The sequence below is a fragment of the Ectobacillus funiculus genome (assembly GCF_004138295.1).
In the GTDB taxonomy this organism is placed as follows: domain Bacteria; phylum Bacillota; class Bacilli; order Bacillales; family Bacillaceae_G; genus Ectobacillus; species Ectobacillus funiculus.
In genome coordinates, this window is record NZ_SCFM01000007.1 from 1 (window position 1) to 115,343 (window position 115,343).

The 115,343-nt window shown below is 43.4% G+C and carries 124 protein-coding genes, 4 pseudogenes and 1 riboswitch; of the genes and pseudogenes, 27 read left to right on the plus strand and 101 right to left on the minus strand.

What is annotated here, in order from left to right; genetic code table 11:
- Positions 1-946: 946 nt before the first annotated feature.
- The 5 genes from sigF to EP737_RS06280 all read right to left on the minus strand — a co-directional run bounded on the left by sigF (position 947) and on the right by EP737_RS06280 (position 4,866).
- Positions 947-1,705, minus strand: a complete 759-nt coding sequence (gene sigF / locus EP737_RS06260; protein ID WP_129727081.1) for an RNA polymerase sporulation sigma factor SigF — start codon at positions 1,703-1,705, stop codon at positions 947-949.
- Between the two features lie 12 nt (positions 1,706-1,717).
- Positions 1,718-2,158 (minus strand): anti-sigma F factor, encoded by a 441-nt coding sequence (gene spoIIAB / locus EP737_RS06265; RefSeq protein WP_129727082.1) that lies wholly within the window; start codon positions 2,156-2,158, stop codon positions 1,718-1,720.
- Positions 2,159-2,497 carry an anti-sigma F factor antagonist gene (gene spoIIAA / locus EP737_RS06270; protein ID WP_425455864.1) on the minus strand — a complete coding sequence of 113 codons (339 nt, stop codon included), beginning with the start codon at positions 2,495-2,497 and terminating at the stop codon, positions 2,159-2,161.
- Positions 2,498-2,890: 393 nt separating this feature from the next.
- A complete protein-coding gene (locus tag EP737_RS06275) occupies positions 2,891-4,093 on the minus strand; it encodes a D-alanyl-D-alanine carboxypeptidase family protein (protein ID WP_129727084.1) in 1,203 nt (400 codons plus the stop codon).
- Between the two features lie 353 nt (positions 4,094-4,446).
- Positions 4,447-4,866 carry a MarR family winged helix-turn-helix transcriptional regulator gene (locus EP737_RS06280; protein WP_129727085.1) on the minus strand — a complete coding sequence of 140 codons (420 nt, stop codon included), beginning with the start codon at positions 4,864-4,866 and terminating at the stop codon, positions 4,447-4,449.
- 260 nt (positions 4,867-5,126) lie between these two features.
- Between EP737_RS06280 and EP737_RS06285 the strand changes: the two genes are divergently transcribed.
- A complete protein-coding gene (locus EP737_RS06285; protein WP_129727086.1) occupies positions 5,127-5,789 on the plus strand; it encodes an SIMPL domain-containing protein in 663 nt (220 codons plus the stop codon).
- 75 nt (positions 5,790-5,864) lie between these two features.
- Here the strand turns inward: EP737_RS06285 and corA are convergent, their stop codons facing one another.
- The 11 genes from corA to EP737_RS06340 all read right to left on the minus strand — a co-directional run bounded on the left by corA (position 5,865) and on the right by EP737_RS06340 (position 14,821).
- Positions 5,865-6,815 carry a magnesium/cobalt transporter CorA gene (gene corA, locus EP737_RS06290; RefSeq protein WP_129727087.1) on the minus strand — a complete coding sequence of 317 codons (951 nt, stop codon included), beginning with the start codon at positions 6,813-6,815 and terminating at the stop codon, positions 5,865-5,867.
- Between the two features lie 166 nt (positions 6,816-6,981).
- Positions 6,982-8,286 carry a pyrimidine-nucleoside phosphorylase gene (locus tag EP737_RS06295; RefSeq protein ID WP_129727088.1) on the minus strand — a complete coding sequence of 435 codons (1,305 nt, stop codon included), beginning with the start codon at positions 8,284-8,286 and terminating at the stop codon, positions 6,982-6,984.
- Positions 8,287-8,377: 91 nt separating this feature from the next.
- Entirely contained in the window at positions 8,378-9,196 is an 819-nt protein-coding gene (locus EP737_RS06300) for a purine-nucleoside phosphorylase (protein WP_129727089.1), read from the minus strand.
- A gap of 13 nt (positions 9,197-9,209) precedes the next feature.
- A complete protein-coding gene (gene deoB / locus EP737_RS06305; protein WP_129727090.1) occupies positions 9,210-10,391 on the minus strand; it encodes a phosphopentomutase in 1,182 nt (393 codons plus the stop codon).
- A gap of 88 nt (positions 10,392-10,479) precedes the next feature.
- Positions 10,480-11,136 carry an N-acetylmuramoyl-L-alanine amidase family protein gene (locus EP737_RS06310; protein WP_165350710.1) on the minus strand — a complete coding sequence of 219 codons (657 nt, stop codon included), beginning with the start codon at positions 11,134-11,136 and terminating at the stop codon, positions 10,480-10,482.
- A 79-nt stretch (positions 11,137-11,215) separates the two neighbouring features.
- On the minus strand, positions 11,216-11,941 hold the full coding sequence (locus EP737_RS06315; protein ID WP_129727092.1) for a FixH family protein: 726 nt from the start codon (positions 11,939-11,941) through the stop codon (positions 11,216-11,218).
- Positions 11,942-12,083: 142 nt separating this feature from the next.
- On the minus strand, positions 12,084-12,974 hold the full coding sequence (gene xerD, locus EP737_RS06320; protein ID WP_129727093.1) for a site-specific tyrosine recombinase XerD: 891 nt from the start codon (positions 12,972-12,974) through the stop codon (positions 12,084-12,086).
- A gap of 6 nt (positions 12,975-12,980) precedes the next feature.
- Positions 12,981-13,211: a YqzK family protein gene (locus tag EP737_RS06325; protein ID WP_129727094.1), complete on the minus strand. Its 231-nt coding sequence runs from the start codon at positions 13,209-13,211 to the stop codon at positions 12,981-12,983.
- Between the two features lie 131 nt (positions 13,212-13,342).
- A complete protein-coding gene (fur, locus tag EP737_RS06330; RefSeq protein WP_129727095.1) occupies positions 13,343-13,801 on the minus strand; it encodes a ferric iron uptake transcriptional regulator in 459 nt (152 codons plus the stop codon).
- A 106-nt stretch (positions 13,802-13,907) separates the two neighbouring features.
- Positions 13,908-14,558 (minus strand): stage II sporulation protein M, encoded by a 651-nt coding sequence (gene spoIIM, locus EP737_RS06335; RefSeq protein ID WP_129727096.1) that lies wholly within the window; start codon positions 14,556-14,558, stop codon positions 13,908-13,910.
- 107 nt (positions 14,559-14,665) lie between these two features.
- Complete coding sequence (locus EP737_RS06340; protein WP_281278878.1) at positions 14,666-14,821, minus strand: SH3 domain-containing protein; 156 nt, start codon at positions 14,819-14,821, stop codon at positions 14,666-14,668.
- A 258-nt stretch (positions 14,822-15,079) separates the two neighbouring features.
- On the opposite strand from EP737_RS06340, the gene EP737_RS06345 reads away from it, so the two are divergent.
- Positions 15,080-15,319: a DUF3951 domain-containing protein gene (locus tag EP737_RS06345; protein ID WP_129727098.1), complete on the plus strand. Its 240-nt coding sequence runs from the start codon at positions 15,080-15,082 to the stop codon at positions 15,317-15,319.
- Positions 15,320-15,341: 22 nt separating this feature from the next.
- Here EP737_RS06345 and EP737_RS06350 read toward each other — a convergent pair whose 3' ends face one another.
- On the minus strand, positions 15,342-15,881 hold the full coding sequence (locus tag EP737_RS06350) for an NUDIX domain-containing protein (protein WP_205650888.1): 540 nt from the start codon (positions 15,879-15,881) through the stop codon (positions 15,342-15,344).
- A 71-nt stretch (positions 15,882-15,952) separates the two neighbouring features.
- On the opposite strand from EP737_RS06350, the gene mciZ reads away from it, so the two are divergent.
- Together mciZ and EP737_RS06360 are read left to right on the plus strand one after the other, a co-directional pair.
- Positions 15,953-16,081, plus strand: a complete 129-nt coding sequence (mciZ, locus tag EP737_RS06355; RefSeq protein WP_129727100.1) for a Z-ring formation inhibitor MciZ — start codon at positions 15,953-15,955, stop codon at positions 16,079-16,081.
- 55 nt (positions 16,082-16,136) lie between these two features.
- Positions 16,137-17,051, plus strand: a complete 915-nt coding sequence (locus tag EP737_RS06360; protein ID WP_129727101.1) for an aldo/keto reductase — start codon at positions 16,137-16,139, stop codon at positions 17,049-17,051.
- Between the two features lie 226 nt (positions 17,052-17,277).
- Here the strand turns inward: EP737_RS06360 and EP737_RS06365 are convergent, their stop codons facing one another.
- The 9 genes from EP737_RS06365 to EP737_RS06405 form a co-directional block, all read right to left on the minus strand.
- Positions 17,278-17,838, minus strand: coding sequence for a CBO0543 family protein (locus EP737_RS06365; RefSeq protein WP_129727102.1), 561 nt, complete (start codon positions 17,836-17,838; stop codon positions 17,278-17,280).
- 98 nt (positions 17,839-17,936) lie between these two features.
- Positions 17,937-18,383 (minus strand): hypothetical protein, encoded by a 447-nt coding sequence (locus EP737_RS06370; protein WP_129727103.1) that lies wholly within the window; start codon positions 18,381-18,383, stop codon positions 17,937-17,939.
- Positions 18,384-18,400: 17 nt separating this feature from the next.
- Positions 18,401-19,165, minus strand: a complete 765-nt coding sequence (locus EP737_RS06375) for a hypothetical protein (protein WP_129727104.1) — start codon at positions 19,163-19,165, stop codon at positions 18,401-18,403.
- Positions 19,166-19,501: 336 nt separating this feature from the next.
- Entirely contained in the window at positions 19,502-21,118 is a 1,617-nt protein-coding gene (locus EP737_RS06380) for an MDR family MFS transporter (protein ID WP_129727105.1), read from the minus strand.
- 1 nt (position 21,119) lies between these two features.
- Positions 21,120-21,584 carry a MarR family winged helix-turn-helix transcriptional regulator gene (locus EP737_RS06385; RefSeq protein WP_129727106.1) on the minus strand — a complete coding sequence of 155 codons (465 nt, stop codon included), beginning with the start codon at positions 21,582-21,584 and terminating at the stop codon, positions 21,120-21,122.
- 297 nt (positions 21,585-21,881) lie between these two features.
- The gene (locus EP737_RS06390; RefSeq protein ID WP_129727107.1) at positions 21,882-22,703 is read right to left on the minus strand and encodes an aldo/keto reductase; all 822 of its coding nucleotides are present in this window, start codon (positions 22,701-22,703) and stop codon (positions 21,882-21,884) included.
- A gap of 281 nt (positions 22,704-22,984) precedes the next feature.
- Complete coding sequence (locus EP737_RS06395) at positions 22,985-23,257, minus strand: YqkE family protein (protein ID WP_129727108.1); 273 nt, start codon at positions 23,255-23,257, stop codon at positions 22,985-22,987.
- Between the two features lie 98 nt (positions 23,258-23,355).
- Positions 23,356-23,811 (minus strand): ribbon-helix-helix domain-containing protein, encoded by a 456-nt coding sequence (locus EP737_RS06400; RefSeq protein ID WP_129727109.1) that lies wholly within the window; start codon positions 23,809-23,811, stop codon positions 23,356-23,358.
- 408 nt (positions 23,812-24,219) lie between these two features.
- Complete coding sequence (locus EP737_RS06405) at positions 24,220-25,266, minus strand: LacI family DNA-binding transcriptional regulator (RefSeq protein ID WP_246040193.1); 1,047 nt, start codon at positions 25,264-25,266, stop codon at positions 24,220-24,222.
- Positions 25,267-25,390: 124 nt separating this feature from the next.
- Here EP737_RS06405 and EP737_RS06410 point away from each other — a divergent pair, with 124 nt between their 5' ends.
- The gene (locus EP737_RS06410) at positions 25,391-26,293 is read left to right on the plus strand and encodes an alpha/beta hydrolase (protein WP_129727110.1); all 903 of its coding nucleotides are present in this window, start codon (positions 25,391-25,393) and stop codon (positions 26,291-26,293) included.
- 192 nt (positions 26,294-26,485) lie between these two features.
- On the opposite strand, the gene EP737_RS06415 is transcribed toward EP737_RS06410, so the two are convergent.
- Entirely contained in the window at positions 26,486-26,728 is a 243-nt protein-coding gene (locus tag EP737_RS06415) for a DUF2552 family protein (protein WP_129727111.1), read from the minus strand.
- 260 nt (positions 26,729-26,988) lie between these two features.
- Between EP737_RS06415 and EP737_RS06420 the strand changes: the two genes are divergently transcribed.
- The 5 genes from EP737_RS06420 to ribH all read left to right on the plus strand — a co-directional run bounded on the left by EP737_RS06420 (position 26,989) and on the right by ribH (position 31,323).
- Complete coding sequence (locus EP737_RS06420) at positions 26,989-27,207, plus strand: CDGSH iron-sulfur domain-containing protein (protein ID WP_129727112.1); 219 nt, start codon at positions 26,989-26,991, stop codon at positions 27,205-27,207.
- Between the two features lie 328 nt (positions 27,208-27,535).
- A riboswitch (FMN riboswitch) is annotated at positions 27,536-27,681 on the plus strand.
- A gap of 210 nt (positions 27,682-27,891) precedes the next feature.
- The gene (gene ribD, locus EP737_RS06425; RefSeq protein WP_129727113.1) at positions 27,892-28,974 is read left to right on the plus strand and encodes a bifunctional diaminohydroxyphosphoribosylaminopyrimidine deaminase/5-amino-6-(5-phosphoribosylamino)uracil reductase RibD; all 1,083 of its coding nucleotides are present in this window, start codon (positions 27,892-27,894) and stop codon (positions 28,972-28,974) included.
- Positions 28,975-28,985: 11 nt separating this feature from the next.
- Positions 28,986-29,633 carry a riboflavin synthase gene (gene ribE / locus EP737_RS06430; protein WP_129727114.1) on the plus strand — a complete coding sequence of 216 codons (648 nt, stop codon included), beginning with the start codon at positions 28,986-28,988 and terminating at the stop codon, positions 29,631-29,633.
- A 16-nt stretch (positions 29,634-29,649) separates the two neighbouring features.
- Positions 29,650-30,843 (plus strand): bifunctional 3,4-dihydroxy-2-butanone-4-phosphate synthase/GTP cyclohydrolase II, encoded by a 1,194-nt coding sequence (locus EP737_RS06435; protein WP_129727115.1) that lies wholly within the window; start codon positions 29,650-29,652, stop codon positions 30,841-30,843.
- A 15-nt stretch (positions 30,844-30,858) separates the two neighbouring features.
- Entirely contained in the window at positions 30,859-31,323 is a 465-nt protein-coding gene (ribH, locus tag EP737_RS06440; RefSeq protein ID WP_129727116.1) for a 6,7-dimethyl-8-ribityllumazine synthase, read from the plus strand.
- A 428-nt stretch (positions 31,324-31,751) separates the two neighbouring features.
- Here the strand turns inward: ribH and EP737_RS06445 are convergent, their stop codons facing one another.
- From EP737_RS06445 to EP737_RS06460, 4 genes and pseudogenes are all read right to left on the minus strand, one after another.
- Complete coding sequence (locus EP737_RS06445) at positions 31,752-32,171, minus strand: hypothetical protein (protein WP_410776037.1); 420 nt, start codon at positions 32,169-32,171, stop codon at positions 31,752-31,754.
- 194 nt (positions 32,172-32,365) lie between these two features.
- Positions 32,366-32,983, minus strand: coding sequence for a hypothetical protein (locus tag EP737_RS06450; RefSeq protein ID WP_129727117.1), 618 nt, complete (start codon positions 32,981-32,983; stop codon positions 32,366-32,368).
- 297 nt (positions 32,984-33,280) lie between these two features.
- A pseudogene (locus tag EP737_RS06455) lies at positions 33,281-33,538 on the minus strand (DUF554 family protein); the annotation flags it as partial.
- A 3-nt stretch (positions 33,539-33,541) separates the two neighbouring features.
- Positions 33,542-34,120, minus strand: coding sequence for a class D sortase (locus tag EP737_RS06460; protein WP_129727119.1), 579 nt, complete (start codon positions 34,118-34,120; stop codon positions 33,542-33,544).
- A 208-nt stretch (positions 34,121-34,328) separates the two neighbouring features.
- Here EP737_RS06460 and EP737_RS06465 point away from each other — a divergent pair, with 208 nt between their 5' ends.
- A complete protein-coding gene (locus EP737_RS06465) occupies positions 34,329-35,459 on the plus strand; it encodes a CapA family protein (RefSeq protein ID WP_165350711.1) in 1,131 nt (376 codons plus the stop codon).
- A 59-nt stretch (positions 35,460-35,518) separates the two neighbouring features.
- Here the strand turns inward: EP737_RS06465 and EP737_RS25450 are convergent, their stop codons facing one another.
- The 7 genes from EP737_RS25450 to argC form a co-directional block, all read right to left on the minus strand.
- Entirely contained in the window at positions 35,519-35,695 is a 177-nt protein-coding gene (locus tag EP737_RS25450) for a hypothetical protein (protein ID WP_165350709.1), read from the minus strand.
- A gap of 243 nt (positions 35,696-35,938) precedes the next feature.
- On the minus strand, positions 35,939-36,493 hold the full coding sequence (locus EP737_RS06470) for a DUF2062 domain-containing protein (protein ID WP_129727391.1): 555 nt from the start codon (positions 36,491-36,493) through the stop codon (positions 35,939-35,941).
- Between the two features lie 371 nt (positions 36,494-36,864).
- Positions 36,865-37,824, minus strand: coding sequence for an ornithine carbamoyltransferase (argF, locus tag EP737_RS06475; protein ID WP_129727121.1), 960 nt, complete (start codon positions 37,822-37,824; stop codon positions 36,865-36,867).
- Between the two features lie 253 nt (positions 37,825-38,077).
- The gene (locus tag EP737_RS06480; protein WP_129727122.1) at positions 38,078-39,235 is read right to left on the minus strand and encodes an acetylornithine transaminase; all 1,158 of its coding nucleotides are present in this window, start codon (positions 39,233-39,235) and stop codon (positions 38,078-38,080) included.
- Positions 39,232-40,002, minus strand: a complete 771-nt coding sequence (gene argB, locus EP737_RS06485; RefSeq protein ID WP_129727123.1) for an acetylglutamate kinase — start codon at positions 40,000-40,002, stop codon at positions 39,232-39,234. Before argB ends, EP737_RS06480 begins: the two co-directional genes overlap by 4 nt.
- A 12-nt stretch (positions 40,003-40,014) precedes the next feature.
- A complete protein-coding gene (argJ, locus tag EP737_RS06490; RefSeq protein ID WP_129727124.1) occupies positions 40,015-41,238 on the minus strand; it encodes a bifunctional ornithine acetyltransferase/N-acetylglutamate synthase in 1,224 nt (407 codons plus the stop codon).
- Positions 41,239-41,254: 16 nt separating this feature from the next.
- On the minus strand, positions 41,255-42,289 hold the full coding sequence (gene argC, locus EP737_RS06495) for an N-acetyl-gamma-glutamyl-phosphate reductase (RefSeq protein ID WP_129727125.1): 1,035 nt from the start codon (positions 42,287-42,289) through the stop codon (positions 41,255-41,257).
- A gap of 396 nt (positions 42,290-42,685) precedes the next feature.
- Here argC and EP737_RS06500 point away from each other — a divergent pair, with 396 nt between their 5' ends.
- Positions 42,686-42,889 (plus strand): YqzH family protein, encoded by a 204-nt coding sequence (locus EP737_RS06500; RefSeq protein ID WP_129727126.1) that lies wholly within the window; start codon positions 42,686-42,688, stop codon positions 42,887-42,889.
- 231 nt (positions 42,890-43,120) lie between these two features.
- Here EP737_RS06500 and EP737_RS06505 read toward each other — a convergent pair whose 3' ends face one another.
- A complete protein-coding gene (locus tag EP737_RS06505) occupies positions 43,121-43,909 on the minus strand; it encodes an SDR family NAD(P)-dependent oxidoreductase (RefSeq protein ID WP_129727127.1) in 789 nt (262 codons plus the stop codon).
- Between the two features lie 8 nt (positions 43,910-43,917).
- Positions 43,918-44,868: an MBL fold metallo-hydrolase gene (locus EP737_RS06510; RefSeq protein ID WP_129727128.1), complete on the minus strand. Its 951-nt coding sequence runs from the start codon at positions 44,866-44,868 to the stop codon at positions 43,918-43,920.
- Positions 44,869-45,376: 508 nt separating this feature from the next.
- Between EP737_RS06510 and proI the strand changes: the two genes are divergently transcribed.
- Positions 45,377-46,213: a pyrroline-5-carboxylate reductase ProI gene (gene proI / locus EP737_RS06515; RefSeq protein WP_129727129.1), complete on the plus strand. Its 837-nt coding sequence runs from the start codon at positions 45,377-45,379 to the stop codon at positions 46,211-46,213.
- A 178-nt stretch (positions 46,214-46,391) separates the two neighbouring features.
- On the opposite strand, the gene rnz is transcribed toward proI, so the two are convergent.
- From rnz to mce, 4 genes are all read right to left on the minus strand, one after another.
- A complete protein-coding gene (rnz, locus tag EP737_RS06520; RefSeq protein ID WP_129727130.1) occupies positions 46,392-47,342 on the minus strand; it encodes a ribonuclease Z in 951 nt (316 codons plus the stop codon).
- A gap of 314 nt (positions 47,343-47,656) precedes the next feature.
- Positions 47,657-48,775: a M20/M25/M40 family metallo-hydrolase gene (locus EP737_RS06525; RefSeq protein WP_129727131.1), complete on the minus strand. Its 1,119-nt coding sequence runs from the start codon at positions 48,773-48,775 to the stop codon at positions 47,657-47,659.
- A 425-nt stretch (positions 48,776-49,200) separates the two neighbouring features.
- Positions 49,201-50,751, minus strand: coding sequence for an acyl-CoA carboxylase subunit beta (locus tag EP737_RS06530; RefSeq protein ID WP_129727132.1), 1,551 nt, complete (start codon positions 50,749-50,751; stop codon positions 49,201-49,203).
- A gap of 3 nt (positions 50,752-50,754) precedes the next feature.
- The gene (gene mce, locus EP737_RS06535) at positions 50,755-51,171 is read right to left on the minus strand and encodes a methylmalonyl-CoA epimerase (protein ID WP_129727133.1); all 417 of its coding nucleotides are present in this window, start codon (positions 51,169-51,171) and stop codon (positions 50,755-50,757) included.
- A 196-nt stretch (positions 51,172-51,367) separates the two neighbouring features.
- On the opposite strand from mce, the gene prli42 reads away from it, so the two are divergent.
- Positions 51,368-51,460, plus strand: coding sequence for a stressosome-associated protein Prli42 (prli42, locus tag EP737_RS25455; protein ID WP_165350712.1), 93 nt, complete (start codon positions 51,368-51,370; stop codon positions 51,458-51,460).
- Between the two features lie 57 nt (positions 51,461-51,517).
- Here the strand turns inward: prli42 and EP737_RS06540 are convergent, their stop codons facing one another.
- The 12 genes from EP737_RS06540 to EP737_RS06595 all read right to left on the minus strand — a co-directional run bounded on the left by EP737_RS06540 (position 51,518) and on the right by EP737_RS06595 (position 65,168).
- Positions 51,518-52,048, minus strand: coding sequence for a L,D-transpeptidase (locus EP737_RS06540; protein ID WP_129727134.1), 531 nt, complete (start codon positions 52,046-52,048; stop codon positions 51,518-51,520).
- Between the two features lie 18 nt (positions 52,049-52,066).
- Entirely contained in the window at positions 52,067-53,035 is a 969-nt protein-coding gene (locus EP737_RS06545) for an aromatic acid exporter family protein (RefSeq protein ID WP_129727135.1), read from the minus strand.
- Positions 53,036-53,308: 273 nt separating this feature from the next.
- Entirely contained in the window at positions 53,309-54,031 is a 723-nt protein-coding gene (locus EP737_RS06550) for an amino acid ABC transporter ATP-binding protein (protein WP_129727136.1), read from the minus strand.
- Entirely contained in the window at positions 54,024-54,683 is a 660-nt protein-coding gene (locus EP737_RS06555) for an amino acid ABC transporter permease (protein ID WP_129727137.1), read from the minus strand. The genes EP737_RS06550 and EP737_RS06555 overlap by 8 nt, the downstream gene beginning before the upstream one ends.
- 176 nt (positions 54,684-54,859) lie before the next feature.
- Complete coding sequence (locus EP737_RS06560; RefSeq protein WP_129727138.1) at positions 54,860-55,642, minus strand: transporter substrate-binding domain-containing protein; 783 nt, start codon at positions 55,640-55,642, stop codon at positions 54,860-54,862.
- A gap of 633 nt (positions 55,643-56,275) precedes the next feature.
- A complete protein-coding gene (locus tag EP737_RS06565; RefSeq protein WP_129727139.1) occupies positions 56,276-57,319 on the minus strand; it encodes an anti-sigma factor domain-containing protein in 1,044 nt (347 codons plus the stop codon).
- The gene (gene sigI, locus EP737_RS06570) at positions 57,316-58,038 is read right to left on the minus strand and encodes an RNA polymerase sigma-I factor (protein ID WP_129727140.1); all 723 of its coding nucleotides are present in this window, start codon (positions 58,036-58,038) and stop codon (positions 57,316-57,318) included. The genes EP737_RS06565 and sigI overlap by 4 nt, the downstream gene beginning before the upstream one ends.
- Before the next feature lie 675 nt (positions 58,039-58,713).
- Positions 58,714-59,148, minus strand: coding sequence for a BrxA/BrxB family bacilliredoxin (locus EP737_RS06575; RefSeq protein WP_129727141.1), 435 nt, complete (start codon positions 59,146-59,148; stop codon positions 58,714-58,716).
- 89 nt (positions 59,149-59,237) lie between these two features.
- Positions 59,238-60,359, minus strand: a complete 1,122-nt coding sequence (meaB, locus tag EP737_RS06580; RefSeq protein WP_129727142.1) for a methylmalonyl Co-A mutase-associated GTPase MeaB — start codon at positions 60,357-60,359, stop codon at positions 59,238-59,240.
- Between the two features lie 2 nt (positions 60,360-60,361).
- On the minus strand, positions 60,362-62,518 hold the full coding sequence (gene scpA, locus EP737_RS06585) for a methylmalonyl-CoA mutase (RefSeq protein WP_129727143.1): 2,157 nt from the start codon (positions 62,516-62,518) through the stop codon (positions 60,362-60,364).
- Positions 62,515-64,545 (minus strand): methylmalonyl-CoA mutase subunit beta, encoded by a 2,031-nt coding sequence (locus tag EP737_RS06590; RefSeq protein WP_129727144.1) that lies wholly within the window; start codon positions 64,543-64,545, stop codon positions 62,515-62,517. The genes scpA and EP737_RS06590 overlap by 4 nt, the downstream gene beginning before the upstream one ends.
- Positions 64,546-64,703: 158 nt before the next feature.
- Complete coding sequence (locus EP737_RS06595; protein WP_129727145.1) at positions 64,704-65,168, minus strand: NUDIX hydrolase; 465 nt, start codon at positions 65,166-65,168, stop codon at positions 64,704-64,706.
- Between the two features lie 151 nt (positions 65,169-65,319).
- On the opposite strand from EP737_RS06595, the gene EP737_RS06600 reads away from it, so the two are divergent.
- On the plus strand, positions 65,320-65,472 hold the full coding sequence (locus tag EP737_RS06600; protein WP_129727146.1) for a DUF2639 domain-containing protein: 153 nt from the start codon (positions 65,320-65,322) through the stop codon (positions 65,470-65,472).
- Between the two features lie 30 nt (positions 65,473-65,502).
- Here EP737_RS06600 and EP737_RS06605 read toward each other — a convergent pair whose 3' ends face one another.
- Entirely contained in the window at positions 65,503-65,781 is a 279-nt protein-coding gene (locus EP737_RS06605) for a hypothetical protein (RefSeq protein WP_129727147.1), read from the minus strand.
- A gap of 578 nt (positions 65,782-66,359) precedes the next feature.
- Here EP737_RS06605 and EP737_RS06610 point away from each other — a divergent pair.
- Positions 66,360-66,986 (plus strand): annotated as a pseudogene (locus EP737_RS06610) (lysozyme family protein); the annotation flags it as partial.
- Between the two features lie 219 nt (positions 66,987-67,205).
- Here the strand turns inward: EP737_RS06610 and EP737_RS06615 are convergent.
- From EP737_RS06615 to EP737_RS06645, 9 genes and pseudogenes are all read right to left on the minus strand, one after another.
- Positions 67,206-68,183 (minus strand): annotated as a pseudogene (locus tag EP737_RS06615) (dihydrolipoamide acetyltransferase family protein); the annotation flags it as partial.
- Positions 68,184-68,348: 165 nt separating this feature from the next.
- A pseudogene (locus EP737_RS26840) lies at positions 68,349-68,516 on the minus strand (biotin/lipoyl-containing protein); the annotation flags it as partial.
- Positions 68,517-68,533: 17 nt separating this feature from the next.
- Positions 68,534-69,517, minus strand: coding sequence for an alpha-ketoacid dehydrogenase subunit beta (locus EP737_RS06620; RefSeq protein ID WP_129727150.1), 984 nt, complete (start codon positions 69,515-69,517; stop codon positions 68,534-68,536).
- 14 nt (positions 69,518-69,531) lie between these two features.
- On the minus strand, positions 69,532-70,530 hold the full coding sequence (locus tag EP737_RS06625) for a thiamine pyrophosphate-dependent dehydrogenase E1 component subunit alpha (protein ID WP_129727151.1): 999 nt from the start codon (positions 70,528-70,530) through the stop codon (positions 69,532-69,534).
- Between the two features lie 17 nt (positions 70,531-70,547).
- A complete protein-coding gene (lpdA, locus tag EP737_RS06630) occupies positions 70,548-71,969 on the minus strand; it encodes a dihydrolipoyl dehydrogenase (protein ID WP_129727152.1) in 1,422 nt (473 codons plus the stop codon).
- Between the two features lie 102 nt (positions 71,970-72,071).
- A complete protein-coding gene (locus tag EP737_RS06635) occupies positions 72,072-72,278 on the minus strand; it encodes a hypothetical protein (RefSeq protein WP_129727153.1) in 207 nt (68 codons plus the stop codon).
- Positions 72,279-72,325: 47 nt separating this feature from the next.
- A complete protein-coding gene (gene bcd / locus EP737_RS06640) occupies positions 72,326-73,420 on the minus strand; it encodes a branched-chain amino acid dehydrogenase (protein ID WP_129727154.1) in 1,095 nt (364 codons plus the stop codon).
- A 334-nt stretch (positions 73,421-73,754) separates the two neighbouring features.
- Positions 73,755-73,880: a hypothetical protein gene (locus EP737_RS26505; RefSeq protein WP_281278876.1), complete on the minus strand. Its 126-nt coding sequence runs from the start codon at positions 73,878-73,880 to the stop codon at positions 73,755-73,757.
- 84 nt (positions 73,881-73,964) lie between these two features.
- Positions 73,965-76,004, minus strand: coding sequence for a sigma-54 interaction domain-containing protein (locus EP737_RS06645; RefSeq protein WP_129727155.1), 2,040 nt, complete (start codon positions 76,002-76,004; stop codon positions 73,965-73,967).
- A 136-nt stretch (positions 76,005-76,140) separates the two neighbouring features.
- On the opposite strand from EP737_RS06645, the gene EP737_RS06650 reads away from it, so the two are divergent.
- Positions 76,141-76,374, plus strand: a complete 234-nt coding sequence (locus tag EP737_RS06650; protein ID WP_129727156.1) for a DUF2627 domain-containing protein — start codon at positions 76,141-76,143, stop codon at positions 76,372-76,374.
- A gap of 194 nt (positions 76,375-76,568) precedes the next feature.
- Here the strand turns inward: EP737_RS06650 and EP737_RS06655 are convergent, their stop codons facing one another.
- A complete protein-coding gene (locus EP737_RS06655) occupies positions 76,569-77,297 on the minus strand; it encodes a glycerophosphodiester phosphodiesterase (protein ID WP_129727157.1) in 729 nt (242 codons plus the stop codon).
- A 50-nt stretch (positions 77,298-77,347) separates the two neighbouring features.
- On the opposite strand from EP737_RS06655, the gene EP737_RS06660 reads away from it, so the two are divergent.
- Positions 77,348-77,494, plus strand: a complete 147-nt coding sequence (locus EP737_RS06660) for a YycC family protein (protein ID WP_129727158.1) — start codon at positions 77,348-77,350, stop codon at positions 77,492-77,494.
- A 46-nt stretch (positions 77,495-77,540) separates the two neighbouring features.
- Here the strand turns inward: EP737_RS06660 and EP737_RS06665 are convergent, their stop codons facing one another.
- From EP737_RS06665 to EP737_RS06785, 25 genes are all read right to left on the minus strand, one after another.
- Positions 77,541-79,397, minus strand: coding sequence for an electron transport protein (locus EP737_RS06665; RefSeq protein WP_129727159.1), 1,857 nt, complete (start codon positions 79,395-79,397; stop codon positions 77,541-77,543).
- A gap of 457 nt (positions 79,398-79,854) precedes the next feature.
- Positions 79,855-80,010: a hypothetical protein gene (locus EP737_RS25965; protein WP_205650889.1), complete on the minus strand. Its 156-nt coding sequence runs from the start codon at positions 80,008-80,010 to the stop codon at positions 79,855-79,857.
- 99 nt (positions 80,011-80,109) lie between these two features.
- Positions 80,110-80,901, minus strand: coding sequence for a sporulation transcription factor Spo0A (gene spo0A / locus EP737_RS06670; protein ID WP_129727160.1), 792 nt, complete (start codon positions 80,899-80,901; stop codon positions 80,110-80,112).
- A gap of 342 nt (positions 80,902-81,243) precedes the next feature.
- Positions 81,244-82,554, minus strand: a complete 1,311-nt coding sequence (gene spoIVB, locus EP737_RS06675; protein ID WP_129727161.1) for a SpoIVB peptidase — start codon at positions 82,552-82,554, stop codon at positions 81,244-81,246.
- A 101-nt stretch (positions 82,555-82,655) separates the two neighbouring features.
- On the minus strand, positions 82,656-84,392 hold the full coding sequence (gene recN, locus EP737_RS06680; protein WP_129727162.1) for a DNA repair protein RecN: 1,737 nt from the start codon (positions 84,390-84,392) through the stop codon (positions 82,656-82,658).
- Between the two features lie 193 nt (positions 84,393-84,585).
- Positions 84,586-85,035, minus strand: a complete 450-nt coding sequence (gene ahrC / locus EP737_RS06685) for a transcriptional regulator AhrC/ArgR (protein ID WP_129727163.1) — start codon at positions 85,033-85,035, stop codon at positions 84,586-84,588.
- 244 nt (positions 85,036-85,279) lie between these two features.
- Positions 85,280-86,119: a TlyA family RNA methyltransferase gene (locus EP737_RS06690; protein ID WP_129727164.1), complete on the minus strand. Its 840-nt coding sequence runs from the start codon at positions 86,117-86,119 to the stop codon at positions 85,280-85,282.
- A gap of 3 nt (positions 86,120-86,122) precedes the next feature.
- Positions 86,123-88,021, minus strand: a complete 1,899-nt coding sequence (dxs, locus tag EP737_RS06695; protein ID WP_129727165.1) for a 1-deoxy-D-xylulose-5-phosphate synthase — start codon at positions 88,019-88,021, stop codon at positions 86,123-86,125.
- Positions 88,022-88,588: 567 nt separating this feature from the next.
- A complete protein-coding gene (locus EP737_RS06705; RefSeq protein ID WP_129727167.1) occupies positions 88,589-89,479 on the minus strand; it encodes a polyprenyl synthetase family protein in 891 nt (296 codons plus the stop codon).
- Positions 89,476-89,706, minus strand: a complete 231-nt coding sequence (locus EP737_RS06710) for an exodeoxyribonuclease VII small subunit (RefSeq protein WP_129727168.1) — start codon at positions 89,704-89,706, stop codon at positions 89,476-89,478. The genes EP737_RS06705 and EP737_RS06710 overlap by 4 nt, the downstream gene beginning before the upstream one ends.
- Complete coding sequence (gene xseA, locus EP737_RS06715) at positions 89,684-91,054, minus strand: exodeoxyribonuclease VII large subunit (protein WP_129727169.1); 1,371 nt, start codon at positions 91,052-91,054, stop codon at positions 89,684-89,686. Before xseA ends, EP737_RS06710 begins: the two co-directional genes overlap by 23 nt.
- A gap of 12 nt (positions 91,055-91,066) precedes the next feature.
- Positions 91,067-91,933: a bifunctional methylenetetrahydrofolate dehydrogenase/methenyltetrahydrofolate cyclohydrolase FolD gene (folD, locus tag EP737_RS06720; protein ID WP_129727170.1), complete on the minus strand. Its 867-nt coding sequence runs from the start codon at positions 91,931-91,933 to the stop codon at positions 91,067-91,069.
- A 21-nt stretch (positions 91,934-91,954) separates the two neighbouring features.
- Positions 91,955-92,350, minus strand: a complete 396-nt coding sequence (gene nusB, locus EP737_RS06725) for a transcription antitermination factor NusB (RefSeq protein ID WP_129727171.1) — start codon at positions 92,348-92,350, stop codon at positions 91,955-91,957.
- 537 nt (positions 92,351-92,887) lie between these two features.
- A complete protein-coding gene (locus EP737_RS06730; protein WP_129727172.1) occupies positions 92,888-93,280 on the minus strand; it encodes an Asp23/Gls24 family envelope stress response protein in 393 nt (130 codons plus the stop codon).
- A gap of 53 nt (positions 93,281-93,333) precedes the next feature.
- Positions 93,334-94,686, minus strand: a complete 1,353-nt coding sequence (gene accC, locus EP737_RS06735; RefSeq protein ID WP_129727173.1) for an acetyl-CoA carboxylase biotin carboxylase subunit — start codon at positions 94,684-94,686, stop codon at positions 93,334-93,336.
- A 14-nt stretch (positions 94,687-94,700) separates the two neighbouring features.
- Positions 94,701-95,192 carry an acetyl-CoA carboxylase biotin carboxyl carrier protein gene (gene accB / locus EP737_RS06740; RefSeq protein ID WP_129727174.1) on the minus strand — a complete coding sequence of 164 codons (492 nt, stop codon included), beginning with the start codon at positions 95,190-95,192 and terminating at the stop codon, positions 94,701-94,703.
- A 232-nt stretch (positions 95,193-95,424) separates the two neighbouring features.
- Positions 95,425-95,961: a SpoIIIAH-like family protein gene (locus EP737_RS06745; RefSeq protein ID WP_129727175.1), complete on the minus strand. Its 537-nt coding sequence runs from the start codon at positions 95,959-95,961 to the stop codon at positions 95,425-95,427.
- Positions 95,962-95,973: 12 nt separating this feature from the next.
- A complete protein-coding gene (spoIIIAG, locus tag EP737_RS06750) occupies positions 95,974-96,621 on the minus strand; it encodes a stage III sporulation protein AG (RefSeq protein ID WP_129727176.1) in 648 nt (215 codons plus the stop codon).
- Positions 96,614-97,249, minus strand: coding sequence for a stage III sporulation protein AF (gene spoIIIAF / locus EP737_RS06755; RefSeq protein WP_129727177.1), 636 nt, complete (start codon positions 97,247-97,249; stop codon positions 96,614-96,616). The genes spoIIIAG and spoIIIAF overlap by 8 nt, the downstream gene beginning before the upstream one ends.
- A gap of 11 nt (positions 97,250-97,260) precedes the next feature.
- The gene (gene spoIIIAE / locus EP737_RS06760) at positions 97,261-98,448 is read right to left on the minus strand and encodes a stage III sporulation protein AE (RefSeq protein ID WP_129727392.1); all 1,188 of its coding nucleotides are present in this window, start codon (positions 98,446-98,448) and stop codon (positions 97,261-97,263) included.
- Positions 98,449-98,460: 12 nt separating this feature from the next.
- A complete protein-coding gene (gene spoIIIAD / locus EP737_RS06765) occupies positions 98,461-98,841 on the minus strand; it encodes a stage III sporulation protein AD (RefSeq protein ID WP_129727178.1) in 381 nt (126 codons plus the stop codon).
- Positions 98,842-98,865: 24 nt separating this feature from the next.
- Entirely contained in the window at positions 98,866-99,069 is a 204-nt protein-coding gene (spoIIIAC, locus tag EP737_RS06770) for a stage III sporulation protein AC (protein ID WP_034638936.1), read from the minus strand.
- Between the two features lie 12 nt (positions 99,070-99,081).
- A complete protein-coding gene (gene spoIIIAB / locus EP737_RS06775) occupies positions 99,082-99,597 on the minus strand; it encodes a stage III sporulation protein SpoIIIAB (protein ID WP_129727179.1) in 516 nt (171 codons plus the stop codon).
- Positions 99,594-100,514, minus strand: coding sequence for a stage III sporulation protein AA (spoIIIAA, locus tag EP737_RS06780; RefSeq protein ID WP_129727180.1), 921 nt, complete (start codon positions 100,512-100,514; stop codon positions 99,594-99,596). The genes spoIIIAB and spoIIIAA overlap by 4 nt, the downstream gene beginning before the upstream one ends.
- A gap of 21 nt (positions 100,515-100,535) precedes the next feature.
- On the minus strand, positions 100,536-100,817 hold the full coding sequence (locus EP737_RS06785) for a YqhV family protein (protein ID WP_129727181.1): 282 nt from the start codon (positions 100,815-100,817) through the stop codon (positions 100,536-100,538).
- A 283-nt stretch (positions 100,818-101,100) separates the two neighbouring features.
- Between EP737_RS06785 and EP737_RS26510 the strand changes: the two genes are divergently transcribed.
- Positions 101,101-101,226: a hypothetical protein gene (locus EP737_RS26510; RefSeq protein ID WP_281278877.1), complete on the plus strand. Its 126-nt coding sequence runs from the start codon at positions 101,101-101,103 to the stop codon at positions 101,224-101,226.
- A 96-nt stretch (positions 101,227-101,322) separates the two neighbouring features.
- Here the strand turns inward: EP737_RS26510 and efp are convergent, their stop codons facing one another.
- From efp to EP737_RS06800, 3 genes are all read right to left on the minus strand, one after another.
- Positions 101,323-101,880: an elongation factor P gene (gene efp, locus EP737_RS06790; RefSeq protein ID WP_129727182.1), complete on the minus strand. Its 558-nt coding sequence runs from the start codon at positions 101,878-101,880 to the stop codon at positions 101,323-101,325.
- 24 nt (positions 101,881-101,904) lie between these two features.
- On the minus strand, positions 101,905-102,966 hold the full coding sequence (gene pepQ / locus EP737_RS06795) for a Xaa-Pro dipeptidase (RefSeq protein ID WP_129727183.1): 1,062 nt from the start codon (positions 102,964-102,966) through the stop codon (positions 101,905-101,907).
- 283 nt (positions 102,967-103,249) lie between these two features.
- On the minus strand, positions 103,250-103,750 hold the full coding sequence (locus EP737_RS06800) for a YqhR family membrane protein (protein ID WP_129727184.1): 501 nt from the start codon (positions 103,748-103,750) through the stop codon (positions 103,250-103,252).
- Between the two features lie 185 nt (positions 103,751-103,935).
- On the opposite strand from EP737_RS06800, the gene EP737_RS06805 reads away from it, so the two are divergent.
- Positions 103,936-104,859 carry a DUF1385 domain-containing protein gene (locus tag EP737_RS06805; RefSeq protein ID WP_129727185.1) on the plus strand — a complete coding sequence of 308 codons (924 nt, stop codon included), beginning with the start codon at positions 103,936-103,938 and terminating at the stop codon, positions 104,857-104,859.
- Between the two features lie 48 nt (positions 104,860-104,907).
- Entirely contained in the window at positions 104,908-105,291 is a 384-nt protein-coding gene (locus tag EP737_RS06810; protein WP_129727186.1) for an SA1362 family protein, read from the plus strand.
- A gap of 139 nt (positions 105,292-105,430) precedes the next feature.
- On the opposite strand, the gene mntR is transcribed toward EP737_RS06810, so the two are convergent.
- Both mntR and splB read right to left on the minus strand, forming a co-directional pair.
- The gene (gene mntR / locus EP737_RS06815) at positions 105,431-105,850 is read right to left on the minus strand and encodes a transcriptional regulator MntR (protein ID WP_129727187.1); all 420 of its coding nucleotides are present in this window, start codon (positions 105,848-105,850) and stop codon (positions 105,431-105,433) included.
- Positions 105,851-106,078: 228 nt separating this feature from the next.
- Entirely contained in the window at positions 106,079-107,104 is a 1,026-nt protein-coding gene (gene splB / locus EP737_RS06820; protein WP_129727393.1) for a spore photoproduct lyase, read from the minus strand.
- A 583-nt stretch (positions 107,105-107,687) separates the two neighbouring features.
- On the opposite strand from splB, the gene EP737_RS06825 reads away from it, so the two are divergent.
- Positions 107,688-108,530, plus strand: a complete 843-nt coding sequence (locus EP737_RS06825) for a mechanosensitive ion channel family protein (RefSeq protein WP_129727188.1) — start codon at positions 107,688-107,690, stop codon at positions 108,528-108,530.
- A gap of 359 nt (positions 108,531-108,889) precedes the next feature.
- Positions 108,890-109,867, plus strand: coding sequence for a hypothetical protein (locus tag EP737_RS06830; protein WP_129727189.1), 978 nt, complete (start codon positions 108,890-108,892; stop codon positions 109,865-109,867).
- 374 nt (positions 109,868-110,241) lie between these two features.
- Here EP737_RS06830 and EP737_RS06835 read toward each other — a convergent pair whose 3' ends face one another.
- Positions 110,242-111,078 carry a lipoate--protein ligase family protein gene (locus tag EP737_RS06835; RefSeq protein ID WP_129727190.1) on the minus strand — a complete coding sequence of 279 codons (837 nt, stop codon included), beginning with the start codon at positions 111,076-111,078 and terminating at the stop codon, positions 110,242-110,244.
- A 168-nt stretch (positions 111,079-111,246) separates the two neighbouring features.
- Here EP737_RS06835 and EP737_RS06840 point away from each other — a divergent pair, with 168 nt between their 5' ends.
- On the plus strand, positions 111,247-111,633 hold the full coding sequence (locus EP737_RS06840) for a rhodanese-like domain-containing protein (protein WP_129727191.1): 387 nt from the start codon (positions 111,247-111,249) through the stop codon (positions 111,631-111,633).
- 104 nt (positions 111,634-111,737) lie between these two features.
- On the opposite strand, the gene EP737_RS06845 is transcribed toward EP737_RS06840, so the two are convergent.
- Entirely contained in the window at positions 111,738-112,544 is an 807-nt protein-coding gene (locus tag EP737_RS06845) for a BsuPI-related putative proteinase inhibitor (protein WP_165350713.1), read from the minus strand.
- 20 nt (positions 112,545-112,564) lie between these two features.
- Complete coding sequence (locus EP737_RS06850) at positions 112,565-113,137, minus strand: GNAT family N-acetyltransferase (protein ID WP_129727193.1); 573 nt, start codon at positions 113,135-113,137, stop codon at positions 112,565-112,567.
- 115 nt (positions 113,138-113,252) lie between these two features.
- Between EP737_RS06850 and EP737_RS06855 the strand changes: the two genes are divergently transcribed.
- The 3 genes from EP737_RS06855 to EP737_RS06865 are packed head-to-tail and all read left to right on the plus strand — an operon-like array spanning position 113,253 to position 114,491.
- Positions 113,253-113,828: a TetR/AcrR family transcriptional regulator gene (locus EP737_RS06855; RefSeq protein ID WP_425455859.1), complete on the plus strand. Its 576-nt coding sequence runs from the start codon at positions 113,253-113,255 to the stop codon at positions 113,826-113,828.
- Positions 113,829-113,844: 16 nt separating this feature from the next.
- On the plus strand, positions 113,845-114,171 hold the full coding sequence (locus tag EP737_RS06860) for a DMT family transporter (protein WP_129727395.1): 327 nt from the start codon (positions 113,845-113,847) through the stop codon (positions 114,169-114,171).
- Between the two features lie 5 nt (positions 114,172-114,176).
- Positions 114,177-114,491: a DMT family transporter gene (locus EP737_RS06865; protein ID WP_129727194.1), complete on the plus strand. Its 315-nt coding sequence runs from the start codon at positions 114,177-114,179 to the stop codon at positions 114,489-114,491.
- Positions 114,492-114,818: 327 nt separating this feature from the next.
- On the opposite strand, the gene EP737_RS06870 is transcribed toward EP737_RS06865, so the two are convergent.
- Positions 114,819-115,010: a hypothetical protein gene (locus EP737_RS06870; RefSeq protein WP_129727195.1), complete on the minus strand. Its 192-nt coding sequence runs from the start codon at positions 115,008-115,010 to the stop codon at positions 114,819-114,821.
- Between the last annotated feature and the right edge of the window lie 333 nt (positions 115,011-115,343).

Genomic DNA, 115,343 nt, shown 5'->3' on the forward strand with positions numbered 1-115,343 from the left:
CATAAGATCATGGAAAACCGTCAACGGCGTATGAATCAATCTCTTGCCCGTAAGAAGAACCATACGAAAACAGATGAAAACGGTAATATCCTATATAGTAAGAATTATCAAAAATAAGTACGTAAATACCAAAGGGTCATGGCAAAGGTAAAAAATAAAAGAAGAGATACTCTCCACAAGATGACGAATCAGATAACCAATGATTATCAGGCTGTTGTTTGTCTTTCGAAGCCCCCACTTCAAGACGCGCAGCGGATAAGTGGTGGGTAGTTCACTAAAAAGGCAAGAGAACACGGTTCGAATTGTTTGAAAAGAGAACTGTTTACTGACTTGTAAAGCGCTTTTTAGGAGGCCTTGCTCCACAGAAAGCAGGTCATAAGCGGACAAGGCCCGTCTTTTATGGCAGCGTAGGCGAGTTGTACTTATGATGTATCCCTAAAATTTCCTAACGGCACCGAATTTGCTTCTAACTGGAAATGTATACTTAAAATGCCACAAAGCAAACAAGATGAAAAATAAGCTATATTAGAATACAACATCTTCGTGGAATATGTTTAATGGAGAAAAAAATGGTTATGCTAAAAATACGTTGCGAAACACTTATTTCCTCAAGTGTTATAGTGGAATTGCGGAGGGGTGATGCTTGTTCCTTTGAAGATTTATCTCATATGCAGCATAAATCCCCTGAATTTAAATTATCTCAGAAAATTAATTCGAATCTGAAACTAGACTGCATTTGAAAGCTGCACTACTTTCGTAAGGTAAGAAAAGGCGGGCCTTGGGAGCTAGACATCACCCTGAAAAGTTATCCTTTCTTATCTGGTAAAGAAAACTTGCCCATTGGCGAGCCCTACTCATCCTGTATTCCTAAAATTTCCGACTACGTCGAACTCGCCTTCCTTCCGGAAATTTATACCTTCTTACAGTGCAAAAAAAACCGAACAGGCTATTCACCTATTCGGTCCTTCATTTGCTGCAGGATTTTCTTTTCTAAGCGTGAAACCTGCACCTGAGAAATACTAAGCCGTTCTGCTACTTCAGATTGGGTTTGGTCTTTATAATATCGTAAATAAACGATGAGACGTTCACGTTCATCAAGCTCGCGAATTGCCTCTTTCAAAGCGATTTGATCAAACCATTTTGTTTGGGTTTGGTCAGCAATTTGATCCAAAATGGTAATCGGATCTCCGTCATTTTCGTATACCGTTTCATGAATGGAAGATGGTGTACGGCTTGCCTCCTGCGCCAGTACAACCTCCTCTGGCGTAAGCTCAAGTGCTTCCGCTACTTCATTAATCGTTGGAGCTCGTCCTAATCGTTTTGAGAGTTCGTCCTTCATCTTACGAATTTTATTTCCCGTTTCTTTTAAGGAACGACTCACCTTTACCGTACCATCGTCACGCAAAAAGCGTTGGATTTCTCCAATGATCATCGGGACGGCATACGTTGAAAACTTAACATCGAATGACAAATCAAATTTATCAACTGACTTTAGCAGCCCAATACAGCCGATTTGAAATAAATCCTCCGGCTCATAGCCACGGTTTAAAAAACGCTGTACAACGGACCAAACGAGACGCATATTTGTTTCCACAATTGTATCTCGTGCGGCTTGGTCACCGGCTTGACTTCTTTGGATCAATTCCTTCAGCTCATGGTCCTTTAACTGCACTTTTCCATTTTCGTTTTTTACCTCTATGTCCATAGGCCCGTCTCCTTAATTGCATAGAGCGTTGCTTTTTGACAAATACTTCGTAAGATGAATTGTTGTTCCGAAATTGTGGCTGGAAATAACTTCGACCTCGTCCATAAAATTTTCCATGATTGTAAAGCCCATGCCGGAACGCTCTAGTTCAGGTTTTGTCGTAAATAATGGCTGTCTTGCCTCATCTAAATCTGTAATACCGATCCCTTCATCACGGATTGTCATTTTGACAGCTCCGTCCTCCAATGTAACCGTAATATATACAATGCCGTCCGGTCTTTGTTCATATCCGTGGATAATCGCATTTGTTACCGCCTCTGAGACAACGGTCTTAATTTCTGTCAGCTCGTCTAGCGTCGGGTCAAGCTGCGCGATAAAAGAAGCAACTGTTACGCGCGCGAACGATTCGTTTTGGCTGAGAGCAGAAAACTGCAAGTGCATTTCATTTCTCATTTATGCCACCCCCAATGTCGCAAGTGCGTTTTGTTCACTTTCTTCCAAACGGATAATTTTGAACAAGCCGGACATTTCAAATAACCGTTTCACAGCGGGAGAAATTGCACAAACAACCATTTCTCCGCCCAAGCTTTTAATATGCTTATATCTTCCTAAAATAACTCCAAGGCCAGAGCTATCCATAAAGCTCAAAGACCCGAGATTTAAAATAATATGGTGAATCTGCTTCTTTTCCAGCATCTCTGTCACTTCTGTACGCAACGCCTCAGCTGTATGATGATCGAGCTCTCCCTCCAACCGAATGCATAGAACATCTTGCTTTACTTCGAGACTCATCGAAAGACTCACGTTTCCTTCCCCCTTGTTTGTAGGATTCGTGCGCATTCGCGCGGAACGTATATAACATCTTTCGCTTTCTCGATTGGCTATTCCTTCCACCCGACAAAAGAAGTGCATTTTCGCAGTCAAGAAGCAAGCCTCCCAGCAAAAGGGGAAGCGGCTCACAGCCGCTCCCATGGTTGGCTTTAAGGCTGAGAAAGCATAGCTTTTTAGATGCCGCCCTGCTCACCCTGTTTCACAACATGCTATTCCCTAGTGTATAGGAAAAAGCTCCTTTCATGGGGAAGAGCAAACAGGATCTTTCCATAAGCCGCATAGGTTGTTTACTGCGGGACCGCATTCGCTATAGCCGGAATTTTAGAGATAAATTGTAAGTGCAACTACTTTTCTTTACTTCGATTTTGAAAACATTCCAAAGCTCTGTTTAAACAGTTCCCACCAGCTTGCTGCATCAATATCCTCGTTTGCTACGATCGACTGCTTCGAGATGACTTCACTTCCATTTTTCACAATAAGTGTGCCCAGTGGTGCGCCTTTTTTCACAGGTGCCTTTACCTTTTTATCCATGATAATCTCCTGTGTTACCTTATCAGCGCTTTCTCCTTTTTTCAACAGCACCGATACATTATCAGCAGCCACAAGCTGTACTTCTTTTCTCTGACCGCGGCTTACTTTAATAGTTTTGATCGGTTGGTCCTTTTTATAAAGCAGCTTTGTCGTATACTGACTAAATGCGTAATCAAGCAGTTTGGTAACTTGTGCATTACGCTCTTTTGATGTTGGCGCTCCCATCACGACAGCAATCACACGCATGCCATTTTTTTGTGCAGAAGCTGTCAAGCAATATCGTGCCTCTGTCGTAAAGCCAGTTTTCACGCCGTCAACACCTGGGTAAAAACGAACGAGCTTATTCGTATTCACAAGCCAAAATCGCTTGTCCGTGTTTTCACGTAAATAGCCCTCATATTTCCCTGTATAATTGCGGATGAGTGGATATTTCATTAATTCTCTCGCCATCACTGCCATATCATATGCGGTGGAGTAATGATTCTCCGCGGGCAGGCCTGTCGGATTTTGGAAATGCGTATTTTTCAGCCCTAGCTCCTTCGCCCTGTTATTCATCATCGTAACAAAGCCTTCCTCCGAACCGGCAATATGCTCAGCAACGGCAACGGAAGCGTCATTTCCGGAGGCGATCGCAATGCCTTTTAGCATCTCATCCACCGTCATTTCTTCTCCTGGCTCCAAGAAAATTTGCGATCCTCCCATGGAAGCTGCATACTCGCTCGTACGCACCTTATCAGTAAGCTTAAGCTTTCCTTTGTCGATTTGCTCCATAATGAGCAGCATTGTCATAATTTTCGTCATGCTCGCTGGGGGCAGCTTTTCGTTGCTATTTTTATTAAATAGCACCTTCCCTGTATCCTGTTCGAGCAAAACGGCAGATGAAGCATTTTCCACCAGCTTCGGCTGTGAAGCTTCCGCTTGCCTTTGCACCGGTTGCTTGGGCGTTGCTTCAGACTGCGCAAAGCCAACCGGAGCAGCGGAACATAATAATGTGAAACAAGCCAATATTCCGATGAATCGTCTCATGTCCACACCCTCCATATCAGTATCATATCTATTGTTTCCAGTAAAAAAGCGTTTATACCATTTTTTTCTAAGGAGAATAGAAAAAATCGACATGTTTCTCCATGCTCTCAGAGGATGCCTTGAGGCTGAACTAGAATGAGATTTCTCGGAAAAGTCGTTAAACGCCGATTGGCGAGCGTTGCTCCCCAGGTGAAGACAGAGACGCAGCCCTATTTATCCGGTATTCCTAAAATTTCTCACTACGTCGAATGGTCTCCTAGCTAGAAATTTATACGTTCTTACAATGTAAAAACGCCTACAAAAAAGCTGACCCCAGTAGACATTTTGTATGCCTATTGAGGTCAGCTTCTTCTTTACAATACTCGCTCAATTAATTCAACCATAACCTTCATTTCTTCATTGCTCAAATCTGCAAATTTTTCCCGATAATATGCTTTTCTGACATTTTCCAGCTTTTCAGCGACTTCCTGTCCTGTTTTAGTAATTTCTAAATATACAATCCGTCGGTCAGAATCAGAGCGTTTACGCATCACAAGATTCTTGCGTACGAGACGATCTGTAACAGCAGTAATGTGACTTGATGTGACATTGACTTCTTGGGCAATTTGGGAAGCCATTTGTGGGCTTTTTGCGTGTAACGCACGTAAAACAGAAAATTCATTCCATGGCATATACTCAGAAAACAATTCGTTAATATCATTCTGGAGCATGCGGATCATTTTTCGAAATGACATAGATAGTTCTAAAATGAGCGTTTCTCGTTCTTCTTTCACTAGTCTCGACCCTTTATCTTCTTGATTTTCATTTATTATAATGTATGTTGCTTCATGTTGTACACTTTTTCTGCAAAATTTACGTGATTATGTTAGGTTTTTTGTGTGTAACCCTCTTTTAATTTACTTTAATTGTAAAATACGTATGGTTTTAACGATAAATCTGCCATGATGACGGTATATTTGACAGTATGCTCCTGCAAATTTTTCTGCTGCACTCTTCATATATTTTAGAGAAAAAGCGAAGAGAGGTGCTAACAATGTACCATATGAACTCATACCCATATTCAGACTATCGTCCCACAAGAGAGGGCACTGTAACGGTACAAGGAGAAGGAATTGCGACGGCAAAGCCCGATGTAGTCGTTTTGACGATTGGCGTGATGACTGAGGATAACAATGTGAAGGCAGCACAAGAGGAAAATGCCCTTCGCTCTAATGCCTTATTGCAAGCATTGCAAACGCTCGGCATTCAAGAAAAGGATATCCAAACTCTTTCGTATACCATTACGCCAGAGTATGATTACAAAGACGGTGTCTCCTCTTTACGCGGCTACCGGGTGGAGCATTTATACGAGGTAACCGTTTTGAATGTGCAAAAAGCAGGAGAGGTGTATGATGCAGCGATTGGGGCAGGAGCTAATATTGCTCGCGATCTAACTTTCCGCGTGTCCGATCCTGGCTTATATTACGAGCAAGCTTTAACACGCGCCGTTTTGAATGCCCAAGAAAAAGCAAAAACAGTTGCCGAAGCATTGCATGTGAATATAAATCCTATCCCTGTTTCCATCGTAGAAGAAGGAGGATGCGCGCCACAGCCGCTGGTTGGCTACGCAGCTGCGCAGCCAAAAGCTGTGACGCCAATCGCGCCTGGAGAGCTGACAGTTAAAGTACGCGTGCAGGGCGTTTTTATGTATATGTAACGTAACACGTGATCTTTGCTTTTGTCTTTAGCACGCTTCGGCACAGAAGGCAAAAAACTTCTGTGCCGAAGAACATTATTTAAACCAGCCCTTTTTTCGAAACCAAAGCATCATCACCACAAAAATCGCCCCCATTAGCAGGAGACATCCATAATAACCGTACCTCCAGCCAAGCTCGGGCATAAATCTAAAATTCATCCCGTACACACCAGCGATAAAGGTGAGCGGCATGAAGATAGTCGAGAAAACGGTGAGTGTTTTCATAATCGCGTTCATATAGTTCGAGTTTAATGAAAAGCAGCTATCACGAATATCGGCTGTTAGTTCTCGACTCATTTCAATCATTTCCGCTAGCTTTAGCAGATGATCATGGATGTCCTTAAAATATATTTCATGATCGCTCACATTATAAAATCGCTCCGAGTTGAGAATACGGTACAATAAATCGCGCATTGGTACAATTGTCCTGCGAAGCTTAGACAAATCTGCCCGTATATCAAATATCTCTTCAAGCACGTCACCTGCTGATTCGCGGGTTAAACTATCATCGATATCATTTAGTCGATCTTCCAAAAAGTACACTGGTGAAAAATAGTTATCAACCATCTGATCGATAATCGTATGTGTTAAATGAAGCGGGCTTTGCTGCACACGTGTTCGATCTGATAGTTTTTCCCATGCGCGCTGCAGCGCCTTATCTTCATGAAAATGAAAGGATACAACATAGTTCTCACTAATAAACAAGTCAATTTCACGAGGATCCAAGTCGTCTCTGGATAAGGAATGCAGTACAAGAAAATGGTAACCCTCATAGAAATCAACCTTTGGCCGCTGCACATACTCTAAGCAATCCTCAATCGCCAATGGATGAAAGCGAAATGTATCCCGCAGCACATATGTATATTCTTCCTCTGTCGGCTCCGACAAATCAACCCAATACCAAGCAACATGTTTTTGCCGCGCTTCTTCCAGTGTCACATCATATACAACTTCTCCTGTATGATAAATTGCACAAATTCGAATCATAAAGACCACCCCATCCCTATTATAACGCAGCTAAAAACAAATCATGTAATCTGTGAACTTGTGTCTGTCCGGTTTCCTGTCCAACACTCAATGCTGTATCAACCATTTAAAGTATAAAAAGCTAAGGAAGCATCTCCTTAGCCTTTACACTCTCTAAATACTTCCTTTATTCTCCTACAATATCATAAACAAGCACTGGAGAAACAACCGCTTCCTTGGAAATACGAATACTCTCGTATAGTTTCCGCTTCACTTCTTCCACATGTTCACTGTTTGCATATACCGTAACAAGCGGCTCCCCTTTTTTGACACTATCTCCTACCTTTTTGCGCAGCATTAACCCAACGGCCAAGTCAATGACCGACTCTTTCGTTGCACGTCCTGCCCCCAGCAGCATCGCAGCTGTACCGATCTCATCTGCAACAATTTCCACAACATGTCCGTCCTGCTGCGCTTCCAAGTCGAACACATATTTTGCCTGCGGCAGCTTAGACGGATCATCGACAACTGAAGCATCGCCGCCCTGCGCAGCAAGAAATACTTTCAACGTTTCGAGTGCCGATCCGTTTTGGATGGCTTCCTGCAAATTCGCGCGTGCCTCTTCTATAGACGGTGCTTTTCCCGCTAAATAGACCATTTGACTGCCAAGCGTTAGACAAAGTTCCTCCAAGTCCTTCGGTCCTTGTCCGCGCAATGTATCGATTGCCTCCTGCACCTCAAGCGCATTACCAATCGCAAAGCCGAGCGGCTGACTCATGTCAGAAATCACCGCCATTGTTTTTCGTCCGACCGTATTCCCGATACGTACCATCGCCTCCGCTAATGCGCGTGCTTCCTCTGCCGTTTTCATAAACGCGCCTGCCCCGGTTTTCACATCGAGCACAATCGCATCGGCACCTGCAGCAATTTTTTTGCTCATAATCGAACTGGCGATGAGGGGAATAGAGTTGACAGTTGCAGTAACATCACGAAGCGCGTAGAGCTGTTTATCAGCTGGCGTTAAATTGCCGCTCTGTCCGATTATCGCAATCTTATTTGCATTTACGAGACGGGTGAATTCTTCATTTTCAATCTCAACGTGGAAGCCGGGCACCGCTTCTAGCTTATCAATCGTACCGCCCGTGTGACCTAAGCCGCGCCCTGACATTTTTGCAACCGGTACGCCAAGGGATGCGACAAGCGGACCGAGCACAAGTGTTGTTGTGTCTCCCACTCCCCCGGTAGAGTGCTTATCGACCTTAATGCCCGCAATAGCTGATAAATCAATTGTATCTCCGCTATGTACCATTGCCATCGTTAAGTCCGCGCGCTCCTGGTCGTTCATATCCCGGAAAAATACTGCCATTGCAAAAGCGCTCATTTGATAATCAGGAATCGTTCCATTTGTGTATTCGTTGATAATGAACTGAATTTCTGCTGCAGATAGTATATGTCCATCTCGTTTTTTTGCAATCAAATCAACCATTCTCATCCCGTATCACCCTTTTATCATTTTTAACTTAAGAAGACTCCTTCTCAATTTGTGCAAGGATAAAGAAGCACTCACAAATAGGCAGGAGAGTTCAACCCAGTTCACTTACAATTTCTTTTACAAGAGATAAGAAGTTTGCTTTCACGCGTTCTGTTGTTTCAATGACTTCCTCATGATTTAACGGTTGGTCAAGAATACCAGCCGCCATATTCGAAATGCAAGAAATGCCGAGCACCTGTAAGCCAGCATGGCGGGCCACAATCACCTCTGGAACCGTGGACATGCCGACCGCATCCCCTCCAAGAGTACGCAGCATCCGGATTTCAGCCGGTGTTTCATATGTCGGACCTGACATAGCAACATAGACGCCCTCTTGCACCCTAATATTCAGGCGTTCGGCGACATCCTTTGCTACGCGGCGCAGCTTTTTACAGTACGCTTCAGACATATCCGGAAAACGAACGCCAAGCTTGGCATCATTCGGGCCGATGAGCGGATGATTCCCGATGAAATTAATATGGTCGGAAATGAGCATTAAATCACCGGGCTCAAAGTCCATATTTACACCTCCAGCTGCATTGGTTACGATTACCGTTTCAACACCGAGCGCCTTCATTACACGCACAGGAAACGTTACCTTATGCATATCATAGCCCTCGTAATAATGAAAACGCCCCTGCATCGCTGCAACTGAAACACCATGAAGCGTCCCGAACACAAGCTGTCCTGCATGTCCCTCCACCGTCGATACCGGAAATTCTGGAATTTCGCTGTATGGAATCTTAACGGCATGTTCAATTTCATCAGCTAATACACCAAGACCTGAGCCCAGAATGAGTCCGATTTTTGGAGTGCTAGCAAACTTGCTTTGTAAATAGGCTGCTGCTTTTTCAATAGATTCAAGGTTCATGAAAGGTCTCTCCTTATTGTAGTTCTTTTAAAAAACTAGTACCATGCGGCGGTAATTCTACACCGAAGTTTTCAGCAACTGTCGCCCCGATGTCCGCAAACGTTTGGCGAACCGGGAGCTCCTGCCCGCCGTTTTTCATGCTTGGACTGTAGACTAACAGTGGAACATATTCACGCGTATGATCTGTCCCATGATGCACGGGATCATTTCCATGGTCTGCTGTAATAATAAGCAAATCATCCTCCCTTAGCGCAGGGAACAGCCCCGCCAAACGGGCATCATATTCCTCAAGCGCCTGGCCATATCCTTTTGGATCACGTCTATGACCATATAGCGCATCAAAATCGACAAGATTTGCAAAGCTTAGCCCCGTAAAAGACATCTGAGCCGTGTCTACTAGCTTATCCATCCCATCCATGTTTGAGGCGGTGCGCAGCGACTGCGTAACTCCTTCCCCATCATAAATATCTGCAATTTTCCCAATGGAAATCACGTCTAATCCACTATCCTTTAATTCATTCATCACAGTGCGTCCAAACGGCTTTAGCGCATAATCATGACGGTTTGGCGTCCGTTTGAAGCTTCCCGGCTGCCCAACAAACGGGCGGGCAATAATCCGGCCAATCATATATGGCTCGTCTAATGTCAGCTCACGCGCAATCTTACAAATATTATACAGTTCATCGAGTGGTACAACCTCTTCATGCGCGGCAATTTGCAGCACGCTATCAGCGGATGTATAGACAATTAAAGCACCCGTTTCCATATGCTCCTTGCCGAGCTCATCCAAAATGGCTGTTCCGGATGCTGGCTTGTTTCCAATAAAGCTTCGGCCTGTGCGCTGCTGCAATTCATCTAACAGCTCTTTTGGAAATCCATTTGGAAATACACGAAATGGCTTATCGATGTAGAGTCCCATAATCTCCCAATGACCTGTCATCGTATCCTTGCCAGCGGACTGCTCCTGCATTTTTGTATAATAGGCAAGCGGCTTGTCCGCTTTTTTGATTCCTGGCAGCTCCCGGATGTTCCCAAGTCCCAACTTCTCCAGATTCGGCATATGCAAACCGTTCATATGCTCTGCAATATGTCCAAGCGTATCAGCTCCAAGATCATCGTATTTTTCCGCATCAGGTGCTTCTCCAATACCAACTGAGTCCATGACGACAAGAAAGATGCGTGTATATTTCACAATCTATCCCTCCTAGGTCTATATCCTTGCTGTTCTTAGTATGTACGAAAGTGTGAAAAAACGCTGCACACTCTCTCACTAGTATCATATGTTAGCTGTTTGCCGCGAAATAATTCATAATTCCACTTACGATGCCAGCCGCCAGCTTTTTCTGAAATTCAGAGGATGCAAGCAGCTTTGCATCCTCCTTATTCGTTAAATAGCCAATTTCAACAAGTGTGCTGGGCACACGTGAATCACGCAGCACCTGAAAATTCCCAAATTTTGCAGACCGAAGCGGCAAGCCCGTTTCATCCGTAATTGCTGAGCCGAGTGCTTTGGCTGCCTCTTTATCTCGAAACGGTGTAAAATAATATGCCTCTACACCGCGTACATTTGCATTTGCAGGAAATGCGTTCGCATGAACACTTACGAATAAGTCAGCGTCAACATTATGGGCAACAGCGGGACGACAGCTCAAATCTTTTATATAGCTTTCCTTGCTGCACTCCTCATCCTTTTGCCTCGTCAAATATACTTTGTATCCTTTTTCTTCAAGCAACGCTTTCGTATACAGAGAAACCTGCAGCACGATATCCTTTTCCACAAGCCCGTTCAACTCAAAGCCGGGATATTTGCCGCCATGTCCCGGGTCGAGAACAACAATCTTCTCCGCCTGCCTTTTTTTCAGTTCAAACACATTCCGATACAACAAGAATGCGAGCAAGCAGGCAATTGCGATGCTGAACGTTATAAAAAGTTTTTTCATCACCATCTGTCCCTACTTCTGATTGTATATACATAACTATTCGGGAAGAAATAGAAAAAACCTCCACCAAGATGGAGGCCTACTTTACTTCGACTGTTTGTTCCTTATGCTCGTGAAGTTCTCCCTTTCTCACGTGCACTGTTATATTGTACATGCCTGCTTCAAAAACAAACGAAGTCCCATATTGCCCGTTCGCATCTTCCTTTGCGGATATGTACTCATGCTTAGCTGCGCCGTCCTTCCAAATTTCAAACTCTACTTGCGCGCCTGTTAGCGCACTGCCGCTATGCTGTACCTGAGCCTGTAAAGGAGACGTGCCGGCATGAATTTGGTCCGCTGTTAACTGGATCACAGTATCGCTATCATGATGGTCCTGCTCCGCTTGTTCATGCGCTGCTGCCTGCCCCGTGCCAACTGTAACTTGCACCGTTGGCATTACATGCATGTCCCTTGCATTTGTATGCGCTGTAATATGATACACGCCATCCTCAGGGAATGTTTTGTCAACCGCATACATACCATTTCCCTTTGCTTTTGCCGTAAGCATTTCGTGCTGTTCGGCGCCATCTTTCCAAATTTCAAACTTTACATCATCCGCATCGTTTACCGCTTTTCCGTCCTGGGTTACGATCGCTTGTATTTCTGTATGCTCATGCGCTTGTACTGCTTCTGGCGCTGTTTTCACTTCAACCTTCACTTCTTTTGGCAATTCATTTGTTGCTTCGCTATTCTGGTCTTCCTGTCCGCTGCTGCAGCCTGCTAGCACAAGCAGGAAAAGAGCGATCATTATCCAATATTTTCTCATCTTTGTCACCTCTGCGTTTCAGTATAAACTACCGCTGCTGCAGAGTCTACTGAACGGGTGGAAAAGAATATGAGAAATGTTTGTGAAATATTTGTGAAAGGAATTTTATCCTTTTCTATAGCATAACAAGCAGGGCATATCACTATGCCCTCGGATGAAACTGCTTATACACATCCTTCATTCTCGCTTTTGACACATGCGTATAAATTTGCGTGGTAGAAATATCAGCATGCCCGAGCATCTCCTGCACTGCACGCAAATCTGCTCCATTTTCCAGCAAATGTGTTGCAAACGAATGCCGCAGTGTATGTGGAGTTAGCTCCTTTTCAATACGGGCTTCCTTAGCCATCCCCTTTAAAATTTTCCAAAACCCTTGGCGTGACAAGCGTTCTCCGCGGAGATTCAAAAACAGGGCATCTGTTGCGTTCTTTCCAAGAAGCTCTCTTCGCCCCCGTTCAATATAGCGCCCAACTGCTTCAATTGCTAGATTGCCAAGCGGGATGATGCGCTCCTTCCTTCCTTTTCCCAAGCAGCGTACAAAGCCCATCGTTAAATGAACATCAGATATATCCAGTTGGATAAGCTCTGAGACACGCAAGCCAGTTGCATATAACAACTCTAGCATCGCCTTATCACGCAGGCCAAACGCCCCGCCCTGCTTCGGTGCGTCAAGAAGCGCTTCTACTTCGGCAACGGACAATACTTTTGGCAGCTTCCTCTCTCCCTGCGGCGTTTCAATATGTACCGATGGATCCCGCTCTAACACGCGCTCGCGCAGCAAAAACTGGTGAAACGAGCGGACGGATGCAATATGGCGAGCCATTGTTTTAGATGATTTATTCGCATCCTTTAAGCCTTGTAAAAAGCCGATGATATGCAGACGCGTAACCTCAGCAAGCGATGAAAGCTGCTCTACCTTTTGTAAATACTTAATATAGCTTTTTAAGTCTCGTTCATACGAAACAATCGTATTTTGCGAAAGTCCCTTTTCTACCAGCATATAATGCATATAATCTTTCAACTGATCTTCCACGTTTTCCTACTCCCCGTTTTCATAGAAGAAGATCACCCGATCCATCCAATTATTCGCAACGGAACCATGCATGCCCGATACTTCCTCTACTGATTCTCCTGTCGGCTTATCATAGCGATGATAGTTTTGATATTCTTCATTTACCCATAGTATAGCGAAATAAAACAAAAGCGTACAACCTACAAACAATATAAAAACCTTTACAACATCAAACATAACCTTCATTGCTTGGCGCATCTTGTTCCTCCATTGATAAGTTTTAGCGCGAGCCCATTAGCTAGCGCACCCTTACTACAACATATGCCAAGCCTATAAAAATTTATACTTTTTAAAGTATAAAAAATCCCCTTCCCCAGAATGGGAAGAGGTTATGTTTCTTGTTGTACGAGCTTTTCTTGACACGCGTGGCACATGCCATAAAAGCTTAAACGGTGATCCTTCACCTTAAAGTTCCACGCTTTTTCCACTTGTTTCTCTACTTCGCCGAGTAAATCCTCTTGAATTTCTTCCACAGCACCGCATTCCGTACAAATCAGATGGTGATGGAAACGAGTCGCACCCTCTTGGCGCAAGTCGTAGCGTGATACGCCATCACCGAAGTTGATTTTATCAACAATTTTTAACTCTGTTAATAATTCCAAAGTCCGATACACAGTCGCAAGTCCAATTTCCGGCGATTTTTCTTTTACGAGGAGGTACACATCTTCCGCACTCAAATGGTCTTCTTCGTTTTCAAGCAGAACGCGTACAGTTGCTTCCCGCTGTGGTGTCAATTTATAGCTTGCTGCATGCAATTGCTTCTTAATTCGTTCGATTCTGTCTTCCATTTTGGGCTACTCCCTCCCTCGCCATTCTTACACCATTATATCAGAAGAAGGGATACTGTCAAAAGGAAATACTCAAAATTAACTAAGGATTGTTATCAGATAAGAATTATTTTTCATTAAGGGTTTTAATGACAACCTTCATAAAGGAAGGCGCTACATACGATTCCACCATAGAAGCGCCTGCAAGCACAATGCCGATAACAAGAAAGAATACGGTATACCTTGTAAATAACGGCAGGAATGGTTCATGCAGCTTTCGTACGAATTGATGACGGATCAGCCGCAATGAAAAGCTTACCGCTATCACTGTCGTTATAATAAAAGTAGGAATGATAATAAAATTTTGCGGCATAATCGCGACAGCCGATAATAAAAAACCGCTCCAGCCAAGCTGGCTTACAAGAAAACCAACGGTAAAGCCGACAACAACCCCCTTTAAAAACAACAGCACAAAAATAAGCGGCAAACCAATCATAGAAATGCCAAGCAGCCAAATAAAGCCAATATACTTCAAATGGGAAAAATAGCTTTCCTGAAACATCTCAATCGGCTGCGCAAACTTCCCCTGTGAGACTTGTCCAAAAAAACGGTTTAAATAAAAGTATAAATCCTGCTTTTGACTCGCATGCAGGCTATTTACGAGAATCGCTCCAAAAATGACGCCCATCAGCAGCAGGACAGAGACAAATAAATAAAGCGAGGAATGAGCTTGTATATGGGACATTGCTCTCTCCCGCCATGATTGCTTTCTGACCATCTCTTTCCCTCCATTTCTTTTCTAGTAAATTGTATGAGAGAAAAGAGAGAGTATGACTAGGAATGAAAAAAGAGACGTGCATAATAGGGTTATTCACTATGATTATTTTAGTACGATTTGAATGCTGCATATGCTGGATTAGCAAAGCACCACTGATTGCCGCCAAGATTATACCAGCCGTTTGTTTCCCCGTATACCTTATAAATTTCGTTTTTGTGCATAACACGGATAATACTATGCTGCATACTAGGACCACTGCGCACATTCAAATCAACATTAACTTATGTACAAACTTTGCATCTGATTGGACAACTATGACATATGCTTAAGGCTTTTGATTTAATAAAATTATATGAGCGGCTAACTGAATGAGGGTATTCCTAACATTTCCGACTACTTCGAATTCGCTTCCAGCTGGAAACTTATATTTTCTTGCAGTGTAAGAAAGAGGGGCTGTCCTTTTTAAGGAGAAAAGGAATTAGGGTATAATTGAAGAACGTATTGGATTGGAGGAACATCTATTGAATCTATTAGATATGGCTGCGATAGGTCTGCCAATGGCCATTGTTATCTTAACGTTGATTGGATTTTATAAACTATTCATAAAAAAGAAAAACATCACAGCTTTTTATACACCGTTCGATGAAATCATGGGGCAAACGCCCATTGCATTTCATGAGGAGCAGCATGTGGTAGAAGAGGATGAGGGCGAGGCAGACGGTAAAGATAAGTATAACAAGGGAAGAAAGAGACATCCGTAATGGTTGTCTCTTTCTCATTGTCTTACTTTTTCAGCTGTAAATACTGCATCGCAAGAATTGTTTTCGCATCATGGATACGCTGCTCCTGAATCAATTCCCATGCTTCTTCTAATGTTACCTCCAGCAAATCAACAAATTCATCCTCATCCAAATCCGCTTTATCTTCCTTCTTTGTTAGGCCTGTCGCCTCGTATAAATAGATGATCTCATCCGCAAAACCTGGTGATGTGTAAAACGAATATAAAAGCTTCATATCCTCACATATGTATCCTGTTTCCTCTTCCAGCTCCCGCATCGCCGTTGCAAGCGGGGCTTCCCCTTGTTCCAGCTTGCCCGCTGGAATTTCTACAAGCGCCTTTTCCATCGCCTTTCGATATTGCTCAACAAGGACAATTTTCCCCTCGTCTGTTACGGCAATAACAGCAACCGCTCCCGGATGCTTGACAAGCTCACGTTTGCTGGAAGCCCCATTTGGCAATACTACATCATCAACACGTACTTGAATAATGCGGCCATCATAAATCGGCTGGGTTGCTGTTGTTTTTTCTTCAAATTTATGCACAATATCATCTCCTTGTTCTATTCGTTAGGTTCTCTTCATACATTCTATCACAACTCTTAAGGAGGAAAAAAATGAAAGTATATCTACTAGAAAATAGAATTATGCTCGTTGGCAAAGCGTGGGAGATTCGCAACAAGCTCAAGGAATATAGCAAACACTACACAACCGTTTCCGAGTGGCTACAGGAAATGAAAAAGTAAACTGTTTGTATCCGCATTCCTCTCTCGCTTACAATAGAAATAAGGAGGGGTGTGCATGAAAAAACGCCAATTAGGAAATTCAGATTTATTTGTAAGCGAGGTAGGATTGGGCTGCATGTCGCTTGGCACAAATGAAGCAGAAGCGCTTCGGATTCTTGACGCTGCCTTTGCGGAAGGAATTAATTTTCTCGATACTGCCGACTTGTATCACTACGGCTTAAACGAAGAAATTGTCGGAAAGGCGATTCGTGATAGACGAGCTGATATTGTACTTGCGACAAAGGTGGGCAACCGCTGGACGGAGGAGAAAAACGGTTGGTTTTGGGATCCATCCAAAGCGTACATAAAGGAAGAAGTAAAAGAGAGCCTGCGCCGTCTAGGAACGGACTATATCGACTTATATCAGCTGCACGGCGGGACCATTGAGGATAACATCGAGGAAACAATTGCGGCATTTGATGAGCTGCAAAAGGAGGGTGTTATTCGCTATTACGGAATTTCCTCGATCCGCCTGAACGTGATTCGCGAGTATGTAAAGCGATCTAATATCGTAAGCATCTTAATGGAATACAGCATTCTAAACCGCCGCCCAGAGGAACTATTTCCTCTTCTCAAAGAGCATCATGTAAGCGTCATTGCGCGTGGTCCGGTTGCGAAAGGATTGCTTACGAACCATAACGTAGGCAAGCTTGAAAATGCGCGGGAAAAAGGCTATTTGTCGTATCGCTATGAAGAGCTTGAACGTACACTGCAAATTGTGCAAACTGCTGCACCTAATCGTCCGCTTGAAGAAATTGCTGTGCAATACTGCCTGCACGATTCTGTTGTTGCTTCCATTATCCCAGGGGCAAGCTCTATAGAACAGCTCCGCGCAAATGCAAATGCTGGACAAGCTGCGCCCCTTACAGCACAGGAATACGAACACATTCAAAATACAACAAAGCAAGATTTGTATGAGCTGCATCGCTAGGAAAAATGTTATTCTGCTTTTTATTTGAGTACTCCAAAAGACACCTCATGTGTCATTTGGAGTATTTCTTTTGCATTTTAAGAAAGGATAACTTTTCGGGGTGATGTCTAGCTCCCAAGGCCCAAAATGGCAGACTCCGGGCTGAACCTCCGCAAAAGGCAAAAAGCGCCTTATACTCCGACCCACCCCTACTCTGCCATAAAAGGCGGGTCTTGTCCGCTTTTCTTTACACAGTTCCAAAACTTTCTCTTTTACTCACCCAATTAGCGGATAGATAAATCAACATATAAATGGGAAAGGAATATGCATACTGCCAATGAACTTTTGTATATAAGCCCGTCCATTCAAATATGGGTTCTCCGATGAATGCGACCATTAATCCGTAAAAGATGGCTTTCTTTAAAGGAGATATATGCGGTCTAGATTGTATCAATAATGTCATGGTCACTGGAAAAAGCGCGAAATCCCATGGTGCATACGAGGGAATAGTAGGGATAACTTTCCCTGCATAATACCATAATCCTAAAGCAACACCGCAAAAGTCAAACCAAGAGCATACAATAATGATGAAAAAGGCAGTAAACATGAAACGAGCACGGTTTGCTTTATCAATCCATCTCCACCAGATGGCCCATGGAAGAATAGTAAGTCCGACAGATAGCCACCAGTCCCAGTGCAGAAATGTATGTTCCTTCCAGTAAGTGAAGTATGCTTCATTTGCCTTATGGACTATGTGATAAAACTCTTCAATTTTATGCGTGTTTTCTTCTAGACGGAAGTTCTTCATCCTCTAATTCACCATTTTCGTATAGTTTACATATGTGTAAAACAGAAAAATCTTTCATTTGATAAATGTATGTATTCTCTGTGCCTTCGTGTCTCCTCTTAGACCCGGGCTACGCCTAATGCTGTATGCTCCCACAAAATCCTTTCAACAGCTTCCCATTGATAGTCTTCGCATCGTATCATCAGCACGACTTCCGAGGTTATTTGTTTGTTTCCTTCCGGCCTCTTTTTAACCATCCATAATTTAATCAAAAACCCGACAAGTAAGCCGGTAACTGCCCCAATAATCCCCCAAATGATTGGTCCCCATTTTAGTACATATCCATAAATTGCCCCTAAGAGCATGGTACATGTCCCTAATATTGCTGCTGCATCAAACATACTAAGCCCATCTGCTCGGTGAATTGTATCAAATAGTTGTTTCGGTTCGGTTCTCTTTTTAAGAGGAACTGCAAATATCTGTTCTTTTGGAATCCCCTTCTGTTCCAGTGAGCTAATAGCAAGTTCAATAAAAAGGGAATTTTCAAATGTCGTAATCACTAACATACAGATCTCCTCTCCTGTTAGATAGGTGGCTTGAAATTAGGGTTTTGGTAATTGCGACGTAAATAGTTCGATAGCTCTTTTTCAAACAACTTATTGTATTCAACCGCTGAAACATAGGAATCGTACACGATAAATATATATATGGACGGGAGATACATCGCCCATTGCATATTTATAATTTGTTTCGCTTGTGCAAATTCCCCGACCATCGTAAACTGAATTGCCTGTGGGATATGTCCAAAATACAACACCGTGATTGTGTATCCAAAAACAAAGAAACCTGTGAGAATTTTATGAATATACAAGTGTCCGAGCCCAGGCATGAGAAACGACCATGTTAAAGCAATCCATGGTTTACACCTCCCTAAAGAATTAATATCCCAAGATCCGATATTCAAAGAAGGGATGGGTGCATCTTCCCGATCTGCTAATAAGTAGAGTTTATTATGATCGACAGTTACCCGGTAGCTGTCCCATATGCTAAACATATAAATTCCCACATACAGCATAAGCCATTTTTCATCGAGGGCTTTTTTAGCCGTTTCAAAATCTCCTAGTAAAGAATAGAGGATACCAAGGTTGACATTCGCCATATTGTTAATAAATGCTTCCCACGTAATGAGGATAAAAGCCGCTGCATAACGGTGCAGCAACAGATGTCCAAAACCTGGATATGAAAAAGCAAAAAAACTGATAATCCAAGGGTTTCGCAAATGAAGTTGTGAAATAGTAAATTGAGATATATGAGCTCTTGTTCTTCGAAAAGGAGGCATTTGATTCATAGCATTTACTCCTAATTACTACGTTTCTCCGTTCGTATATATTGCTTGTTTCATCGGAGAACGTATCATTTTCAAAATCATGCAGTCCCTTATATTCCAGTCCAAAAACACTGAAATAAACTGAAGATTTAGTACTTTCTCTTTGAAGCGATTTTAGCTGTTAGTATAGATCTTACGTCTACGATTACTTTTCTTTAGTATCGTTCTCATTCTTTTAGATTTTCAAACAAAAATTTCCGGCTACGTCGAATTCGCTTCTATCTGGAAATTTTTTCTTTCTCAAAGCATAAAAAAAGAAGCTGACCTCTTAGTCAACCTCTTTTTTCTATCCATTTCTTAATTTGATTGAGCCAAAACTTTTGCTTCTTCTTCATTCCCAGCCTTTTTTCCTGTCTTTCTGTCAGACAGTTTAATGTGCGGCAGAAGGAGCGTGAATACTGCCCCGATAACAATAATAACTAATCCCACTAGGAATACGCTGTGGAGAGAGTCCATTAATGATGTTTTTAAGATAGGAGTCATCTTTTCAGCTAATGCCGCTGGCAGCTGTTTCAAAGCCTCTGGGCTGAACAATGACTGCAATAGCCCCTCTGGATTTGTTGCAATCATTTCTTTAAACTTAGTTACCATTTCGCTTGCCTGTGCTGGCAATGTATTTAAGAATGGTACAAGCTTGTCATTAAGCGCCGTTCCTGCTTGCTTATTCATTACAGCCCCTAAAATGGTAATACCAAACGTACCGCCGATGGAGCGGAAAAACTGACTGGAGGATGTAACAACTCCAAGCTCCTCTCTCGAAAAGCTCTCCTGTAACGCAAGAGTAAGCAAGGGCATGACTAAGCCCATCCCGAAACCGATTACTGCCATATAAGATGTTGCCACAAGCTTTGCTGTATTCATATCTAACGTTGTCAGCAGCCCAAAGCCGCCCGCCATAACAAGCATTCCAATAATAATTTGAATTTTAATGCCAATTTTATAGACAAGTTGCCCGCCAATAATACTTGTAATGATCATCGAAACCATCATTGGCGTCATAATCATTCCCGATTCCGTGGCACTTACACCAACAATGCCTTGCATAAAGAATGGTACAAATGTAATTGCCCCAAACATCCCGATACTCATGAAAAAGCCGATTAAATTCAAAGATGTAAAGGTTCTATTCTTAAAGAGATACATTGGTAAAATCGGTTCTTTTGCCTTTGTTTCTGCGATAACGAAGCCCGCTAATCCAATGAGAGCGAGTGCGAATAAGCCGAGAATTTGCCAGGAGTCCCAAGCGTAGTCCTTGCCGCCGAGACTTAATGCAAGCAACAGGCTCACAACCCCAACAACCATTGTGAGCATACCGGCAATATCAAACTGAATCGGTCCTGTATGCTTGCGCCCCTGTAAGCCTAACGCAATTAGAATAGTCGCAATAATTCCAACAGGGAGGTTAATATAAAATACCCACTTCCAGTTCCAAGCGTCTACAATCCAACCGCCAATTTGCGGTCCAATAACCGAAGCAAGACCGAAAATCGCTCCAAACACACCTTGAAATTTAACACGCTGCGCTCCTGTAAACAGGTCACCGACAACAATCATCGCCATTGGCATTAGCACGCCGCCCCCGATGCCCTGCAAACCACGATAAATGATCAGCTGTGTCATATTTTCAGCCATTCCGCACAAAGCAGAAGCAATCATAAAAATAATAAGTCCTGTTACGTATACAACCCTGCGTCCTAGCAAATCAGCTAATTTCCCTGCAATTGGCACAACGGTTGTAGATGTCAGCAAATATGCTGTTGTCAGCCATGTCATCATGCTTAATCCGCCTAAATCACCAACAATCCGCGGCATCGCCGTTCCGACAATTGTACCGTCAAGTGCAGAGAAGAACATCGCAATGATGAGCCCAATCAGCAATAAGGTACGCTTGCTATCTTTTTCTTGTTTCACCATCCTAGCATTTCTCCTCTTCTTCCTCGTTCTTATCAAAAACTGTTATCTGCGCGAGCTTCTCTGTTATGGAGGCCATTGCTTCTAGCTCTTCCGTAGTCAAACTCGACAAATAGCGCTGCGCAACAGCTTTTCTCGCCCCAATTAGTTGCTTTAGCCTTTCTTCTCCACGTTCGCTCAGACGAATGTTAACAACACGTCGATCCTTCTTATCATGCTCACGTTCTACAAGCTTATGCTGTTCTAAACGGTCTATCATCAGCGTTACCGCACTTGGCTTTACATCCATATGCTCAGCTAGCTGTGAAACCTTGCAGCTCCCCTTTTTGTTTACGTATATCAATACGAAAAACTGTGTTGGGGTCAATTCATAGCTGTGTACAACCTCTAGCAGTTCAGGCTGCATTTGTTGGAACACAGTGTGAACGGCTGCCTGAATTCGTTCAATGTAATGATCTACCTCGCCCAAAGTATAACCCCCAATATTTAATTTAATTAAATATATGCATAACAGCAATATTTAATATACATTAAATATTTATATGAATCAACATTTATTTTTGTTATCTTTTTTAGGTATACGCAATTCGGATAGTTTCTGTAATATCCTTTGCATTTCACGCCCAATCGATGACAGGAGCAGACAAAAGGTGCTCTCAAAGGTTAGCCAGACTATCCTTTAGGAACACCTTTCATGAAAATATGACATAAAGAAAAAACGAAAGTGTGGATGCCGCACTTTCGTTTTTTCTTCACTTACCTAGTATTAAAAATCGAAATTATCTGGATCTGGACCGAGTCGTCGATTTTCATTTAGTGCGTCGATTTTTGCTAGGTCTTCAGCAGATAATTCAAAATCAAATACATTCACATTTTGTTCAATGCGGGATGGCGTGATCGACTTTGGAATTGTTATAATATCGCTTTGAATGTCCCAGCGCAGTACAATTTGTGCTGGTGTTTTACCATACTTTTCAGCGAGCTCCGCAATCGTTTCGTTTTCAAAAATCTCACCGCCCTGCATAAGCGGGCTCCATGCCTCAACAGCAATCTCATGCTTTTGGCAAAACTCACGAATTTCCACCTGTGATAGGCGTGGATGAAGCTCGATCTGGTTCACCATTGGCTTAATCTTGCAGTTTGCAAGCACATCCTCTAGGTGATGGATATGAAAGTTAGATACGCCGATTGCACGCACCTTTCCTTGCTCATACAATGTTTCTAATGCTCGATATGTATCGACATATTTGCCGCTTACAGGCCAGTGGATTAAATATAAATCCATATACTCTAAGCCAAGCTTATCAAGGCTTGTCTCAAATGCCTTCAATGTAGATTCGTAGCCTTGGTCGCTATTCCACACCTTTGTTGTAATAAACAAATCTTCACGCGCTACGCCAGATTCACGGATCGCTTCTCCAACGCCTGCTTCGTTGCCATACACAGCAGCTGTATCAATGCTGCGGTAGCCGGCTGCTAAAGCTGCCTTCACTGCTGTTCGTACTTCTTCGCCTTCTTTTGTTTGCCACACGCCCAGACCAAGAACAGGCATGTCCACACCGTTATGAAGCTTTTTTGTTGGAATCATAGGTTTCCCCTCCGTTTTAGAAATCTCTTCCTGTTTATTTAATCAGTAAGAAAGCGGGAATGTCAATGAAAGTGATTTCGAACTAAGAAAAGCGGACATGGCTTCGTTTTCTCTCCCTAGTAAAGAAAACTCACCGATTGGCGAGCCCCGCTCTTGGGCGAAGACAGAGGCGTAGCCCTACTTATACTGTATTCCTAAAATTTCCGACTATGTCGAACAGTCTCCTAGCCAGCTTAAAGTGTAAAACAGGCTGGATTCTTCATCCAGCCCGACTCACATTGCTATTTAAAATCCTTCCAAGATAGATTACTTTCTTTTAGCAAATCTTCAAATGTTTTATTTTTTTCGCGTTCCCGCTGCTCACGCTTTTTTCGTTCCAATTCCTCAGCTCGCTGCTTTTCCTGCTGTTTGTCCTGCTCCTCCTGCAGCGCTTTTTGCTTTTGCTTCAGTTGCTGCAATACGTCCGTATTTAAAAAGTCTCCCAAGCGCACGCTCTCTTTTTCAGTTTCAGCTTTGCGAACGGGTTGTCTTTGCTGCTTTTGTTTTTTTGCCATATGATCTCTCCCCTTGTTGTTTCCCTCATTACGGCTTATTTTTTAGATTATTGTAGCAAATGTCCTATCCTCTTTCCAGTATACAGGTCGCCAGGAGTTCACCATTTATTCTCCCTCAAAAACAATCGCAGCGCCGCCTCCACTATTCTTGATTTTTGGATGCCTCGTTTAGCTGATGCTGCGTCCAAATGCTGTAACAGCGATACGGGAAGCGTAAAGGTTCTTCGCGCCCGTTGTTCTTCCGCCTCGGACAGTGCGTTGTATATAGGACGATTTTCAAGCAAAGATCGAATATAACGCAATTCTTCGTACATAAGCTTTTGATAATCAGGCACTTCCGCTGCTTTAGATAAGGGTACCTCGCCAAAAATACTCTGTTCCCTAGGCTCCTCTCCCTCGCCGACAAAGACTCTTTTTTTCTTTTTGCTATCATACTCGTATCCAAATAACCGCAACTTCTTCGATAGTGTATGCGGCATCAAGCCAAGCCGCTTGGCCAACACGACGAGCGATTCCCTCCCATTGAGACGATCAATAATATCTCCTACCTTCATTGACCTGCCCTCCTAATAGAATCGAGCTGAAAAGAAAGGAATAGACAATTCTGGCTGGCTATTGTTTTCATCATTATTTGCACTACGGGCCCTTTCCAAAATTGCTCCTTTTATTAACTAAAAATGACATCCTGGCAGGTATACTGCGAAACATAATCAACTGCGAGTTATAGTAATGAACCGCTAATTCGATGTATTAGTAAATTGGGAGATAAAGTATGATTGCAGCTACGCCTTTATCTTCGCCAATCGTTGAGCTGTCCGTTAAATGCTCATAGCTCTACTTTATACATACTCCAGCTTCCGCTATTTTATCATTCCGACCTTTTCATACTTATATAGTAAAAGGTCTGCTTTGCGGCAGACCTTTTGCTAATTAATTTCATAAAATCAGAATATAAAAATGAATTATCTTGTTGTTTCGCGCTCAATTAGAACAGGACGTAAGCGACGAACCGCCTCTGTCTGTTCTTTCATTTGTCGAAGCAGCATGTGGACGGCAATCGTACCTTTGTCCCCATAAGGCTGTCCGACTGTTGTAAGGGCCGGATATAAAAATTCTCCTGCTGCTATTCCATCAATTCCGATAAGCTGAAGCTGATCAGGAACAGATAGGTGAAGACGATGCGCCGCGCGCAAAGCCCCAATTCCTACAATATCATTGCAAGCAACAATTCCATCTATGTAAGGTGCATGTTGCAGCATTGCGATAGTTGCTTGCTCACCCTCCCTAACGGATAAACCGCTCGTTACGACTCGGTATGGGATATTGTAGTACTCAGCAGTATCGATGAAGCCCTCTAGCCGCTCATGCATTGCTTCATTATGCTCTGGACCGCGAAGGTGAGCCAAAAAGCGGCAGCCTTTTTTAATAAGCTGCTCTGTTGCTAGTTTTGCTCCTTCATAGTCACAGCATCTTACAGCAGCGTACGTGTTATGTAATTCACCGTCCAAAACGACAAACGGAGTAGAGGAGATTTTCTTCTTGACCTGCTCATAGACCTCATTCATAACAAGAAAGCCCGCCACATTATTTTGCAGCAGCGTGTCTACATAGGATGCCTTCCCATTGACCCTTCCTATTACAATTTGATATCCAGCCTCATATGCTGCTTGCTCAATGGAAGAAAACAGCTCAAAAAAGGAAGGAGCAGAATCATCAGATACAAGAAGAGCTATCATCGTAGAGGATTTCTTAAAAAGCGACTTGGCTACTGCATTTGGTTTATATTGCAGCCTTTCTATTGCTTCTTCTACTTGCTTCACCGTCTCTTCATGAACGTATCCCTTTTTATTTAACACTCGGGACACGGTTGCTACCGAAACACCAGCTAACTTTGCGACATCACGAATTGTTGCCACCTTCTCCACCTCTTTGCGGTAATGCGTTACAGATTTACCGTAAAACAAACAAAGCAAGCCGTCAAGATGAATATGAAAAAAAAGGAATAACATGAAGTTATTTCCCTGTCCTATCCGTAATATGTAACATGTAACGATTGTTACATGTTCTGCGCTGCTCCCGCTTTTTTTAGCAGTATGATACAATAACTTCTAGTTGAACTATTGGAGGATTAGTATGAGAGCGTTTTTCGGCTTAATAGGCATCTTCATTGCTATGTTATTTGGCATTGGGATGTTTTTCACAAACAAGATCATGTATCTGAAAAAGAAAACAGATGAGGAAATCTTGCAGAGGGAAACAAATACAAATTTTAATTTGCAGAGGTTTCAATCGATGCAAAAGGAAGAGCTTTGGATCGACTCACCGTTTGGCTATCAAATTCATGGATATTATACTCCATCACGACATTCCAGCCGATTCATGATTTTTTGCCATGGCGTTTCCGTGAACAAACTGAATTCGGTGAAATACAGTAACCTCTTTTTAGAACGCGGCTTTAATGTTCTTATCTATGATCACCGTCGTCACGGCAAAACAGGCGGGAAAACAACGAGCTACGGCTATTATGAAAAGGATGATTTACATGCGGTTGTACAGTATATAAAGAGCCGATTCGGTCCTGATATTACTCTTGGCATTCACGGAGAATCGATGGGAGCTGCCACACTTTTGCAGTATGCAGGAATGGTTGAGGATGGAGCAGATTTTTATATTGCCGATTGTCCCTTTTCCGACTTTTACGAACAGCTATCCTATCGACTTAAAGTTGAATTCAAGCTGCCTCACTGGCCGGTGCTTCCTCTTGCGAACATGATTTTAAAACTGCGCGATGGATATACGATACGTGATGTGTCCCCCATTCAATGTGTGAAACATATTAAAAGCCCTGTTTTGTTTATACACAGTAAGGATGACGATTATATTTTATGTAAAATGACAGAGGAATTGTATAATCACAAAGCAGGACCGAAGCAGCTGTTTATTGCAGAGCGAGGTGCCCATGCGATGTCATATGTGGAGAATAAAGAAGCATATAAGAGGGCGATCGACAGCTTCTTAAAGCGATATAAGCTATAAGCATATTTGCATAAAAGTAGCTGTGAGTACTAATACAAAGAAAACACAGCCATAACAGCAAAAAAGGAGAGAAGAATCTGTCATATGATTCTCCCCTCCTTTTTTTTGCGCTTTAAAAAGGATAGATGCAACTACGTCTCTATCTTTGCCCGGCCCGGGGGCAGGGCTCTTTCTTTACTGTTATTCTGGACCTCATGCCAGGACGTCTGTAACGTCCTTCATATGTTCAGCAAGCCAAGTCATCGCTTCCTCAAGCGTCGCAAATTCTTGCATTTCAAATGTCATTTCATCCTGCAGCAGCCATGCATCCTTTTCCTCTTCTTCTATCCCAGCTTTTGACCAATGCAGCAAGCTGTAAGGCTGATGATCATATAAAAAGGAAACCCATTTTTTATCTCTCGCAATTGCTTGGATCGTATGTAATTTTTTGCTCATCTTTTTCCACCTATGTCTTTTTTCTTGCACTGTAGAAACAGCTAAATTTCCAGCTCGAAGTCATTCAACGCAGTCAGAAATTTTAAGGATACAGTGTAAGTGTAACTACGCCCTAACGGCGAGTTTTCTTTACGAAGCTTATTATACATTCTAATTTTTTGGAAAGAAAGCATCTTTCTAAACATACACATACGAGTAGATTGAAAATATGTAAAAATGTGCATATTATAGAAAAAACTTAAAATTAGGAGGATATCTAAATGACAAAGGTACAAATTAAAGTCAATGATAATGGTTCGTTCCGTATCACAGGTGATGTGGAATTGGTGGATTCACAAGGACACGCGTTTCCGGCAAAGCCGGCCTTCTCTCTTTGCCGCTGCGGCTTATCAACAAATATGCCATATTGCAGCGGTGCGCATAAAGGAAAGTTCCAATCTGTTGTAAGAGCACCGCAGTCGGAAGAAACAGATATTTAGTAAGAAGCAGGATCCTCTGTGAGAGCAGGATCTTTGTACACTGTAGGAAAGTATAAATTTCCAGCCAGAAGTGGATTCGACGTAGTCGGAAATTTTAGGAATACAGTATAAGTAGGGCTACGCCTCTGTCCTCGCCCAAGAGCGGGGCTCGCCAATCGGCGAGTTTTCTTTATTGTCCTTTAAAATTTCTGGCTAGAGTTGTTTTTTTCCAAATCTGCTAATAAGGAATCCCAAAATTTATAAAAGTAACAAAGAACAAGCCATTTTCTTTCATCACAAACAAATTATTGTACCTTTTTTTCTATTTTGTGCTATAATTTCAGAAAACAATATCCTTCGGGGTCGGGTGAAAATCCCAACCGGCGGTGATGAAGTCTCGTCTTCTAAGCCCGTGACCCGCCTTTGCACTCGCAAAGCGGTGGATCTAGTGAAAATCTAGGGCCGACAGTATAGTCTGGATGGGAGAAGGATTGCGTTTTCAGGCTGTACATAAGGATATGTCTATCCAAGGGCGAGTGTCTTCCTTTTTGAGAACACTTGTTCTAGCTGCTCGTTTTTTTAATCGCTGCAGCTAGGCTTATTTTCCCGTGCTTTTGTATCCTTGTTGTCGCTGAAAACAAACGTCTCTCCCAACCCCAAGGAATGTCCTTGGGGTTTTGATTTTTTAGGAGAGGTGGTCTTGCTATGACTGATCAGGAATATATGCGCCTCGCACTTGATCTTGCGAAGGCGGCGCAAGGACAAACAAGTCCAAATCCGACTGTTGGTGCGGTTGTAGTAAAGGATGGTGTGATTATCGGTCTCGGTGCCCATTTAAAGGCTGGAGAAGGTCACGCCGAGGTGCATGCGCTCAAAATGGCAGGAGATAAAGCAGAAGGGGCAACTGCCTATGTGACGCTTGAGCCTTGCAGCCATTTTGGTAAAACACCGCCTTGCAGCAATCTGCTCATTGAGAAAAAGGTAAAACGTGTTGTTGTGGCTTCACTAGACAACAATCCACTCGTATCCGGCAAAGGGGTGCAGCGTCTAAAGGATGCAGGCATCGAAGTAGAAGTCGGTGTGCTGGAGAAGGAAGCGCGTGAGCTCAATACTGTCTTTTTTCATTACATGGCAGAGCATAAGCCGTATGTCACCATTAAAACAGCAATGAGCCTTGATGGAAAAATTGCGACTGTAACAGGGGAAAGCAAATGGATTACAGGAGAACAGGCAAGGCTCGATGTGCATCGCTACAGACATGAGCATGACGCTATTTTGGTTGGCGTAAATACGGTTCTTGCTGATAATCCTAGCTTAACGACACGCCTGCCAAATGGGGGGAAGCATCCTATCCGCATCATTTTGGATACAAATTTGCGGACACCTTTGGATTCGCTTGTTGTTACGGACGGTATGGCTCCAACATGGATTATCGTTGGTTCACATGTACCGCAGGAAAAATGGGAACAATATACATCTGATATGGTAACGGTTATCAGGGCAAGCAAAAGCCGTATTGAGATAAATGAAGTACTTGCCATTTTAGGAGAAAAAGGAATTCTTTCTCTCTTTGTAGAGGGCGGACAACAGGTGAATGCAAGCTTTTTAGAAGCGAAATGCTTTCAGCAGTTCATTGTGTATATTAGCCCGAAGCTGATTGGCGGCCAAGCGGCGCCAACAATTTTTGGCGGCAGTGGATTTTCCTCGCTCGCTGATGCTGCCTCTCTTTCCATTCAATCCATTGAGACTATTGGAGACGATATAAAAATCGTCGCCATTCCGAAATAGGAGGTGCAGCAATGTTTACAGGTATTATTGAAGAAATTGGGAAAGTCGAACGGATGCAGCAAACTGGGCAGGCTATTACGATGACCATTTCTGCCTCTCATATTCTATCCGATGTGCATCTTGGCGACAGCATCGCTGTGAACGGCGTCTGCTTAACCGTTACATCCTTCACCTCTTCCGCCTTTACGGTTGATGTGATGCCAGAGACGGTGAAAGCTACATCGCTTCAGGCGCTAGGACGCGGCTCTTCCGTTAACTTAGAACGTGCGATGAGTGCAGGCGGACGATTTGGCGGACATTTTGTGAGCGGTCATGCGGATGGCATCGGAACGATTGTGGAGAAGAAAAAAAGTCATAATGCCATTTACTATCGAATTGAACTTCCAAGCAATTTGCTGCGCTACTGCATTTTTAAAGGATCTATTACAATTGATGGCACAAGTCTGACAATTTTCGGTCTAGATGATACATCTGTGACAATTTCCTTAATTCCGCATACGGTTGATTACTCTGTTATTGGACAGAAGGGCGTCGGGGACATTGTAAATATTGAATGTGATATGATTGGCAAATATATTGAACGGTTTACACGCCGGGAGGAAGCACCACCAAAATCCTCACTCACTGCAAGCTTTTTACAAGAACACGGATATATGTAAGAAAGGAGAGATCGCTATGTTTCATACAGTGGAAGAAGCGTTACATGATTTAAAGGCAGGAAAGCCAATTATCGTATGCGATGATGAAAATCGTGAAAATGAAGGTGACTTTGTGTCACTTGCCGATCGTACAACGCCGGAAGTGATTAATTTTATGATCACGCACGGCCGCGGTCTTGTATGTGTACCGATTACGGAGGAGCACGCAAAGCGTTTATCCCTTCAACCGATGGTAGCAAACAATACAGATGCACACGGAACTGCCTTTACCGTAAGCATTGACCATAAGGAAACAACTACGGGCATCAGCGCCCATGAGCGTTCCTTCACGATTCAAAAAATGCTGGACCCTAACGCAAAGGGCAGCGATTTTAAACGACCAGGCCATATTTTTCCGCTTATTGCGAAAAAAGGCGGTGTGCTGCGTCGGGCCGGCCACACAGAGGCTGCTGTAGATCTGGCAATGTTATGCGGCTCCGAGCCAGCCGGTGTTATTTGTGAAATTATCAATGAAGACGGTACAATGGCACGTGTCGGAGATTTAGAAAAGGTCGCAGAGCAATTTGATTTAAAAATGATTACGATTGAAGCGTTAATTGAATATCGACGCCGTAACGAAAAGCTTGTGAAGCGCGAGGTGGAAATTACACTTCCAACAGAATTCGGAACCTTCCGTGCTGTCGGTTATACAAACTCCCTTGACGACAAAGAGCATATTGCAATCGTAAAAGGTGAAATTAATCCAAATGAGCCTGTATTAGTACGTGTACACTCTGAATGCTTAACAGGAGATGTACTAGGGTCATACCGTTGTGACTGCGGACCTCAGCTGCATGCAGCGCTTGCTCAAATTGAAGAGGCAGGCAGCGGGATATTGCTATATATGCGTCAGGAAGGCCGCGGCATTGGCTTAATGAATAAACTGCGCGCCTATAAGCTCCAAGAGGAGGGCTATGATACAGTCGAAGCGAACCATAAGCTTGGCTTTGATGCAGACCTTCGCGACTATGGCATTGGTGCGCAAATTTTAAAGGATTTGGGCGTACGCGATATTAAACTGCTTACCAACAATCCGCGTAAAATCGCAGGTCTTCAGGGACATGATTTACAGGTGGTAGAACGCGTGCCGCTGCAATTGCCAGCAAAACGCGAAAATCAAGAATATCTTAAAACAAAATACGAAAAATTAGGGCATCTGCTGCACCTATAAAAGGAGAAGAGAACGATGATTTTTGAAGGACATTTAGTTGGTACAGATTTAAAGGTAGGAATTGTAGTAGCACGTTTTAACGAATTCATTACAAGCAAGCTTCTTGGCGGTGCTCAAGACGGCTTAAAACGCCACGGTGTGGATGATGCAAACGTAGACATAGCTTGGGTACCAGGTGCATTTGAGCTTCCATTGGTTGCAAAGAAAATGGCGACAAGCGGTAAATATGATGCGGTTATTACACTTGGCACAGTAATCCGCGGCGCAACAACACACTATGATTATGTATGCAATGAAGTAGCGAAAGGCGTTGCAGCTATTACATTACAAACGGAAATACCAGTTATTTTCGGTGTATTAACAACAGAAACAATTGAGCAAGCAATCGAGCGTGCCGGCACAAAAGCGGGCAATAAAGGCTACGAGGCAGCTGCTACCGCAATTGAAATGGCGAACCTAGGCCGACAATTGCAAGGCTAATAATAAAAATAAAAAACATCTATATAAAAAACGGGTCATCCTTCTATCAAAAATTTATGGAAGAATGGCCCGTTTTTTATTTGTACCTGTTTTTTGAAAAAGTAACAAGCTGAAGATGAAGAGATAAGTTTCTGAGTACGGGGAGACGAGAAATTATATTTCACTTTAAGAAAGTATAAATTTCTAACTGGCTTCCAATTCGACGTAGCGAGAAATTTTAGGCATAAAGTATAAGGGCAACTACGCCTCTGTCTTCGCCCAAAGGCAGGGCTCACCAATCGGCGAGTTTTCTTTACTATTGTTTACGCAGCTACAATACAATGATTATCATTCGAATATCGCCTGCAGCCATCATACATGACAAATGTCCAATGATTTTGCAGACTATGCCGGTTGTGCTCCATGGCATGAAACCCCTTTCGTGACGCTTACTTCGTGGCCTCTTGTTTTTCCTCTACCTCTACTGTAAGCTGCTGCATCGTTTTTCCTTCTGTTTGAATGCCAAACTTCTTGGCAAGATCATGTACTTCTTTTTCTCTCGCTGTTCGAATCCCCTCAACAATCGTATGCATGCTCTTCCCTTCCGTTTCAATGCCGTAACGAGCTGCTGCACGCTGAATCATCTCCAAACGCTTTGCCTCTTGGGCATCATGAAGCTCCTTACGCACCTGCTTAAGCTCTTTTCCCTCTGTTTCAATCCCGAAATGCTCCGCCTTTTGACGAAAATGCTGTTCAATACGCATATGCATTTCCTGTTGTGTTGGCTCTGTCGCAGCCTTCACAGGGTCTGCACTGAGGGCCTTAAATAAAATCAAAAAAGTCATTACTGCTAATGTATACCTGTACATACTAACCCTCCTGATCTTACTCTCATTGTTACTATGCGCAAGGGAAGAAAGGAAAATTCGTCCATGAAGAGAAAACTTCTTGAGAATATACAATTGAGAATGGATCCATTTTGTGGAGAAAACTCGCTTATTTATACGTTCTTTAAGCAGTAAGAAAAAACAGCCGGGTTCAATAGAGAACCGGCTGTTTTTTCTTACTGCTTCTTCGCTTTTTCTACTGCTTCTTTTAGATCCTCATACGATTTCCCTTCCGTTTGAATGCCTAGTTTTTTTGCCTCCGCTATGATTTGCGTTTCTTCTTTTTTCATAATTTCTTTACGCAGCTGATAGTTCGTTTTTCCTTCTGTTGCAATTCCAAATTCTTTCGCCGATTGTACGAGCTGCTCATGCTCCTGAGCATACCGGGCTTTTTGGACTTCTTCTCTTAGCTGAAAATGAGATTTTCCTGTTGTTGCAATTCCAAAGCGCTTTGCCTCCTCCAATAGATCAGACTCATGCAGCTTCCGAATTTCATTATGAATTTGCTCCGCTGTCTTGCCTTCTGTTGCAATCCCAAATTCCTTTGCCTTCTGCAGCAAATGCTCTCGATGCTTTTTCTCGAGCACTTGATGGATTTCCGCCTTTAGCTGCTCATCGCTTTTTCCTTCCGTTGCAATCCCAAAATGATTTGCCATTCTAAGTAAATGCTCATGCCGCGGGCCATCCTGCAAAAACTTTCCATGCATCGCTTCCGCTTTTGCTGTTGGCAGCATCCCTGCTCCTCCTACTGCCAATAAACCAGCTATTGTCCAGCCTATCACTTGCTTTTTCATCGTCTATTCACTCCTTTTATCATAAAAGATTACCGTTATTTTGCCCAATTGGTTGTTTTTTCCTCATGTTTTTATAAAAAAATTATTATAAGCAAAGAGAGTATGTCCGCGGATGAATCCTAAATTATCTTGTAAAGAAAACTCGCTGATTGGCGGGCCCTGCTCTTGAGCGAAGATAAAAGATGTAGTTGCTCATACACTTTATTGCTAAAATTTTCTGTCACATCGAATATACTCTTAGCTGGAGTTTTATGCTTTCTTAAGGCATAAAAAAACAGGAGGGTTTTCCTCCTGTTCTTACATATATTCCATGATAAGCACGAATACTATCGTACATAACAAGCTTGGCAGCCTATTAGCCACGCGAATAGACGTGATTTTTAAAATATTCAGCCCGATTGCGATGATAAGCGCATCACCTGTAGCTGTTAGCTCAACAATAAGCTGATCCATTATTTCCTTCGGCACAAATGTATGAATTTGTGTTGCTAATAGTGCGATTGCTCCCTGATATAGAAAAACCGGGCCAGCAGAGAATGCGACTTCGATGCCGAGCGCTTACGACTGTTTTTCCTCAGGATAGGCATAGATAACATAACGGTCCGGCGCTGATCCGACAAATCGAAACGGATAGCAGGTTGATACATTTAACACCTCATTTGGTGCGGTTGAACCAATGACTGTTGTATCATCTGCCGGGACAATTTTTGCATGATCCATCACATAACGGAATGTGCCATACGGCAGCTCTACAATCAATTCATCGCCTTTTTCTATTTCACCAAATTTCCGAAACACTGTATCGCGATGACCGGAAAGCAAAATTTGATTATGATCTCCTGGAAATGCTGTACTTGTATAATGTCCGACCCCTTTTTTTAAGTCATCTGGATCGGTTCCTTCTATAATAGGAAGCACAGCATTAATTTTCGGGATCCGAAGCATGCCGATTGTTTCGTCCTTTTGCGGCTGAAATGCAGCACGGCTCGGCTTCGTATCCTTGGCTTTCCCTAACATCTCTTGTGCTTCTGCCGTTGATTGCTTCTGCTGCCTCTTCGCATCAATAAACTGCCATCCTGTTATGCTGATGAGTACTACCCCTGCTATAAATAACAAAGCTGCTATATAATTTCTCATTCTCTTTTGCAACACCTTCTATAGTCTTTTTTTCTATATTTTGCAACTACGCCCCTGTATACATATAAACCGTATGTCAAATTATTATAACACGTATCATGTGCTGCTTAATGATCATCATTCAAACAGTCTCCGCTGTTGTTTCACAGAACCCATTGTTGGAAATACTAACTTCTATACTCTATCTAATAAAGGAAGTTATGCAACAATGAAATATGTACGATCTCTCATCACACTTATTTTGCTTTCTGCAGCGTGCACTAGCATCGTGTTTCTCCTTCAAAATAAAAATCAACCGCAGGCGAAGGACATGCCAAAGCAAACAAATCCATCTCCGGAGGCTACAGTGCGGCTCGCGGCAGTCGGTGATATTCTTCTCCACGACGTTGTATACAATGATGCTCGCAGAAGCGGGAATCACTTTGATTTTTTGCCTATGTTTGCCGCTGTAAAGCCTTATATTGAGAAAGCTGATGTTGCTTTTGCAAATCAAGAATCGATCATAGGCGGTGTAGAAATTGGTTTATCAACATATCCTTCCTTTAACAGTCCCATTGAAATTGCTGATGCCCTTGCCTTTACCGGATTTGATGTGATGAGCCTAGCAAACAATCATGCGCTAGATCGCGGTGAACAAGCCTTGCAGCGTAGCCTCTCTTATTGGGATAAACTTAATATCGTCCGCACAGGGGCGTACACGTCACAAGAAGACAGAAATACAATTCGCACATTTTCCAAAAACGGCATAACCTGTGCTGTCTTATCGTATACATACGGTTTAAATGGGATTGATACGTTGCAAAAGCCTTATCTAGTGAACCTAATGCAACCTGAACAAATGAAACAAGATGTGGAACAAGCAAAGCAGATTGCGGACGCAGTTATTGTCATCCTTCACTTTGGAACAGAATATGAAACGCTGCCCAACAGCAGCCAAAAGGAAGTTACCCAATTTTTAGCGGACCTTGGTGTTTCTGTTATTCTTGGCCACCATCCACATGTCCTGCAGCCGCCCGAGTTTCTGACCGGAAAACAAGGAAACCAAACCTTTGTTGCCTACTCCCTTGGCAACTTTCTTGCTGGACAGGAAAATGAAGAAACGCACTTTGGTGGAATTATAGAGGTCTCTATAAGGAAGGAGAAAGATGGTCGAATCGTATTAAACAATCCCTCCTTTTTACCGACCTTCACATACTCTCGCAATCAAACGGATTATCAGGTCATACCGCTTGCACAAGTTACAGAAGAGCAATATCCGCTTGCACGAGAACGCTATGACAAAATCATACAGCATATGAAAACTTACCTTCCGACGCTGCGTATTGTTACACCCAAGTAATACCGTGCTTTTCCAGCACTGTATATATTCTTATTAAGAGAAGCTGCCCGGGGGCAGCCTCATGATTCATAGTAATTGCCATAATAGTTGTTTGAATACGGCCACGTTTGTAAATAAGGCGGCTGAATTTGCTGGACTTGCTCGCTTTGACGAAACGGCATAGCACGTTCATCTAACGCAGGTATATATATTGGAGTGTAATAATAAAATGAAGCAGGTGGATACAACCAAATCATACATCATCCCTCCTATGCATATATTGAACAATATGCAGCACACAAGCTGTTTGGGTGGGCGATTTTACCGTATATGAAAAGAAAACTCGCCGATTGGCGAGCCGTTGGGCGAAGACAAAGGCGTAGTCGCCCTTATACTATATTCCTAAAACTTCTCACTACGTCGAGTCAGCTTTCGGCTAGAAATTTATCTTTTCTCTACAGCATAAAATAAACGGAATCTACGCAGATCCCGTTTATTCGTTACGTACGCATCAATGCGATTGCTGTTGTTTTCTTTTTCTCTAGGCGGCGTTGCCGTTCTTTTTCGTATAGATGGTAGATGATGAAATACGAAGCAAGACCCAGTAATGTCCCGAAGATGATCATGCCAATCAGTGTATATAAACCGCTATGCAGCAGTTCCTTTGCGATATCCATAAAGTTTCCTGAGAATACCTCTAACAGTGAGTGCTCTTTCATTGGCCGATCATGGATGTCAACCGGATAAACAAACTTGCCAAGCGCATGAGCAAACGGGAGCAAAACAACAGGTAAAAACGTTAGCTTGCCGACAACGTTTCCAATAATCGCTGCTGGAAGGGACCCACGGAACAAACGGACAATTGGGTAAAACAGTAAGTAAATTAAAGAAGCAGTAGAAAGAACAATCATTTCCATACCAAAGCCAAGTGCGAATCCAAGCGCAACCTTTTTGGCACCGCCAGGAGATCGAAATAACTTATAAAAATTAAGCTTAAATGCACGTTGTATCTTTCTCCAAAAGCCGTATTTCCTTTTTCCTCTTTTCACATACATCTCTCCCGTTTTATCCTTCACAAGTTTCCTCACAGATATATTTCTCCTTGTATATACTATTATAATGTATAAAGAAGAGTTAAAAAAGATAATAAATATTCAAATAACAATACATATTTTGGAAAGGATTTAGAAGCTCTTCCATCTCCTCATGTAAACAGTATATATATTTAAAACATAATATTAAGATTGTAATAAAGAAAACTCACCGATTGGCGAGCCCTGCTCTTGGGCGAAGACAGAGGCGTAGTTGCCCTTATATTGTACCCCTAAAATTCCTCGTCATATCAAACTATCTTCCACCTGGAAATTTATACCTTATTAAAGTACAAAACAAGCAGTCCTCATTTAGAAGACTGCTTGTTTTATAACTATTGTAATAGCGCAGCAAGTACTGCCTTTTGCGCGTGAAGACGGTTGCCAGCTTGCTCAAATACAGCGGACTGTGGTCCGTCAATAACTTCTGCGGTTACTTCTTCACCGCGGTGCGCCGGTAAGCAATGCAAAAACTTGTAATCCGGCTTTGCCCATTGCACCAATTGCTCATTTACCTGGTATGCTGCAAAGTCTTGCAGACGTTTTGCAGCTTCCTCTTCTTGCCCCATACTAGTCCAAACATCTGTGTATAAGAAATCTGCTCCTTGCACAGCTGCTTGTGGATTTTCCATAACTTCAATGACAGCGCCGGTTTTCTTTGCAATTTCCTTCGCTGTATTTACAATTTCCTCATTCGGCTCATAACCAGCCGGGCAAGCAGCTGCCACATGCAGACCAACCTTTGCTCCCCCAATTAATAAGGAATGCAGTACATTGTTGCCATCTCCAACATAAGTAAGCTTTACGCCCTCGAATGTTCCTTTTTCCTCATAAATAGTCTGCAAATCTGCCAAAGACTGACAAGGATGATGGCCATCTGTTAGACCATTAATAACAGGTATTGTCGCATACTTCGCAAGCTCTGCCACCTTCTCGTGCTCAAACGTACGAATCATAATCGCATCTACGTACTGCGATAATACCTTTGCCGTGTCTTCAATTGTTTCTCCACGTCCAAGCTGAAGCTCTTTTCCGCTTAAAAACATACCATGTCCGCCAAGATGCAGCATGCCTGTCTCGAAGGAAACACGTGTACGCGTGGAGCTCTTATCGAAAATCATCGCTAACACTTTTCCTTGTAATACGTTTGGATTGCTTCCTGTTTCAGCTCGCTGCTTTTTTAGCTGTACCGCCAGTTGAATCAAGGATACAATCTCCTCTGAGCTAAGCTCCTCTAATGTTAAGACATCCTTTGCCTTTAATTTCACATCTATCGTTTGCTGTAATACACTCATGTAGCACGCCTCCCTTTGATTGTCCCTAATCCCTTACGAAAAATAACACTCACCATAAAAGGCAGAAACGCACCTTCTATGGTGAGGAGGTATTTTACAGCGTGAGCCATTCTGACTAGCTCCGCTTTTTATTACACTATAAAAAATTATAAATTTCTAGCTAGAAGTCACGCTACTTATATGGGAATTTCAGGAATGTAAGTGCAACTCTGTCTTCGCCCAAGGGCACGGCTCGCCAATCGGCGAGTTTTCTTTATAGTGAGACTGCACTGACTTTGCCTAGTACTTCTTTTATTGCGCTAGCAGCTGTTTCCAGCTCTTCCTTTGTTACCGTTAAAGGAGGCAACAGACGTACAACATTCGGTCCAGCCACCAATACGAGCAAGCCCTTCTTTTGTAGCTCTGTTACAAAAGGAGCCGCTTCTGTGTTACATTCGATTCCGATCATTAACCCTTTGCCGCGCACTTCTTTAACAACTGGAAGAGATGTTACATCTTGCAGAAGTTCCATAAAGTACGCCTCTTTTTCAGTCACACTTTCTAAGAATTCTGGCTGCATTACGTTCTCTAGCACCGCTTTCGCAGCAGACATTGCAATCATATTCCCGCCAAACGTTGTACCGTGTGTTCCCGCACTAAATGTATCCGCAAGCTCCTCTTTTCCAATAAGCGCCCCAACTGGAATACCGTTTCCAAGTCCCTTCGCTACTGTAATGATGTCAGGAGAAATGCCGTAGTGCTGATAAGCGAACGCTTTTCCTGTCCGCCCGATTCCTGTTTGCACTTCATCAATAATTAGCAATGCGCCATATTTCTTGCAAAGCTTTTCTGCTGCCTGCAGAAATTCTGTTTGTGCTGGCGTTACGCCGCCTTCCCCTTGCACAGCCTCTACCATAACGGCCGCCACTTCATGATCCATCGCCTGCTCAAGCGCCGCCGCGTCGTTAAATGGCAAATAAGAAAACGTCGGGAGCAGCGGACCAAAGCCGCTGTGAATTTTCTCTTGTCCTGTTGCCGTCATTGTCGCAAATGTGCGGCCGTGGAATGATTGATGGAACGTTAAAATTCTGCTTTTCCCTGTATGTTTACGGGCTAGTTTAATAGCTGCCTCATTTGCTTCTGCGCCGCTGTTACAGAAAAATACACGCTGTCCGTCGCTATTTGCAACGAGAAGAGACGCAACTTCCTCCTGTAAGGAGTTTTCAAAAAGATTTGAAACGTGCCATAGCTTTTGTAATTGTGCCTGCACCGCTTCAACTACAGCAGGATGACAATGTCCTAGATTGCATACAGCGATACCAGAGACAAAGTCTAAGTATTCCGTTCCATTTGCATCAATTACCTTTGTGCCTTTACCCTCTACGATTTCCAATTCCCAGCGTTTGTAATTCGGAAATAACGCGCTGCTCATCCTGCCTTCACTCCTTTCGTAACAGTTGTTCCAATGATTGCTCCGTTCTCATCAATAAAGCCTTTAAGTCCATCTACGATAATAACCTGCTCAACTTCACCCTGCAGTGAAGCTAAAGCCGCCTTCACCTTTGGAATCATACCGCCCGTAATGACTCCCTCTTCAATCAGACTGGACAATAGCTCTTCGTTCGCCTCGCGAATAAGTTCACCGTTATGAAGTACACCTGGAACGTCCGTTACAAATAAAAGTTGCTTTGCTCCAAGTGAAGAAGCAATCGCTCCCGCAGCTGTATCACCGTTAATGTTATACAGCTGACCGCTTGTATCCATACCTACCGGAGACACGACTGGAACGAGTTCCTGTGACAGCAAGCTTTGCAGCAGCTTCACATTTACAGTCTTCACATCGCCAACATATCCAAGCTCTTCATTTAAAGCGGCAGCTTCGAGAAGTTTGCCATCGCAGCCGGATAATCCGACAGCTGACGCGCCGTTTTTCTCAAAGCGTGCTACGAGATTTTTGTTTACCATTCCACATAAAATCATTTCTACAACTTCTAATACATCCTTTGTTGTGACGCGCAATCCGTTCTTTTTTTCTACTGGAATGTTTAGCTTCGTCAACATTTCATCGATTTCCGGCCCGCCTCCATGGACAACGACAAGGTCGTGTTCTGCTTTTAGCTTTTGCAGGCTCGAAAAGAAAGTGTCCGACAGACGTGCTAAGACACTCCCGCCGCACTTTACTACAATTGCCTCTTTCATTTCCGTCTCCCCTTACGTGCGATAGCTCGCATTAATTTTCACGTAATCATAGCTTAAATCACAACCCCATGCCGTTCCGCTGAAGTCCCCAATGTTTAAGTTCACGTTAATTACAATTGTATCCTGCTGTAAATAACGCTTTGCTTCTTCTTCTGAGAAAGGCTGCGGTTCACTTTGTTTCAGTACAGCGATATCTCCTAATGAAATATCCACCGTGCGCGGATTTACCGGCGCTTCACTATGGCCTAATGCACCGATGATTCGACCCCAGTTCGCATCTTCACCATAAACTGCTGTTTTCACTAGGCTAGAGCCAACGATTTTCTTCGCCGCCATACGCGCATCATCCTCTGAAGTCGCGCCATGCACATTCACTTCAATCAGCTTTGTTGCGCCTTCGCCGTCTTTTGCAATCGCCTTTGCTAAATCCTCGCTTGCACTTTTAAATGCTTGGAAAAATTTATCCCAGTCTGGATGTCCCGGATGAAGCGGCTCATTTTCTGCCAATCCGCTCGCCATCACAACGACCATATCATTTGTAGATGTTTCGCCATCTACTGTAATTTGATTAAATGTGCGATCCGTTACTGTGCGCAGTGCCTGCTGCAGCACCTCACTGTCAATATTTGCATCCGTTGTAAGAAAGCCTAGCATTGTCGCCATATTCGGGTGGATCATGCCAGAACCCTTTGCCGCACCTGCTACTGTTACACATTTGCCATCAATCATTGTTTGGTAGCATGTTTTCTTCACAACTAAGTCTGTTGTTAAAATCGCTTCATAAAAGCCAAAGGCATCCTGCTCATCCTCTGTAGGAGAAAGCTGCGAGATCCCCCCGCGCACTGTTTCCATCGGAAGCATTTCACCGATCACTCCTGTTGAAGCGACCGCTACAAGATGTTCCTCTAAACCAAATTGCTGCGCTGTCAGTGTGCGCATCTCAAAAGCGTCCTGTTCTCCTTGCTCTCCTGTACACGCATTCGCATTCCCACTATTTACGACAACTGCTTGAAGCTTGCCGTGCGCAGCGATGCTGTCTTTCGTGACAACAATTGGTGCTGCCTGAAATTGATTTCGTGTATACACAGCTGCGCAGCTGGCCGGTACCTCACACAAAATCGCTCCGAGATCTTTCCTCGCTTTTCGAATTCCGGCGTGCACTCCTGTTGCTTTAAAGCCTTTTGGAGTAACAATAGATCCATTTGCTAGTTTTACGCACACTGATGTTTCAATCATGATTTTTCTTCCTCCTCTATGGATACAAAGGCACGATATCAAGCCCTGTTCGTTCATTCAATCCTAATACAATATTTGCGTTTTGCACCGCTTGCCCTGCAGCGCCCTTCATCAAGTTATCAATAACAGATACAACTGTAATCCGTCCTGTTCGCTCATCATATGTTACAGCTATATCGCAATAGTTTGAGCCGCATACCTCTTTCGGACTTGGATAGCCGCTCTGGCGGATCCGTACGAATGAAGCGTCTGCATAGCTTTCCTCATATATTTGCTTTAGTTGCTCCCGTGTCATTTCACGCTTTGCCTGCCCATACATTGTTACCATGATGCCGCGTGTGATCGGAATGAGGTGCGTGCTAAAGGTAATAGGCTTCGTATTTTCATTCCATTCTGTCAGCATTTGCTCAATTTCTGGCACATGCTGATGCTCATTTACTTTATATATTCTAAGGTTATCGTGAATTTCCGGGAAATGCGTCATCGCGTTTGGTGATTTTCCTGCTCCCGATACACCTGATTTTGCGTCAATAATAAGAGAATTCTCTTCAATTAATTGTTCCTTCATAAGAGGTGCAGCCGCAAGCAATGTAGCAGTTGCATAGCATCCTGGATTCGCAATCAAGTCTGCTCCGTAGATGCTATCCCTTTTCCATTCTGATAATCCGTAAACTGCTTTTGCTAAATCCTCTCGCCCAGCAGCCGGTCGTTTATACCATTGCTCATACTCATCTGGATTTTTCATACGGAAATCCCCAGAGAGATCAATCACTTTTAAGCCTTTTCGCAATAGCCCTGGAGTCAGCTCTTTAGAAACCCCTGGAGGCGTTGCTAGAAATACAAGCTCGCTAGTATTCGCAATATGATCTGCGTCTATTTCTTCTAATGTATTTGTTACGATCGAGTTTAGGTGCGGATACTGATTGCTAATCGGTTCCCCCGTTTGCGAAAATGAGTGAATCGAAGCAACCTCAAGCTCAGGGTGGTGAGCAAGCAATCGCAGCAACTCCACTCCGCCGTATCCCGTAGCACCGATAACAGATGTTTTCATATATTCCCTCCGCTCATAAAATCAATGTATCTCTGATTATAATATTGTATATTTATGACGTCAATTAAATATTTATAAATGACCGAATTTTTTTCATGTTCGCACAATATCAGAACGCCCCGCAAGAAGGCCAGCAAAAAATTCGGAAACTTTTCTTTCTTATAATGTCCTAAAAAAAGACGGACAAAGCATATTCTTTTTTCAAACAGTAGTATAAAGCTGCGTAGCTTCAGCTGGTTTAAAACGTGACTTTCATAAAAAGGATGTTTTTATTCATTGAAATGCATAAAAACTTGTTTTGATTAAGAATCCAACAAAAACAGCTTATTTTTTCTTTATCCTTCCTTACTTCTGCTGTATACTGTTACAAAATCAAGAACAAAGGGACTTAAACAAATGAATGAAGCATTGATCAAAAATATGATCCGCAATTGTTTTTATCAATATCATTATACGAAAGAGACTTTGCCGCTTTCCGAGTCCGATTACAGGCAGCTTCTTGAGGAAATATGGAAGATGCAGCGGGATCAGCCTGATGCTGAGCTATACGAGCTCATAGAGGATGCCGTATACGAATTTATCACCAATTCAAGCCAGTAAGAGGATAGGTCTGCAGCAAATAATAAGCAAAAGGCTGTTCCGGGACAATCTCCAAAAACCCCAGCCGTAGCGTTTACGGCTGGGGTTTTTGATTAGTTTGTATATCAAGCAGTACAGTTAGGATTTCTCATACCAACCGTTAGTAAGATATCACTGGCAAGTGCTTTCGATAAAATTATTCGGCAGCTTCATCGAAAAAATAAAATGGGAGAGCTATTACAGCCTTCCCATTTATTTTTTGTTAAGCGATTTTCCTGCCGCACGCTCAAATAAACCAGGAAATAAAGAAAAAATCACAGGACCGATTCCCATCCAACGCGGAAGATTTAGCTCCCGCTTTCCTGTTTCAATCGCTTTTATCGTTTTCTTTGCGACATAATCAGCTTTCAGCATATATCGTTGCATGCTTTTGACATACGTACCGGATTGATCAGCAATATTGAAAAAATTTGTTTCAATAGGACCTGGATTTACAGCCGTAACACCTATATTTGTATTACCGAGCTCCATGCGCAGACTGTTTGTAAAACCAAGCACCGCATGCTTTGTTGCCGCATATGCACTTGATTTTGGTGTTGCGATCTTCCCAGCAAGCGAGGCAATATTGACAATATGTCCGCTGTTACGCCGAAGCATGCTTGGGAGAACTGCCTTCGTACAAGCAACAAGACCAAATACATTTACATGAAACATCTCCTTGACCTCCGCCATGGAGGCATCCTGAAACGTTTTGAAAATACCAAAGCCCGCATTGTTCACAAGCACATCGACAGAACCGACTTCCTTCTCAACACGTGCAAATGTTTCTTCCACCATCCGCTCATCACTTACATCAAGTGCATAAACATGGCAAGGGGTGCGGTACTGAGCTTCAATCTTCTCCTTTAGTTCTTCAAGCTTACTTTTCGTGCGTGCCATGATAACAAGCACTGCTCCAAGAGCTGCGGCCTGCAAGGCAAGCTGCGCACCGATGCCGCTTGAGGCACCTGTAATAACAATCACTTTTCCGCTAAGCTTCATATTCTCACCTATTTCGCATAATACATCCACTCTGCTACAGATGTATCTAATAATATTTGTTGATTATATTTTAAAAAGTCCAATTGTCCAACTGTTTCAGACAAAGTGAGCGCAAACTGCTTCGTATACAGTGTCGGAAACAGCTGTATGCATATTTCAAACGCCGTCATCGGTTTTTCCTTCAGCATATTGAGTACCTTTTGCGCCCGAGCTTCCTGTTTTTTCAACCGCTCCGCTACAAGTTCACTTACCTGTGTGACATCACTGCCATGCCCCGGCAAAATACGCGAAATCGGCATCTCTCCAAGCCGTCGCAATGTACCATTATATTCTAACAGCGGCTTTTTCCGCTCCGTCTCTCCGAAATAAGGCGGTTCTAATAATGGATTCGAGGAAATATGACCGAGCAATGCATCGCCGCCAATCATCAAGCCGTCCTGCTCCCGAAACAAAGCGATGTGGGTAGAAGCGTGTCCCGGTGTCTCGATCACGGTAAACTCCGGCAAGAAATCCAGACGATCCCCTTCCTGAACCGCTGCACTTAACGAGCGCTTGCTCGCGTAAGCAAGCGTCCTCTTCATCGGGGGTCCATACTTCGCAATCACTTCCGGGATGCCGAACTGCGGTACAATATCTTGAAAAAATTGCTCATAGCATGCTAAAAAGTCTGGATTTTGACTAATCCACGGCTCATTCCGCGGATGCCCAATAATAGCAGTGGTCTCCGAAAAATCATTCAGCAAGCCAGAGTGATCTACGTGATGATGTGTAATGATAACTGTTTCAATGTCAGACAAACGATAGCCAAGTTCACCAAGCCCAGCCTGTAAAGCCAAGCGGGCCTCTGCTGTATTTGTTCCCGTATCTACAAGCGTCAACGAATCGCCTTTTATTAAAAATACATTCACTGTTTCCACTGCAAACGGAACTGGAATCTCCAGTCGGTAAATGGTGTCCATTGTTCAGCCCCCTTATTCTTTTACCTGTAAAGAAAACTCGTCGATTGGCAAGCCGATAGGCGCAGACAGAGACGTAGTTGCACTTACACTGTATCCCTAAAATTTCCGACTACGTCGAATTGACTTCTGGCTGGAAATTTATATCTTCTTACAGTGTAAAGAAAACTCGTCGATTGGCGCAGACAGAGACGTAGTTGCAACTGCACTTTGTTCCTAAAATTTCCTGCTGCGTGGATCAGCTTCTATATAGAAATTTATACCTTTTCGCAAGTGCCCCATTTAGACTCGATAGCCAAACAACCCGCACATTCTGCAGACTTGTTCCTGCTTAAACATGTAAAAAATGAATCTCCCTTCAGTTTACACGAAGAGTAAAATTTTGTCATTCATTTCGAAGTGACATATACTCTTTACATGGAAACACATTCTGAAGTATAGTGATAAAAATACGGAACAATCAGAAAATGTCCCATATGATATGGGAGTACATTTTATCAGGGGGCTTATCATGCAAAGCTATAAAATTGCCTTTTTAGGGGCCGGCTCCATTGCGGAGGCCGTGATCGCAGGATTATTGGAAGCAAATTTAGTCAAGGGACAAGATATTACAGTGAGCAACCGCTCTAACACTGATCGGCTCTCGTACTTCAAAAGCAAGTACGACGTAAACGGCACACACGATAAAAAAGAACTTCTTCGTAATGCCGATATTATCTTTTTTGCTATGAAACCAAAAGACGTAGTTGAAGCAATCGCTGAGGTGAAGGAATACATCACGGAGAAGCAATTCATTATTTCTCTTCTTGCTGGTGTTTCAACAGCTTCTATGACAGGATTGCTAGAAAAGCACATACCGATTGTTCGTTCTATGCCAAATACATCAGCTGCTATTTTGAAATCGGCAACAGCGATTTGTGCATCTGCTTATGCAACAGAAGAACATCTTCGTATTGCAAGACAGCTCTTTGAAGCAATTGGCAGCGTTTCGGTTGTGGATGAAGAACAAATGCATGCAGTCACAGCTTTAGCTGGCAGCGGCCCAGCTTATGTGTATTACATGGTCGAAGCAATGGAACAAGCAGCGCGCGAGGCTGGTCTTGACGATGAGGTTGCTAAATCATTAATCTTACAAACATTATCCGGAGCGGCTGATATGCTGCTCACAACAGGGAAGCATCCGACTGTTCTGCGTGCGGAAATTACGTCCCCGAACGGCACAACCCAAGCTGGGATTGAAACGCTGCAGAACAATGGTTTCCCAGATGCAATTATAAAATGCATCAAGCGGGCAACAGAGCGCTCCCATGAGCTGGGTGAAACGCTACAAGCATTGATGAAGCAATAAAGCGAGCCCTGCCCTTGGGCGCAGACAGAGGCGGAGTTGCACTGATACTGTATTCCTAACATTTCTGACTATGTCGAATTGGCATCTAACTGGAAACTTATCTTTTCTTACAGTGGAATAAAGTTTGCAACACACAAAAACCGAAAGAGGATGGCAATTTGCCGTCCTCTTTCATTTCTTACTCACTTCTCTTGGATGGAGATACAAATTTTCCAATTGAAAATCGTTTGAAATCATCCGCCAATTCTGTATGAGAGAAAATATCGCGCGCTTCTTCCAGCAGCTGAGCACACTGCTCCCCTTGATAACGAGAGCTTATGTGCGTCAAAATCAGCCGCTTCGCTCCGGCAAGCATTGCTACGCGGGCTGCTTGATGCGTTGTAGAGTGATAATACTCATGCGCCTGCTCTTCTTCGGCAGCCGCCAGCGTTGCCTCATGCACAAGCACGTCTGCATCCTGTGCCAAACGAATACTTGTCTCGCAATAGCGCGTATCTCCTAAAATCGTGACAATCCGTCCCTTTTGCGGCGGGCCAATAAAATCTGCGCCGCTTAGCACCGTTCCATCCTCAAGCTCAACACTTTCGCCGTTCTTTAAACGTTTAAACATAGGTCCCGGTTTTATGCCGCGCTCAAACAATTTATCAACAAGCAGCGGTCCGGGAATGTCGTGCTCTGTAATACGATATCCAAAGCACTCGATTCCATGAGAAAGACGTGCTGTTTCGACTGTAAACTGTTCGTCTTCAAACACAATACCCTCTTCTTCGATTTCCACAATATGAAGCGGATATTTCACATGTGTTGTACTTACTGTAAGAGAGACCTCGATAAAGGAACGAATCCCTTTTGGTCCGTATACCGTCAGTGGCGTATCCCCGCCTTGAAAGGAACGGCTGCCAAGCAGACCGGGCAATCCAAAAATATGATCCCCATGTAAATGGGTAATAAAAATCTTTTCAATCCGGCGCGGCCGAATCGATGTATGTAAAATTTGATGCTGCGTCGCTTCCCCGCAATCAAACAGCCACGTTGCGGCCCGCTCCTCCAACAGCTGCAGCGCCGCAGCCGATACATTTCGCTCTTTTGCGGGAACGCCTGCACCTGTTCCTAAAAACAATAACTCCACACTGCTTCCTCCAAATATCATAGTATATACCGTTCATCTTACGGAAAGTTGAGCCGATTGGCAAATGTTTCTCGCAATCAGAAAATAAGTTATATTGTTCATGTGTTTATAGTTGTATCCGCTAAGCTGTACTCCGTGCCAATAACGCTTTCGAATCCAACTATGCAAATTTAGATTTACTGTCAGTACAAGTATGTAAAAAGGATAACTGTATTGAACTACTCCCACCTACTCGCTAACACTCCTTTCCCACAAGGGGAAAGATCGTTCTCAAAATACGAAAAGAGGACAAATATGCCCTCTCTTCACTCTTCTTATTTCGCAGTCCCCTGAACAATCGCAACAACCAGTTCAGCTGTTTTCACCAATTCCTCAATCGGCATTTTCTCATTTGTTGTATGAATATCCTCATACCCAACAGCGAGATTTACCGTTGGAATGCCGTGTCCGGCAATTACATTTGCATCGCTGCCGCCGCCGCTTTGGTGGAGTGCTGGCGTACGTCCGATGCTTGCTACTGCACGCTTGGCCACCTCAACCACGTGATCACCATCTGCAAACTTAAAGCCTGGATACATCACCTCGATTTCCACCTCGGCTTGTCCACCCATTTCCTCAGCTACCGTTTCGAATGCCTCCTTCATTTTTTGCGCCTGCTGCTGCATTTTTTCTCCTATGAGAGAACGCGCCTCCGCTAAAATCAAAACATGATCACACACGATGTTTGTTTGTGTACCGCCTTCAAAACGTCCGATATTTGCCGTTGTTTCTTCGTCAATACGGCCTAACGGCATTCTTGCAATCGCCTTGGCCGCAATTGTGATCGCAGAAACACCCTTCTCAGGAGCCACACCCGCATGCGCTGTTTTTCCACGAATAATCGTTTTAATTTTCGCCTGCGTCGGCGCTGCGACGATAATGTCACCAACCTTGCCATCACTGTCAAGCGCATAGCCGTACTGAGCGGTGATAAGAGAACGATCTAATGCTTTTGCACCGACAAGACCGGATTCTTCTCCAACTGTAATAATAAATTCGATCTTCCCATGCTCTATCTGCTGCTCCTTTAGCACACGAACCGCTTCCAGCATCGCCGCAAGACCTGCCTTGTCATCCGCCCCTAAAATGGTTGTCCCGTCTGTTACAACATATCCATCCTTCACGGAAGGAGTGATTCCTTTTCCAGGAACAACTGTGTCCATATGAGACGTAAAATAAATCGTATCAGCACCCTCCTTCGTCGCTGGAAGCGTGCATACTAAATTGCCTGCACCGTGCCCAGTTTCTGCAGTTGTATCATCCTCAAATACTTCTACACCAAGGGCAGAAAATTTCTCTTTTAATACTTTGCAAATCTCCGCTTCAAACTTTGTTTCGGAATCTACCTGTACAAGCTCTAAAAATTCGTTTAGCAAACGCTCTTGATTAATCATGGCTATGAACCTCCCAAAAAATTATGTATCTTTCCTATTTCGCCTTTACTTGATGGAAATCTTGTCTATGCACAAAATTTTTTAAATAAGGAAAGCCAAGGCGCGCTTGCTCCCGTAACAAAACCCCCCACGTCCAAACCACACAGTTCGGACGGAGCCGACTTGTGGAAGGAAGCAGGACCGCACCGATACCAGGATGCTTTCTTATCTTTACACTGTAGGAAAGTATAAATTCCCAGCTAGAAGCCAATTCGACGTAGTCGGAAATTTTAGGAATACAGTATAAGTGCAACTACGCCTCTGTCTTCGCCCAAGAGTAGGGCTCGCCAATCGGCGAGTTTTCTTTATAAAGAAGCTGTACTTACTTCTCTATCATATACCAAAAAACAGGAAGAAGCGAACGGCTAAGCATTCACTTCTTCATATCATAATGGGATATTCCCATGTTTTCTCTTCGGACGCTCCTCCTTTTTCGTGCGCAGCATTTCGAGCGCCTGAATCAGCTTTTGTCTTGTTTCCCGGGGATCAATTACATCATCAACAATGCCATGCTTTGCTGCAATGTATGGATTTGCAAATTTCTCGCGATACTCATCGATGAGCTCCGTTCGTGTTACATCTGGCGCCTTACTGCCTTCAATCTCTTTTGCGAAGATAATATTAACCGCACCTTGCGGACCCATTACCGCAATTTCAGCATTTGGCCAAGAGAACACAACGTCTGCACCGATTGATTTACTGTTCAATGCTACATACGCTCCGCCGTAGGCCTTGCGAAGAATGACTGTAATTTTTGGAACTGTTGCTTCGGAGTACGCATATAGAATTTTCGCCCCATGTCGGATAATACCGCCGTGCTCCTGCTTCACACCTGGGAAAAAGCCTGTTACATCCTCAAACGTAATGATTGGAATATTAAAAGAATCGCACAACCGAATAAAACGGGCTGCTTTGTCGGACGAATCAATATCCAAACTTCCTGCCATTACCTTCGGTTGGTTACATACCAATCCGACAGCTTCTCCTTTTATCCGTGCGAAACCGATTACAATATTTTTAGCAAAATCCTTTTGAATCTCAAGGAATGTATCGTCATCTACAACCTGCCGAATAACCTTGCGCACATCATATGGACGAAGTGAATCAAATGGAATCACATCCGTTAAATCCGGACGGTAATCATTGGTATCATGTCTTTCATATAAAAGCGGGCGTTCCTCGCAGCTTTGCGGTAAATAGCTCAAAAGTATGCGCACTAGCTTGAGTGCTTCTTCCTCATCAGCCGCTGCAAAATGAGCATTTCCGCTAATTGAGCTATGGACTGTTGCACCGCCTAGATTTTCAGTTGAAATGCTCTCGCCCGTTACCGTTTCAATGACCTTGGGGCCGGTAATAAACATCTGGCTTGTATTCTCCACCATGATCACAAAATCCGTAATAGCTGGAGAATATACCGCCCCGCCCGCACATGGTCCCATAATTACAGAAATTTGCGGAACCACACCTGAGTAAATGGCATTTCTATAAAAAATATGACCATATCCGTCAAGCGACAAAACACCTTCCTGAATACGCGCACCACCAGAATCATTTAATCCGATGATAGGCGCTCCGTTTCGTGCTGCCAAATCCATAACATTCGCAATTTTTTTGGCATGCATTTCGCCAAGTGCACCGCCAAACACAGTAAAATCCTGTGAAAATAAATAGATTGGGCGGCCATTCACCTTTCCGTAACCCGTTACAACACCATCACCAGGTCCAATTTTGGCTGCCAGCCCAAAATCTGTACAGCGGTGCTCCATAAACGGATTCAACTCGACAAAGGTACCGGTATCTAATAAGAGCTCGATCCGCTCGCGAGCCGTCAGCTTGCCGCGCTGATGCTGCTTTTCAATTTTATCATCTCCGCCACCAAGCTCGATTTTCCGTCGTTTATCATAGAGTTCGTTTAGCTTTTCATAAATATCCGCCATCTATTAGCCCTCCGCCTCTACCTGTTTTTCGCAAAGCTCATACAGCACACCATGCGCGGACTTCGGGTGCATAAATGCGATATGGGAACGGGCGGCTCCAAGACGCGGAATCACATCAATCATGGAAATGCCTTTCTCCTGCATCTCCTGAATGCGTTCTGTAATCGTGCTTACCCCTAGTGCCACATGATGAATGCCTTCACCGCGCTTTTCGATAAATCGAGCAATAGGACTATCGGCCGCTGTTGGTTCAAGAAGCTCAAGCTTGCTTTCGCCTAATTTTAAGAAAGCGACCTTTACTTTTTGTGAAGCAACTTCTTCAATCCCCAAAAGCTCCAGTTGCAACATCTCGGTGTAAAAGGGAAGGGTTTCCTGAAGGGATTTTACTGCAATCCCGATATGATCGATTTTCTTAATCATTTCCCTCTCTCCTTCACTAAGCACAAGCTGCAAAAATGGTTCAAATAGTAGACATACACGTTTTATATTCTTTTCACATACAAAATATTCCTTTTTTTTGTATGCCACTCCTCGAATATTGTCAATATCCGCTTCTGCTTGCCCCTGTCCTTTCTTCCCTTTAAAATAGAAACATAAGTAAAAGGAGGGACAAGCGATGAACAAAAGAAAACAAAAAATCGTTGTCTACATTATGTTACTTTCCATGATTATTACAACGCTTCTAGCCGGCATTAGCATGTTCTCGTAGAAAACTCACACAGATATGTAGTTGCCATAGACTTTATACGCGAACAGCCGGCCCCCTTTACGGAGCCGGCTGTTCGCTTCTTGCGATTGCGCCTTTTTCTTTGGCAAGCTGTTCAAATGATTTTTTTGTTTTCACAATGAGCATCTTTGTTCCCATTGGGATCCGATCATATAAATACTCGACATCCTTGTTATACATCCGAATACAGCCTTGCGAGATATATTTGCCGATGGAGCTCGGAGCGTTCGTACCATGGACACCATATTTGCTTCCATCCGTTCCTCGGGCGTTAAAACCAATCCAGCGCGATCCAAGTGGGTTCTTGGGAGAACCGCCAGGAATGTTCTTTTTTATGTAATACGGGTTTTTCGCCTTTCTCACAACATCGAACGCGCCCTCCGGTGTTAAATCGTTTGTTTTTCCTGTTGCAACAGGAAATACACCTTGAATTTTGCCTTGATTGATGTAGGCAAGCTTGTTCGTTTGCTTGTTGACGATAATATATGGATCGCCGACCCTTGGATTATCGCCAAGCGGCCAAAGAGGTGACATGGAAATAAAAAGGAGCAGGGAAAGAGTGCGAAGCATACAACATACCTCTCTTTCTTATAGCGATTGTATGTATGTATGCTTCCCCTTAAACTCGCTTTTAATGATTAAATATTGTTCCATTTCATTGAGGAGCTGCAATAGCATCGCTCTTGTTTCAAATTCTTCTCGCGTCGTTGGTAACGGCATCACGCGGAACTGCTCCCTAAGTTCGTGAAGATATTGAAGGGAAATGAGTCCCGTGCTCTCAGGGCGAACCGCCGCTCCAACGCTTTCAATGAATGTGGCAACCATTTCTGATTGTTCATATGTCCAAGAAAGGGAAGCAACGAGTGGCATCACACGCTCCAAGATTTCAAATTGGCGGGTGCGCATTGTAAAATAACGGTAATAATAGTCATCTTCCCTTGTAAACTGATTCTCCAGTTTTTGAAAGGCCAATGCCTTAGCCTGATGTAACAGCTCGTGCGCTTCAATCATCTCTTTTCCATCCCAATCACTCTCGCGGCTCCGTAAATAAACAGCCATCTCATGCAGCAACAATTTAAAATACTCCTCTACTAGCTGCTGATACCTCTTGAGTTCTCGTTCCACACTAGGCATATATAAGTTCACAAGAAGGGCAATGCCAATGCCGATAATTAAGATACATACCTCATTCCAAACAATCGGCCATGTTACTGTTTTTAAAGAATAAATGTGCATAACAATAACCGAACTTGTAACAATTCCTTCTTCCATTCGGAGCATCACAGCTGTTGGAATAAATAATAGAATCAGCAAACCAATCGCTAACGCATGATATCCGATTGTTTCAAATACGGCAAAAGAAAACACAATAGATAAAAGACAAGCACCAAGACGATGCAAAGAGACCTTTAATGATTTTCGCTTTGTATTTTGGACGCATAAAATAACAAGAATACCGGCTGAGCTATAAAACTGTAAATCCAGCGCTTGAGCCAAAAACAGAGCTGCTGCGGCCCCGACAGCTGTTTTCACAGTGCGGTATCCAATTTTGAACATAAGCCTAACCCTCTTCCATTCATATGTACATCAAAAGCAGTTGTTATCACAAATGAGCAATACGCACTGTTACGCGGAGCCTATGTATAAACGCTAGACAACCCTTAAAGAAAATTCGCCGACTTGGCGAATCGTTAGATGAAGACAGAGGCATAGCTCTACTTATACTGTATTCCTAAAAATTTCTCGCTGCATCGAATTGGCTTCGGGCTAGAAATTTATCCGTTCTTAAAGTGCAAAAAAGGGAACAGCGTATTGCCGTCCCCTTCTATATTATAACATCTTTTGTAAAAATTCTTGCGCACGTGCACTCTTTGGTGCGACGAAGAATTCATTTGGAGGCGCATCCTCTACAAGATAACCTCCGTCTAAAAACATAACACGATCTGCAACTTCCTTCGCAAAACCCATTTCGTGCGTTACAATTGCCATCGTCATGCCTGTGTGAGCAAGAGATTTCATTACCTCTAACACCTCTTTCACCATCTCTGGATCCAGTGCTGAGGTTGGCTCATCAAACAGCATAACGGACGGTTCCATTGCGAGCGCTCTTGCGATAGCAACACGCTGCTTTTGTCCACCGGAAAGACGCGTTGGATATTCGTTTGCTTTTTGAAGCAGACCGACCTTTTGCAGCAAGTCCTTCGCTGTTTGCTCTGCTGCTTGCTTTGATACGCCTTTTACCGTTATTGGTGCATACGTTAAATTTTCTAGCACTGTTTTATGAGGAAATAAATGAAAATGCTGAAACACCATCCCGACGTCTTGGCGTACTTTCATAATATCGGTTTTTGTATCCGTGATTTCCTTTCCGTTAATCCAAACACGTCCGCCAGTCGGCTGTTCTAGTAAATTCATGCAGCGTAAAAAAGTTGATTTACCGGAACCAGACGGGCCAATAATTGCTACAACCTGTCCCTGTTCAATGGTTGTGGAAATCCCCTTTAAAACCTCAAGCTTGCCGAATGATTTTTGCAATCCTTCAATCTTAATCACCTTTGCTCAATCTCCTTTCGACCGCTTTTCCAACGAGTGTAAGTATCATAACTAGTAAATAATAGACAAGCCCTACGAATAGAAGCGGCTCAAAATATGAATACGTTTCTCCGCCAACAATGTATGCACGGCGCATTAAATCAGCAGCACCGATAACTGTTACAACCGCTGATTCCTTTGTCAGGCTAATAAACTCGTTCATTAGCGCCGGTAAAATGTTTTTTAACGCTTGCGGAAAAATAATGTCGCCCATCATTTTTCGATATGGAACACCCAGTGCCATTGAAGCTTCTGTTTGTCCTTTATCTACTGCCTGAATACCAGCGCGGATAATTTCAGACATATAAGCACCGGAGTTTAACCCAAATGCGATAACCGCTGCCAGGAAGGCACTAATATCGTAGCCGGTAATTTGCGGAAAGCCGTAGTAAATAATCATCAATTGCAGCACAAGCGGTGTACCGCGGAAAATGGATGTATATGCATCAGCAAAGAAGCCTAAGGCCTTTATACGCGCAATTTTACATAAAGCAAGCAGCATCCCTAACGCAAATCCTAAAAGAGCTGAAACCGCCACGATTTGCAGCGTCACTTGCAGACCTTTTAGAATGTACGGCATGGACGGAGCAATTTGCGAAAAATCAAGGTTCATCGTTCCGTTCTCCTCTTCAATGAAATATGAACAACTCTAGTATTTTCAAAAACACAATATAAATAGAAATACCATGCAATCCTCTAATAATTTAGAAATTTCCAATCGTTATCACACAGAAAGGAATCTCCCAGCATATCACCGAGAGATTCCTCAACATTGCAGCCAGACAAGATTTATTTGTTACCTTCGAACCATTTCTTGATTAGCTTGTCCATTTCGCCGTTCTCTTTCATTTCTTTCAGCACAGCGTTGAATTGTTCTGTCTTATCGCTTCCTTTTGGAAGAGCGATTGCAGAGCCAGCTTCATCAGCAGCTTCTGGAATTGTTACGCTTTTTAGCTCAGGCATCTTTTTCAAATAGCCGCTTGCAACTGCATCCTCTACTAAAATTGCATCAACGCGTCCTACCTTCAGCTCTTCAAATAGCTCAGAGATGCGGTTGCGGCCTTCTATTGTAAATTGTGTTGTTGCTTGTAAATCTTTTGCTTTTCCTTCTTGAATAGATCCTGTTTGTACACCTATCTTCTTACCTTGTAAGTCAGCCATGCTTTTCACTGCACCGTTTTTAGAGATAACAATGTTTTTTGCCACAAAATAAATATCTGTAAAATCAGCGTTCTTCTTACGCTCTTCTTTTGGTGTCATACCAGCCATTACAAAGTCAACTTTTTTTGCTTCCATTGCTGCTAGTAAGCCGCTGAAATCCATGTCCTTAATTTGGACCTCATAGCCTAACTTTTTCCCGATATAGTTAGCGATATCCACGTCAAAGCCGATAATATCATCGCTCACCTTTGAATCAACGAACTCGTAAGGCTTATAGTCTGCTGAAGTTCCCATCACAAGAACCTTCTTTTCTTTGTTCCCTGCCGTGTTAGTATCCTCTTTCTTTGTGCAAGCTCCAAGAAGGCCAGTTACAAGTAAGCCTGCAAGAAAAATGGATGCGAATTTCTTCATGTTGCTCCCTCCTAGTTTCCATTTAAATTTTCTGAATATATTTATTGTTATCGAAAGAAATCCACTCTTTTATAAAGAGACTATTCATTATTTTTATTCGACAGAATGTATTTTAACACACGTACATATTTATGCAATATTAAATTATCATTTCAAACAACCCAAAAACACTGTTTTATTAGCATAAAAACTAAAAAATCCCATAATATAAACTTTTTTAATATATTTATTTTGACTATACTGAAGTTTCTTTATATTTTTTGTTTTCTGAATTTATATTTATAAACATTTAAATGTTAAGTTATCATGATATTTTTATTGTAAATAAAGAAAACATGCCAATTGGCGAAGACAGAGGCGTAATTGCCTTTATGCTTTGTTCTTAAAATTTCTCGCTACGTCGAATTATCTTCCAGCTAGCAATTTCTTAAGTCATAAAGAAAACTCGCCGATTGGTGAGGACAGAAACGTAGTCGCCCTTATACTTTATTCCTAAAATTTCCTGCTATATCAAATTTGCTTCTAGCTGAAAATTTATACTTTGTTAAAATGTAAAAAAAGTGCAGGAAACAGAATGTTTTTGCGTTTTTTTATAAGGATAGACACGTATAACTTAGCATTACGGATCCTTATTTAATCATGCTTATTTTGTTTATGATTATCTTGTCCATCATTATCCTGTCTATGTTCATTTTGTTTATGATCATCTTGCTTATCATTATTTTGCTTTTCTTCTTTATCTCCGCCATTCTTTTTTTTCGTTGCTGTGCTTACGTTTTCTTGCTTGTCTTGTTTGTATTCTTTCTTCTGCTGTCCTTTTTCCACTGCCTTCTCTGTCTCTTGCTTGATCTCCCTTTGTTGTGGCGGAACTGTGTTAGCGTTATTACTCGGAGCAAGAGGCACTTCCTTTTGTTTCTCCTCAGATTGCTGAACCGGCTGAGACTTTGGTGTTTCTTGCTGGGGAGTCGGCGCCTGCTCTAGCTTCCTATTCTCCTCTTGCTTTTGCTGTAACCTCTCCTTCTCCCGCTTCATATAGATACCGGTCGAAACACCTGCTCGTTTCGCATTCTCACGTACCTGCATCGTGCCTTTTTGGCACACTACTGTTACCGATTCTTTTTCATATGTCTTTTGCACTGTTGTAACAATGTCATCTATACGCTTCTCAATTTGTTTGTCCGCCCCGCTTGCTGCGACAGACGTAATTGTCACTTGTTTCTCCGCTTTTAAATAACCGTCCTGCTGTGATCGCTTGACAATAGCGTGTATTACTTTAGACAAAGATTCACCTTCCCCTGCCTTCAGCTTACTAAGCACTCTCCGGCCATCTTCATTATATGCCTCAAGCTTTAGGACATGCATCTCGCTGTCTACGCTTATTTCAAGACTCGGATTGATATCAACCGCTACGTATGCCATTGCCTTATCTTCCGCAGGACTATTAAAAAACAACCACAAACATGCGGCAAGCACACTGCTTGCCGCGAAGGCAAATCGCTTCGAGCAGAAAAAAAACAAGAGTTTGCTGCGTTGCTGGATTCTCTCTGCTTGGGGAAAGAAAATCTCTTCTCCAATTTCGTATTCTCTGTGCTGTCTCTTGCATTTGACGAATTCCCCCTCCGAAGTTAAAACAAGCACACTCTGTTTCTGCACTTCCATAACTATGCCTCTATTCATAGTCCTTCCCCCAATTTTATATATTCCTTCAAATATACATACTCATTAAGCAGCACAATACACATGGCAATGATATATTTTCTGTGCCGCTCAAGCGTTTTACGGCTGACCCGTACTTTTGTTTCTAGCTGTTTTAAGGGTAGACGCTTCTTGTGAAACAGCTCTTCAGTCAATCCTTCCTCCTGCACAATCATTTGAGCGATTTCAACAAGACACTCACGTGTATCACGATGCTTTGGCGAGTCGTTTACAAGGTCTGAGAAGGAAATACGAAATTGACCGAGCATTTGCTGGAAATGAAGAATTTCCTCCTTACGATTCTCGTTCTCCATACTGTCTAGATAGTCCATTAATGACATTCGCATTTCGTACACATCTTCTTGCTGGTCTTCTTGTAAAAAGACAAAATTGTGACGGGCTTCTTTTCGCAAGTAGTCGATCACATCTCTTTTTATAAGAAGATCAGCAAACGCGAAAAAGGACTTTCCTTTTTTATAGGAATACTGCTCAATCGCCTGATGGAGTGCGAATAAGCCAATGCTGAATTCATCATCCTGCTCAGTAATGTAACGCTTGCATACAGAAGAGACAGCTTTTCGGATAAATGGCTTATATTGCAGAAGAAAGGCTTCCTTGTCGCCTTTTCCTTCTTGTAGCGCTTTTATGGTATCCTCTGCGGTTTGTTTCGGTTTTACCGCTTGCCATAATAAGCTCAGCATGCTCCCACCACCCCCTTGTTCAACAAATGACAGAACGGTCACCTCTCCGGGAAGTGACCATTGCCGCCTGTCCTATTCTTTATCTTTTCCTTTATGCTTGCTGTGTGCTTCCTGTTCCGCTTTTTTCTGCTCGTACTTCGCAGCTGAAGCGGTTTTTCTAAATTATTCGTTTCAATCGCTAAACGAATACCTAAAGCGAAGTTTTCCTAACCGCTGTTTCATTATGTCTTCCCCCATTTGCTTTGGCCATTATATATATTCGGATTCAACATTTTTTTTAAGGGGGTAGCAGAACGAATTCTTTTTTGTACTTTAAGAAAGTATAAATTTCTAGCTAGGAGACAATTCGACGTAGTGAGAAATTTTAGGAATAAAGTATAGGTGCAACTACGCCTCTGTCTTCGCCAATCGGCGAGTTTTCTTTATAAAAAATAGAAGGAAATGTTATAAACAAAGAGGCAGTTTCCGTACAAAAACAACCAAGACACAAAATGCGCAGTTCAGGCCTAGTTCATTCATAGAAGCTTGCCTTGTGTTTCTTACCACGGAAGACGCTTTTTTCCTTTTGCGGAGAAGCTTACTTTGCAGAAGGGGGAGACTATAGAGGTTAGACATCATCCTAAAGAGAGAGGCTTTCTTAAAGTGTACAGTAAAAAAAGCCGGCAGAGCCGACTTTTATACTTCTTCACAATATTGGTCAAAGTAGCCTTGCAGCTTTTCAATAACCTGCATCGGCGAGTGCCCTTCAATTTCATGGCGTTCAACCATTTTTAAAATTTTCCCGTCCTTCAGCAGCGCAAATGACGGAGAAGATGGCGGATAGCCTTCAAAGTATTCACGTGCACGCGCAGTTGCTTCCTTGTCTTGACCGGCAAACACCGTTACAAGCTGATCAGGTCGTTTATCGAAATGAACAGAATGTGCTGCTGCAGGACGGGCAATTCCGCCAGCACAGCCGCATACAGAGTTAACCATTACCAGCGTCACACCTGAACGGGCAAAAGCTGCCTCTACCGCTTCTGCGTCATGTAATTCTGTATAACCAGCAGCCACGATTTCTTCTCGCGCTTGTCGAACAACATCATTCATAAAAAAATTGAAGTTTACCATTTACATTTCCTCCTCGGCACACATAACCTTTTTCTTATCTTACCAAGAGTAAGTAGAGAAATACAACTTTAACGCACAAAGCCAGCTGCTCACGGACGATCAGTAGAACGCTGAAACCTATCATAATCATCCATCAGCTGCAGGGCAGCTGATGTTACGGTTTGGGTTCCGTTTGCAATCGCATTCTCTGCCAATGCAAGCCGCTCTTTTATAAACGGATTATCAAAAAAGCGCTGCTCCAGCTGCTCACGAATAGACGCATATAGCCAATTTCTCTTTTGTGCATTCCGTCTTTTTTCAAGTATGCCCGCTGCTGCTATGGTGTCTTGAAACTGCTGCACAGCGTACCAAAACTCCTCAAGCCCCTGACAATGAAGCGCGGAGCAAGATCCGACATACGTCTCCCATCCGTCTGTAGCCGGAAGAAAGAGCCGGGACATTTGCTTATAAAGAGCTACGGTTTGCTGCACACGAATGATATTGTCTCCATCCGCCTTGTTAATTACAATTCCATCGACCAGCTCTAAAATACCTCGTTTGATTCCCTGCAGCTCATCTCCGGCACCTGTTAAGGTAAGCAATAAAAAGAAATCAACCATATCGCGAACGCTTCCTTCGCTCTGTCCGACACCGACTGTTTCTACTAAAATAACATTATATCCCGCAGCCTCGCACACAAGCAATGTTTCTCTCGTCCGCCGGTTCACACCGCCAAGTGCGCCGCTGGAAGGGGATGGACGCACAAATGCGTTCGGATGCTGGACGAGCTTTTCCATCCTGGTTTTATCTCCAAGAATGCTGCCCCCTGTTAAAGTACTGCTCGGATCAACCGCTAAGACAGCTACCTTGTACCCCCTTTGGCAAAGCATCGTTCCCAGCGCTTCAATAAATGTGCTCTTCCCGGCACCTGGCACACCAGTAATCCCAATGCGAATTGCATGTCCGGCGTGCGGCAGCAGCCGTTGAATCAGTTTCTGCGCCTTTTGCTGATGCCTTGCAGCGCTGCTTTCCATCAGTGTAATCGCCTGTGCTAAAAGCGTGCGATGATTGTTTCTGACCCCTTCTTCTAATTCTTCAATTGTTACTGCTTTTTTCCGAAAAGCCCGCTTTGCTGCCGGCAGCTGCGCACTCCCCTTCATCACTGATGTTGTGAAAGCATCCTGACTGTCCCCGTTCTCCGGCATCCATTCCGGTCGTTTATGCTGCTCCATCGTTACTCCACATCCTCATCACTGAGACGGTGCTGAATTTCCTCCAGCATTTTCTCAGCTGCTAATGGAATAATGGTTCCCGGTCCAAACACAGCTGCTGCGCCATGCTCATATAAAAATGCATAGTCCTGCACCGGAATAACGCCGCCGACAACAACAACGATATCCTCACGGCCAAGCTTTTGCAATGCTTCCATAAGCTGCGGCAGCAGCGTTTTATGCCCGCCAGCAAGCGAGCTCATACCTACGCAGTGCACATCGTTTTCGACTGCTTGGCGCGCTGCCTCCTCCGGCGTCTGAAATAGCGGTCCAATATCTACATCAAAGCCAAGATCAGCATAGGCAGTTGCCACAACCTTAGCTCCGCGGTCATGGCCATCCTGTCCAAGCTTCACCATGAGAATACGCGGTCTGCGTCCTTCACGCTGGGCAAATGCAGCAATGCTTCTGCGGACGCGCTCTATTTCATCCTGCTTTTCATACTCGGAATGATATACGCCGCTTACAGATTGAATAACCGCCTTATGGCGACCGGCAACACGTTCAATGGCATAGGAAATTTCGCCGAGTGTCGCACGTACGCGAGCCGCCTCAATTGATAGAGCAAGTAGATTTCCTTCGCCCGTTTCTGTTGCTTTCGCAATGGCTTGAAGAGCATGCTGCACTCGCTGCTCGTCTCTGGAGTGCTTTAATTCCTCTAACCTTGCAATTTGCTTCTTTAAAACGGCTGTATTATCGATATTTAAAATTTCAAGCGGCTGCTCAGATTCTAAACGATATTTGTTCACACCAATAATCGGTTCCTTGCCAGAGTCAATATGCGCTTGCCTGCGTGCAGCTGCCTCCTCAATCCGAAGCTTTGGGATTCCTTTTTCAATTGCCTTTGTCATGCCTCCTAAGCTCTCAATTTCTTTCATATGCTCCATAGCACGCTCCATGATTTGTGCAGTAAGTGTTTCTACATAATACGAACCGCCCCATGGGTCAATTACGGAACAAATTCCGGTTTCCTCCTGTAGATACAGCTGTGTATTGCGTGCAATGCGCGCCGAAAAATCTGTTGGAAGTGCAATCGCTTCATCTAAAGCATTCGTATGCAGCGACTGTGTATGACCAAGGGCTGCGGCAAGCGCCTCAATGCACGTGCGTGTGACGTTATTAAACGGATCCTGCGCTGTTAAGCTCCAGCCTGATGTTTGTGAGTGCGTACGCAATGCTAACGACTTGCTATCCTTTGGATGAAATTGCTTCATTAGCTTTGCCCATAGCAAACGCCCGGCACGCATTTTCGCTACTTCCATAAAGTAATTCATTCCAATCGCCCAGAAAAACGATAAGCGCGGCGCGAACGAATCAACCGCAAGGCCAGCCTTAAGGCCAGTGCGCACATATTCCACGCCGTTTAAAAGCGTATATGCGAGCTCTAAATCAGCCGGTGCTCCCGCCTCCTGCAGATGATAGCCCGAAATACTAATGCTGTTGAATTTTGGCATATGTTTGGAAGTGTATGAGAAAATATCAGCAATAATACGCATCGATGTTTTCGGCGGGTAAATATACGTGTTCCGTACCATATACTCCTTTAAAATATCATTTTGAATTGTCCCGGACAGCTGCTCCTGCCTCACGCCCTGCTCCTCGGCCGTAACGATGTAAAAAGCGAGCACTGGAAGCACCGCACCGTTCATCGTCATCGAAACGGACATTCGGTCGAGCGGAATACCGTCAAACAAGATTTTCATATCTAAAATGGAATCGATAGCTACACCCGCTTTGCCGACATCACCAACAACGCGTGGATGATCTGAATCATAGCCGCGATGTGTTGCTAAATCAAAGGCAACCGATAGTCCCTTTTGTCCCGCAGCTAGATTGCGTTTGTAAAAAGCATTGCTTTCCTCTGCAGTAGAAAAGCCCGCATATTGCCGAACCGTCCAGGGACGGTTTGTGTACATCAACGAGTACGGTCCGCGGTGATACGGAGCAAACCCCGGCTTACAGTCTAGATAATCTAATCCCTGAACATCCTGCTTTGTATAGAACGTTTTTATCTCAATTTTTTCATTAGATGTGTAGGCTACCGCAGCATTCCTTGTCTGCCAGTCTTCCTTTGCGAAGATGCTTGCAAAATCCAATTCGGTAAAATTTGGCATTGTCATACCATCACCTCCAGCTGATTTTGAAGATCAGATAGCAACGGAAGTATTTCCCCTGCTTCTTGTAAAAAATCACTCACTCCGTTTTCCACAAGAAGTTGCTTTTCCTCTTCGGTACACTGCCCAATGGTGAATATATGTCCGGAATATCCAGATTGCACTATATTTGTAATCGCTTCCTTCACTGTACCTAAATCCCCCTCCAGAAACAGCGCAGCAGTTTCCGCTCGGGTCAGCACTGCAATCTCAGCGGTATTCCGCCCTGTTGAAACATGATATCCGCATGCTTCTAACATCGTTTTCACAAGAGAAGATAGTTCTTGACCTTTCGCCTCTGCTCCAATTTGCATGAGTAACGCATGAGGCTGTATTCCTGCTCGTTTCACATATTTTTCTGTTGCCCCGCGTAGTTTTTCAAATGGCTCAGCATCTCTCATAGATCGAATTGGCACAATCTTTTCCCCTGCTCCTGTAAACAGGGCAGTTATTTCACCAATTGTCGTACCGATAGAACAGGCACGCACGAGCTCATTGAGTGTTTGCTCATGATGCAGCGGCAGCTCTTGCCTCATATATTCTTTCAGCAGCCGCTGCTCCTTGTATGCAATTATCTCAGATACACGACGCTGCACCTTTTCCACTAGTTGTCCGTACTTCTCGACTTCTCTTAGCTCATCTTGCTTTACATATACGTTTGTTCCGACAATCTTTTGCTCAAGCGCTGTAATGTTTCGGTAACGCTGCTTAGCAATTTCTGCGATGCTTGTTTGCAGCCATCCTTGCTGTAAAGATGCACTCATGCCGCCCTTTGTTTCAATTTCCTGAAACAGCTTCCACGCCTTTTCGGCAAGCTGCTCCGTTATTGCCTCAACATAATAAGAGCCGCTTGCAGGATCTAACACCTTTGACAGATGCGATTCCCCGCACAAAATGTGCTGAATGTTTCTTGCCCAGCGTTCGCCGTTTTCCTCTGAAATACTAGCTGCTTCGTTGTATGTACTCACGTGGAGAGTGTCTGTCCCGCCTATTATTGCAGAAAATGCCTCTGTTGTGGTGCGAAGAAGATTAACATGGTGGTCGTACAATGTTTTTGTACGTTTTGATGTGCGTGTATGAAGATGAATGGTGGTTTCCTTTGCTCCGAAGCTCTCCGCTGCCTTTTTCCAAAGTACACGGATTGCGCGAAGCTTTGCGATTTCCATAAATAGCTGTGTTCCTACAGAAAAACTAAAGGTCATCTGACGGCATATATCGTCTGCCGTTATCCCTCGCTTGATGCCCTCACGAACATATTGGACAGCAGTCGCAAGCGCTGCCGCCAATTCTTGAACGGCATTCGCCCCGGCATTGTGATACCCGTCCGTCCGTACAAAAATCGTTCGAACTGTCGGCAGATGCTGCTTCGTCCATTTTACTGTGCCTGCAATTGCATCAAAGCTTTGCTGGAGCGTAAACGGTATATATCCTTCCTCTGCAAGACAACCGAGCGGGTCAGCTCCAATCGTTCCTGAAAGTGATGAGCCGCTTTGCTTGCTGTAAGCTGCTGCGATCGCAAGCATCGGCATTGCCCAATAGCCCGTATAAAGGAGGAATGGATGCCTCTCTAATGGTACTCCTTGCAATACATGCTCGAAATCAGATACACAATTGATTGGAGCTCCTGCCTGCAGCACCTCATTCGGAAGTGCCATATCAGAATCTTTTCCTTGCCGCGTAGCTTTATCAAGCAGCACATGCAAAACGCTCTGTCCGTGCTCAATCGCCTGCAGCACCTTTTGATTTGTTTCATCCAAGCTATTTCCAACAAGCTCCTGCGCAATCGTATCTCTGTATATAGGGAATAAGCTTGCAGCTTGCGTAAATCTTGCAGACTGTGCATCTTCTTTTGTATACAAAGGCTTTAACGTAATATTCTCATACGTATCAGTGAAAATGCTATCCAAGGCTGCTCCCTTTAAAGTTTTTTCAGCAAGCTGCTTCCATGCCTCGTAGCTAACATTCTCAAACTCCTGAAACGTGCCTTTCTCCATCCCTTCGCCCCCTTTGTCCTTACTCGGTCCAAAATCGCAAAAAGATTAAATATCTAAAATTATCCTATATTTACAATTATTATAACATAGTATGGAAAATAAATGGAAATTACATCAAACTGTCGAGAAAGAAAGAAAAGCGGACAGTGTCCGCTTTTCTACCCATTCTTTCTTCCCAACAATGCATATGCCTCCACCATTCGTTTATGAGAACCAACCATATCCTCTGGCAGCTTATGAATGTCGAAGAATTGCAGCGCGTAGGCTTCGCTCCGATTCACCGTAAGCTCTCCCTCATAGGCATGTGTATAATACGTTGCCGTTACAGTTTGAAATTCATCTCCATTAGCTAACTTCACAAAATAATTGGGTCCCGAATAGACATCCAGGAGTTGCAGCTGTTGCACCTGCATACCCGTTTCCTCAAATACCTCGCGCCGAGCTGTATCCTCGGGAGATTCCCCAAGTTCCATCAAGCCCCCTGGAAGTCCCCATCTGCCGCGCGGTTCTGTGCGCTGCTGCAGCAGCACATGCTCTTTCTCATCCAGCAAAAGCACAACTGCGCCAAAAAGGATGAGCGGCCTATGTCCGACAAGCTTTCGTAATTCCTCTACATATCCCATATCTGTAAGCCTTTCTGTTTACTCGTATTACGAGTTGATTTGTATACCTTCTCTTCTATTTTATTATGAGTTGTCCTTTTTTGACTTTATAATTTTTTCTTCTCCTCATTGAAAATATTTCATATACATATGGAAAAAGGAGGGGGAACTTGTGGCTTATCTTTACTCAAAAGGCTGGTATATTCAGCAGTTAAAAGCTATTGGGATTTCAAAATTTGAACAAAAGAAGCTTGAACTGTATAAAACGCATGTTATCGCCAATTTATATCGTATTCATATAGAGGAAAAGGAAAAGGAGCAATAAAGAAAACTCGCCGCAATTGGCGAGTTTTCTTTATTGTAAAATCCGTAAATATACCCAAAGCCAAACAGCATTGGATGTCCATAAGCAGGAGAAGAAAGTAAGAAGAAACGCATGATGTAACCGCCTTCTATAGGAATAGGCAACAGAAAAGGAAAAGAAGAGGAACAAGCCAAAGCCGAGACAGCGGAGCGCGTTTTCATAGGTGAGCGAAGCATTCAGTTCCAAATGAACAGCTATAAAAATCGCTTTGTAAAGTGCGTATACCACAGCTGTTAGGATATAAAATATAGCTATTTTCCACATTTTCATATATACTCCCCCCATGAGACAGCAAACAAGAGACATACCGCCTCAGATTTACTAGCGATTCCATCAACGTATCCCAACCGTAAGCTTCACTATTGCCCCTCTAAAGTTAATATCCCTCTCTCCCTATTTCTAATTTATGAAATAAGATTTATTAATTTGTACAAATTTGTATTTTCTACATATATAATGAAATTCCTTTTGAAAACTAGCTTTTCTTCCATGTCACCTCTACTTGTTTACTGAGAATTTTCATTTCAACAAAGGTTGATTCTCATGAGGATCCTACTAGTGATGCTGATAATCATTTTTTTATGAGCAAAATTCAAAACAGAAGAATCACAGCGCATCATTTGTAAGATACTTGTAATCCTTCTCTTGATTAAATGTGTTACTATAACAGAGTATCTGTAATTTCTTGTTTAATGTGAAACTCGCTGCGCTGATTGGCGAGCCCTGCTCCTCGGGCGAAGATAGCAACGTAGTTGCACTTACAGTGTAAAGCTAATCGTAGTCCTTTTATCAATAGGAGTAATTCATTAAGTCTGTGTACATATTTGCAATGGAGGAATAAAGGAACAATGATAAAAAAGCTAATCTTTTCTTTTTTCGTTCTTCTCTTATTACTCATCCCTTTTATTTCTTTCGGACTCGGAGGAAGCGAACTCAAACACACACTAAACCGTTATCTTTCTTCTATCTTTCTAAAAGATACAGCAAAAGTGTTATCCTACCAGCCGAGTATCGAAAAAGAGCTCGATAAGTATAATTTAACCGAGTTTACTCCTTTGCTGTTAGCCATTATGTATCAGGAGAGCGGGGGAGAAGGCAATGACCCCATGCAAGCCTCTGAATCGGCTGGACTAAAAAGAAATGAAATCCAAGACGCCTCTCTCAGCATTCAACAAGGGGTATTCCATTTTTATCAAATGTATACGCTTGGAGTAAAAGAGCATGTAGACATGGAAACGATTATACAAAGCTATAACATGGGGCCGGGATATATCCACTATGTGGCCGCAAATGGCTTTAAGCATAGCGAGAAACTTGCAAAAGATTATTCAAAAATGCAGGTGGACGATCATCCAGATTTGTATACCTGCGGCGGATTTAAAGGGAATTTCCGTTATCCGTATTGCTTCGGGGATTTTACCTATGCTACAAAAGTACAAAAAAAAATCACCCTGATGGAGAAGGTGCTGAAGAGTACTTCTTATGTAAGGATGAGCTTAGAAATCGTCTTATTTAGCGTGAAACATACAAAAAACCAAGGTACAACCTTGGTTTTTTGTATTTGTTGTCACAGACTACGAAAAACTTTGTATATCTTACACCACAAGATGGGATTTCCTACAGTATAATAAAAACCATCACAACTTGCTTACCCTTCTCATAGAGTTGCTGTAGGGCAAACTTCATGTTCATTCTTAGTAGATCGGTGTATGTTCTTCCGATGTATTCTCCAAAATCTCTTTCACACGCGCTAAAAACTTTCCGCAAATTAAGCCGTCTAGTACACGATGATCGAGAGATAGACAAAGATTGACCATGTCACGAATCGCTAACATGTTTCCATTTACAACGACAGGACGCTTTACAATTGTCTCAATCTGTAAAATTGCCGCCTGCGGATAATTGATAATCCCCATCGATTGAACAGAACCGAATGAGCCTGTGTTGTTGACTGTAAATGTTCCGCCCTGCATATCGTCTGGCTTTAAGCTTTTCGTTCGTACTTTCCGCGCAAGTTCGGAAATATCACGAGCGATTCCCTTAATCGTTTTCTCATCCGCGTGCTTAACAACAGGAACAAACAGCTCATTTTCTGTTGCTACCGCAATGGATATGTGAACATCCTTTTTCTGAATAACTGCATCTCCCGCCCACATCGAATTTACTTGCGGGAATTCTTTCAAGGCTTGCGCTACTGCTTTTACAAAAAACGCAAAATATGTCAGGTTGAAACCTTCACGCTGCTTAAATTCATCCTTGATGCGGTCACGATAGGTCACTAGATTCGTTACATCCACCTCAATCATCATCCAAGCATGAGGAATTTCCTGTTTGCTGCGGAGCATATTCGCAGCAATCGTCTTGCGTACACCCGACACAGGAATGACCGCATCACCTTTCATGGCTGGTACAACCACCGCTCGAGGCAGCACCTTTGTTTCAGCAGCCTTTGGCTTATGCTCCTTCTTTGGTTCTTGTGGCACCGCAGGCTCTGGCGCGACTGCCTGCAGCACAGGCTCTGGTACTTCTGCTTGTGGAATTGGGATATTTCCTAATTCTACTAGTTTCAGTAAATCCTTTCGCGTAATGCGCCCGTTTAGTCCGGTACCGCGCACCTGAGCTAAATCAATATTATGCTCCTGTGCAAGCCTTAATACAGCCGGAGAATAGCGAGCTGCTTTGACTGGTGTTTGTGTATCCATACTTTCCTGAATGCCTGCCGTTGCCGCTTCAGCAGATTGTGAAGAAATTTCCTTCTCAATTTCCTCTATCTCCATGATACAAATCGTTTCGCCAACTAAAAGCGTATCTCCTTCACTTGCAACTAATTCTTGAATCACACCTTCAAAGGACGATGGGATTTCTGCGTTTACTTTATCTGTCATTACCTCAGCCAGCGGGTCATACTTCTTCACATGATCTCCTACGGACACAAGCCATCTGCTAATCGTGCCTTCTGTTACGCTCTCACCGAGCTGAGGCATTGTAATTTTTTCACGAGCCATTGTTGTCCCTCCCCCGATTAAAATTCCGCAAGCTCGCGCATCGCTTTTTCAATTTTGTCCGGGTTTACCATGAAGAACTTCTCCATCGGCGGTGCGTACGGCATTGCTGGTACATCTGGCCCTGCGAGACGCTTAATCGGAGCATCTAATTCAAATAAGCAATGTTCTGCAATGATTGCCGCAACCTCGCTCATGACACTGCCCTCTTTATTATCCTCTGTCACAAGGAGCACCTTTCCCGTTTTGGACGCAGCTTCAATAATCGCTTCTTGGTCAAGTGGGTATACTGTGCGCAAATCAAGAATATGAGCGCTGATTCCGTCCTGCGCCAATTTCTCAGCTGCTTGCAGCGCAAAATGCACGCATAAGCCGTATGTGATCACAGTAATGTCCTCACCCTCGCGCTTCACATCTGCTTTACCAATCGGCAGTACATAATCTGTATCCGGCACCTCGCCTTTTATGAGGCGATAGGCGCGCTTATGTTCAAAAAACAGTACAGGATCCGCATCGCGAATCGCTGCCTTTAACAAGCCTTTTGCATCATATGGAGTGGAGGGAATCACAATTTTCAAACCCGGCTGATTCGCGAAAACTGCTTCTACAGATTGCGAGTGATAAAGTGCACCGTGCACACCTCCGCCAAATGGAGCACGGATTGTGACTGGACAAGTCCAGTCATTGTTAGAACGGTAGCGAACTTTTGCCGCCTCGGAAATAATTTGGTTTACAGCGGGCATGATAAAGTCAGCAAATTGCATTTCCGCAACGGGGCGCATCCCGTACATTGCTGCACCGATTGCTACGCCGGCGATGGCAGATTCCGCAAGCGGCGTATCCATAACACGCTCCTCGCCAAAAGCATCATATAAACCTTGCGTCGCTTTAAATACGCCGCCCTTTCGTCCTACGTCCTCCCCTAGCACAAATACGCGTCCGTCTCGCTCCATTTCCTCGCGCATCGCCATTGTAATAGCATCAATAAAAGATATTACCGCCATAAGATGGTTCCCCCTTATTCCCCGTATACGTATCGCAGCGCAGCTTCAGGATCTGCGTAAGGAGCTTGCTCTGCATACTCTGTAGCTTCATTTATAATTGTTGTGATTTCATCCAGCAGCTGCTGTTCTGTCTCATCTGTCAATATGCCGGCTTCTCTCAGATAGAGAGCAAAGGTGTGAACCGGATCGTTTTTCTTTGCCTCCGTTACTTCCTCCTTCGTCCGGTACACGAGGTCATCATCATCGCTTGAGTGCGCCGTTAAACGATAGCAGACAGTTTCAATTAAGGTTGGGCCTTCTCCCCTGCGTGCACGATCAGCAGCTTCCTTCACAACGCGGTAGACCTCAAGCGGATCATTTCCATCTACCGTATATCCTGGCATCCCATACCCAATTGCACGATCTGATACATTTTTACATGCTAATTGCTTTTCAACCGGTATAGAAATTGCATATTTATTATTTTCACACATAAAAATAACAGGAAGCTTATGCACACCGGCAAAGTTTGCTCCTTCGTGAAAGTCTCCTTGATTCGAAGAGCCTTCTCCGAACGTTACAAAGGTGACCAAATCTTTTCCGTCTAATCGTCCGGCAAGCGCAATGCCAACTGCATGAGGCACCTGGGTTGTTACCGGGGAAGATCCGGTAACGATGCGATTTTTCTTTTGTCCAAAGTGACCCGGCATCTGCCGGCCGCCGGAGTTTGGATCCTCCGCCTTCGCAAACGCAGACAGCATAAGCTCCTTTGCGGTCATACCAAATGTTAACACAACGCCCATATCGCGGTAATACGGTAAGATATAATCTTTATCCTGATCGAGTGCAAATGCAGCTCCCACCTGTGCTGCTTCCTGTCCTTGACACGAAACAACAAATGGGATTTTCCCAGCGCGGTTTAATAACCACATCCGTTCGTCAATTTTGCGTGCCAATAGCATCGTCCGATACATATCTAATACCGTTTCATTCGTCAAGCCAAGCTCTTCATGACGCAATGTATTTTGAATCATCAATGTCCCCTCCCAAATTACGAATGCAGCGCTTTTCCATCCACCGCCAAGGCAGCTTCTCCGATTGCTTCAGATAAAGATGGATGCGGGTGAATCGTTTTTCCAATTTCCCACGGTGTCGCATCAAGCACACGCGCCAGCGCTGCTTCAGAAATCATATCTGTTACGTGCGGACCAATCATATGAACACCAAGGATATCATTTGTTCTCTCATCGGCGATGATTTTCACAAATCCGTCCGTGTCTCCGTGGACAAGAGCCTTCCCAATAGCACGAAATGGAAATTTCCCAACCTTCAGCTCATAGCCTTGTTCTTTTGCTTCCTGCTCCGTATAGCCTACGGACGCAGCTTCAGGATTGCTGTACACACATCTAGAAACGTGAGAATAATCAATTGGCTGCGGCTTTTGCTCAGCAATATGCTCTACTCCCAAGATCCCCTCATGTGAGGCAACGTGCGCGAGCTGCAAGCCACCAATCACATCGCCGATTGCATAGATATGTGATTCCTTTGTTTGGTAATATTCATTCGTTTGAATATAACCGTTTTCTAGCACAATGTCCGTATTCTCTAAGCCGATTCCTTCAATATTCGCTTGTCTCCCGACCGAAACAAGCATCGTTTCGGCTGCAAACTCTACTCGCTTGCCTTGGTGCTCTGCTTGAATGGTTACGCCATTTTCCTTTACAAGCGTCTCTGGCAATACTTTCGCGTTAGTCACAATCCGGATGCCTTTTTTCTGCAGAAGGCGTCCCATTTCCTTGGCAATGTCAGCATCCTCAGACGGCAGCACACGGTCGGCATATTCAAGAACTGTAACCTCTGCGCCAAAATCAGCTAGCATTGATGCCCACTCAATCCCAATCACACCACCGCCTACAATGAGAATCGATTTCGGCACCTTCTGCAGTTGCAGAGCATGATCGGAGGACATGACATATACACCGTCTAGCTCCAAGCCAGGAAGGGATCTTGGTCTAGAGCCTGTTGCGATGATTACGTTTTTTGGAAGAAGCATTTCATTTTCTCCCCCGTCACTCATCTCAACAGAAATCGTCCCTGGCATCGGTGAAAAGATAGAAGGTCCTAAAATCCGTCCGTACCCCTCATACACATCAATTTTTCCTTGCTTCATCAAATGCTGTACACCGCGATGCAGCTGATTTACTACGCGATCCACGCGCATTTGCACCTTTGAAAAGTCCAGCGCCACATCGCTTGTGATTACACCAAACTCCTCGCTTTGTTTCGCTATTCTATATACTTCTGCACTGCGCAGCAGCACCTTGCTTGGAATACATCCCGCATGCAAGCAGGTACCGCCAAGCTTGCCTTTTTCCACAAGCGCTGTTTTCAAGCCTAGCTGCGAAGCGCGGATCGCGGCGACATAACCACCTGTACCGCCGCCAATAATGACCAAATCATATTCTGTTGCCATGTTCTTCAGCCCCTGCCTACCATTTCTTCTCGTACAATGTACTCTCTTACACTTTTTTCCTTGCGAAGAGACTGTACCTAAAATGTTATATTTTTTGATCTGTTAAAATAATAGCATCTCTATGCCGATTAACACAGCGCTTGCCGATCCAATCTCCTTTAAAATTTGATATGCCTCGGCTTCCTCGTCATCGTATCCAATCGTTTCTTTTGGAATCGATTGTTTATCGTCAAAGACTTGTATTTTTGTAGAGGTGCTTGCTGCATGGATAAATAGAAATACAAAGCAGAGCGAAGCTTCTCCTTCCATACCATTACGCGAAAAACAGAAGATTTCCTTCTGTCCTCCTTTTTAAATTAACGGCGGCTTAGTATATGATGACCGTTTTGCAAGAACGTGCTTCTTGTATGTTTCATAAGCTCAATACGCTCCTCTGCCAAACGGTCTGCCGCTAGATATGTCGGAATGGCATCTCTCTTTGAAATCTCGAGAACCTTCTCGATATTTTCGTATACTGCTTCCACCTTTTTAAGAGCCCGTTCTCTATTATAACCGTATAGTTCATCTGCCACATTAATCACACCGCCCGCATTAATTACATAATCAGGCGCATAGATAATACCTCTTTCATGCAATGCATCTCCATGACGTGCTTCCTTTAATTGATTATTTGCGGCACCAGCAATAACCTTCGCTTTCATAAGCGGAATTGTTTGGTCGTTTACAGTTGCGCCGAGCGCGCACGGTGCATAAATATCACACTGCACGCCGTAAATATCTTGTGGGTCAACCGCTCTTGCCCCAAATTCGTCTACAGCACGCTGGACCGATTCTTTATGAATATCCGTCACAATAAGCAGGGCTCCCTCTTTATACAAGTACTTGCACAAATTATAAGCTACATTTCCAACACCTTGCACAGCAATTGTTTTTCCGCTTAAGCTATCTGTTCCAAATGCTTCCTTTGCCGCTGCCTTCATGCCGCGATATACACCAAACGCCGTCACTGGAGAAGGATTACCCGAAGAACCAAACGAGGGAGAAATACCCGTTACATAGTCTGTTTCTTCATGAATAATGTCCATATCCGCTACAGTTGTACCAACATCTTCAGCCGTAATGTATCGTCCGTTCAAGCCCTGAATAAAGCGACCAAATGCTCGAAACATTGCTTCGCTTTTATCCCTTCTTGGATCACCGATAATTACCGCTTTGCCGCCTCCTAGGCTCAAACCGGCTGCAGCATTTTTATATGTCATGCCTTTTGCAAGACGAAGAGCATCCTCAATCGCTTCGTCCTCAGACTCATACGTCCACATTCGTGTTCCGCCAAGAGCTGGACCAAGCGTTGTATCATGAATGCAAATAATAGCCTTCAAACCAGAAACACGATCTTGACAAAATAACAATTGTTCATAATCATACTTCTCCATGTACTGGAAAATTTCCACCTTTTGTTCCCCCTTGTATGTCTACCCATGATGGCAAGGCAGTTATCGCTGCCAAAGTTAACGAATAAAGGTTTGTATTCACCGTATCCGAACGCGACGTTACAATAAAGGGGTACTTGCGCCTGCACAATCGCACCGATTCGCATGTGCGACATAAATAAGTCATTTATATAAGATACTGGTTCCATGTTCAGAACGGATCAAGAAAACTCGCCGATTGGCAAGCCATAAGGCGAAGACAGAGGCGTAGTTACACTTACACCTTGTTGAAATTGATACATTCTTAAATGTGTAAAATAGATTGTGTTTTTCGCAACAGCTGCCGTTTCCTTGCCTACCGCGAAATTCTTTCCATCAGCATACCTAAGTCTGTTTCCAGACTTCTTGCTGTTACCTTCACTCCTCTATCAAGCAAATAACGTTCCATTTTCTGTGAAAATGAAAAAATAATCTTATTCATACAATGCGGCAATTGCTTGAAAAACGGCACAGCCTATGTGAAAGAGTGCCAAAAAAACATGCAAAAACCTACACACCATGCAAATTATTGCTTGCTATTTTTTGCATGCTCATATTTCTCAAGTTTATAATACAGGTTTCTAAGAGAGATGCCCAATGCTTTTGCCGTTTTTGTCTTATTGCCCCCAAGCTTGTCTAAATACTCTGTAATAATTCTCCCTTCAAATTCCGTGACGAGCTTCTCCAGCGAAGCCGTCTCTACGAGTGCTTCTGCAGCTTGTTTTACTGTTTCCGCTTCTTTTTCATGAAGAAGTGAGGGTACATGCGAGATATCGATATACATTTCATTATACTTCATAAAAATAACAGCTCTCCCTAAAATATTTTCAAGTTCTCGAACATTTCCCGGCCAATCGTATCGCTGTAAACGCCGCAATGCTGATTCGGTCAGTCCTTCTACATTTCGTCCATAATCTTGATTAATCTTTTGAATCAGCCGTTCCGCAATTGCAGGAATATCTTCCTTCCGCTGCCGCAGCGGCGGGATATAAATCGGAATCTTATTAACCCGATAATATAAATCCTCCCGGAACTTTCCTGCCAAAATCGCTCTCTCTAAATTTACATTCGTAGCTGCAATTACGCGGACGTTTACTGAAATTGGCATGGTGCCGCCTACACGGACAATTTCTTTTTCCTGCAGGACACGCAGCAGCTTTGCTTGCGTGCTCGCTGAGAGCTCGCCAATTTCATCAAGAAAAATACTTCCGTTGTTTGCCTCTTCAAACAATCCTCGTTTTCCGCCGCGCTTTGCACCGGAAAAGGCCCCTTCTTCATAACCAAACAATTCACTTTCCAGAAGCGATTCCGAAAGAGAGGCGCAGTTCACGCGAATAAACTTATTGTACTTACGATTGCTGCCATTATGAATAGCGTGCGCGAACAATTCCTTACCCGTACCGGATTCTCCGCGCAGCAAAACAGTAGCTGGCGTATTTGCCCCAAGTTTTGCCTGTTCAATCGCAAGTGAAATCCCTTCCGAGGAGCCAATAATATCAGCGAACGAATATTTCGCTTCCAGCGTGCGGATAATTTGCCGAGCAAGCTGCAGTTCTCCGGTCAGCTTATGGATTTCAGAAACATCGCGAATCACGCCGACGCTGCCCTTTAGCGTACCGTCTACAATAACTGGTGCGACATTGACAATAACATCACGCTTTTTAGGCCCTACCTTCATTTGAATACCACGGACGGGCCGGCATGTTTGCAGCACCTTCATATGCATGCTCTCTCCCTCGGCAATATCAGCATTTGCAGGTTTTCCAATGACATCCTCCCGCTCTAGCCCAGTCAGTCTCGTGTAGGCGGGATTAATCATGATGCCGCGCCCCTTTTCATCCACAACGGAAATTGCCTCCTCTGAAGAATGGATAATAGCCTCTAGCAGCATTTGAATTTCTTTTAAATTTGTGACTTCTTCTGCTAAGCTCACAACCTCAGTAATATCTTTAAAGACGGCAAACGCCCCCGTTATCTCTCCATCCTCGCTTATAATAGGAATACGCGTTGTAATGAGTTTTGTGCCATTTTCAAGCTCAAGTTCCCGGTGAACCTCAATGGCTCCTGTATGGAGTACACGGGGAAGCTGGCTCCCTGTAATTACCTCTGCTATGTATTTTCCGATGACTTCATTTCCATTATAGCCTGTTATCTGCTCAGCGCTTTTATTAAAGAGCGTAATGCATCCTATCCTGTCGACAACAATCATCCCATCATGAGCGGAGTTGAAAATTAAATCCCTCTGCTCCGATTCCTCCTGCATTTGCACAATCAGCTTTGCGACCGCACTGGGGACAATAACAGCATCCTCCCCTCTTTCCTGCAAAAGTGCTTGATACAGATCCCTTCGTCCTGTCATATCAAAAATAACATGCACTTCTGTTTGTCCAATGACTCTCCAATCCGTTTCCGTTCGAATGCCGAATTGTTTTGCTAGCACAAGTCCTGGTGCTTTCTCATTGCAATCAACCATTATCTTCACATCAAAAATATTCGACTGCTTCAGCATACGTAAAACCGCACTCCCGCCTTTTCCTGCCCCGATAATCATGACTTTTCGCTTCATATTTGTCATCTCCTCGGACAAATCATGCAAGGTTTTTCATACCTTTATCATACTTGTTTTATTTCCCCTTGACAAATAAATACAAACTGTAAGATGCTTTTGTATAGTAGGAATTTTCTGAAAGGAAGACAGGCATATGACACGTTTTATCGCCCTATTGCTCGCCCTTATTCCCATTTTCCTTGCAGTTATAGGTATCAAACTTATGCGTGATACTGTATTTGCTATTTTACAGCCTCCTATCCCCGCATTATGGATGCAATTTCTTATCGGTCTTGTATTATTTGGATTCGGTATATACGTGTTCGGAGGCTTTATTCTGCACCGCGATCGCAAACGCAACAAAGTGCAGGCGCGGTTTCGGAAATGAAGAAAACTCGCCGAGATTTGGCGAGTTTTCTTTCAGTGTAAATTAAAACTATCTCTTTTATTTGAACAGACATATAACGAAGTGCTTTAAAATTATTTAATATTGTAAAAGGAAGAACATAATCAGACTAAGCTATTAGGATATTCAAAAGGATTGGCATAAAGATAACAAGTACGATATTTCAAGTTTTTAACTTACCTATTTTCCCGCAGTATCCGAACAGCTCGGTCAGGATAGTCGGTTATAACAGCGGAAATTCCGAGCTTCCCTAGCTTCCGCAAGGATTCCTCATCATTGACCGTATACGGCCTTACTGCAATATTGTTTAGCAGCGTCAGCCAAATGACTGGCGCTGCGATGTATTTGTAATTCGGATGAATTGCACTGACGCCTAATCGTTTTGCGTACAGCCATGGAATGCGTACACCAAACTTATATAAAAGAGCAGTTTCAATATCTGGTGCTAACTCACGGCATTTCATTATGCTCGTTTGCGAAAAAGAAGAAAAAACAGTACGAGATTCTAAACCGTATTTTCGCACAAGCGTAATAACTTCCTCTTCAAGCCCGCGGTATTTCTGTTTATTATTTTTGAATTCAATATTTATGAGCAGCTCGGTTTTGCTGAGCCAATGCAGTACCTCCTCTAATGTCGGAATTGTACAAAAGCCGGTTTTCTCGCTAAATGTATGGCTCGCATCAAGCTTTGACAGCTCATCATATGTATAATCCAACACTGCACCGCTACCATTCGTTGTCCTGTCCACTGTTTCATCGTGGATGACGACAACTGTTCCATCCTTCGTCATTTGTACATCAAGCTCGATACCATCCGCGCCAAGCCGTGCCGCTTCCTGAAAGGACGGCATCGTATTTTCTGGAAATGTACCCGCCGCACCGCGATGTCCAAAGATAAGCGTCATGATTCACTCCCCCTTGTTATGTTATAATATATAAAAAAGGAGGAAAAGTCATGCGACCTTTACAACTTTCACCAGAGACAGCTATCAAGCTGGCAGAGGCCTTAAATGTACCGCTTGAGCAGCTTATGCATATGCCCCAGCATATTTTAGTGAAAAAGCTGATGGAGCTTGAACAACAGCCCAAAGAAGAAAGCTAAAGAGCAAGGCAATGTGCCTTGCTCTTTAGCCTTCTGTTCATTTTTCTTATTCATCCGTAAACCGAAGCAAGTAATGAATCAGCGCTTGTTGCTCTTGGCTTGTAAAACCGGTTGTTTCATCCACCCAAAATTCATGCCCGTTTCCAGAAATATGGGCTGTTCGTAACCGATTATCGGATAGATTCTCCTCTATAACTTGTCGTCTCAATTTTGAATCGACTAAAGCTTGCAAGCTATTTACAGCATCCGCTTTCTTTCCTTGCATAAGTGTATTCGAAACTCCCAGTTCGTTCTTGCTTCCTACCGCTACCCCTGCATCATGTAAGTAAGGAGCACTCCAGTAGAGTCCGTATAAGCTTGGAACTTTATAAGCACCGCTTGAATTCCCATGCGCCCAGCCGAGCTTCAAGTATTTTTCCTGCTCTGGAGTAAGCTGCACGTCTTCCTTTTTCGGATGCTTTGGCAGCGGAACAGGTGTATCAGACGTATACATTTTTGGGCTTGTAAAATACCTCTCCGTTCTCTTAAACCCAGCTGCTCGAGAAGGATCTGTGCCAATCTCCCCTGCTTTAATAAGCTGATTATTCGTTAAATATTCTCCAGCATGACAGGATATACAGCCAGCTTTTGCAAATACTCTCTTTCCTTCCTCATATACGGCAGCCTCCGTTTTTAAACCTGTGGAAGGGGGTTGAAGGGAATTCGTATACGCAGACATCGCATTGACTTGCTCCCACGCCTTGTATCCAGGGGCACTAGGCAAAAGGCCGACGCTAGAGAGATATGAGATTTTTGGATAGGTGGCGGCTGGAATCATCCGATTGACACCGGGAACTCCGGGAGTCGGATCAACCTTTGCAAAGAATGCAGATGGCGTCTCCTTGCTTGTTGGGTCATATCGGTATTTTTTATAGGCTGCACGCTGCAGAAGAGTCCCTAAATAGACATCTTTGTCAATACCTAGTACGGGTTGGCTAATGCTCGACTGCGATATAGCGTCCATATTTTGTGAGTGTGTATTGTTAATTAAAGCACTCAACCCTTTAAACGGACCAACTTGCCCTTGCCCGCTCCAGCCATACGGCTGATCGCCTAAGGTAAAGCTGTCCGGCACTTGTACAGGATTGTTCTTCAAGTCTATCGTTGTATCATTGCTGCCTCTTGGCCACTTTACAAACTCTGCGTCAACAAATTCCTCTAATTTCTCGGCATCTGGCAGCTGTATCTGCTGTTTCTCCTTTGAAATTTCATCAGCTTTTTTCATAAATTCACGAAGATTTTTCATTTCAGTATGGGTAAAGTAAGATGCACTATTAGAGCTCATCGCTAAAATCAACCCAATATTTAAATCTGTATTTGGAATACCTGGGAGCACATTTCCTTTGCCATCTACAGAAGCATGACATGCCGCGCAGCTAACCCCTGCCTTCATCCTTCCTTCATCTACTACAAATTTTATGCCAAGCGGAACATAGGTACCTTTTGCCACATCAAGGCCCGTGTCAATCAAGTCTCCTTTTTTAATCGATATCCCGCCTGCTTGAAAAGATTGCGCAGCTTCAACCTTCAAATTGGACGTACCCTCTCCATGCAGTTGGATAATTGCTTTTGCAATATTTGATAACGTAAACGCCCCATCAAACATTCCTAATATATCCGTAAAAAACACTTCATTTCCAAAGTTTTCCGCAAAGAACATCTTTTTGCCAAGCTTTAACTGCTCATCCGATCCTGTCTCTGCCTTGGAGGAAACGGATAAAAGCTCTACAGAATTCCGCTCTTTACCTCTTGTTTCCCTATCTGGTGGTATGTAAGCGTACTCGAATTCTATGAATGTAAAAAGGCACCAGCCAAGGATTGCTGCCGCAGCTACGACCGCTGTTATCCGAAATGTTTTTTTCATTCTACACAACTCCTTACCGAACACACTTATTTTACCAAGTACAGTCAGAATTTATGTGAGCGGTAAGGGGGCGCTAAGAGCTTTCTTTACACTGTAAGAAAGGATAAATTTTCAGATGGAGACAAATAAGCTGAACAGGGAAATTCAATATATTATTCAGGAATTTTCCAAATTGTACAATAAAAAACTAGAAGAGTACGGTAAAAAATATTGATGTAACAAATGATCATCATCTAGTGCTTGTGCAAGCCAATAGATAAAATATGTAATAAAGAAAACTTGCCGATTGACAAGCCTCGCTCTTGGGCGAAGACAGAGGCGTGGTTGCCCTTATACTGTATTCCTAAAATGTCCGACTACGTCGAATGGTCTTCCAGCTAGAAATTTATACTTTCTGAAAGTGAAAAAAAGAAGCAGCCATATCTATTTTTTAGATATGGCTGCTTTTTTCTATGAGTCAAAACCACCCGTAAGAATACAATGCCGTCATGCTGAAACGGAAAAAAGCCACCAAAGTGATATTGGTGACAATTCCGTACTTATTTGTTAAAATCAGCTCAAGATACAGCATAAACTCCAATTTTTGGACAAAACCAATCGCAGCTTTCAGCATAAGCTTAAACCATTCGTTGGGATCCTCCTTGAAAGTTTATTGGAGTTGTAAAACATTCATCGCGTTAACAAAACACCAAACCCCTTGATTCTAACCCTCTCAAGAAGCCTTATGCTCGAGGCGCAGTTTATCCGCAACCATCGCGATGAATTCGCTGTTCGTAGGCTTTGCCTTTGACATCGATACGGTATAACCAAACAAAGAAGAAATTGACTCGATATTGCCGCGGCTCCAGGCTACTTCTATCGCATGACGAATTGCGCGTTCTACACGGCTTGCTGTTGTGTTATATTTCTTTGCAATGTCCGGGTACAGTACTTTTGTAATAGAACCAAGCAATTCTATATCGTTATAGACCATTGAGATGGCTTCGCGTAAATACATATATCCTTTAATATGAGCCGGAACACCGATCTCGTGAATAATACTTGTAATGCTCGCATCCAGATTTTTCGGTTTTCCATCTGAAAGCGAAGAACGAAAGGCAGGAAGCGGACGTTTGACAAAGGCGCTCGGCTTGCCGCTCACTTGACGAATATGGCTCGTTAGGTTTTCCATATCAAACGGCTTTAGGATAAAGTATGAAGCCCCTAAATCTACAGCCTTCTTGGTAACATCTTCTTGACCGAAGGCCGTTAACATGATCACATTCGGCTGTTTTGGTTTGTCCATCATACGAAGTTTCTCCAAAACAGCAAGACCGTCCAAATGAGGCATAATAATATCTAATACGAGCACGTCCGGATTTCTATCTTTTAGCATGTTCAAGCATTCTTGTCCATTGTAGGCGATTCCAATCACTTCCATATCATCCTGTGCCGACACATAGCCCTCCAACATGGAGACTAGCTCTTTATTATCATCCACGAGGCATACTTTAATCTTCTCCACAGCTCTTCCTCCCTTTTCCTAACTCCAGTCTCTCCTTTGCAAAGTACAAGTTACATGAATGAAGTTTTCGACAATTGTTTAAAATTTCCTTTTTGAAAATTCCTTATTTACTAAAAAAGCAAGAAAAATCCTGATTTTCTCACGTTTTTTTTGTTTTTCAGCGGCTTTTCGTTTCATTCATCGCTTTTTATGTCTATCAGACAGCAGGAGACAGCATTTTTCTTCCTTCTGCTGCTCTTAGAATTATACGAAAAAACCTTATTCTCTCCCATTCTACACTAAAATAAAAAGAGGAAAAACCTTTAAATGTAAAACTGGCAGAAAAAAGCAAGCTGAGATGTGTCAGCTTGCTTTTTTCTGGTGGTCATATTGATTATAAATGTTAATTCCTGCTTCGTTTAACATCCATTCAATGTGGACACCATAACCGCTGGTTGGATCGTTTACAAAGACATGGGTAACAGCTCCAATAAGCTTGCCGCCTTGAATAATTGGACTTCCGCTCATGCCCTGCACGATACCGCCAGTTTTTTCAAGAAGCCGCTTATCTGTAATTTTGACAACCATTCCTTTTGTAGCAGGGAATTTTTGTGGAATACTGCTGACAATCTCCACATCAAACTCTTCTACCTTATCCTTTTCAATGACCGTTAAAATTTTAGCTGGTCCTTCTTTCACTTGATGTGACAGAGCAATTGGAAGAGCTTGATCCATAATGCCGTTTTTGACATTTGTGTTTAGCTTCCCAAATATGCCGAAAGGGCTGTTCGTTGTAATATTCCCGATAATTTCATGATCTGGGGAAAAACGTGCTAACTTCTCGCCAGGATTTCCGTTGCTTCCGCGCTGGATAGATGTAACTGTTGAACGAACAATTTGTCCATTCTCTACTTGAATGGGCTTTTTCGTATCGCCGTCCGAAATGACGTGGCCAAGTGCGCCGTACTTCATTGATTCTGGATCAATGAACGTCATCGTTCCAATGCCGGCCGCCGAATCCCGGATGTATAATCCAATGCGATACGACTCCTCATCCTTTGCCTTCAGCGGTGTTAATTTCGTTCGAATCTGCTTTGAATCCCGTAGCAGTACAATATTTAAAGGCTCGCCTGTTTTTCCGCTATGCTGAATAAACGGAGCCACATCACTCATGCGCTCGATGGTTTTACCGTTTATTTCGGTGATCATGTCTCCAATCTTAATACCGGCTGTCTCCCCAGGAGATAACCTGCCGTTTGCTGTTTGGATTAGATGATGCCCAACAACAAGCACACCTTTTGTGTTTAGCTTTACTCCGATGGATTGTCCGCCGGGAAGCACTTTAAAATCCCTTAATACTCTTACATTTACCTTTTTCACAGGAAACCCTGCCAGCTCTAGTACCATTTCAGCCTCGCCGCTTTCATGAGCGTTTACTGATAATGCCTCCTTTTGCTGCGGATCTCCAACTGTAAAAACGGCCGGATTTGTGGAGGTTGCTTGAAACACAGGAACCGAGGATGAAACCTGAGAATGTTGTCCTTCAAATAATACGACTTGCTTAGGGAAAACCAAAAAATCTCGAACGGGTTTACAAAACCCGATAACTAGCAGCGAAACAAGGAGAAATGCACCAAATATATATCTAATTTGTCTTAATTTCAATCCTTTCACTCTCCTCGCTTCTAACCCACATTGAGCCAAGCGGCTTCACCATTTAATTTCTCCTTGTCACGCCTTGTTTATAACCGTTAGAAAGAAAAAAGCTATCCCATTTATAGGATAGCCTGTGAATGCTTGAGAGTGTTCGCTTGCTGCAGGAGCTCTCTTGCGTGTTCGGTTGTTAAGTCGGTAATTTCCACACCTGAAATCATTCGGGCAATTTCTGTCACCTTTTCTTCCTTATTTAGCATATTGACTGTTGTAGTTGTACGCTCATTTGCAATCTGCTTGCGAATAAACAGATGAGCATCCGCCATAGATGCTACCTGCGGCAAATGCGTAATGCAGAGCACCTGTGAGCCAACTGACACCCGATAAATCTTTTCTGCAATTGCCTGTGCTACACGTCCGCTGACACCTGTGTCCACCTCATCAAAAATGACAGACGTTACGCCTTGATGCTTGGAGAAAATGCTCTTTAATGCCAAGATAATGCGCGATAGCTCCCCGCCTGATGCAACTTTAGACAACGGCTTTAACGGCTCACCTGGGTTTGTGGAAATGTAAAATTCCACCTGATCATATCCATCCGCACCAAGCTTCACCGGCATGCCGTCTACGGTTGGATCATCTAATGAGCCCTCCCGTTTTCCGATAATAATTTCAAACTTTGTTTTATCCATATACAATTCTTTTAATTCCTGATGGATAGCAGCTGTTAAACGGACAGCAAGCTCCTGACGCATTGCACTAAGTGTCATCGCTTCCTTCACCGCAGCTGCTTCAAGTTCTTTTAATTGCTTCTTTGTCTGTTCGATATGTACGTCTTTATTTTCAATCTTGGAAATTTCCTCCTCAATAGCAGCAGCATATTCCAAAATCTCCTCCACCGTATGTCCGTACTTCTTTTTCAGCGTCCGAATTTCGTTTAAGCGCGTTTCAATATAATCGAGACGCTGCGGGTCATATTCCATCATATCGAGCTTCTCACGCAATGCATATGCGGCCTCTTCCAGCAAATAATAGCTGTTTGCAATTGTATCGTATTGCTCTTTGAGCGAGGTATCAATATCCGTGATTCCTTCAACTTGTCCCATTGCATTTCTCACATGATCTAAGCCGCAATTATCTCCCGATAATGATCGATACGCGTCGCTCAGCGCCTTATAAATTTTTTCAAAGTTGGAAATTTTTGTTCGTTCTTCTAACAGCTCCTGATCTTCTTCCGGCTTCAGATCTGCTTTACGAATCTCCTCCGCCTGAAATTGAATTAAGTCAAGACGATGTGCCATTTGCTGTTCATTCTCTGTTAACGACCGCAGCTGCTTCTTTACCTTTTCATATCCGCTATAATAGCCCTGGTACACTTCCAGCTGCTTCATCACAATATCAGCATCGAAATAATCAAGCATAGAGAGGTGGCGCTCTTCACTCATTAAATCCTGGGTTTCATGCTGCCCATGAATGTCCACAAGCGTTTTGCCCATTTCCCGCAGGGCGGTAAGTGTCACGAGCTTTCCATTTACGCGGCAAATGCTTTTTCCTGTCGCAGAAATGTCGCGTTTTAAAATGAGCATCCCATCCTCAACATCAATATCCAATTCCTTTGCCTTTTCCACACACGGATGGGTGGCATGCTCTACATAAAACAATCCTTCAATTTCGGCCTTTTCCGTCCCATAGCGCACAAACTCTGATGAGCCGCGTCCACCGACAAGAAGGCTGATCGCATCAATAATAATCGATTTCCCGGCACCTGTTTCCCCGCTCAAAACAGTAAGACCTTTTTGAAACGAAATATTTAATAGCTCAATAATCGCAAAGTTCTTAATCGATAGTTCCGATAACAATGCCTCATTCACCTCGTTCTCACAATACCATATTTACAAAAAAAGAGAAAGCGCTCGAAATGTAAAAGTTTCCGGGCGCTTTCTTACTTTTCTTTATACCGAAATTAAAAAAACAACGGCTCACTTTTCAGCTTCTTCAAACAGAAATGACTTAAGAGCTTTTTCAAACATAATAGCGCAGACCCACAGTCTGTTATAGCATATTTAATAAGCGGTCAGAAATCGATTCTGTATCGTCCGGTGTACGGCAAATAATTAAGCATGTATCGTCACCGCAAATGGTTCCGAGAATTTCATCCCATTCAAGATGATCAATGAGCGCTCCGATTGCATTGGCGTTACCAGGCAACGTTTTCAATACAATCATATGGCCTGCCGTATCTAGCTTGATAAAAGAATCAATTAGATTACGCTTTAGCTTTTGCAGCGGATTAAACCGTTGGTCTGCTGGGAGGCTATATTTATAACGGCCGTCATGAAGCGGCACCTTAACTAAATGCAATTCTTTAATATCGCGAGACACTGTGGCTTGTGTTACATTAAAGCCTTCATTACGCAAAATGTCAACAAGCTCGTCCTGCGTCTCAATTTCTTTATTCGCAATAATTTCACGAATTTTAATATGGCGCTGACCTTTGTTCATTATTCCTGCACCTCACACAATCTTCCAAAGATTCTCCCTATCCTAGTCTCTCATTTTCTATGTTAACGCATAATGAAACAGTTGTACATATTTGTTTTCAAGTATAATCCATATATCCAGATCATGCCAGTGCATATTTATACGCATAGACTGAATGCGCCTCTAGCTGAAAATCTAGACTTCAACAGTGGAAAAAGCCTATCATCCGTTAGCAGAGATGATAGGCTCCTTGCGTTTGCAGCAATTATTCCTCTTGTTCCCTTTGCTTTAACGTCTCATGTGCTTCAGCTACCGCTTCTGCAGCAGAAACAGGAGAAAGATTGTCTCCGTGCTCTCGCCCGGGGCGCCACTTGAGATGGATTAAAAATTCAATGTTGCCATCCCCGCCTGTAATCGGAGAGAACGTTAAGCCGCAAACATCGTAGCCCTCTTCTAAGGCAAACGAAGTAATTTTCTCTACAACAGCTTCGTGCACCTTTTTATCGCGTACAATTCCCTTTTTCCCGACCTGATCCTTACCCGCTTCAAATTGTGGTTTAATAAGTGCTGCCACATCGCCCTCTGGCATGAGCACCGTTTTCAGCACCGGTAAAATCAAACGGAGCGAGATAAACGACACGTCTATGCTTGCAAACTCAGGCATTCCCTCTTGAAAATCAGCGGGCGTAACATAACGGAAATTCGTCCGCTCCATTACGACAACACGTTCATCCTGCCGCAGCTTCCAAGCAAGCTGGTTATAGCCGACATCAAGCGCATACGAGAGTTTTGCGCCATTTTGCAGTGCGCAATCGGTAAAACCGCCTGTCGATGCCCCAATATCAAGCATAATCTTATCCTTTAAGTCAAGATTGAAATGCTTGAGTGCCTTTTCAAGCTTATAGCCGCCGCGGCTTACATATGGCATGACTTGCCCTTTCACTGTTAAAGGTGTATCTGCCGCAATTTTCTCGCCTGGCTTATCAAGACGGCCTTCATTAGAGTATACAAGGCCGGCCATGATGGCACGCTTTGCTTTTTCACGCGTTTCTACAAGTCCGCGTTCTACAAGTAATACATCAATTCGTTCTTTCTTTCCGCTCATACATTACGCCCTTTTTTGTTTGGATGGAACAATCGCATGAACGCGCTCCACCACATCTTTTGTTGTAAGCCCAATTTCCTCAAGCAGCTTATTTACACTGCCGTGTTCAATAAATCGATCTGGAATACCCATACACTCTACTAACGCGTTATGATACCCTTTTGTGTGTGCAAATTCAAGCACACCGCTTCCGAAGCCGCCCGCAAGACACGCCTCCTCAAGCGTTACGACAGGTATCTGTCTAGCGAATAAATCGTGCAGGTAGATTTCATCCATCGGCTTAATAAAACGGGCATTCACTACCTGTACAGAAACGCCTAGTTTCTCCAAACGCTCAGCTGCTTCCATTGCCATTGGAATAGTTGTGCCGAATGTTAAAATTGCTGCATCGGTTCCTTCTCGAAGTGTTTCCCACGTTCCAATCGGGATAGGTTTCAATTCCTTATCCATCGAAACGCCGAGACCATTTCCACGTGCATAACGAAGTGCAATCGGACCATCATCGTACGATAACGCCGTATATACCATGTGCTGTCCTTCATTCTCATCCTTTGGCATCATAATGACGAGATTTGGCATATGACGCAAAAAGGCGATATCAAACACACCTTGATGCGTTTCGCCATCCGCCCCGACAAGTCCGGCGCGGTCAATACCGAAAAATACATTTAAATTTTGTCGGCATACATCATGCAGCACCTGGTCATATGCTCGCTGCAGAAACGTCGAGTAAATAGCCAAAAAAGGCTTCATTCCTTGCGTTGCCAAGCCAGCTGCCATCGTTGTCGCATGCTGCTCTGCAATTCCTACATCAAACATACGATCTGGGAATTCCTTCGCAAATTTTTCAAGCTTCGAACCAACAGGCATCGCCGGTGTAACCGCAACAATACGATCATCGTCCCTTGCCATTCGCAGCACCGTATCACTTACGATCTTACTCCAGGCAGGAGGAAGAGGATCGCCCGCCGGCTTCACAAAATCACCGGACTCGATTTTGTAAGGACCCGTTCCATGCCATGTACCGACGATATCGCTCTCTGCTGGTTTATACCCTTTTCCTTTTTTCGTGATAACATGAACAAGAATCGGCCCTTTTGTTTTTTTCGCGTAATGAAGATTTTCCAGTAAGCTTTCGTAATCATGCCCGTCAACCGGTCCTAAATATGTAAAGCCTAGCTCTTCAAAAAACATGCCGGAAACGAACATATATTTCAAGCTATCCTTCACCTTTTCCGCGGTCGCCGCTACCTTGCCTCCAACGGCAGGAATCTTCTTAAGCAAATATTCCAGCTCGTCCTTTACCCATTGATACTTGCCAGCTGTACGCAAACGGCCAAGCACATTATGAAGCGCTCCCACATTTGGCGCAATCGACATTTCATTGTCATTTAAAATTACAATCATATCTGTTTTTTCATGTCCGATATGATTCAGTGCTTCCAGCGCCATTCCGCCCGTTAGCGCGCCGTCGCCAATAATCGGAACAATATATTCCTTTGTTTTTTTCAAGTCGCGTGCAATCGCCATTCCCATCGCAGCTGATAAGGAAGTGGAGCTGTGCCCTGTTTCCCATACATCATGCTCACTCTCACAGCGCTTTGGAAATCCGCATAGCCCTTTATATTGACGCAGCGTATCGAATTCCTTCGCACGCCCAGTTAAAATTTTATGCACGTACGATTGGTGGCCAACATCCCAAAGAAATTTATCCTGTGGACTGCGGAACACCTTATGAAGCGCAATTGTTAACTCAACGACTCCTAAGTTCGGGGCAATATGCCCCCCTGTTTGGGACAGCTCTTCGATTAAAAAGCTGCGAATATCGGCGGCCAGCTCTGTCATTTCCTCTATAGACATATTTTTTAAAAAACTGGGGTTTTGAATTTGGGTTAGATCCACTAGGATCACTCACTTTCATTATCATAATCGTATTCAGGCCTGTCACTGGACTTATTATAAAAAAAATCTTGTCAAGTTAGTAGCATTTTTAAAGAAAACTCGCCGATTGGCAAGCCCTGCTCTTGGGCGAAGACAGAGGCGTAGTTGCACTTATACTGTATTCCTAAAATTTCTCACCACGTCGAATTCGCTTCTAGCTGGAAATTTATACTTTTTAAAGTGTACAGAAAAGCAAGCATAGCCCACATTTGCTCCTGTTCGTACTATATTCGCCTACAGACAAGGATATGAAGCCCTTGACAAGCTCTTTTGTATAAAAAGTGACATAAAAAGACTTGTACGCATCCTTGAGAGCTCAAGAAGCCTCCGTACCCAACACGTTTTAGTATTTGAAAAAAGAGCCGCTAACACAAAGTGATAACGGCCGTTACTTTCACTTTTATACAATTTTTTAATCACAATAAGAGAAAAACCTTTGTTTACATTTATACCATAAAATATAAAGACGCTCAACAACTGTGAGGTTTTGTATGATAAAAATGCCATGTTGTATAAATTGTATATAGCTTAATGCGTGCGCTTTGCTACAAGCTCACAAATTTGCAGCAAATACTCATCCTGCAGCTGTAAGGAGCGGACAGCGTTTTTGGCACGTTCTGTTGTTTCGTGTAAAATTTGCTTTGCTTCCTTCATAGAGAAAAGGGTGGTATACGTACTCTTTTCATTCGCCGCGTCACTTCCAACGCGCTTGCCGATTTCTTCTTCATTTCCTTCTACATCTAAAATGTCATCGCGAATTTGGAAGGCAAGGCCAAGGTTGCGAGCAAACTCCATCAATTTTTCTGTTTGCGCCAAAGAAGCACCTGCCAGAACCGCGCCTGCTAACACAGAAAATTCTAGCAATCGTCCGGTTTTGTTTTGATGAATGTACTCAAGCTGCGAGAGTGTTAGCTGCTTTCCTTCCGCTTTCATATCTGCTACCTGCCCAGCAACCATCCCCTCTGGTCCGGCTGCTTTTGCCAGTTCGAGCACAAGACGCAAATTCATTGCTTCGGTTACTTCTGGGTGACGGTTTTCAGCAAGTACTTGAAATGCATATGTTAGCAAGCCATCTCCTGCCAAAACCGCCATCGCCTCTCCAAACACTTTATGATTGGTTGGTTTCCCCCGTCTTAGTTCATCATCATCCATACAAGGAAGATCGTCATGAATGAGAGAATATGTATGAATCATTTCTAAAGCACTTGCTGCTGCAAGACCGATTTCTCGTTTCTTTTGAAACGCATGGAGCGTTGCAAAAAGAAGAAGCGGGCGAATTCGCTTGCCGCCCGCTTCGAGCGAGTACAGCATCGCATCCCGCAGCACAGCCGGACATGAAACTGCTTTTGCATACTCTGTCATTTGACTTTCAAGCAATCTTTTGCTTTCTTTTGCAAAAACTTCAAACGAAATGCTCATGCTTCCTCGCCTCCGACAGCAAATGAACGAAGCTCGCCGTCTTCTCCAAGAATAACCGCCATCTGCTCCTCAGCTGCCTTTAGCTTCTCATCACAAATGCTTGAAAGCTGCATACCTTCTTTAAAATATGAAATGGCATCCTCAAGCGGGACATCTCCCTGCTCCAGCTTTTCAACGATTTCTTCTAGCTTTGTAATTGCTTCTTCAAAGCTTACGTTCTTTTCCATCGTGTAAGTCACGCTCCTCAATTCCCCATACATGACAATCCAGTACGCCGTCCTGTACCTGTAACGTAATTGCATCTCCGGGCTGCACTTGCTTTACGCTCTTTAAAATCCGCTTTTGTTCATCCTTAGCAAGGCTATAGCCGCGCATCATAATACGCAGGGGGCTTAATGCATCCAGCTTTTCCGCTGCACGAGTGAAAGTAAAAGCCTTCGTTTTTACAATCGAACGGGTTTCCCGCTGCAGCTGCTTTCGCAGTGAGTCAAGCACGGCCCTGGCACGCTCAAGCTTTGCGGCAGGATGATGCTTTTGCATGCGGAGTGAAAGCCGCTGCACATGCGTGTGCTTGCGTTCCATATATTGCAGCTTTGCCCGTTGCAGCCGATCGAGAAGCTGATCTAGCTGCTCCTCCTTTTGCACGTACAGCTGCTTCGGATACCGAAATGCATACGATTTTTGCAACTGCACTAGCTGCTCCCGTTTTTCCCTCATATAGCTGGACATTGCCCGATTCAGCCGAAGCGTTCGCTGCGCGGCGCGCTCCCGTAGCTCAATGATATTTGGCACCGCCAATTCAGCCGCCGCTGTAGGAGTTGGCGCACGCAAATCTGCTACAAAATCGGCAATCGTAAAGTCCGTTTCATGTCCAACCGCTGAAATGATGGGTACACGACTCTCAGAAATTGCCCGAGCAACCTCTTCCTCATTAAATGCCCACAGCTCTTCAATGGAGCCGCCGCCGCGCCCCACGATCAAAACATCAATGCTTCCAATCTCATTTGCCGTATGAATCGCCTTGGCTATCGAAGCAGCCGCAAACTCCCCTTGCACAAGGGCTGGCAGCACCATAATTTTTGCAATTGGATACCTGCGCTTAATGGTCGTTACAATATCACGAACAGCCGCTCCAGTCGGTGACGTAATGACCCCGATCGTTTGCGGATATAACGGAAGCGGTTGTTTATACAGCTGTGAAAACAATCCTTCCTTTTCCAATCGCGCCTTAAGCTGTTCATATGCCAAATATAAATTCCCAACACCATCCGGCTGCATTTCCTGCACATATATCTGATAGTTTCCGCTTGCCTCGTAAACGGAAATCTGCCCTTTGACTAAAACTGTCATGCCGTCCTCCGGCATAAACGCGAGGCTTCGGTTGTAGCCGGCAAACATAACCGCCAATATTTTGGCTCCTGCATCCTTTAACGTAAAGTACATATGCCCGCGGCCATGGTGCTTAAAATTCGAAATTTCTCCTTTTAGCCAAACTGTTTGCAAATGCGGGTCGCGTTCCATTTTTGCTTTAATGTACTTCGTTAAAGCTGTCACAGTTAAATATTTCGTTTCCATGCCCTAGCTCTGTTACGCTTTAGCGTAAGCAGCCTTCGCACGCTCAGCAGATAATACAGTGTTATGAAGCAGCATCGTAATTGTCATTGGACCAACGCCGCCTGGAACTGGTGTAATATAGCTTGCAATATTTTGTACCTCGTCAAAATCAACATCCCCGCACAGCTTGCCTGTATCCAGACGATTTACCCCAACGTCAAGCACAACAGCTCCGTCCTTCACATAGTCAGCTGTAACCATTTTCGCACGGCCAACCGCTGCCACAAGAATATCAGCTTGCTTTGTAATTTCCTTTAGGTTCGTTGTTTTGGAATGGCAATATGTTACCGTTGCATCCTCGTTCAAGAACAGCTGTCCAACAGGCTTTCCAACGATATTGCTTCGACCGATTACAACCACATGCTTGCCTCGCATGTCGATATTTTTTTCCTTGACCATTTCTATGATGCCATGCGGTGTACATGGAAGGAACGTATCTTGTCCAATCATCATTTTACCAACGCTGATCGGATGGAAGCCGTCCACGTCCTTCTCAGGAGAAATACGCTCAATCACAGCATCTTCGTTAATGTGCTTTGGTAACGGCAATTGTACAAGAATACCATGAATATTATCAGCCTCATTTAAACGATCGATTTCCTGAAGCAAACGCTCCTCTGTAATCGTCGCATCGAACTTAATCAGCTCTGAGTAAATGCCAACCTCTTCACAGCCCTTTTCCTTTCCTTTTACATACGAATGAGAAGCCGGATCATCTCCAACAAGGATAACTGCCAAGCCTGGTGTTACACCTTGCTCCTTTAGCTGTGCTGTTTGTTCCTTTAGCTCGCCTCTTTTTTTCTTTGCAATTTCTGATCCTTTAATTAATTCTGCTGTCATGTTAAATCCCCCTACTCAACATTATAATGTTTCTTTAATTTTAGATAACACACCGTTAATAAAGCGGCGCGATTCATCATCTCCATAAATCTTTGAAATTTCAATTGCCTCGTTGATGGATACGCTGTGCGGAATATCCTCCATATACTTCAGCTCATACACAGCAATGCGCAAAATATTGCGGTCGACTGTGCCGACGCGATCAAGCTTCCAGTTCTCCAAATGCTCACTGATCATGGCATCAATTTCATCCTTATGTGCTGCGCAGCCAATCACAAGTTGCTCCAAAAAGGCGTTGCTGTTTTCTCCTTCTTCTTCTAAGGTATTAGCAACCGCTGTTTGCGGGTCTATATCTCCTGCGATATCCATTTGATAGAGTGCTTGCATCGCTCTTTCTCTAGCCGTCCTGCGTTTCATGGTAACTCTCCTTTTGCTTTTATGCTTTTGCTTTTATGCTTTTGCTTTTATGCTTTTGCTTTTATGCTTTTGCTTTTATGCTTATGCTTTGTTATACTGTCATAATTTATAAGCTGAACATCAGCTTAACTGCTTTCATATGTATGTTTGTCCTTAATATCATAATCATACCACAATTTACTGCTCTATACACAGACTCACCTTACCATTTGCCGAAAAAAGTTAACTTCCACCTGTTTTTCCCTGTAGAATGTACGGGTTTACAATAATGCATATGGATAAACGGCAAAATTTTTTTGATTAGAACAGCTATATCACAGCCTACTTTGTTCCTAAAGTTCTACTACGTCGAATTTGCTTCTAGCCGGAAATTTATCCTTTCTTACAGTGCAAAAAAGGACCGAGGCATAATGCCCAACCGGTCCTTTCTCTAAAAGAAAGTAATAAATTTAGGGTCTATCTAGCTACCGCAGCTATTTCCCCGCACAGGAAACGAATCTCCATTGCAGGAAAATGGGACTATGTCCGCTTTTCGGATTAAATCGGGTCCACTTCTGTTTTTTGTGTATCGAAGGTTACACCTACAACATGTACATTGACTTCTTTCAAGTCAAGACCTGTCATTGTAAGCAGCGCCTGACGGATGTTGTCTTGAATGCTTTGTGCAACCGACGGAATGGATACGCCAAAATACATGAGCACATATACATCCACCACAATTCCTTCGTTCGTTAGCTCTACCTTTACACCCTTACCGTGGTTTTTCTTTCCTAGACGTTCTACCACGCCTGCTGCAAAATTGCCTCGCATTGCTGCAACTCCTTCTATTTCCGTAGCAGCAATACCTGCGATCACTTCAATGACCTCAGGAGCAATTTCTACTTTACCGAGGTTCGTTTCTTGCCCCATATCTAACATATTTTCCGCCATGGACAAAACCTCCCTTTTAAAATTAAGAAAGTATATCTTTTAGAGCCTTGCTTTTATTGCTTTACAAGCTCGTGCTCCTCAAGAAATTTCGTATTGAAATCTCCCTTTACAAAATCAGGATGGTCTAGAAGCTGCAAATGAAACGGAATTGTTGTATGTACACCTTCAATGACGAATTCACTTAAAGCGCGTTTCATCTTTGCGATTGCTTCTTCCCTTGTTTTCCCATACGTAATCAGCTTCGCAACCATGGAATCGTAATAAGGAGGAATAGTATAGCCAGGATACACCGCTGAATCAACACGTACACCGAATCCACCCGGCGGCAAGTACATTTGCACCTTTCCAGCAGACGGCATAAAGTTTTTCGCTGGGTTTTCCGCATTAATACGGCATTCGATGGCCCAGCCGTTAAAGCTCACTTCCTCCTGCGTGAGAGAAAGACGTTCTCCTGATGCAACACGAATTTGTTCCTTAATTAAATCCACGCCCGTTACCATTTCAGTAACAGGATGCTCTACTTGAATTCTTGTATTCATTTCCATAAAGTAAAACTTCTTCTGCTTATGCTCGTAAATAAATTCAACTGTACCTGCCCCTGTATAGTTTACTGCTGCTGCCGCTTTGACCGCAGCTTCACCCATTTGACGGCGAATATCTTCGTCTAATGCCGGGGAAGGAGTTTCCTCAAGCAGCTTCTGCAGACGGCGCTGAATCGTACAGTCACGTTCACCGAGATGAATCACATTTCCATGCGTATCCGCCATTACTTGAATTTCAACATGACGAAAATCCTCAATGTACTTTTCGATATAGACGCCCGGATTACCAAACGCCGTGCTGGCTTCCTGCTGTGTAATCTGGATGCCCTTTACAAGCTCTTGCTCATTGCGCGCTACACGGATACCCTTTCCGCCGCCGCCGGCCGTTGCCTTAATAATAACAGGATATCCCATTTTATTTGCAAGTTCAACCGCTTCGTCTGTACTTTCAATAATTCCTTGTGAGCCAGGCACAATTGGTACGCCTGCTTCTTTCATTGTATCGCGAGCTACGTCCTTGATTCCCATCTTCGTAATAGCTTCCGGGCTTGGGCCAATGAAAATGATGTTACACTCGCGGCAAAGCTCAGCAAAGGTCTCATTTTCAGCTAAAAACCCATAACCAGGATGGATTGCATCACAGCCTGTAAGCTTCGCGACGCTAATGATATTTGTCAGATTCAGGTAACTTTCCTTTGAAGGGGTTGGTCCAACGCAATATGCCTCATCAGCTAGCTGCACGTGAAGTGCTTCTTTATCAGCCTCGGAATAAATGGCAACTGCCTCAATTCCCATCTCCTTACAAGCACGGATAATGCGTACAGCAATTTCCCCGCGGTTTGCAATCAATACTTTTTTTATCATCGCTCTTAACTCCTTTAAGCTTTTACAAGAAATAATGGCTGACCATACTCAACAAGCTGACCGCTTTTCACTAATACTTCCACGATTTCTCCGCTTACTTCTGCTTCGATTTCATTAAAGAGCTTCATCGCCTCTACAATACAAACGACAGTATCCTTATTTACTCGATCTCCCGCGTTTACATATACAGGGGCCTCTGGCGATGGAGACGCATAAAACGTACCAACCATCGGCGAGGTAATTTTATGCAGATTTGCAGTCTCTGCCGGCTGCGGAGCTGCTTCCTGCTGAACTGCTGCAGCAGCTGGCGCAGAGGTAACAGGGGCAGGAGCAGGTGCTGCTGCAGGAGCCTCTTGCTTCGGAGCAGGTGCTGCTTCATACACAACTGTCGCGTTTCCTTGCTTTTTCATTTTGATTGTTGTGCCTTCGTTGGCGTATTCGAATTCATCGATGTTCGAGTTGTCTATTAGCTTAATTAATTCACGAACTTCCTGTATTTTAAACATCTACAATCACTCCCATATACTTGGTTACATTTTCAATTCCATCTTACGACAGGTCTTTTGAAATTCCAATTATTTTTAAAGTTCCCTGCATCTTTTTTTGAAAAAATTTACAGTTGATTACTGTGTTTATTATCTAGTAATAATATCAAGCCTGATACGAAATTGGCAAGACTACTTTCCTAAAGTGCAAAAAAAAGCAGCTACTAGGGGACTCCCAGTAGCTATTGTGTCCTTATTTAGATGGCTCAAATTTTACAGCAACCTGCTTTTGCCCAACTTCGCTTCTGGCAAGCTGAATAATTTTGTTCGCGTCTTGCTTGGACAGCTTGTTGGCTTTTACTGTAATGCGGATAGATTCACCGTCTGCGCGTACAAGCGCATCATCAAAGCCTTGGCTCTTTACTAATGTTTCTAGGAGCGCTTCTTTTTCAGCTAATGTATTGATTGCTTGAAAGTCCTCATATGCCTTGCTTTTTTCTTGTGCGGAAGCAGTCGCAGATGTGATGATGCTTTGCAGGTCTGCTTTTGCTTCGCTGCGCTGATCCTCCATTTGTAAACGAAGCTCTGTAAACTGCTCATCTCCGGAGGACTTTACCGAAGTATCCTTGCTTGTATCTTCAGAAGCTGCATCCTTATCCTTCGTGCTTTGCTCCACAGGGCTCGTTACCATATTTGATTTCTGGCTATCCGGCGTTGTTACGTAATAGACAGACAAGACTACGACAAGACTCAGCATTGTTAATAACCATACTGTTTGCTTTTTCACCACTTCTGTTCCTCCCTATTGTTTTTTTGGCAAAACAGAAACACGATGACTCGGTACGCCGAGTGTCCGCGTCACTGCTTCGATAATCATTTTCTTAACCTCTATGTTATCGGCTCCTTTCGCCACGATGAGAACGCCGCGTACTTCCGGCTTATCTACTTTTGTAACGATAGGAGCCTCCTTGTTGTCTTCCCTTATGATCGTTGGCTTCTGATTCGTGGAGGATTCTGTCACCTTTCTCTGTCCGCCATCACGGTCTGTCTCATCTGTACTTTGCGTACGCGTTTCTGTTTCTTTTTCAATTACCTTCACTTCTGAGGAATCAAGATTAACAATGACGCTTACATCCTTCACGCCCTTTACGGTTTCAAGGGCGTCTCGCAGCTGATCTTCGTAGTCTTTTTCATACTTGTCAATCACAGAGGAATCATCGTTTTTGCTGGCGAATGCAGGGGCGTCCTGCTCTGCTTCTGTGCTTGTTTGCGGACTGAATACGGCGGTTTCTTCTTTTCTCGGCTGAAATAAGCTCCCCGAAAACATGAGCACAATGCCAAGCGCCAGCAAGACGAGCACAAGCTTAGGCGCGACTTTTTTAGTCGCTTTGCCGTCTTCGCCGTCTCCCTTAAAAAGCTTGCGAAAGATGTTAGGCTTCTTCTCATTCATTTGCTTTTCCTGTCCCCCCTTCTGTGTGTACTTGAACTTTGCTTTTCTCTAGCTGCCACTCCTGTGCAAGAAACTTTTGAATATCCTGAGAGGCATCGTTGTCTATGCGTGATTCATACGGTGTGCTCGTGTCGACCTCAATCGGCTTCACCGCCTCCACAGCTCCTGACCGCTGCGGCTCTTCTTCGGAAACGGTAACAGAAACCGACTGAACATCCTGCTGTGATGTTACATCCTGCTTATCCTCTGGAACGACAAGATGCAGATTAGCTATCGTGACGCCATATTCATCCTGCAGCTTCTGCGCCACTTCCTTTTTCATTTGGACAGCCATCTGTTCTAAAATATATGCACGCTGTGAGGCTTGTATTTCTGTTTTCTTTTTATCTATTAAATTTTCTATCTCTCCATCTGTTCCGTACGGTTGTCGGCTTAATTTATCAATTAGTTCCGGTACATCTGCCTTTAGCAGCTGAAATAAGGGGCTTAAAATGAGGACGATAAGCAGCAAGCTCACGACGAACTTCACGTACTTTTGCATGCTTGATCTTGGTAGAATCATATGAAGAACAGTCGCGAGCAAAAGAAAGATAATAATATTGCGAACCCACTCTGTTACAAACTCCATTCCCTCACCTCCTAGCGCACCATCAGCGTTAAGTTGCCGGCCGCAACAATGATGCTAATGCTTAAAAAGAACATAAGAGAGACAATAGCGAGCGCCGCAAAGACGTAGATGATGCTTTTGCCGATAATATCAAGACATTGAATGACAGAGTTGCTGCCAAGCGGCTGCAAAACAGCGGCTGCAAATTTATAAATCAACGCGATCACGAAAATTTTAATCGCTGGAAACGCAACAATTAAAAGTAAAATGACAACGCCGGCAATACCGACTGTATTTTTTAAAAGAGCGGAAGCGCTGAGCACTGTATCGCTAGCTTCGGTAAACATGCGCCCGACAACGGGAATAAAGTTACCGGTAACAAACTTTGCCGTTTTCACCGCGATCCCGTCTGCCACTGCTGTTGCAGTTCCCTGCACAGACAAAACACCGAGGAATATTGTTAAAAATACGCCAAGCGCACCAATGCTTACATTTTGCAGCAGCTTGGATAGCTTCGTTACCTTGTATTGATCACTCATCGTGCTGACAATGCTTAAAATCGTAGCTAAAAATAAAAGTGGCAGCACAAAATAATTCATCAGTAAACCGCTTGTATTCATTAAAAAGATAATAATCGGGTGAAAGAACGAAACAGATATCACACCGCCTCCCGTTGCAATGAGCGCAAGCAGGATCGGCAGAAGCGCAAGAATAAAATCAATCATCGTTTGAATCGTATCCTTCGCATATGTTGTGACGATATAAAAGCTATTTAACGCAAACACTGTCAGCACCATGTACACAACCGCATCCGCAATTTTTGCGATGCTGCTCTTTTCGAATGCCGACTGCAACGATTGCAGCAGCGCGCTGAATATAGTGAGCAAAATGAGCGTCCCAAGCAATTTGCTATTGGCGATAAGCTCATGAAACAAAAATTTAAGAAGCCCTTTAAACCATTCCTGGATTGAAAATTGCTTCTCCCCTTTTATAAACTCCAGAAAACTCCCTTTTTGACTTTCCGGCAAATAGCCGCCGTAGTTTGTCACAAGATCCTCCCAATAGGTTTGAATATCTTCAATTCCAAGCTTATTCAACTGGTCATTCACAATCTTCTCATCAATCGGCTGCTGCGTGTTCGGGGAAGCTTGTACTACATTTGGCAAAGAAAAAAGCAAGAAAAATAAAAATAGCAGTTTGGCACTTGTTTTTTGTAGCATCATGTCACCTCCCTACTTCGGCAAAAAACCAAGGATTGTTTCAATAACAACTGTTAGGATTGGAATCGCCATCACAAGAATTAAAATTTTCCCGGCTAGCTCGATTTTCGCAGCGATTGCTCCCTGCCCCGCATCCTTTGTTACCTGTGCGCCAAACTCAGCGATGTAGGCGATTCCGATGATTTTCAATAACGTTTCCACATATACATTGCTTACCTTCGCTTGGCTGGCAATTTTCTCAATCATATGCAGCACAACTTGAATTTGGTCGATTAGAATCAAGAACATCACGCTTCCAACAAATACGACAAACAAAGTAGTTAAGCTTGATTTATGCTGATTGAGTAATGCTGCCAAAAAGGTGGCGATAAGTCCCAAGCCGACAATTTGCAAAATCTCGATGACAGTCGCCCCCCTTTACTGAAACAAAAAGACGCTTTTAATTTTGTCGAACAAATTATTAATTAGAAATGCCACGTGAAATAAAATAACGACAAAGCCGACGAGAATGACCCAGTTGGCGATATCCTCGCGCTTTAGCTCTTTTAACACCGTATGAATAAAGGCTAAAATAATGCCAATGCCTGCGATTTGAAAAATCAAGCCAACATCAATGGACATACTCCTCTCCTCCTACAGCAATAAAATGACGATAAGGAGCCCCGACAATACCCCAAGACTTCTTATCATTTTTTCAGAGCGAAGCTGTGACTCCTTTGCTTCTCCCTCTTCCCGTTCTAAATGCGTCAAGCATAAGCGAATATGCTTTTGCTGCGACTCCCTGTCATGCTGTCCAAGCGTTTCGCCAAACTGCTGCAGGATCTCATATTCCGCCCGCTTCATCGCCGCCCGTTTCCAAACATGCTCCAGACTGGACAACCATGCCTCCCGCACGGTTTTTTCTCCCTGCTCTAGCTGCTGACTGAACCCTTCAAATAAAAAGCAAAGCGGTTTTGGTATTTGTTTTGCAAGCCTCTCAGCTGCTTCTGCAAGCGGCGTATGCCCGTACATAATTTCCGCCTCCAGCGACTGCAGCGCCGCCCGCATTAATCGAAGCTGCCGCGGGCGCTCCCTGAGCTTATTCGCAAACTCAAAGCCAATCCACGTTGTTGCCGCAACAATGAACACCGCTCCAATGATTTTGATCATACGCTGTTCACCCTCGTTTTTTGTAATAGCGTTTGTCCGCTGCTATTCTTGATTCTCCTTATAGTTCCTGGCCCGTGCGAACGCGATAATTCAATGAATCTATCAAATAAGCCGAGCTCTAGCATGGCCCGCAAGGATGGCCGCTTGAATACATCATCCCTCTCGTATCCGTGGACGGTTACAAATAGTTGCACCCCTGCGTTTACCGCCTCCATAATCGCCTCGCTGTCCTCCTGACGCCCTATCTCGTCCACGATAAGCACATCAGGGCTCATTGAGCGGATCAGCATCATCATCCCTTCTGCTTTTGGACAAGCATCTAGCACATCGATACGCGCTCCGAGCTCATACTGCGGAACGCCTTTTACACATCCAGCAATTTCAGATCGCTCATCTACAATCCCTACTTTAGAAGATGGGATTCCCCGTTTCTTCACACCTGTACTCATCATACGGGCAACATCGCGCAGCAGCGTTGTTTTCCCTGTTTGCGGCGGTCCGATAATCATCGTATTCAGCCATCTATCTTCATATATGTACGGCAAAAGCGGCTCGGCGATGCCTATCTTTTGTTTTGCGATACGAATATTAAAAGATGCAACATCACGAATCATTTTCACAGCACCCTTTTCTGTAATCACTTTACCTGCTAGACCCACGCGGTGTCCGCCGCGCAGCGTAACATACCCGCGCTTCAGCTCCTCTTCCATCGTATACAAAGAAAAATGGCTGAGCTTATTCAGCAAATACAGCGCATCATCTGCACTGACAATATAGTCATAAAAATGCGGCTTCCCCCGCATGACGCATTCAAGCGGTCTTTGCAGACGAAGACGAATTTCCTCCAAGTCCTGGGGCAGCTCTTTTCCCAGTATGGATTGTATCTCTCTTGGCAATATTTCGAATACTTCTCTCATAGCCTTCTCCCCAATTTGTTTCTACTTAAACACTGCAATTAAAATACAGCTGATACCAAGCACAAGAAAAAACAGTTTTAAAAACGACAGCTCATTTGCTACGCTCAAAACGCCAATCGACATTGTCAAAATCAATACTGTCGGCCCGACAAATGCAAGCATTCCATTTACCGCCAGCGCCTTTTTGGCATCATTGAAATGAAGCATAATAAGCGCCGCCAAGATCTCAAGGCTTCCCGAAAACAGACGAAGCGTCGCCATTGCAAGCACCGCTGTTTCCACTCCAGCTATCCATTGTTTCATCTGCTCACCTTCCTGCTGTAAAAAAATACGTTTGTACAACGATATGCATCGGTTGTCCATTTCAGAAGCGGAAAAAAGGATTTTTCAGAGAAGGACTTGGAAAAGGATTCATTTGCAGTTGAGTGCAAGAAGAAAATCAAGTAGCATAGCCAGCAAAAAAGAAAGCAAACTAAAATCAGGGATGCTGATAATGATAAGATCACGATATTATCTTAATGTAGTGTTTTTGTAATATTAAGTGTCCTTAAAACATAACTAAATCAAATTACAAGGGTGATGAAAAATGGCAAAAAATAAAAATAACCAATTTAAGAACAGTAAAAATGCTGTACCAAAAGCAGATGTAGAATTTGCAGGAGAAAATGGGCTTGAACAAATAGCAGTAAAAGCCCAAAAAAAATCAAAATAAAGAAACGAATGCCCCCATGCCCGCCCGAACAACCCAAAACGTAAATGAAAAAACAAAAAGAGAGAGCTCTACGCTCTCTCTTCCTCATTTCCTATATTACGCACGGGATACGTATCTAGATTCTACCGTGTTAATAATTAACACTTCGCCTTCGTTGATGAAGATTGGCACTTGTACAACTAGGCCTGTTTCTAATGTTGCAGGCTTCGTTACGTTAGATGCAGTATCACCTTTAATACCCGGCTCTGTTTCTACAACCTTTAGCTCTACCGTATTTGGAAGCTCAACGCCAAGTACTTCACCATGGAATGTCATGATGAATACTTCCATGTTTTCCTTCAAGAACTTCAGCTCGCGCTCAATTTGCTTTTCTGGGATTTCAAGCTGCTCGTAGCTTTCATTATCCATGAATACATGAGCTTCCCCGCTTGCATACAAATATTGCATACGACGGTTTTCGATATGCGCTTTTTCTACTTTTTCACCCGCACGGAATGTTTTTTCCTGAATTGATCCTGAGCGAAGGTTACGAAGCTTCGAACGTACGAATGCCGCTCCTTTACCTGGCTTTACGTGTTGGAACTCGATAACTTGCCAAATTCCGCCATCTGTTTCAATTGTTAAACCTGTACGAAAATCATTTACTGAAATCATTCTAAAAATCCTCCTACTAGTATGTTATAAAATAATGAGCTCCTTCGGGGAATGAGTCAAAATTTCGTTGCCTTCTTTTGTTACAATGACGTCATCCTCAATGCGCACACCGCCCAAGCCTGCGATATAAATACCCGGCTCAACGGTAACAGCCATGCCCGGCTCAAGCACCGTGTCAGAACGAATAGACAGACCAGGCCCTTCATGAATCTCAAGACCAATGCCGTGACCTGTAGAATGACCAAAATACTGTCCATAGCCTTTTTCTGTTATGTAATCACGCGTCAAGGCATCAGCTTCTTTTCCTGTTACGCCGACACGAATGCCGTCCAAGCCGCGCAGCTGCGCCTCAAGAACCACATCATAAATATCCTTCAGATCTTGAGAAGGTTCACCAACGGCAATTGTACGCGTAATGTCCGAACAATATCCCTTATAATACGCACCGAAGTCCAGTGTAACAAACTCACCTGTTTCAATCAGCTTTTCAGATGCTACGCCATGCGGAAGCGCGGAACGATGCCCAGAGGCCACTATAATATCAAACGAAGAAGAAGCAGCACCTTGTTTGCGCATGAAAAACTCCAACTCGTTCGACACCGCAAGCTCGGAAACACCTGGACGAATGAATGATAGGATATGAGTGAAGGCAGCATCGGCAATCTGCGCAGCTTCCTTTAATATCTTAATCTCCGCATCCGTCTTAATCAAGCGTAACTTTTCCACCAGACCAGAAACCGGCACTAGCTCCGCCTCTGTCTTATCGCCATACATTCTATATTCGCTATATGTAAGAGTATCTTGTTCAAAGCCTAGCTTCGTGATACCAAGTTCTTTTGCTCGCTTTGCCACCTCTTCTGTAATTGGACCTGTATGCTGGACAATTTCGTAACCGACTGCTTGTTTTTGCGCCTGCTCCACATAGCGGAAATCCGTAATAAAAAGCGCACGCTCTGCAGAAAGCAATACAACACCCGCCGTGCCCGTAAATCCTGTCATATATGTACGATTGTAGCTGTTTGTTAGCAAAAGCCCATCGATGCCCTCTTGCCGGAGCATACTTCTCAGCTTTGTTAATTTTTCCATTCTTACGCCTCCCCATAGCATAATCGTTTTACGCCGTACATGCTTGACCCTTGCATGCCGCGGAAGTTCAAGTTTGGCCGTTCATGAGGAGCAATCTTCTCGCTGTCTGTGACCTTAATAAAGAAAACTCGCCGACTGGCAAGCCGTTAGGCAAAGACAGAGGCGCAGTTGCACTTCTACCTTATTCCTAAAATTTTTTGTTGCGTCGAAGTAGCCTCTAGCTGGAAATTTATGTTTTCTTAAAAGTGCAAAAAAGAATGTTCTTAGAACATTCTATCATAGCTCAAGGCTTATTTGAATAGGCTGTCTCGCTGTTCTCCTTTGTGCGATTTTCTTCTGCGGCTTCAAAGGACACGGAATAAGTAATGAATACGCCATATAAAATAAAAATACAAAGAGTTGTAACGAATGTAGGTCGCGAAAATTCCAGTGCATGTTTCACAACGGGAGATAGAAGCCCAACCCCGAAGAAAATAAGAGCCCATAGAACTATCCCATATATAATACCCGGAGTGATGCCCTGAAACTTTTTAAACCATGCCCCATATAAAATGGCGACCAGAATCGATGCGATAGACATGAGTGCGATGCCCAATAGATTTCCCCAAACACCTTGCTTCCAATCTCCTAGCGCAAATGGCATAATCAGATAATTTGGCCCCGCCTCTGAAAAGGAAAAGATGTGAAGAAAATACCAGATGGAGCCCCAAAACAAACCACCAAATATCCCAATTCCTGCTACCTTTTTTGTAAAAGATGACGGCTTTTCTTTTTTATTTTCCATTTTTTCACCCCAATTGTTACTATGCCCACAACACAGAAAATTTATGTTGAAATTTGGAGTTTAAAAGGAAAAAAACATGTCTATAACGAAAACAAAGAGTATAAAAACCCAGCCTTTGTATTTTGCTTGTCAGAGAGCAAGTTTTACCGATACAATGAAGAAAATAAATACAGGTTGGTGTTTACATGGCAGAGGAAGCAAAACAAATCTACGGCGGGCAAGCCGTAATAGAAGGAGTTATGTTCGGCGGCAGAGAATATACTGTTACAGCCGTTCGAAGAAAGGATTCGTCGATCGAGTTTTATCGATTGCCGCGTATGCAGAACCGATTCCTTAACGTTCTCAAACGTATTCCATTCTTGCGCGGCATTGCTGCAATTTTAAATGCGAGTGCAAACGGATCAAAGCATCTGAACTTCTCATCGGAACGATTTGATGTAGATCCGCATGATGATCACACGCTGGCACAGAAGAAACAAGAAGAGCAATCTAAGCTCACAATGATCCTTGGAGTAGCAGCAGTCGGCATCCTTTCCTTTCTATTTGGAAAAGTGATTTTCACTGCCGTTCCTGCAATACTGGCAGACTTGACGAAACCAATATTTCCTTCACATCTCGCTCAAGTCATGATTGAAAGTATTATTAAGCTTATTCTGCTTCTTGTCTATATTTATTTCGTTTCCCTTACACCGCTCATTAAGCGGGTATTTCAATATCACGGAGCAGAGCATAAAGTGATTAACGCGTATGAAAGCAACCTTCCGCTAACCGTGGAAAATGTGCAAGGTCAAACGCGTCTCCACTATCGTTGCGGCAGCAGTTTTATTCTATTTACTGTCATTGTCGGAATGTTTGTATACTTGCTTGTACCGACAGAACCGCTGTGGGCACGTGTTATCAACCGCATCCTTCTCATTCCCGTTGTGCTGGGAATTTCGTTTGAAGTATTGCAGATTACAAATTTAGTGCGCAACGTTCCTGTTTTGCGCGTCCTCGGGTACCCGGGATTATGGCTGCAGCTTCTCACCACGAAGGAACCTACAGATGATCAAGTAGAGGTTGCCATCGCATCATTTCATGAACTGCTTCGTTTAGAAGGCAAGCAATAGTTTTATGTTTTATTTTTCTAAAGCAATGACATTAGGAGGTGCATCCCTTTGAACGGTCGATCCTTTGCCTTAGTCCTTTTCTTTCTCGTCATCGGGCTGGCAATATTCCAGCTTGTCTCTTTTGCTGTTGAGGATCCTGGTGGTCTCTTAAAAAACCTTTTAACCATCGGGATTGTGGTAGTTGCTTTTTACTGGCTATACAAACTATTTACAGGTCAGGGAAAAAACAGCAATTCCTCTTACAATCGTGCAGCTAAACAGTCTAAGCGGAAATATGCAAAACCGAATGTAACACCTCTAAACAAAAAATTGTCTTTAGACGCAAAGAACAAAAAGGCATCTCTTGGTTTACTAAAAAAGAAGCGAAAGCAATCCCATTTAACTGTCATTGAAGGGAAAAAGGGCAAAAAGAAAGACCGCGCATCGTTTTGATGTGCGGTCTTTTTTCTACACTTCAAGAAAATATACAGTTCTAACTAGAAGCGAATTCGGCGTAGTCGAAAATTTTAGGAATATGGGCTACGCCTCTGTTTGCGCCCAAGGGCAAGGCTCGCCAATCAGCAAGTTTTCTTTATTCCCCATTTGTTTTTTGTATATTACGAAGGGTTTCTACACGAGAAGCATCTTCTTCAAAATATTGGACAAGATCACCGATTCGGTCAATAGCATCCCAGCTGAGATGGTGCTCAATTCCCTCAACATCTCCGTAAATGGTACTTTCCTCCACTCCGATGATACGCATAAACTGCTCAAGCAGCTCGTGGCGATATACGAGACGCTTTCCAATTTTCTTTCCTTTTGCAGTTAGTACAAGACCTCTGTATTTTTCATAAATTAAGTATTCATCTTTATCAAGCTTCTGTACCATTTTTGTAACGGACGACGGATGTACACTTAACGCTTCCGCAATATCGGATACCCGGGCATAGCCCTTCTCTTCAATTAAAAGGTAAATCTGTTCTATATAATCTTCCATACTAGGGGTAGGCATCAGTTTCCTCCATCCAATCCTTTTTCTTACTTTAAGGAGGTATAAATTCCTAGATAGAAGCTTTTTCGACGTAGTCGGGAATTTTAGGAATACAGTACAAGTGCAACTACGCCTCTGTCTTCGCCTATAGGCTCGCCAATCGGCGAGTTTTTTTATCCTCCGCGCTAAGCAATCAATAAAATGATACAATAGAACGCGCTTCGTGACAAGGGAAGAGGCGCTAAGTCCTTACGTAAAATATTGAATTTCCGCCTGTGGAAAATATTCCGCAATGTAAGAACGGATGGTTTCCTCTAACTCTGCGGCTTCATCTGTTGGATACACATATTTTCCAATACCATACCGACCCCACTTATATTTTCTCTTTTCTTCATCCATTTCAAGCTTCGTGTTCGGGTAGCGCTGCTGAATGACCTTTTTCGCAGGCTTTGTAAAGCGATGCTGAATCATTTCAAACGAGAGATTCGGCAGTTCTAAATCCTTCAGAGACGCGTGTAAGCGCTGAAACAATTCATGGTAGCCCTCCACCCATTCATCATGCCTATAAATGGGCGCAACAATGAATCCCAGTGGATAACCGGCCTGCGCTACCTTTCGTGCAGCTGCAATTCGCTCCTCAAACGGAGACGTCCCCGGCTCAAAATTTTTAATCACATATCGAGAATTTACACTAAAGCGAAAGCGTGTTTTTCCATTATGCTTCGCATCTAACAAATGATCAACATGGGAGTACTTCGTGACAAACCGCAATCGGCCATACTCTGTCTGTCCGATAAATTCAATGGTTTTTTTCAATGCATGTGTCAAATGATCAATTCCAACAATATCAGATGTACATGCTGCTTCAAAGCGCGTAACCTGCGGCGCACGTTCGTCCATATAGGTTTGCGCTTGGGAAAAAATCTCATCCAGGTTTACATACACACGAACATATGGCTTACTGCCAAGCGTGGTCTGTAAATAACAGTAATGACAGTGTCCCATACATCCGGTCGCAAGCGGAATCGCATATTCTGCCGATGGCTTTGATGTATCAAACTTTAATGTTCGTCTCACACCAACGACGAGGGTGGATTTCGCAACACGATATTGCTGCAGCTCATTTTCTCCCGGCAGATTTCGAATTTGATTATGAGAGGTTGTTTCGCGAATTTCTAGCCCCATATTTGTAAATTTGTCATACAGCTCTTTCCCGAGCGGATATTCTAACGCTTGCGGCTCAATATATACTAACTTCGGTATAAATGGCTCCACTGCACTCACCTTCCTCACCTGTAGTATGAACAAAATACTTACCTTTGTGTAAGCTTAATGATTTCCATACTAAAAAATTGGAGACTCCTAAGAAAAGCGGACAAGGTCCGCCTTTTATGGCAGCGTAGGGGTGAACCGGAGTCTGCATTTTGGGCCTTGGAGCTAGACATCCCCCCAAAAGTTATACTTTCTTATCTTGTAAAGACAACTCACCGGTTAGCGAGCCGTTAGGCGAAGGCAGAGGCACAGCTGCCCTTATACTGTATTCCTAAAATCCTCATCTGTGCCAAATGAGCTTCTAGCTGAAAATTTATATTTTCCTAAAGAATAAAAAATTTCTTGCCAACGGCACTTTTCTTTGTCATTCTGTATAATTGAAAAGAATAGATAAAGAAAACTCGCTGATTGGCGAGCCCTGCCTTTGGGCGAAGACACAGGCATAGTTGCTCTTATACTGTATTTCTAAAATTTCCAACTACGTCGAATTGGCTTCCAGCTGGAAATTTCTACTTTCTTACAGTGTAAAGAAAACTCGCCATCGACCAAACAAGTTATACGTTCTTATGAAAATGGAGGGAAAGCCATGTGGTCCTTTGTATCCGGTATTTATGCCAACCGCTATGGTGAGGTCATTATTGATGTAATTTTCACATATATCATAGCCTCCTGCGGATTTTGGGTTCTTCGCTATTCGCTTCATCAATTTTTTCAACGAACGAGCTTTATCGACGAAAAAAAGGAGGGGACCATTGAGTCTGTCGTCAAAAACACATCCAAATATTTAACGCTCATCCTCGTTTTGATAACAGCCATCCAACCGTTTGTTGATTGGAGGAATATTCTTGTTGCAGGCGGAGTATTAACCGCCATCGTAGGCTTCGGTGCACAGTCTGCCATTAAAGATTTTCTGTACGGATTTTTCTTCCTATTTGAAGGCCAGCTCAAAAAAGGGGATTTTGTAACGATTAATAACGAATTGGCGGGAGCAGTAGAAGAGTTAGGCTTTCGCGCTGTAAGCGTCCGTCTAACAGATGGCCGCTTAATGACGGTGCCAAATGGGGAAGTATTAAAGGTTATAAATGGAAATGTGAATCATCGGCGTGTTTTTGAAAGCGTCATTATCGATTTTAAAGAAGATCCGGCCCGTGTGCGCGTGCTGCTCGAGTCACTATGCGAAGAACTGAATGAGCTGCATATGGAATACCTGTTGCGGGATACAGATGGTGAATTTGTAGAAGCATATCACTACTGGGGGTTATCCTCTCTTGATGCATCTCCCTATGGCTTTAAGTTTTCCATTGTCGCCACAGTACAGGATGTGCATTATTTACAAGCGGCGCAGGAAGCAAAATTCCGACTTGCGAAACGGCTGCATGAGGAGGGAATCTTGCTCCCTTCCATACGAGCTGTATATGCACAGCAATAATACCTGACTAATTTTACAAATGGATGACAGACATAATTATGCAAAAAAAATCCAAAATAAGAAAAACAGAGACGGAAGCAGGATGCCGGATCTAAACAATACCCAGAACATATACTTTCTTAAAGCGAAAAAAAAATTTGCTAATTAGTGAAATTAGAGGCGTAGTTGCATGTATACTTACTTTAATGCGGAAAATCTCTGCTGAGCTGCATAACTGGCGGCTGGAATTTTATAATTTTTTAAAGTATCGAAGCAAATGGTTGACTCACCTCTTTTTTTCTCTGTATGATATGATTTCGTGAGCCATTATTTTGTTATTCGAATTTTTGTAACTATGAATGGATGAGAGGGGAAAAGGAATGTCGGTTAAGAAACAAACGAATGTGCGGACTGGAAAAATGGTGCGTGAACTCATGCTTGCTGATAAGGAGGTAACAGCCTCTTTAATTATGGTGTACAGCAAAAATGGCGTGAATGAAGAGATTAAAATCGAGGGGTTACATCCGAAGTCCAATGAAGAGTTATTTCTAAGCGGCAAAGTGGATTGGAATAAAAGCGTCATTTACAAAACAGTTGATTTTACAGGCAAGGCAGAGGTTGGTAAAGCACTGCTGACAGATATGAAAAAAAATAACGTGACACTGGAAATCGAACGGGTAATGTGGAGTAAAGAGACGCAGGAGGAAGAAGAAGCGATCGAAGCTGAACTGATTGCAGCAAAAGAGGCTGAGAAAAAGCCTGCCGCTATACATACAACGACGCCTCCTGGGAAGGAGAGAACGGTCAAAGCGGAACCCGTATCACCACCTCCAGCCCCAGCTCGTATGGAAACTATCGTACAAAAAGTGAACGAACCGATCGTTCCGCCAGTAAAGGCTGAGACGGTAAGCGCATCCAGTATACCAGCTGCTAAGCAAACAGCACCTGAACCTGTCAGACGCGCTGCAGAGGTAACAACACCTCCAGTCAGACACGCAGCACAGGTAACAGCGCCTCCAGTCAAACAAACAGCAGAGGTAACAGCGCCTCCAGTCAAACACGCTGCAGAGGTAACAGCACCTCCAGTCAAGCGCGCAGCACCGGAGGAGCCATTTGCACCAGAAACACAATCCGAATTGGCTGGAAAGTATGAACGGCTTGTTTCCAAAGCAAAAGAGGTTTGTCAGGATTATGATTTAGGTCTGGACTTGGATGATTCCATTGAATCCCTAAGAGAAGAACTAAACAAGCAAGGAATTTCATTAGATTTTGACGCAGACATTATGAATGCTGTTCGCAGTCTTCGTGAACTCAAAACAAAAGGCATCAGTCTTGATAAAATATTAAATCTTGTATAAAAATTCGATTTTGTAGAATAACAGAGCACATCTTTTACATGTGATAATATCTGAGGTGGATCTCCCCTCTCTAGATCTTAATTGTAAAAATGGAATTTTCATGTCAGCTGCCTTTCGTTTTGGCTGCAAGAACCTATAGGTGTATATGAAAAATAGACCGACAAGCAAGCCCCTTCTCTTACAGTGAACAGCTTTGCTTGTTGGTCTATTTCACATTTTAAAAAAGATACATTTCTAGCTGTTAATTCGACATAACAGGAAATTTTAGGAGTGAACTATCTGGGCAACCGTGCCTCTATCTTCGCCCAAGTGCGCGCCTATCGGCAAGTTCTCCTTGCTGGTTAACGAGCACTATCTGTTCGTTAGACCCGTTTTTATTTTCTATAATTCCATTCTTCACTTTCATATTTTTCCTTTGCAAGACGCTCTACTTCCTCACGTTGTTCCCCTGTCAGTTCATAGGGAACTAGCTCAATTTCCATCCCCTTTTCAAAACCAACTCGAAATGCTTCAATGAGCTGTTCGATTGTAAACGTTTGATCCGTTAGTTCGTTGATTGCTACCGCCTTAGATGAAAACATACTTTTCATACGCTCCTTCAAGCGTTCATTTGGAAAGAGGAATAAGTCATATAATGTATCTAGGTCAATTTCGAGCGGAATTGATCCGTGCTGCAGGATTACTCCACGTTGGCGCGTTTGTGCGCTGCCTGCAATCTTACGCCCCTCCACAACAATTTCATACCAGGACGGAGCATCAAAACAAACAGCAGACCGCGGATTTTTTAAATCCTCACGCTCCTGCTCGGTCTTCGGAACAGCAAAATACGCATTCAGTCCCAGCGCGCGAAATCCTTCTAGCAGCCCTTGAGAAATGACACGATACGCTTCTGTGACTGTCTTTGGCATCTTAGGATGGTTTTCCGAGACAATCACGCTATAAGTGAGTTCACGGTCATGCAGGACACTCCGCCCCCCTGTTTGACGGCGCACAAAGCCAAATCCGCGTTTTTCCACTTCCTCCATATCAATTTCCTTTTCGACACGCTGAAAGTATCCAATTGATAGAGTTGGAACCTCCCATTCGTAAAATCGAATCGTTGCTGGCATAGCACCTGCGCTCTGCCAATTCAGCAGGCATTCATCTAGTGCCATGTTATAAGAAGGAGAACATTCTCCTGAGTTGATATAATACCATTGTTCTTTTTCCATACTCCACCTCTTGCCTAGTGTTGTTTGCACATTATCTAGTCTACCAAATTCGTGAGATTTTGTGAAAAGATACGAAATTTCATTCTCCTATCCATGAATATATTGCATATCATGATAGCACCATTATAATATGAATGGTAGAAGTAAGAGAAAAGGAGTCGATTCATCTTGTCAGCTAATCTAACCATCTTCCTTGTAGCCATTGTAATCCTTATGGCATATTCTGTCATTCTGTTCTTTTATCAGCGTAAAATTGTTAAATCGCTTACAGAAGAAGAATTTCGCGCTGGCTACCGCAAAGCGCAACTGATTGATATTCGCGAACCAGATGAGTATAACGCAGGACATATTCTTGGTTCCCGTAACATTCCATTATCGCAGCTACGGATGCGTTATAAGGAAATCCGTCCTGATCAACCGGTTTATATGTATTGCCAGAATGGCCTCCGCACAGGACGTGCTGGGCAATTCCTCAAGAAAAAGAAGTATAAGGAGCTGTATCAGCTTCAAGGCGGCTTTAAAGCTTGGACAGGAAAAATTAAAAAGAAAGCATAAATTAAGAAAAACAGACATTAAATATTCGTATCTTCTTAATCTTGCTAAAGAAAACTCGCCACAATCGGCGAGTTTTCTTTACACTGCTCTATTCCTGTAAGCTATTATCTTTCAGAACCGGAGGACGCATTGGGAAATTGCTCCAGCACGACCAATTTTCGGACAACCGTTTTCGTCTTTTTCTCTTTTGCATACATTTCCAAAATGACAGTTCCGTTTGTTGGCAGCTGCTCCTTTGGAATCCTAATAGAAATTTTCCATGGCTTGCTTATATCAAATGCTGTTTCCTTTACAAGCATAATATGCCCCTCTGAAACGGCATAATAGGCTTGCTCTACTTCTGGTACAGCCCCGCCTGAAAGTGTGTATGCACCGTCGTTCCCCTGCTTTTCTACTGCAACATCCAATGTGTCTTCGGCCCCATCTATCCTTCCATCCGCTTTATAAGAAATCGTTTCTGTAAATAGATTAGCTGCCGCTTTCTTTCCGTTTACCTCAATGGGGAGCAGTTTTCCTGTAATTGAATACGTTTCTCCCTGTTGAAACGGTTTTTCATCGTAATTCCAAGCGACTTCCCACGTCTTTGTCTCGCCTGGCTGCAAGCTAACAGATGTTAATGCTTGCGAGAACATTTTACCCTTTGAATAACGGTACAACTCTTCTCCACTTGCACGCTTTATGATAACCTCAAACTGCTGCGAGGACGGAAAAGTTAGTGAAAGCGGCTGATCCTCCAGATTATGAAGCAGCAGCTTTACCTGAGTGTGATCTTCATGCATAGCAGCTTCAACCTTAAATGAAGGCTCCTCCCTTGGCTCAGCGCTTTGATCTACTGGCAAACTTTCGTCTTTTGCTTGACAGCCAGCCGCAAAGAAACAAAGAGTTAGCAATAAAACGCTAATTTTTCGCATATGAAACTCCTTTCTACTTACTAGCATTGTTTCTTTCCCGCCTTTTCTTCATAAGTGCTGCGAGTTAGGCCATACATCAGCAAATCATAAAATTCACCTAGGTAACATTGATATTCCTGAAGTATACCTTCCTCTGAAAATCTAAATTTACGAAGAAGTTGGCGTGAGGAGATATTTTCTGCCCGTACAGTTGCGCCAATTCGATTCAAAAGGAGCCTATCAAATCCAAACGGAATTGCCGTTTTCAGCACCTCTGTCATAATGCCCCTTCTCCACACCTCTTTCTTTAATTCATAGCCAATTTCCGCACGGCGATGCTGCCGATTCCAATTATGGTAGCCGACCGTTCCCAGGAACTCACCTGTTTCTTTATCAACAATTGCCCACCGGATCATCATCCCATTACGAAAGCCGCTCTTTATCTGCGTCACAAATTGCTCTGCCTGTTCCTTTCGTGTAAACGGCTCTAAACCATAATATTGTACAACCTCTTCATCGGAGAAATAACCATACAAATGGGGCGCGTCTTCCTTTGTTAACTCTCGTAACCGAAAGCGCTCCGTCTCTAAAACAGGAAACGAAAAGAAAATCATCCTCTAAGCCTCCTTTTTCTTACCGTTTCGACTCATTTGCAAGGAAATCCTTCCTTGACTTTTTCTCTCTTTTCTTTTACTGTTAAACTAACGAACGGTAGGAAGGTTGATTGGTATGACAGCTATTCGTATTAAAGAAGCAGCTCTTGCCCGCTTCGCTCAATTTGGATATGAAGGTACGTCTCTCTCCGATATCGCACATGACGTTGGCATTAAGAAGCCTTCACTATACTCACACTTTACAGGAAAAGAACAGCTCTATTTCGTTTGCTTAGACACATCGCTTGAGCGGGACCTAGATTACTTGCGAAGCTGCGTGGCAGCGTATGAAGGTAAAAGCCTATCCTCTTTTTTATATGAGTTACTCGAAAGTTATGGACGACGCTTTTATGAAAATGTAGAAGCAATGTTTTGGCTTCGTTCCTTATTTTTCCCCCCAGCCGCATTCAAGGATCGGATTGTAGAGAAGGCAAATCACTACGTGGAAGAAGCTGGACATTTGCTTACCCCTGTGTTTGCAGAGGCCATCGAGAAAAAAACAATTACTGCCGAAAATGCAGAGATGGCGGCAGCCGCCTATTTATGCCTATTTGACGGACTGATGATCGAACTGCAATACAGTGGACTGGATGGCTTTCAAAAGCGGCTGCATGCAGCTTGGCCTATTTTTTGGCGAGGAATTCACATATAAGGAAAGGAGCTTCATGATGGGTTGGATTTATGTACTTATAGGCGGCTTCATTGAAGTCTTTTGGGTGATGGGCTTAAAGCACGCAAGCTCTCCCCTAGAATGGGCAGGAGTCGCAGCTGCTATTTTACTTAGCTTTTGGTTTTTGTTTCGTGCATTTAAAACGCTTCCTATCGGCACGGTGTATGCCGTATTTACAGGTATTGGAACAAGCAGCATTGTCATTGTGGAAATGATATTCTTTGGGGAGCCTGTATCTATCGCAAAGCTGCTGTTTATCGCGCTTTTGATTGGCGGGGTAATTGGCTTAAAACAGCTAACAGCTAAGCAGAAAGGAGAGGCATAGTAATCATGGCTTGGGTATTTCTTATTCTAGCGGGATTTGGGGAAGTAGCGGGTGTTTTTTCGATGAAAATGGCGAGTGAACGAAAGAATATCTTTTCGTTCCTAGCGCTTGTTACAAGTTTTAGCTTAAGCTTTTTCTTTTTATCAAAAGCGATGCAGGAACTGCCGATGGGAACAGCATATGCGGTATGGACGGGCATCGGAACAGCCGGCAGTGTCATTATCGGTATTTTATTTTTTCGGGAACCTGCCGATTGGCGGCGGATTATGTATTTGAGCTGTATCGTAATTGGTGTTGTTGGTTTAAAAGCAATCAGCTAGGATTTTCACTCATAAATTCTATATCTTAACAAAAGATAAACATATATAAAGAAGGGAGCGAATGAAATGGAAGTGTCCTTTCATAAACATATGTTGCTTTTTTTCTTTTTGTTTATCATTTTAGTTGTATCTCTAAGCATAACAGTCCATGCGTATAACATTCCGGCTCATGTTTGGAGTGCGCGATCGTTTTATCACGTTGTTACAAGTATCTTTCGCTAGAACCTAGCGGGCACGCTCTGTTAAGTGAAACAAAGTGCAGCTCCCTCTCTGTCTTCACCTAATGAAAAAGAGCTAAACGCGGCCGTTTAGCTCTTTTTCTATGTACTACTTCTCAAATCGGTTTAACATCTCTTCTCTCATACCAAAACTGACAACTGCAATGCCGATATACATGAACACCAACATAATTGGATTGACAGCATTGTACCAATCATTGTTCACAATTAAATAGACTGTTACAGCAGCCACCGCTACGAAAGCTGTGATAAATAGATAAAAGCTGATGTTTTGCCCCATACTGTTCCCCTCTCTCCTCGGTATTACCATTTCAAAGTGTATGGCTGCAGACCCTGTTATATGCCTGTTGTTTGATAGACGGTATGTGTAAATGAACCCTAGATGCTGATTGAAAACTTCCCCAGCCCGCAAAGCCTATCTATTGGACCTTTTTTCCGTCCCCACTATATCATGGGTGCAAGCGCAGGCGCAAGACATATATGAGAAAAACTAGGATGCCCTGCACGATTCTGATAAGCAACCCACCCGCTCCAAAGCTCTTTTATCTTTTACGCGAGAGCGGAAATAGGAACAGGTCATGCAGATAAATAAGACCTACCGGGGAGCAGGCCT

Coding starts and splice junctions, on each gene's coding strand:
- sigF (WP_129727081.1), bottom strand. CDS start 1,705: ATGGACATAGAGGTAAAAAACGAAAATGGAAAAGTGCAGTTAAAGGAC.
- spoIIAB (WP_129727082.1), bottom strand. CDS start 2,158: ATGAGAAATGAAATGCACTTGCAGTTTTCTGCTCTCAGCCAAAACGAA.
- spoIIAA (WP_425455864.1), bottom strand. CDS start 2,497: ATGAGTCTCGAAGTAAAGCAAGATGTTCTATGCATTCGGTTGGAGGGA.
- EP737_RS06275 (WP_129727084.1), bottom strand. CDS start 4,093: ATGAGACGATTCATCGGAATATTGGCTTGTTTCACATTATTATGTTCC.
- EP737_RS06285 (WP_129727086.1), top strand. CDS start 5,127: ATGTACCATATGAACTCATACCCATATTCAGACTATCGTCCCACAAGA.
- corA (WP_129727087.1), bottom strand. CDS start 6,815: ATGATTCGAATTTGTGCAATTTATCATACAGGAGAAGTTGTATATGAT.
- EP737_RS06295 (WP_129727088.1), bottom strand. CDS start 8,286: ATGAGAATGGTTGATTTGATTGCAAAAAAACGAGATGGACATATACTA.
- EP737_RS06300 (WP_129727089.1), bottom strand. CDS start 9,196: ATGAACCTTGAATCTATTGAAAAAGCAGCAGCCTATTTACAAAGCAAG.
- EP737_RS06310 (WP_165350710.1), bottom strand. CDS start 11,136: ATGAAAAAACTTTTTATAACGTTCAGCATCGCAATTGCCTGCTTGCTC.
- EP737_RS06315 (WP_129727092.1), bottom strand. CDS start 11,941: ATGAGAAAATATTGGATAATGATCGCTCTTTTCCTGCTTGTGCTAGCA.
- EP737_RS06325 (WP_129727094.1), bottom strand. CDS start 13,211: ATGCGCCAAGCAATGAAGGTTATGTTTGATGTTGTAAAGGTTTTTATA.
- fur (WP_129727095.1), bottom strand. CDS start 13,801: ATGGAAGACAGAATCGAACGAATTAAGAAGCAATTGCATGCAGCAAGC.
- spoIIM (WP_129727096.1), bottom strand. CDS start 14,558: ATGGTCAGAAAGCAATCATGGCGGGAGAGAGCAATGTCCCATATACAA.
- mciZ (WP_129727100.1), top strand. CDS start 15,953: ATGAAAGTATATCTACTAGAAAATAGAATTATGCTCGTTGGCAAAGCG.
- EP737_RS06360 (WP_129727101.1), top strand. CDS start 16,137: ATGAAAAAACGCCAATTAGGAAATTCAGATTTATTTGTAAGCGAGGTA.
- EP737_RS06365 (WP_129727102.1), bottom strand. CDS start 17,838: ATGAAGAACTTCCGTCTAGAAGAAAACACGCATAAAATTGAAGAGTTT.
- EP737_RS06370 (WP_129727103.1), bottom strand. CDS start 18,383: ATGTTAGTGATTACGACATTTGAAAATTCCCTTTTTATTGAACTTGCT.
- EP737_RS06375 (WP_129727104.1), bottom strand. CDS start 19,165: ATGAATCAAATGCCTCCTTTTCGAAGAACAAGAGCTCATATATCTCAA.
- EP737_RS06380 (WP_129727105.1), bottom strand. CDS start 21,118: ATGGTGAAACAAGAAAAAGATAGCAAGCGTACCTTATTGCTGATTGGG.
- EP737_RS06390 (WP_129727107.1), bottom strand. CDS start 22,703: ATGATTCCAACAAAAAAGCTTCATAACGGTGTGGACATGCCTGTTCTT.
- EP737_RS06395 (WP_129727108.1), bottom strand. CDS start 23,257: ATGGCAAAAAAACAAAAGCAGCAAAGACAACCCGTTCGCAAAGCTGAA.
- EP737_RS06400 (WP_129727109.1), bottom strand. CDS start 23,811: ATGAAGGTAGGAGATATTATTGATCGTCTCAATGGGAGGGAATCGCTC.
- EP737_RS06405 (WP_246040193.1), bottom strand. CDS start 25,266: ATGTTATTCCTTTTTTTTCATATTCATCTTGACGGCTTGCTTTGTTTG.
- EP737_RS06410 (WP_129727110.1), top strand. CDS start 25,391: ATGAGAGCGTTTTTCGGCTTAATAGGCATCTTCATTGCTATGTTATTT.
- EP737_RS06415 (WP_129727111.1), bottom strand. CDS start 26,728: ATGAGCAAAAAATTACATACGATCCAAGCAATTGCGAGAGATAAAAAA.
- EP737_RS06420 (WP_129727112.1), top strand. CDS start 26,989: ATGACAAAGGTACAAATTAAAGTCAATGATAATGGTTCGTTCCGTATC.
- ribD (WP_129727113.1), top strand. CDS start 27,892: ATGACTGATCAGGAATATATGCGCCTCGCACTTGATCTTGCGAAGGCG.
- ribE (WP_129727114.1), top strand. CDS start 28,986: ATGTTTACAGGTATTATTGAAGAAATTGGGAAAGTCGAACGGATGCAG.
- EP737_RS06435 (WP_129727115.1), top strand. CDS start 29,650: ATGTTTCATACAGTGGAAGAAGCGTTACATGATTTAAAGGCAGGAAAG.
- ribH (WP_129727116.1), top strand. CDS start 30,859: ATGATTTTTGAAGGACATTTAGTTGGTACAGATTTAAAGGTAGGAATT.
- EP737_RS06445 (WP_410776037.1), bottom strand. CDS start 32,171: ATGTACAGGTATACATTAGCAGTAATGACTTTTTTGATTTTATTTAAG.
- EP737_RS06450 (WP_129727117.1), bottom strand. CDS start 32,983: ATGAAAAAGCAAGTGATAGGCTGGACAATAGCTGGTTTATTGGCAGTA.
- EP737_RS06460 (WP_129727119.1), bottom strand. CDS start 34,120: ATGAGAAATTATATAGCAGCTTTGTTATTTATAGCAGGGGTAGTACTC.
- EP737_RS06465 (WP_165350711.1), top strand. CDS start 34,329: ATGAAATATGTACGATCTCTCATCACACTTATTTTGCTTTCTGCAGCG.
- EP737_RS25450 (WP_165350709.1), bottom strand. CDS start 35,695: ATGATTTGGTTGTATCCACCTGCTTCATTTTATTATTACACTCCAATA.
- EP737_RS06470 (WP_129727391.1), bottom strand. CDS start 36,493: ATGTATGTGAAAAGAGGAAAAAGGAAATACGGCTTTTGGAGAAAGATA.
- argF (WP_129727121.1), bottom strand. CDS start 37,824: ATGAGTGTATTACAGCAAACGATAGATGTGAAATTAAAGGCAAAGGAT.
- EP737_RS06480 (WP_129727122.1), bottom strand. CDS start 39,235: ATGAGCAGCGCGTTATTTCCGAATTACAAACGCTGGGAATTGGAAATC.
- argB (WP_129727123.1), bottom strand. CDS start 40,002: ATGAAAGAGGCAATTGTAGTAAAGTGCGGCGGGAGTGTCTTAGCACGT.
- argJ (WP_129727124.1), bottom strand. CDS start 41,238: ATGATTGAAACATCAGTGTGCGTAAAACTAGCAAATGGATCTATTGTT.
- argC (WP_129727125.1), bottom strand. CDS start 42,289: ATGAAAACATCTGTTATCGGTGCTACGGGATACGGCGGAGTGGAGTTG.
- EP737_RS06500 (WP_129727126.1), top strand. CDS start 42,686: ATGAATGAAGCATTGATCAAAAATATGATCCGCAATTGTTTTTATCAA.
- EP737_RS06505 (WP_129727127.1), bottom strand. CDS start 43,909: ATGAAGCTTAGCGGAAAAGTGATTGTTATTACAGGTGCCTCAAGCGGC.
- EP737_RS06510 (WP_129727128.1), bottom strand. CDS start 44,868: ATGGACACCATTTACCGACTGGAGATTCCAGTTCCGTTTGCAGTGGAA.
- proI (WP_129727129.1), top strand. CDS start 45,377: ATGCAAAGCTATAAAATTGCCTTTTTAGGGGCCGGCTCCATTGCGGAG.
- EP737_RS06525 (WP_129727131.1), bottom strand. CDS start 48,775: ATGATTAATCAAGAGCGTTTGCTAAACGAATTTTTAGAGCTTGTACAG.
- EP737_RS06530 (WP_129727132.1), bottom strand. CDS start 50,751: ATGGCGGATATTTATGAAAAGCTAAACGAACTCTATGATAAACGACGG.
- mce (WP_129727133.1), bottom strand. CDS start 51,171: ATGATTAAGAAAATCGATCATATCGGGATTGCAGTAAAATCCCTTCAG.
- prli42 (WP_165350712.1), top strand. CDS start 51,368: ATGAACAAAAGAAAACAAAAAATCGTTGTCTACATTATGTTACTTTCC.
- EP737_RS06540 (WP_129727134.1), bottom strand. CDS start 52,048: ATGCTTCGCACTCTTTCCCTGCTCCTTTTTATTTCCATGTCACCTCTT.
- EP737_RS06545 (WP_129727135.1), bottom strand. CDS start 53,035: ATGTTCAAAATTGGATACCGCACTGTGAAAACAGCTGTCGGGGCCGCA.
- EP737_RS06555 (WP_129727137.1), bottom strand. CDS start 54,683: ATGAACCTTGATTTTTCGCAAATTGCTCCGTCCATGCCGTACATTCTA.
- EP737_RS06560 (WP_129727138.1), bottom strand. CDS start 55,642: ATGAAGAAATTCGCATCCATTTTTCTTGCAGGCTTACTTGTAACTGGC.
- EP737_RS06565 (WP_129727139.1), bottom strand. CDS start 57,319: ATGAATAGAGGCATAGTTATGGAAGTGCAGAAACAGAGTGTGCTTGTT.
- sigI (WP_129727140.1), bottom strand. CDS start 58,038: ATGCTGAGCTTATTATGGCAAGCGGTAAAACCGAAACAAACCGCAGAG.
- EP737_RS06575 (WP_129727141.1), bottom strand. CDS start 59,148: ATGGTAAACTTCAATTTTTTTATGAATGATGTTGTTCGACAAGCGCGA.
- meaB (WP_129727142.1), bottom strand. CDS start 60,359: ATGGAGCAGCATAAACGACCGGAATGGATGCCGGAGAACGGGGACAGT.
- scpA (WP_129727143.1), bottom strand. CDS start 62,518: ATGACAATGCCAAATTTTACCGAATTGGATTTTGCAAGCATCTTCGCA.
- EP737_RS06590 (WP_129727144.1), bottom strand. CDS start 64,545: ATGGAGAAAGGCACGTTTCAGGAGTTTGAGAATGTTAGCTACGAGGCA.
- EP737_RS06595 (WP_129727145.1), bottom strand. CDS start 65,168: ATGGGATATGTAGAGGAATTACGAAAGCTTGTCGGACATAGGCCGCTC.
- EP737_RS06605 (WP_129727147.1), bottom strand. CDS start 65,781: ATGAAAATGTGGAAAATAGCTATATTTTATATCCTAACAGCTGTGGTA.
- EP737_RS06620 (WP_129727150.1), bottom strand. CDS start 69,517: ATGGCGGTAATATCTTTTATTGATGCTATTACAATGGCGATGCGCGAG.
- EP737_RS06625 (WP_129727151.1), bottom strand. CDS start 70,530: ATGATTCAAAATACATTGCGTCATGAAGAGCTTGGCTTGACGAATGAA.
- lpdA (WP_129727152.1), bottom strand. CDS start 71,969: ATGGCAACAGAATATGATTTGGTCATTATTGGCGGCGGTACAGGTGGT.
- EP737_RS06635 (WP_129727153.1), bottom strand. CDS start 72,278: ATGGAAGGAGAAGCTTCGCTCTGCTTTGTATTTCTATTTATCCATGCA.
- EP737_RS26505 (WP_281278876.1), bottom strand. CDS start 73,880: ATGAATAAGATTATTTTTTCATTTTCACAGAAAATGGAACGTTATTTG.
- EP737_RS06645 (WP_129727155.1), bottom strand. CDS start 76,004: ATGAAGCGAAAAGTCATGATTATCGGGGCAGGAAAAGGCGGGAGTGCG.
- EP737_RS06650 (WP_129727156.1), top strand. CDS start 76,141: ATGACACGTTTTATCGCCCTATTGCTCGCCCTTATTCCCATTTTCCTT.
- EP737_RS06655 (WP_129727157.1), bottom strand. CDS start 77,297: ATGACGCTTATCTTTGGACATCGCGGTGCGGCGGGTACATTTCCAGAA.
- EP737_RS06660 (WP_129727158.1), top strand. CDS start 77,348: ATGCGACCTTTACAACTTTCACCAGAGACAGCTATCAAGCTGGCAGAG.
- EP737_RS06665 (WP_129727159.1), bottom strand. CDS start 79,397: ATGAAAAAAACATTTCGGATAACAGCGGTCGTAGCTGCGGCAGCAATC.
- EP737_RS25965 (WP_205650889.1), bottom strand. CDS start 80,010: ATGCTGAAAGCTGCGATTGGTTTTGTCCAAAAATTGGAGTTTATGCTG.
- ahrC (WP_129727163.1), bottom strand. CDS start 85,035: ATGAACAAAGGTCAGCGCCATATTAAAATTCGTGAAATTATTGCGAAT.
- EP737_RS06690 (WP_129727164.1), bottom strand. CDS start 86,119: ATGAGCGGAAAGAAAGAACGAATTGATGTATTACTTGTAGAACGCGGA.
- EP737_RS06705 (WP_129727167.1), bottom strand. CDS start 89,479: ATGAGCATTTCGTTTGAAGTTTTTGCAAAAGAAAGCAAAAGATTGCTT.
- EP737_RS06710 (WP_129727168.1), bottom strand. CDS start 89,706: ATGGAAAAGAACGTAAGCTTTGAAGAAGCAATTACAAAGCTAGAAGAA.
- xseA (WP_129727169.1), bottom strand. CDS start 91,054: ATGGAAACGAAATATTTAACTGTGACAGCTTTAACGAAGTACATTAAA.
- folD (WP_129727170.1), bottom strand. CDS start 91,933: ATGACAGCAGAATTAATTAAAGGATCAGAAATTGCAAAGAAAAAAAGA.
- nusB (WP_129727171.1), bottom strand. CDS start 92,350: ATGAAACGCAGGACGGCTAGAGAAAGAGCGATGCAAGCACTCTATCAA.
- EP737_RS06730 (WP_129727172.1), bottom strand. CDS start 93,280: ATGGCGGAAAATATGTTAGATATGGGGCAAGAAACGAACCTCGGTAAA.
- accC (WP_129727173.1), bottom strand. CDS start 94,686: ATGATAAAAAAAGTATTGATTGCAAACCGCGGGGAAATTGCTGTACGC.
- accB (WP_129727174.1), bottom strand. CDS start 95,192: ATGTTTAAAATACAGGAAGTTCGTGAATTAATTAAGCTAATAGACAAC.
- spoIIIAG (WP_129727176.1), bottom strand. CDS start 96,621: ATGAATGAGAAGAAGCCTAACATCTTTCGCAAGCTTTTTAAGGGAGAC.
- spoIIIAF (WP_129727177.1), bottom strand. CDS start 97,249: ATGGAGTTTGTAACAGAGTGGGTTCGCAATATTATTATCTTTCTTTTG.
- spoIIIAE (WP_129727392.1), bottom strand. CDS start 98,448: ATGCTACAAAAAACAAGTGCCAAACTGCTATTTTTATTTTTCTTGCTT.
- spoIIIAC (WP_034638936.1), bottom strand. CDS start 99,069: ATGTCCATTGATGTTGGCTTGATTTTTCAAATCGCAGGCATTGGCATT.
- spoIIIAB (WP_129727179.1), bottom strand. CDS start 99,597: ATGATCAAAATCATTGGAGCGGTGTTCATTGTTGCGGCAACAACGTGG.
- spoIIIAA (WP_129727180.1), bottom strand. CDS start 100,514: ATGAGAGAAGTATTCGAAATATTGCCAAGAGAGATACAATCCATACTG.
- EP737_RS06785 (WP_129727181.1), bottom strand. CDS start 100,817: ATGAAACAATGGATAGCTGGAGTGGAAACAGCGGTGCTTGCAATGGCG.
- EP737_RS26510 (WP_281278877.1), top strand. CDS start 101,101: ATGGCAAAAAATAAAAATAACCAATTTAAGAACAGTAAAAATGCTGTA.
- efp (WP_129727182.1), bottom strand. CDS start 101,880: ATGATTTCAGTAAATGATTTTCGTACAGGTTTAACAATTGAAACAGAT.
- pepQ (WP_129727183.1), bottom strand. CDS start 102,966: ATGGAAAAATTAACAAAGCTGAGAAGTATGCTCCGGCAAGAGGGCATC.
- EP737_RS06800 (WP_129727184.1), bottom strand. CDS start 103,750: ATGGAAAATAAAAAAGAAAAGCCGTCATCTTTTACAAAAAAGGTAGCA.
- EP737_RS06805 (WP_129727185.1), top strand. CDS start 103,936: ATGGCAGAGGAAGCAAAACAAATCTACGGCGGGCAAGCCGTAATAGAA.
- mntR (WP_129727187.1), bottom strand. CDS start 105,850: ATGCCTACCCCTAGTATGGAAGATTATATAGAACAGATTTACCTTTTA.
- EP737_RS06825 (WP_129727188.1), top strand. CDS start 107,688: ATGTGGTCCTTTGTATCCGGTATTTATGCCAACCGCTATGGTGAGGTC.
- EP737_RS06830 (WP_129727189.1), top strand. CDS start 108,890: ATGTCGGTTAAGAAACAAACGAATGTGCGGACTGGAAAAATGGTGCGT.
- EP737_RS06835 (WP_129727190.1), bottom strand. CDS start 111,078: ATGGAAAAAGAACAATGGTATTATATCAACTCAGGAGAATGTTCTCCT.
- EP737_RS06845 (WP_165350713.1), bottom strand. CDS start 112,544: ATGCGAAAAATTAGCGTTTTATTGCTAACTCTTTGTTTCTTTGCGGCT.
- EP737_RS06850 (WP_129727193.1), bottom strand. CDS start 113,137: ATGATTTTCTTTTCGTTTCCTGTTTTAGAGACGGAGCGCTTTCGGTTA.
- EP737_RS06855 (WP_425455859.1), top strand. CDS start 113,253: ATGACAGCTATTCGTATTAAAGAAGCAGCTCTTGCCCGCTTCGCTCAA.
- EP737_RS06860 (WP_129727395.1), top strand. CDS start 113,845: ATGGGTTGGATTTATGTACTTATAGGCGGCTTCATTGAAGTCTTTTGG.
- EP737_RS06865 (WP_129727194.1), top strand. CDS start 114,177: ATGGCTTGGGTATTTCTTATTCTAGCGGGATTTGGGGAAGTAGCGGGT.
- EP737_RS06870 (WP_129727195.1), bottom strand. CDS start 115,010: ATGGGGCAAAACATCAGCTTTTATCTATTTATCACAGCTTTCGTAGCG.